A 115,343-nucleotide genomic window follows, 5' to 3' on the forward strand; every position below is an offset into this window, starting at 1 on the left:
GGTCTATTTTTAATTGCGCCTTCAAGGGTATGTAAAAGTGCTTTAAAGTTTAAATTAAGTGGATATACGTTTGTCAATTTTTGTATATTTGATTTTAAAAGATTGAGTTTATTTAAATCCCATTTGTCGATGTCATCTAAATTTTTTCCCAATTTAAAATTATCGAGCATGGAGTAAAGTAAGGCAATTTCCATTTTTACATTTTGATTCCATTGAGTCAAAGTTATAACGGAAGGTCTCCGATTGAATTCTTTGACAAGAACGGAACAATTTTTTTGTAAGACTTTATAATAAAGTTTTTCAGGATCGAGAGCTTGAATAACAAGGCGTGCTTGACCTGTTGCCGTTAAGACATTTTCAGCATTATCTCGCTTAAAATCATAATACCCAGTTTCTGTTTGTGCCCCCACCCTAAAATTATGCCCATCACAAACATATTCATATTTAACTAAATAATCCATTTGAAAAGGATCATTTTCACTTAAGGTAAGTGGTTCTATTCTACAAGCTGTTTTATATTGCTCATCGTAATCACATTTTAATAAATTTGTATAGGCAGCACTAGATAAGCTTATACAAAAAGACATTGGAATAAATAAATAATTTAGCTTCATAAAATTTATCCTCAGTAAATTGCATCAATTGTGAGTCCACTTATAGATATTTCAGTTCTTTCTGAAATATTTGCGATACAAAAGCTTAATTTCTCCCAAGCATCATTGCGGTTATTAAACATAAGTTTGGAATTTATAAATTGATTGTCTTCGGTTTTGGCTTCAATATATGAACTATTCCTCTCATAATATAGTGTTCTAATATCTTTTAACTCACTTAGATAAAAAGGTGCAGAGAGTATTTCTTGATTTAATCCTGCAAATTGGGAAAAGGCTTTTACTTGAAATAGTTGTGTTCTTGCTAAGTCACGTGGTGATTCTATCCAAGTGTATGCAGTCGATTTTATAGTGACATATCCAGAGAGGTGAGCTTTTTTCGTCAAAAAAATAGGTGTTGTTGTTGCTGCACACCCATTAAATGCACTGTAACCAGGGTAGTACCAATAGGTGTTATTTAGCGAACCTTGATTTGCTTGAAAATCTCTGGGTTCGAAAATAAAGCGTGTAAAATTGTTATATGCTTCAACTTTAAGGGCACTTGCTTGACTCTGAAATGATAAAAATAGAATTAAAAAAAATATTTTTTTGATCATAAATGTATCCTTATTGTAAGTAGCCTAATTCATATATAGGAAGCTGTTTATGGAGACTAGGGTCAAAAATAAAATTATTATTTTCATAAAGGCGATTTAAGAGCATTTCATTGCTTATTTCAGTAGTTGGATTTTCTTTTTGTAAAATGCTTTTTAAATATATTAAATAGGAAAGTGCGACTGGTGTTGCATTTGAGCTAGATACTTCATATCCAGTAGGTACTATTGTACCAATATTAAAACTAGAAAATTGAATGGCTCCTTTTCTGTAGCGATAAGGTCTTTCTTTTTCTACAGCGAAATTTATATAAATATCGGTACATAATTTAAAGTTTTTATCTTTCCCTTTTAGAATTCGTATATTATTGCTTCCTTTGATTGGAATAGAATATTGTAGATCATTTGCAAAACCAACGCGAATTCTATTTTTTAAACTCTGACAATCAGAATAATAATTTTCATCATTTTCTGAGTTTATCAAATAATCTGAAGTTGTATTTGACTGTACTAAAATTGCATTCGTATTTGTTGTGATTGGTTTAAGAAAGTTTTCGAAATATGATTTATTTATTTTTGATTTAAATTCACTTGTAATATTTTCGCATTTATTTACGTTCTCTATAAAAGTTAAAGTATTATTTGAATAACCTCTTGAGTAAGAAATAAAGCTTATTTTAAACTTATTTACTTGCTCTATAATATCGTTTGATTGCGCTTTAAACAGTTTATTAATATTTTTTTCTTTGTCTTTAAGGCTCATTATTCTATTGCAAAAAATATTAGTGAATTTATTTTCATTTATATGCATTAAAATAAATTCACTATTGGGGTTGTTATTTGCAAGGTAATTAAAAATCACAGTAGAGTGACCATTATGCTTCTTTCCATCATACTTAAAGTTAATATTTTCAGCCATTTCTTTGAATTTATTGTAGAAAATATTTTGATTTGAAGTTAAAAGCTCTGAAGGAATTTTTCCGTATGCTGGATTTTCGAAGGTTTGTTCTAATATTTCACGTGCAGCTTTAGGCATTTGTATATTTAAAGGATTAGCTTTGAATTGACCGGTGTTTTCATCTTCAAAAATATTTTTTATAACTCTATCTTTATAGCGAGTGTATGCAGCAACCAGCATACCTGGATCATCTATAACCATAATTCTGTAACCTAAACTTTTTTCTCGAGGTTCTACTTCACTGGGTGAAATATCTACAAGTGCGCATTCTGAGTTTTTATCTTGATTTTCTTCATTGCATGGTTGTCTTAAAGATATAAGCTTACTTTGTATAACTGCATTTATTTCATTTGTTAATGCAGGGTTTGGATCTTTCCAATTGTCTTCGCTTTCAAATATAATATTTGATTTTAAATTTGGCTTTGCTTCTTTACAGCTTATTAATGATAAACATGTAGATGCTAATATTACATAAAACTTATTCATATATAAATGAGTCCTTTAAGAGTCTAAAAATTTTGTGAGCAATTCTTTTGCTTTATCTCTTCCTATTTTATCAGCCAGAGAAAAGTAGAGACTCTGGTCATAAATATCTAAAATTTCTTGATTTTTAATTTTTTTAGTAAAGCCAATTTCTTTTAAATGTTCTTCTATATTTTCTGTAAAATGATCTATATTTATTACGGACATGTATCCTCTTAGTAAATCTTCTAAATCTGCTTGCTCTCCTTTTTCTAAAGTTTCTTTATTTTGTAAATTAAGACTTAATTCTTGGATTGTACTTATTAGAGGTTCTTTTTCATGATTGAGTGCAATTTCCTTTAAACCTTGAATTGCAAAAACTCTTGCATAGGCTTGATCTTCTGCACTTAAACGCACGGCAAAATCATTTTCTAAAATTATTTTTTTAAAAATTTTTGTAATATTTTTATTTTGACCGTAGGCATTTAATACTTTGTCACGAAAATTGGAGTCAAATTGTAGTTTTGTGTAATCATCTTTCATATTTTTAATGAAAGTATTTACTTCTTCTAGCTCTTGATCTGAAAATTCACTCATGTTCTTCTGGTCGATTTTATCAGTTTTAGGATTGCTTATTTCTATTTCTTGATTTTTATTTTGATTTATTTCTTCTTTATAAGAAGTATTTATCGTATTTTTTTGCTTAGAATTTTGTAAATTATTTAAAATTAAAGCAACAAAAACCACAATAATTGAAATTAAAAATATTCTATTTTTCATATATTTCCCTAAAATTTATTGCAATAAATTATTGTCTTATTGCAATAGAATTCAACATATTTTTCAAATTATTCTGCCAAGCAAGATCTCCAACAATGAGACCTTCAGCAAAGAGCGTGTGTTCAATATTTGTGTTACCTGATGTAAGAATATTTAGAACTTGTTCTTTTGTTTTAAGATATTCTATTGATTTAATTGAGATAGGTTTGCCATTCGCTTGCACAAGTGAATCAGTTAATTTTACATTTTTTGCTGCGACCATTCGACCATCGGAAAGTAAAATTGCATGTTCCTTTGTTACGGTGAGTTTTAAATTATTTATGGTTTTAAATACTATGAGTGCTTCTTTTTCTGGTCCACTTGAAGTTGAAGTGATATTATATAAGCCAGTTTTTAATTGAGATAATGATGATTCAGGTTTTATACTAGCAACATTATATTTTTTACTTTCAGACGTTATTTTTGAGATTGGAATATAACCAATTTCGTTCGCGAAGTTTTCAAAGCTAAATATGCGAGTGCTGGCTTCGAAGCAGCCACAAGAGCACCAAGCTCGTAAAACATTGAATCTATCACAGACAGGGTAGGAGTTATAAGCAACGAGTGAGTCATATTCTTCTTTAGTTATACAACCAATTTTTAATCCATATTCTCTTTCTGATTGGCATGCCGTACCTTGCATATTTCCAGTACATCTCTCTGATGAAGGCTTATCAATTCTATTTGCATAAGCATTTATAGCGACAGAGAGTGTTGCAAGCATTGTTGTTTTTCTTAAAGAAAAGCGTAGAAAACTTCTTATATTCATAACTGTTTCCTCTCTTTTTATATTGTTTATCCAGACAAATTCACGATTTATATTGTTCCAGAAACAATTTAAACAGATTTTTTTAGTTTGTTAAGAAGAACTAGAATTTGAATATTCAAAAAAATAAATATGTATGTTAGTCTTGAATATTTTTATTTTTTTTATATTTTGGTAAGCAAGTTTATTTGAGTTTTTCGGTAGGAGGATCGTCAATTTAATGACATTTTACTTTTTGTAAAATTGAAATAAAAGTAATTAACCTTATAATGAATTCTGCTTTTTTATTTTTTATAAATACTCTGCTATATTATCTATTTCTTTAAGGGTTCTTTCAAAATCATCAAAAAATATCATCATTGCAACTAAAAATATTTAAAGTAAGTTTTCTTACTTTAAATATTTAAGTTCATAAATTGGCAATTGTTTATGTAAGCTTGGATCAAATATAAAGTTTTTTTGATTGTTTAATCGTTTTAATAGCATCTCATTACTTATTTCCAAACCAGGATTTTCTTTTTGCAAAAGCATTTTTAAATGGATTAGATATGATACAGCGACTGGGGTGGCAAAAGAACTTGCAATTTCAAATTTTGCCGGAGGAGATGTTCCAATATTAAAGTCTGAAAAGTGGATAACACCTTTTCTATAGCGATTAGGTCTTTCCTTTTCTACGGCAAAATTAATATAAATATCTGTACATTTTTTGGCATTTCTTTCAGGCGATTCAAGAATTCGTAAATTATGACTTCCCTCAGATGAGATCGAAAGACTAACATCATTGGCTGTACCAATCCTCACTCTACTTTTTAATTCTTGGCAATCTGAATAAAAATTTTCATCAACCATTGAGGTTATATTATAATTAGAATGTGCATTTGCTTGGACTAAGAGAGCGTTAGACCCTACCGTCAACGGTTTTAAATAATACTCAAAAAATAATCTATTTATATTCGAAATAAATTTATTTGATATACTTTCACATTTATTATCTCGTATTATATTTCTTATTTTTTCATTGGTATATCCTCTTGAAAAAGATATAAAATTTATTTTAAATTGTTTTATTTCATTTATGATTTCTTTGATCTGATTTTTATATAAATTTTTTATATCAATTAACTTTTCATCTTCTGAGAGCTGATTATTGCATAGAGTTTTATTAAATTTATTGTCGTTCGCATAGACCAAAACAAACTGACTCAAAGGAGAATTATTTGCTAAATAATTAAAAATATTAGAACTATGGCCTATAAAAATACCTTTATTGTACATCTCATTAAACTTATCATAAAAAAGATCCATATTTGGTTTTAAAAGCTCAGAAGGCATTTTTTCATAACTTGCGTTTGCAAATGTATCTAATAATATTTCCTTTGCCGCTTTCGGCATTTCTAGAGTTAAATGCGACCCATTAAACTCACCTGTGTGTTCATTTTCAAAAATATTTTTTAACACTCTATTTCTATATCTGGTATATGCTGCTGCTTTCATGCCATAGTCATCAATGATCATAATTCGATATCCAAGGCTACTTTTCTTTGGCTCTGCTGCACCGGCAGTAATTTTTATTGGTGCACAGTTGGAGTCTATTTTTGCATTTTCCTGTGTGCACGCCTGAAAAGGATTCATTTTACTTTGCAGAAATACATTGACTTCATTTGTAAGAGAAGGGTTTGGGTCACTCCAGTTGTCTTCTGTTTCAAATGTATTTGTGCTTGTTAAATATTTTTTTACTGGAGCGCAGCTAAATATTACAATTGATAATATTATTATGTGCATATTAATTAAAAATATACTTTTAAAGTAAAAATGACGCAATAATTTTTTTTTCATAATATCCACACACAAGGTTTAAACTATTTTTCTGACAATATTTAAATTATTTAAAAGTAAATACAAGCTTAAATTGTTTTGTCCAAAAATTATTTATTTTCATAACTAAAAGCATAAATATTTATGAATCACTTGAATATAAATATATGTATACATTTTTGGTAAGCATGTTTTCTGGTTTTTAATTTTTAAATTAAGTCAAAAATTTGACATTTTACTTTTTATAGATTTTATTTAAAAGTAATTAACCTTATAATGAATTCTATTTTTTTTATTTTTTATAAATACTCTGCTATATAATCTATTTCTTTAAGGGTTCTTTCAAAATCATCAAAAAATATCATCATTGCAACTTCATTTTCACTTAATAACTTTTCTTCATTTAATAGTAATATATTTTCTTCTCCTTCAAGATCCTTTTCAATAGCTCTCACTGTTTCTCTAGATCTTTTTGATGTGCTTCTTGCAAGAGATATTATTGTCTCTTTTCTATTTAAGTTTTTATTAATATTGAGCTGATCAGCTACATCTTCGACACTTAGGTCTCCTTTTGCACTAAATCCAGTTGGCGTCAACGTTGCTGAATAATCAAAAAGACTTCCTGAGAATTTAAATCCTGGATATTCTCCTAATCTTTTAAACCATTCTTTTTTCTCTAAAAAACCATTCCAAAATTTCAATGTGGGTAAATATGTATAGACAACTACTTTTAAATCACCATAGAGTGCATTTACATCTGTTTTTCCGATTATATTTAATTTGAAATAAAGTGTGTCATTGTATTCAACGAGTGCATTGGCAGCAACTCGAGTGTCAATTGCTATTAGTAAAATACGTCCTTGCACTCCAACTCCTGCAATGAGGATGTCAACCGCTGCCGCACCATACGCATCAATAGATGCATAATGCTGAAGGTAACTTTGCATTTGAAGTGGTCTGCTATCTAATCCCCACTTCATAGTGTTATTTCCACGAATTCCTAACGTTAATTTAATAGGAATGGGACCTAGCAAAAAATGAGTAGACTTTTCAAAATTCAAAGGTGAATTAAAAAGATCTGTTTCCTTAGCATATGCACTTGATTTTAATTCTTCACTAAAAGCAAATAAAGTACTTCCAAAAACGTTCGCAGAAATATTAAGATGCCCTATTCCTGTTCCAGGAGAATTCGCTTTTGCTACTGCACTGACAACGCTGCCATGCCATAATCCTAAAAGAGCGGCATCTATCCCAGCATATGCCGTGCTTGCCACTTCTAATTGACTCGCTTTAACCCCGTATCCAGCACTCCCACCAATAAAAAATTTTGAGATCTCTCCCTTTTCAAACACCCAATTTTTTTCTTTTTCAAATAATGACATATTTACTTTTTTTAGTAATGGTCTAGGTACGTCAAAAGCTTTTACATTAGAAATATATTCATCATATTTATTAGCATCTCTATGCTTAATTAAATCTTTAAATTGGGGATAATTTTTATTTTGCTCATCAGATAATGATTTTACTTTTTTCTTCCAGTCCTCATAGTTTAGTACCTCATTAACAGGTTCTTGAATTAAATTTTTATTAATAATAGATTTTTGATTTTCTAATAGTTTTAAACAAGAATCAAGTGAACTTAAATTATAACTTCCTGTAGAATCACGCAGTGAGTATCCCCATTGATTTAATGAAAATTCAATAGAATTAATTTGTTCATAAAAATCTTTTGCTTTAACACTATATTTTTTTCCATTTCGATCCAATGCGGTCATAATATCATCAGGGGATAATAATTTTCCTGATTCGGTATCACTTATTCTAAATGGAACAAATGGTATGGCAGGCCGTCTATAATCAATGTATCCATCTGTACAAAGATTTAATGAGAATGCTTGGTTATAGAAGAAAAGCATCGAAAAAAAGTAAAAATATAATTTCTTCATTTTTTAAACTCTTCATATATTCTATTCATTTTATATTCAATAAATGAAGTTTCTTTTTCATTGAATTTTGTAAATTCTTCATATTTTATTGAATTTATGATTGAAAGTTCATTGCAATGAATAATATTTATGTATTCATTGCAATTAATAAGGATGTTTTTATTAATATATTGTATTAAATTTAATGTATAGTCATAAATTTTTTTATGCTTTCTTTTAAATCTTATGAAAGTGTCATATGATTTGCTGCAGATTTCTTTAATTCTATTTAGATTGTATGTATAATTATTAATGTTTATCTTTATGAATTTATTTCTTAATTCGGTATGAGTTTTTGAGCATGAAACTAGATTTCTTTCAGATAAATGAAGTGCACTAAAATATTGATATTTTGAGATGTGTTCCTCCATTTTTCTTTCATTAATTTCAAGTTTTGAAATTAATGGATTTAATTCTTTTGATGCATTTATTAAAATATAGAATTCATGTAGAGTTTTATTTGGGTTTTCACTTCTGATTTTAGATAACTCTATTATTATTTTTGAAAGAATTGATTTATGTCCCATTGTGTTAATTTTATCTATTTGTCTTAGATAATGTATGGAATTATTTTTATACATACTGATTGAGTTTTTTAAAGAATTTTGGCTTATATCTATTTGATTTAGATAGTAAGTGAATTCCGAAAGTGATTTTTTATTGTAATCATTTGAATTTTTTATTGTCATTAAAGAATTTTCAGAATTATTAATAATTTGATTTAGTGCTATTTTAAGTTTTTCAGACTCAATGCTTTGCATTGATAAAAAATCTTGCAGTTGTGTTGAGAATGAGTAAATATCATTTATATTTTTAATTTCAATGTTCTTAATATAGTTTTCCCAATTATTTATCCATTTTTTTAATTTCCTTTGATGTGTTATAAATTTTTGAGAAATTCCATTTCTTCCATATAGATTATGCTTTCTAACAAGAATAAGTCTTCCGTAGTTTTCTGACATATTATTTATTTCAGAAAATTCATTAATATAAATTTTTTCTTTCTCGTCTAGATTTTCATTGTTAATTGACTCTTCATTTGCATGTAAGTATGAAAATTGAAAAATATTAAAAATAAATATTAATATTATTTTCAAAATATATCTCCTTATTTTATTTTTTCTTTAATTTAAGATTATGTCCAGTTTAGTTTTATTTTAAATTAAATTGTATTGCAATATTTTTTTTAAATATTTTGATTTTTTTTGTGGATTTAATAGATGGTAAAAAATTGGGTAGGAATATTTTGAATTTTTAAATAAAAAAAAGCCTCTCGTTAAAAGAGAGGAGAAACAAAAGTTACTTCTTTAAAATTTAAGCAATTTGCTTTGCAGTTGCGTATTGTTTATTAATGATAGTCGTTCTTCAATTAAAGAACGCTCATGTTCTACATGTTCTTTAATACATTCGTTCTTTGTGAGTGCTAAGGTTTCTTCATATAATTTTTTGGCTTTTTCGATTTCTTTACGTGCTTCGTAAACGTTAGCTAAGTGGTACTGAGATATAATAATACCCTCTTCATCTTCCATATTTTTTCGGATTTCTATAGAACGCAGAAACTTGATTTCTGCAGCATTATAATCACTTTTATCCATTGAATGAATTCCAAGTTCATGTTCAAATGCAGCTTCCCAGTCTTCAAAATTGCTTGCTTTTGCAATCTCTAGGCCTTTTGTAATAAATGCAACATATTCTTTTTCATTCTGAGCTTGTTCAGCGGAAAGTGCAGCATTGTAATAAGCTTCAAGAGTTTCAGAAGTGTCTTCTTCTTGCTCTAATGATTTTATAACCTCTTTCCATAAGGGGATTGATTTAGCGTGTTCACTAATAATTCCATAGGCAAGTGCTAAATGGTGTTTTGTAGAAAAAATATTTTCAGAATCAACATTATGTTTATCTGAGCTGAGTCTTAAAAATATGATTTCCAATATTGGAACAGCTTTTCCGTAAATTTCTTCTGAAAGAAAGCTATTTACGAGTTCAATAAGTTCATCAACTGATTTTTTTGAGAATTCTATTATTTCGGCATCAGAATACGAATATCTGTTGTAGCGTTCATGCGGCTCGTTAGAGTGATGGTGGTGATCATGTCCATGGCTGCATTTGCCATGTTCATGGGCGCATGTATTTTGATCGTGATCATGGTTATTGTGTTCATGTTCATGATTACACTTACCATGTTCGTGATGATGATGCTTATTTGCTGCGTCTTTGTGTTCACTTTTGTGATTTGTCATTCTCAAAAATCCTCTGTAGTCTGCTTAAGAAAAGGCGATTTAAACCCTCAAAAACAGCTTACTGCAACTTGTGGGAGCTTGCTAGAACTCTTTCTATACTGAAAGGAGTGATTGCAGTTATATGTGGTTTAAAATATTATAATAGTTATTATTACAATGTTTTATCTCTATTTTGATAGACTTTTCTCATATTTAGGGGCTAACTTACCGAAAAGTGAATTCGTAGAAAAGTTCATATACTGTATTGGGATATTAATTATTTTATAAAGGAAAACAAATGCTTAGGCGTGTTTTTAAAATATTTATATACTATACAAGAGAAAAGTATGAACAATTCTTGCTTTCTAAAATAAAAAAATTATTTGTTTTTTTATTTATTTTCATTACTATTTTAGCATTTTATAAACTTTATAAGATTGAAAAATCATTACCAAGTGTTGAAAAGTTGGCAAATTATGAGCCTGCTCTCCCAACAGTTTTATACAGTCAAGATGGAATTAAAATTGCTGAACTTTTTCAAGAAAGACGCTATCCCGTTCTGTTAACTGAAGTTACTCCATTTCTTAAAAATGCATTTATTGCAGCTGAAGACGCTGATTTTTATTCTCATAAAGGTCTTGATTTTAAAGGATTTTTTAGGGCTTTCTATCATTTCATTACTTTTTCAAATCAAAAACAGGGTGGAAGCACTATCACTCAGCAGTTAGCAAAAAATGTTTTGCTCACTAAAGAAAGAACGATCACACGAAAAATTAAAGATATTTTAATGGCTCGTAAAATTGAAGAATCATTTAGTAAAGATAAAATATTAGAGTTATATTTAAATAATATTTATCTTGGAAATGGTGCATATGGTATTGAAGCTGCGTCGGAAAATTATTTTAGAAAATCAAATATAAAACTTTCACTAGCACAAGCAGCTCTGATCGCTGGGCTCACTCCAGCTCCGTCTGCTTACGATCCCACTGATAATTTAGAAGTAGCCAAAATTAGACAGACTTATGTTTTAGATAGAATGTTAAAAAGAGAGATGATAACTCAAAGTCAATACGATAGAGCTATTAAAGAGAAAATTACTGTTTATAAAGCTGAGTCTCCGAATAATAAAGTAGCCCCTTATTTCGTTGCAGAAGTAAAAAAGCAATTGGTAAATCAGCTTGAAATTGAAAATATCGAAACAAGTGGTTTGACTATTTACACAACTCTTCATTCAAAAATTCAAATTGCGGCTCAAACAGGGGTTCAGAATTTCTCAAAGCAGTATGAGGGGAGAAAAAGTTTTAAAGGTGCTATTAAACGGCATGGTGAAGATATTCATGACACTATTTTAAAACTTATCAATGTACCACTTAAAGAAATCGATAATGAAATAGCAATAGTAACAAGTATTGATGATGAACTTCGCTCTGTGGGCGTTGTCACACAAAAAGGTATTGGCGTGCTTTTAGCTGAAGATATTTCATGGGCGTTACATGCTGGACGTAGCAAAGAAACCGACTTAGAAAGTTTGAATTACATTTTAAAAGTGGGTGATGAAATTCATGTACAAAAAGTCAAGGGCGATATTCCTGCACGGGTGACGGACAACCGTAAATTTGTAACTAAATTACAATCGCATTTAAAGAAATTTAATATAACTGTTAGCAATAGAATGACTCGATACACGTTAACAGATTCTGTCGGAATTGAAGCGGCTTCAATGGTGATGGATGCAAAAACTGGTGAAGTTCTTGCTATGGTTGGCGGCGAAAATTTTATTCAAAGTCAATTTAACCGTGCAACCCAAGCTGAAAGACAAGTGGGTAGCAGCGTAAAACCACTTTATTATTCTTATGCAATAGACAATGGATTTAGTCCTGCATCTTTAATTGACAGCCCACAAATTGATATAGATGGGTGGCAACCTGAAAATTATGAAGGTGAAGAAACAGGACGTGTTACGTTAAGGCATTCTCTTACAATGAGCTTAAATATTCCGAGTATATTTTTATTTCATACAGTAGGTGCTACAAAAATATCAAAGCAATTAAATCGATTTGGCTTTAGTTGGCCTTCTTCTGATCTTAGCCTTGCACTGGGGTCTGGTTCAACTTCGCTTTTAAAAATGGTGCAAGCTTATTCTGTTTTTGCGAATCAAGGTAAATTAGCTCAAGCTTATTATATACAAGAAGTTGTTGATAGAAAAGGAAATATAATATACACAGCACGTGATAAAAAGATTTATGCAAGCCCAGTAACGCCTCAATTTGTGGAAGATGCTCCTTATTTACCAGGAAAAGTTTCAAATAGACAAGAGGATCCTTCTTCCTTGCAAATGATTTCACCTCAGGCGGCTTTTGTTACTTTAGACCTGTTAAGAGCTGTCGTTCACTCAGGAACGGGACAAGCTGTTTTAGGGGTATCTCCTTATGTTGGGGGCAAAACAGGAACAACCAATGGCAATACAGATGCGTGGTTCATGGGTGTTGCTTCTCAGCTTGTCGCAGGAGTTTGGATTGGGTATGATGATAGTTCCAAAACTTTAGGTGGCGGAGGGACAGGGGCAGGAATGGCTGCTCCTATTTGGAAAAGCATGATGCAAACTGCTGTTAAAGTTTATCCACAGCTTGATTCTAATAGACCAAATGGTGTGCATGAAATTAGGGTTGATAGGGATACAGGAGAGTATTCAGCAGCACCAAATTCAATATATGTTTATGTAATTGATGGAACAGAACCAGGCGGGATTTATTCAAAAAATGCTTTTGAAGATGCACAAAGCGAACTTCTTAACAATTCGCATTTACAAACAAAACCTGATAAAGAAGGTGAACTTCCAGAGGGCGTCCCAAATCCAAGTACATCTGGAAGCATAAAATATAAATCAGATAAGTATTAATGACATTTAAAATAAAATAATTCAATAAATTGAGATTTAAAAAATTTTGTTTTAATAAATATCATAAAGTTAAAAAATACTCTTAATGTTTTATGGAGGAAACATGTTTAGAGAAGCATTATTTGATAGCAAAGCTGCAGCTTTTGGATATATACCACTCGCCATGGCTTTTGGAATGCTCTTTCAGAGTTTACAAATACATTGGATTTTTTCAATTTTAATGAGCTTTTTTGTTTATGCGGGTTCTGCACAATTTATTGCAATTCCTTTGCTTGCAAATCATGCTTCCCTATTGAGTCTTTCCATTGCTACATTTTTAGTAAATATGCGGCATTTATTTTATGGCTTAGCATTTTTAGATAAATTTAAATTTAATAAGTTTTTAAAAGGGTATCTTATTTTTGGATTAACAGATGAATCTTATGCAATTATTTGTGCAAAGAAAAAGTATGATAATAAGTGGTATGAGTTTTATATTGTCTTCTTTTGTCATTTGTATTGGGTTTTAGGGACAGTGCTAGGTGTTATTTTATATAAAAATCTAGTTGGGATAAATTTTAATTTTCTTTTTTTCTCGTTAGTCACTTTATTTGCAATTCTTACGGTAGATGCGTTTAAATTTACTCGAAATTATTTCGCACTTATTGTTGGGGTTTTATCCTATTTTATTTTTAGATATCTTGAAGTTAAAGAATATCTATTTTTTAGCATGCTTTTGAGTTTTATTATAATTTTTATTCGAACTTACAAAACTGAAAATATGGGGAAGAAAAATGTTTTTGGATAATAATTTATATATTATTTATGCAATAATAATTATGTCAGTTGTAACATATTTAACTCGCATAATTCCTTTTGCTTTTTTTCAGTATTTAAATAACCCAATATTAAGACAAACTGGAAAACAGCTTCCAGTTTGTCTTATGGCAATCTTAACTTTATATTCAATTGACTCATTAAAAGATTTTGATAACCATTATTTTATAAATGGTTGGATTGCTTGTTTGGTTACCATAGGGTTATATTTGGGGTTAAAATCAATTTTAACCAGTATGGTTATTGGAACAATCGTTTATTATTTACTACTAAATAAAATTATTGCGTTCTAAATGGAATAATTCTTTTGTATGAGAGAAAAAAGTTCAGGAAATACATCTTTGCTTGCCGCAATAATTCCTTTATCGTTGAGTGGACAAAATTCTTCTCCTTTATAATTTGTCACGACTCCTCCTGCTTCTAAAATGATTAAGGCGCCTGCGGCCATGTCCCAAGGAGCCAAAGGAGTTTCGTAAAATCCTTGAAAAATATTATTTGCAGTGAGCGCTAAATCAAGAGCTGCCGCGCCATTTATTCGAAGTCCTAGTGATTTATTTTGAATTGCAGCTATTGTATTTACTAATGGAATGAGATCTTTTTCTTTATTAGAACTGAAGCCAGTTGCAATACTTGCTAATTTAAAATTATTAAAATCGTTCATTGTTATTTTTTTGCCATTTAAAAATGTGCCTTTTCTTTTTTCTGAAATAAATAATAATTGAGTAGTGGGTTGGTAAATAGCTCCAATAATTGCATGAAATCTATTTTCGACAACGTGTCCAAAAGCAATTGAGATACAATAATATGGATTTCCCTTAGAAAAGTTTGTGGTTCCATCAAGAGGATCGATTATCCAAATTGGCTGGATCTTTTCTTCATTTTTTTGTGAAAATTTTTCTAGGCCCGACTCTTCTGCCAGAATAAAATGAGTTTGAAATTTTTCATGAATTTTCTTTTTAAGAAAACTTTCTGAAGCATAATCAGCATCTGTCACAATGCCCTGATTTTCTGTTTTCTCATGGACAACAAAATTTTTTTGGAAATATTTTAAGGTTATTGTTCCTGCTTCTTGAATTAGGGATTCAAGGAATTTTCTGGTTGGTTCATGTTCCGACATAAAAAACTTACCTCCGAATTCTTTGTAGTTTCTCTCCGTCCATATCCATGATAGCTTCAACGGATGAGCTCCATGTGGTGAGCTTTGATGAATCGATGTACAATATCCGATTCCATCTAAACAACAAATTGAATTTGGTTATAAAGGCTTATAAAATGCACTGGTCTATTTTCACCATCATTGGTGCTCTTATAGGTTTACTAGGAGGTGCTCTTCTCGCTAAACTCTTTGCAATACGCTCTCTTACAAGCCTCGGAGAAATTCCTGTTAAAGAGAATATGGATGCAATCTTAAAAAGCGCTGAAGCTCAGAGAAATATGATTCTTGAAGAAGCTCTTTTAGCTACAAGAGAGCAGTATCAAGCTGACGCAAACCGCCTTGAAAGTGAACGAGAACTTGTTTTTGGAATGCAGGAAAGTTTTGAACAAGAACTGAATGAAAAGCAGTCCGAAGTTGATAAGTTGGCAAATGAGATCGATAAAAAAGAAGAAAATAGTAATATAAAAAAGCTTGAACTTGAAAAAACGAGAGAAGAACTTATTGCAAAAGAACAGCAGAATATTGAGATGCAAAAGAGCCTCTTAAATCACCTTGAAAATAAGATAGGTAGAAATAAATCAGAACTTTATCATGATATGCGTGAAGAACTTATTAATAGCGAAAAACTTGGCATAACCCGTTGGCTTATGGAAAATCAAGAGGCTCTTAAAGTTGATGCGCAAAAATTTGCGCGCAATTCATTAAATTCTGTATATTTAAGGTATCAGCCAAGTTTTATTTGGCCAAAATCATCTTTTATTGTTCAAGTAAACTCTAAAGAACTTTTACAAAAACATTTTCATGAAGAGTCTCAGATTATTACTTCTCTTATAACAAACACAGATTCTTCAATTAGTGTTTTGACAATTAATGATGAACTTCCTTCAATGCTTAAGATTTCGGGTGGAGCAGGAGTTGATAAAGAAGTTATTCGTCTTACTCTTGAAGAGATGATTGCAAAAGAAATCTTTAATGAAGATAAAATAAGGCCCATTTTTGATAAGTATAAGAGAAATATTGATCGACATATATTAAAAATTGGCGAAGAAGCAATTAAACATCTTGACATAACTCCAAATATTCATCCTGAAATATTGAAGCTAATTGGTTCTCTGAATTACAGAACAAGTCATAGGCAAAATCAGTATCATCATTCTATTGAGGTAGCTCGACTTGCTGGTATGATTGCTGAAGAAGTAGGTGTGAGTTCTATAATTGCAAAAAGAGCAGGTATTCTTCATGATATAGGTAAAGCTCTTGATTATAAAATCGAAGGCAGTCATGCTGTTATTAGCGGCGATTATGCGACGCGATTTGGGGAAACTGAAGAAGTTGTTGATACTGTTCTTGCTCATCATGATGATAAAATTGTTGAAACTCCTTATGCTTATATTTTAAAGGCAGCTGATGCTATGTCTGGCGCAAGACCAGGGGCCCGCGTAGATATGGAAGAGGGTTACCACCGGCGCATTGATGGAATTTCAGGAGTCGTTAATAGTTTTCAAGAATTTGGGGTTACAGGCTCAGCAATTATGCATGCGGGGCGTGAGGTCCATGTCTTTGTTGATAACAATAAAGTAAAGCAAAAAGATATATCCGGATTAGCTGAAGGGATTGCAAAAAAATTAGAATCTGAAGTTGAATTTCCAGGACAAATTAGAGTGACTGTTATTCGTAGGACAGAAATCACTGAGGTTGCCTAAACTTTGCATTTAAATAAGGTTCAGCTAATAATAAGGCAAAAGCAGATATTACATTTGTAATTTGTCCCGTGCGAACCATTTGTAAGGACTCTTTAAAATCAATTAAATGTAATTTAATTTTTTCAAAAGGATCATTGTGCTCTGTTGGTTTTGATAAAGGCATGACGTCAAAAGCAATAAAGTATGTTACTTTATTGCTTTGAATTGCTGCATTGGGAGAATAACCTGGTAGAGATAATATTCTTTGCGAAGTGAGTCCTGTTTCTTCTTCGAGTTCTCGGACAGCTGCTAAAGTAACATCTTTTTCATGTTTTTCTACAGCACCACCAGGAACTTCTAAGGTAAATGAATTGGTGCCAAAGCGATGTTGCTCAACCAGAACAACTTGTCCTGTAGCTGTTACAGGCACAACATTTACCCAATTTGCACAATCTAAAGTATAAACTTTAAGCGAATGTGTTTTATCATTCGTCTGTGCTAACCTTTCTTTGACGCGTAGAATACTGCACTGAAATGCAGTTTTTTCTTCGCTTAAAAGAAAGGGCTCTAGGGTTGTATTGTCGTTAGACATAACGTTTTGCCATAGAATCAAGCGGAATGGCTTTAATTTTTGAAGCTTGTCCAGCTTGACCAAATTCAACCATACGTTGTGCAACGACTTTTTTCATAGCTTCACGTGCAGGTACCATAAGTTTTCTTAAATCAAACTCAGTTGGGTTGGTGGAGAGAACTTTGCGAATTGCAGCAGTCATTGCAAGACGGTTGTCGGTATCAACATTGATTTTGCGAACGCCGTTGCGAATTCCTTCTTGAATTTCTTCAACAGGAACTCCCCAAGTTTCTTTCATTTCTCCGCCATATTTACGAAATTCAGCTTGAAGATCTTGTGGAACAGAGCTTGAGCCGTGCATAACAAGGTGAGTGTTTGGAAGACGTTTATGGATTTCGCGAATGCGGTCAATGGCAAGTGTTTTACCGTCTGGTTTTTTTGTGAATTTATAAGCTCCATGGCTTGTACCAATGGCAATTGCTAAAGCATCTACTTTTGTCAATTCAACAAATTGAGCAGCTTCATTTGGATCCGTTAGTAGTTGATCTTTAGAAAGTGTGCCTTCAAAGCCGTGACCATCTTCTTTTTCACCTTTACCCGTTTCAAGAGAGCCGAGGCAACCAAGTTCACCTTCAACTGAAATCCCCATAGCATGTGCAATTCTAACTACATCTGCGGTGATTTTAACATTGTATTCAAAGTCAGCTGGGGTTTTGGCATCTTCTTTAAGGCTTCCGTCCATCATAACGCTTGTGAAGCCATTGCGAATTGCAGAAAGGCATGTTTGCATGCTATTACCATGGTCTTGATGCATGACAACTGGTATTTCTGGGTAAAGTTCAACAGCGCCTAATATAAGATGACGTAGAAAGACATCATTTGTATAATTACGTGCACCACGACTTGCTTGTAAAATAACAGGACTGTTAGTTTCTTTTGCGGCTTCCATAATTGCTTGAACCTGCTCGAGGTTATTAACATTAAATGCAGCAACTCCATAACTATTTTCAGCTGCGTGATCGAGAAGTTGACGTAAAGAAATAAGAGCCATGAAAAATCTCCTTGAGAGTTATAATAAACACAAAATTCTTATACAACAACTTATCTCAGCTTGTAAAGCTTACCAAAATCTCTTACTAAAAGAGCAAAATAAAATGTAAAGGATTTATAAATTATGTTAAAAAATAATATTCCAAGCGGAAAACTAGAAGACAAGTGGAAAAATCAAGTTTTTGAAAGCAGTTTAATCAATCCAGCTAATAGAAAAAAGTTCTCAATTATTATTGTTGGAAGTGGATTAGCAGGAGCATCTGCTGCTTCAGCACTTGCTGAAGCAGGTTATCAAGTTAAATTATTTTGTTTACAAGATTCTCCGAGAAGAGCGCATTCAATTGCTGCACAAGGTGGAATAAATTCAGCTAAAAATTATAAAAATGATGGAGATTCTATTTATCGCTTTTTTTATGACACGGTTAAAGGTGGAGATTATCGTGCAAGAGAAGCAGGAGTATATCGTTTAGCAGAGCTGTCTTTAAATGTAATTGATCATTGCGTTGGTATAGGTGTGCCATTTGCACGTGAATATGGAGGATATTTAGATAATAGATCTTTTGGTGGAACACAGGTTGAAAGAACATTTTATGCAAAAGGTCAAACTGGTCAGCAACTTTTATTGGGAGCGTACCAAGGAGTGATGAGGCAAATTAATGAAAAAAATATTATTATGCACACTCGAAAAGAAATGCTTGATTTAGTTATAATTGATGGGAAGGCGCGTGGAATTATTGTCAGAGATCTTCTTTCTGGAGAAATAGAATCACATTGCTCAGATGCAGTGATTTTAGGTACAGGAGGTTATGCAAATTTGTTTTACTTATCGACAAATGCAAAGCCATCAAATGGAACTGCAATTTGGAGGGCGTATAAAAAAGGAGCTGCATTTGCAAATCCATGTTTTACTCAAATACATCCAACCTGTATACCAATTTCGGGAGATCATCAATCAAAATTAACTTTAATGTCAGAGTCATTGCGAAATGATGGTCGAATTTGGGTTCCAAAAAATTTAAATGATAAAAGAGTTCCAGCAGAAATTAATGAAATAGATCGTGATTATTTTTTAGAAAGAAATTATCCCAATTTTGGTAACTTAGTTCCACGTGATGTGGCAGCACGTTCTATTAAAAGAATTTGTGATGATGGTTTTGGTGTCGGATCATCAGGATTGTCTGTTTATTTAGATTTCAAAGATAAAGTTTCTTCATTAGGAAAAGCTTATTTAGAAGAAAAATATGGAAATCTATTTCAAATGTATGAGAAAATTGTGGGTGATGATCCTTTTAAATCACCTATGCGAATTTATCCTGCAGTGCACTATACCATGGGAGGACTTTGGGTTGATTATAATTTAATGTCTTCCATTCCTGGTTTATTTGTTTTAGGAGAAGCAAATTTTAGTGAACATGGTGCAAATAGATTAGGTGCAAATGCTCTTTTGCAAGGTTTAGTGGATGGTTATTTTATTATTCCAATTACTCTAGGAAATTATCTTGCCCACTCTAATTTAAAGCCCGTAGAAAATAATAATTCTGATTTTCAAGAAGCAAAAAATATTGTAAATAAGAGTACTCAAAATCTAATAAATATTAACGGGAGTAAACTTGCTGATGATTTTCATGAAAAACTAGGTAAGTTAATGTGGGATTCTTGTGCAATGGCACGAAGCAAAGAAAAGCTTGAATTTTCTCTGAAAGAAATTAAAAAAATTAAAGATGAATTTTGGAATGATTTAAAATTACCTCAAGCTGCAAATACTATGAATCAAGAACTTGAAAAGGCGGCGCGTGTAGGTGACTATATAGAACTTGCTGAATTGATGTGTTTTGATGCGCTTGCACGTGAAGAGTCTTGCGGAAGTCATTTTCGTGAAGAATATCAGACTGAAAATGGAGATCCAAAGCGCAATGATAAGAATTTTTCTCATATTGCCGCGTGGAAGTATAATGGGAATAAAAAAAGTCCAGAACGAATTATTGAAGAATTAGTTTTTGAATATTGTAGACCCACTCAAAGAGACTATCGGTAAATAAGGTAAAAATATTTGTATAAATTTATGATTTTAAATTATTTAAATATTCAATAAAAGTACTGTGCTCAGTTACGAGCGCTAAAAAACAAATAATTGTTAATATCCAAAGAACTGAGCTGATTTTTTTTGCTTTTCCAACACATACTTTTAGAATAACGTAACTGACAATTCCCCAGAGTACACCTTGGGTTATTGAAAAAGTCAGTGGCATTAAAATAATTGTTAGAAATATTGGAATAATATCATCTAGAGATGTTGCTTGAATATTTTTTAATGTTTTGCACATTAGAATTCCAACAAAAATAAGAATTGGAGCCGTTGCAAATGCGGGGATTGCAGAAACAATTGGTGCAATAAATAAACAAGGTAAAAAACAAAGTGCAGCCACAATAGCCGTTAAACCTGTCCTTCCACCTGCCTGAATACCAGTAGAACTTTCAATAAAAACCGTTGCAGGAGATGTTCCAAATAAACTTGAAAAGAGTGAAGCAATAGAGTCAACCATTAATGTCTCTTTAAGTCGAAGAGGATTTCCATTTTTGTCGATGAAACCTGCACTATTAGATAGGCCAATGAGTGAAGATAAAGAGTCAAATAAATTTGTTAAAAGGACAGATAAAATAACGGGAATAAAACTCCATTTTAATGAACCTATTAAGTCAAGTTTAAAAAAATGAGAATTGAAATCTGGATATGAGAAATATGTTTCTGGGAGTTTTATTAATCCAAAGAAGACTCCAAGTGCAGATATAAAAAAAATAGAAAATAAAAATGAGTACGACTTATGTTTGTTAAATAAAATAAAAATTATTAAAAAACCCAGTAACCCAAGGGCAATAGGTAAATTCACATCTCCTAAAGAAATATAGGTTGCTGGGTTTGCAACAATTAAGCCTAAATTTTTGAGTCCAATAAATGCAAGAAAAAGTCCTATTCCACATGACATGGCATGTTTCATATTATTTGGTAAAGCCTCAACAATTTTTTGCCTTATTGGAAAAATTGAGATTAATATAAATATAAAACTTGACCAAAAAATAACTCCAAGAGCAGTGGGCCAAGGGATTTTTTCACCGATAATAAGTGAATATGCTATAAAAACATTTAAACCCATTCCAGGGGCTAAAGCATAGGGTAATTTAATGTAAATACCTGCAAGAAAACTCATGATAAAAGAAATAAGAACTGTGGCAGTTAAGGTACCAGAAACTGTTAAGCCTGTTCCCGGTGAGGCCATAACTTGAGGATTAACTATAACGATATAAGACATTGTAAAAAATGTTGTTAAACCTGCGATAATTTCTTGGGAATACTTTTTTTTATTAGAATTCATTCACGACTCCCATATTTGGAAAAATCAAAAGGACAGTTCTTTGCACTAACATCTCATTTTTAAATTGTATAGAATTTTTAAAAGAGAAAATAAAAAATGCAGCGCAATTCATATTATTAATATAAATTGCGCTGCATTTGAGCTAAATATTTTAGGGAAATGGAAGGAGTTGTATTACATATCGTAATCCATACCACCCATTCCGCCCATACCACCCATACCACCCATTCCAGCAGCTGCAGCAGATTCTTTTTTAGGTTTTTCGGAAATCATTGCGTTAGTGGAAAGCAATAAACTTGCTACGGAACATGCGTTTTGAAGTGCGCAGCGTGTTACTTTTACTGGATCAATAACTCCAGATTTAATGAGATCTTCGTAAGTATCAGTAAGAGCATTGAAACCAAACGCAGGGTTGTCATTTGCTAAGATCTTATCAACAACAACGCTTGCTTCGTGACCACCATTCGATGCGATGATACGAACTGGCTCTTCAAGTGCACGGCGAACAAGTTCAATTCCTGCTTGTTGCTCAGCATTTTCGCCCTTAACATTATTAAGTTCACGAGAAGCACGTAAAAGTGCTACGCCACCGCCTGCAATAATTCCTTCTGCCACTGCAGCACGAGTTGCATTGAGCGCATCTTCAATGCGATCTTTCTTTTCTTTAAGTTCAATTTCAGTGGCTGCTCCAAGGTGAATAACAGCAACGCCGCCAGCAAGTTTTGCTAGGCGTTCTTGAAGTTTTTCACGATCATAGTCAGATGTGGTTTTTTCAATTTGTGAACGAATTTCAGAAATACGTGCTTTAATGCTTGTTTCTAAGCCTTTTCCGCCAGTGATAACTGTATTGTCTTTATCAATAACAACTTTTTCAGCTTCACCCAAATCTTCAAGAATGGTTGTATCAAGTTGCATTCCAACTTCCTCAGATACAACTGTTCCTTTAGTAAGCACTGCGAGGTCATCGAGCATCGCTTTACGGCGATCACCAAAGCCTGGTGCTTTAACGGCACAAACTTTAATGGTGCCAGAAAGTTTATTAAGAACAAGCGTTGCTAGAGCTTCACCTTCAACATCTTCAGCTATAATAAGGAGTGGACGACCACTTCGTGCGATGTTTTCTAGCAATGGAACCATATCTTTCATGATAGAAATTTTCTTGTCATAAAGAAGGATATATGGGTTTTCAAATACAACTTCAAGGCGTTCTTGATCAGTGACCATGTATGGAGAAAGATAACCGCGATCGAATTGCATACCTTCAACAACATTTACGTAAGTATCGAGTCCTTTAGCTTCTTCAACAGTGATGACACCATCTTTGCCAACTTTTTCAATCGCTTCAGCAATCATATTACCGATTGCAGAGTCATTGTTTGCTGAAATTGTACCAACTTGAGCAATTTCTTTATTTCCACTTACAGGACGGGCAACCTTATGCAGATTCGCAACAATGACTTCAACTGCTTTGTCGATTCCACGTTTGAGTTCGGTTGGTGAGTGACCTGCAGCAAGCATTTTAAAGCCTTCGCGGTAAATGGCCTGAGCTAACACAGTCGCTGTTGTTGTGCCATCACCTGAGTCGTCATTGGTTTTTGAAGCAACTTCTTTAACCATTTGAGCGCCCATGTTTTCAAATTTATCTTCCAGCTCAATTTCTTTTGCAACTGTTACGCCATCTTTTGTAATAAGTGGAGCACCATAGCTTTTTTCAATTAAAACGTTGCGTCCTTTTGGACCAAGAGTGACTTTCACTGCATTTGCTAATGTATTAACGCCAGCGAGCATCTTTTTTTGTGCATTTTCATTGAAAGAAATCATTTTAACAGCCATTTTTCAGTCCTTTTTGCTAAGTTTGTAAAAAGTTAAAATTTTATTTTAATAGATATATTTATTATGCTTCAATAACAGCAAGAATTTCTTCTTCTTTAATTAAAAGATATTCTTGACCATCAATCTTAACTTCGTTGCCACTCCACTTGCCAAATAGCACTTTATCACCAGATTTAACGGCAGGAATTTGGCGGGAACCATCTTCAAGAATTTTTCCATTGCCAACAGCAATAACTTTTCCTTCTACTGGCTTTTCTTTTGCATTATCAGGAATAAGAATTCCTCCAGAGGTCTTTTGCTCTGCTTCGATTCGTTTAAGAAGAATGCGATCGTTAAGTGGACGGATTGATTTGCTCATAAATGACTCCTTTTAAAAAGGTTTGAAATTTGCTCGTTGGGAGCATTAGCAATAGGCTAAGCATCAATGATGCTATGTCAAGAGCTCATCTTGAGTTGATTCAATTGCATAAAAGATTTAAGCGTACATAGTCTTGTTGTATGTGGGTTTTATAAATAATTATGATGGAGAGTTCTTATGAAAGGTATAATTTTAGCAGGTGGTTCAGGCACTAGACTGTATCCAGCAACAAAAAGTATCAGTAAGCAGCTTATGCCTATTTATGATAAACCCATGATTTATTATCCAATTTCAACTCTCATGTTAGCGGATATTAAGGAAATATTAATTATTTCAACACCAAGGGATTTACCCTCATTTAAAAATTTATTGGGGAATGGTTCTCAATGGGGAATATCTCTTTCATACGCCGAACAACCCAGCCCAGATGGCCTTGCACAGGCTTTCATCATTGGGGAAGAGTTTATTGGTGATGATAGTGTGTGCCTTATTTTAGGTGATAATATTTTCCATGGAAATGGTATAGGCGCTATATTAAATGAAGCTAGAAAAAATTTAAATGGTGCAACAATTTTTGGGTATTTTGTAAATGACCCTGAGCGTTATGGTGTAGTTGAATACGATAAAGATTATAAAGTTAATTCAATTGAAGAAAAACCAAAAAATCCAAAATCAAACTGTGCTGTAACTGGACTTTATTTTTATGATAATAGAGCAGTGTCTTTTGCAAAAAAATTAAAGCCTTCTTTAAGAGGAGAGCTTGAAATCACCGATTTGAACAAAATTTATTTAGAGAATAACGAATTGTCTTTAGAAATTTTGCACAGAGGATTTGCTTGGCTTGATACTGGAACACACCGCTCCTTATTAGAGGCTTCTTTATATGTTTCGGTTTTAGAGGAAAGACAAGGACTAAAAATTTCTTGTCCAGAAGAAATTGCATGGCGTAAAGAATTTATATCACTGGAACAGTTTGAAAAACTTGCTATGTCTATGGTTAAAAATGGGTATGGAAAATATTTATTAAAGTTAATAGGTAACATTATATGAAAATATTTTGTTTAAAAATACTCGGATAATTAATATAAGAATTTTTTGATTTTTGAAATAGGAGTAAAAATGTATAAACCTAGATCAATGCTTGTTACGGGAGCTGCAGGCTTTATAGGCTGTAATTTTGTTAAATATATACTTAATAATTATAATGATATTAGGATTGTCAGCTTAGATAAGTTAACATACGCTGGAACAATAAATAATTTAGAGATTCTCCAAAATGAAAGTAATCATAAATTTATTCAAGGTGATATCTGTGATAAAACTCTTTTGGAGAAAATATTAAGAGAATTTAATATTGATACAGTAGTGCATTTCGCTGCAGAAAGTCATGTTGATCGCTCTATTGAAAATCCAGCTGAATTCATTCAGACAAATATATTTGGAACTTTTAATTTACTGGAAACCGCTCGTCAGTATTGGTTAAATGAAAAGAAGTGGGATAAGGAAAATTGTCGTTTTCATCATATTTCAACAGACGAAGTCTATGGTACTTTAAAAGAAGATGAACCCTCTTTTTTAGAGACGACTCCATATGCACCAAACTCTCCTTATTCTGCCAGCAAGGCAGGATCGGATCATCTTGTGAGAGCTTATTTTCATACTTATAACCTACCTGTGACAACATCTAACTGTTCGAATAATTATGGTCCATTTCAGCATAAAGAAAAACTCATACCGACAGTTATTCGTTCTTGTTTAGAAAATAAACCTATTCCTGTTTATGGTAATGGAACAAACATACGTGATTGGCTGTATGTAGAGGATCATTGCTCTGCAATTGAAACTATTTTATTTAAAGGAAATACTGGAGAAGTTTATAATATTGGTGGAAAAAGTGAAGAAAATAATCTCGAATTAGTTAAAAAGATTTGTCAAATAATGGATAAATTAAAACCATCAGAAAAAAATTATGCTGAGCTTATTTCTTTTGTAAAAGATCGCCCTGGACATGATTGGCGCTATTCAATAGATAATTCAAAAATTCAAAAAAATTTAAACTGGAATCCTAAGTTTAATTTAAATGAGGGTTTAGAAAAAACAGTTCAGTTCTATTTAACTGCAGGTTTTTGAGCAGAATATAAATAAACAATACTTGCGCCAAGTGTTTCATATTTCGCATTAAAGAAGCCTGCGTCATAAAGTTCTGCAACAAATTGTTTTCCACTTGGAAAAGCATCAACGGATGCTTTATAAAATTGATATGCTGGTTTGTATTTTGAAATTTTTTCACCAATAAATGGCAGTAGTTTTGAGTAACTATTGTACAAACTGCGAACAATTTTAAATTCAGGGCGGCCACTTTCAAGTATAATAACCGATCCTCCTGGCTTTAAAACTCTTTTTATTTCCCTTAGAGCCGCTGAATAAGGGCGAATGTTTCTAATTCCCCAGCAGACTGTTACTGTGTGAAAAGAGTTATCTAAAAAAGGTAAAGAGAGTCCATTTGCCAAAAGGAGTTCTATATTTTTTTGAAAGAGATTTGCCTTTGATTTAAATTTCTCGCGAGCAATATTAAGCATTCCCTCAGAAGCATCAATTCCTGTCACATGAATGTCTGAACGATCGGAAAATAAGCCGATAATAACGTCGCCTGTACCTGTGGCAACATCAAGTATTTGAGAGTTTTTAGGAGAGAATTTAAGTGCTTTTTTGCAAAGTGCTCTGCGCCAGAGCCTGTGTAAACCAAGGGTCATAGCATCATTGGCCATATCGTAAGCTGGTGCGATAGTATTGAACCCATCAACAATATTGTAGTTTTTTGAATTCATAAAGTCACCAATAATGGTGCAATCGAGAAGACTCGAACTTCTGACCCCCACGATGTCAACGTGGTGCTCTAACCAACTGAGCTACGACTGCATTGAGTTTTCGTTTACCGAAGCAGACTAGCATTGTCAATAGAAAGAGTCTAGTTTTCACTAAAATCCTTAAAGCAGGATAGACAAGAAGCATTCCCATGTTAATATTTTATTTTGCTATTTATTTTTCCTTAAAATGCTTATGAGGAGTGCAAATGTCTGCGGAAACTATTTATGATTTTGAAGTAAAGATGATTGAGGGGGGAATGAAAAAACTATCTGATTTTAAAGGGAGCGTAATGCTTATTGTGAATACAGCAAGTCAATGTGGATTTACTTCGCAATATAAGGGCCTTGAAACATTATATAAAACATATTCTAACAAAGGTTTAAAAATATTAGGTTTCCCTTGTAATCAGTTTGGTAATCAAGAACCTGGTGATGAGAATGAGATTAAAAACTTTTGCAGTTTAAATTATGAAGTGACTTTTCCATTATTTGCAAAAGTAGATGTAAATGGAGAGAATGCTGATCCTCTGTATAAATTCTTAAAAAAGCAGAGTAAAGGAATATTTGGCACAGAGTTTATTAAGTGGAACTTTACAAAGTTTTTAGTTGGTAAAAATGGGGATATTATTAAAAGATTTGCTCCTTCTGATAAGCCTGAAGATATGACTAAGGATATTGAAGAAGTCTTAAAATAAAAGGGAGTGGTGGGCCGGGAGGGACTCGAACCCCCAAATCGTCTCGTTATGAGCGAGCTGCCGTAACCATTTAGCTACCGGCCCAAATGGTAAACACTGGTTAACAAATCCAGACGACAAGGTCAACAGCCCTGTGAAAATCTTGCTAAGTTTCTTTAAGAAGAATATCCTACAAGTGGTCAGCTAAAACTTCGAGTAAGGAGAAACCCTTGAGCCACTTACCATTTTCAGGAGTCATAACAGCTCTCATCACGCCTTTTAACAATGAAGGTAATTTAGATTTACCGGCATTTAATGATTTCTTAAAATATCAGAAAAAATCAGGAGTTCATGGTGTTGTTATATTAGGAACAACAGGTGAAAATGTAGCTTTAAGTGAAGAAGAATCAGAGCAACTTGTTTTGAGTGCACTTGATCATCAAACAGATCATTTTCATATTTACGTAGGTACAGGTACAAACTCAACTCAGACAACCATAATTAAAAGTATGAAATATGCCCAAATGAAATCCTCTACGGGGCAATTGGCTAAAGGTGTAATGGTTGTTACGCCTTATTACAACAGACCAAGTCAAAATGGCCTTATTAAACATTATGAAGAGGTTGCAAAATCTATTTCGGATACTCCAATTTGTATTTATAACGTACCAAGTCGAACAGGCGTTAATTTACTTCCGCAAACTCTTGTACAAATTTCTTTAGAAAATAAAAATATTGTTGCCATCAAAGAAGCTGCCGGAAATGTGAATGCTGTGGCAGAAATGCGTATCGCTTTAAATCATGTAGGTAAACAAAATTTTAAAATATTGTCTGGTGATGATGCAACCTATGTTCCTGCACTCATGTGTGGTGCAGAAGGTGTTATTTCAGTAACATCAAATGTCATTCCCAAGGCTATGTTAGATATCTTGGATAATTTTAAAAAAGGTGATTTAAGTTCTGTTCAGAAACTGCATTTAGCTGCTTTCTGTATAAATAATGGGCTTTTTTCAGTGCCGAATCCAATTGGTGTTAAATGGATATTGTCCCATCTCAGAATTTGTGGCACGAATTTGCGAGCTCCGCTTTATCCTGCGAGTGACAAAGAAGCGGAAATGCTCAAGGGAATTCTTTTTCAGCTTGAAAAAAATAATATAAAAATACTCACTTAATACAGGACGCATTATGACGCTCAACCGAGTTGCTTACGAGCTGGAATCTAAGATAAAAGTGGAAAGAGTATCTCTTAGAGGTCCAGGAGTTCTTATCTTAACGGGGCCTTCGAGTTGTGGAAAGGGTGAAGTTGCTGCGGCATTATCTAAAGTTATGTCTATTCCTCCAGAAGCTCATTTATCAATGGGTGAAATCCTCCGTACAACTTTTCAACGGGCAAAAAATGAAAAGAGTTATGCAAAGCTACTAGCCGATAATTATAAAATATCTTCTGACTCAAATATTTTTGATTGTGTAGATACGACCGATGATCTTTCAAAAAAAGTTTTAAATTATATCCCAGAAATGGAGACATATTTTAAAAGAGGTCAAATGGACAAATTTACAAGCCAGCTCGACTGGCTTGAATTTTGTACTATGAATGGATTATTAGTCCCTAACCGCTGGACGCAAGACTTTATTTCTGCACATATCGAACATGCGCCCGAATTTCGAACTCATCCTTTTATTCTTGATGGATACCCAAGAACTGTTAAAGCTGCACAACATTTAATTGGTTTTCTTAAGAAATTTAATATACCAGTTATAAAAGTTCTTCATCTTAGCATAAGTAAACAGGAAATGCTTTCACGCGCAACAAAACGCGGCAGAGCCGATGATGATGAACAATCATTATTAAGCCGTTATCAGTTTTATGTTGAAAACGTGCATCCTAGTGTAGATTATTTAAAAACTCAATTGGGCTCCGATGCTATTGCGCTTGTGGACGCTCATCAGCCTGTATACTTAAAGAATGGGGATCAAAAGCATTTTGATCTTGAAAAGTCTATCCTAAATGTGGTGGCTTCATCTCTGCGTTGTTTAGGTGTTTCCAGAATGACGGTAAAAGATCTTCTCGATCAGCTTATTGAAATGCAAAAAAAATAATTTATCCGCTGTAACAGTATTGAATTACGATTTGGGGGTTTTATGCTTGATAATAAATTCCTATATTTTTTATTTATTTCTGTTTTTTTTAAAATTTCATTCATTGCAAGTGGCGAAGAATCTTCAAAAACTAAAGTAACGATTTTAAATTATAACAATACAGCTCCTTGGAATACAAATAAAGAAAACACTCAAGGTTTGAATGTTGAGCTAGCAAATTTTTTAAATCAAGATAAAAAAAGTCCTTATTTTTTTGTAACTGAATTTGCGCCACGAAAAAGAGTAGATTATTTAATTACCCAATTGAAAGAAATGTATGTTGTCGCATGGGTTAATCAAAAATTTTTTCCAAGTGATTTAAGTAAGAGTTTTTTATGGACAGAAAGTATTATAAATGATTATCAATTAGTTATTTCAAATAAAAATAATATTATAGATTATAAAAATATAGAATCTTTATTTGGTAAAAAATTTTCTGCAGTATTTGGTACTAAATATATATCATTAGAGCCTTATATCAATTCAGGAAAAATAATTAGAGTCGACTCCTATCGATTTAATGAAGCTTTACAAAGAGTCATCGGCAATCAACCTTCATTAGATTTTTTTATAGCTGAAAACTCATTCATTAAATACGATAAAGCTAAGAATCTCAATATATTTGCACCTAAAAAAGTGCATATTTCATTGCTTCCTTTTTCTCCAATTTATGGAAGAAGTCTTATGGTTTCAAAATTAAATATGAAACTATTTAGCTATTTAAATGAAAAAATATTATCTATAAATAATAATTCTGAGTGGAAAAATATTTTAAAAAAGTATGGGCAAGCTACAAAATGATGATTATCTATTTTAATAAATATTAATATGTAGTGACGCCAACACCACTTGTGTTCGTAATCCAATTGATATAATTTCCGACAGTCGTATAAACTCCATATCCATCACTGCAAGCTGCTGCTGTATTTGTATCAAAGCTAAAACTTGGGTAGGAACCTGAAGGTTTCGGTGAGAGAATATTATCAGTTCCTTGGGTCAATGCGGCTAGGATATAAATTGGAGCTCCACTTAAATTAGTTCTTTGGATATAAATAGGACCTCCTGAGTCTCCTTGGCATGTTCCATGGCCAGAGTAGGGGCCAATGACTTTTAAATAATTTTCATAAGCATTTGAAAATGTGCCGAAATTAAAAAGAGAAATTTGAGAACTTACTTCTACATCAGGATGACCTTGAGCGGAGGTATTTACAATATATTTATTTTCACTTGAATTTAGTGTATTATCATTGAGTCTACCAAAGCCAACCATCCATTTTGTTTCACTTTTAGAGATATTTTGCGGGTTTGAAAGTATTGAAATAGGTGAATATCGATGAGTTGAGACATTTCCATTGATTTTTACCCAAGCTATATCATTTAATATACAGTTATAAATTGAACTTTCTTCACAGGAAATATAACTAGAGTTTCTTTGCCAGCAGGAAATGGGTACATTTGGGCCCGATGATAAATTATTTGCAAAAACTACATAACCGGGTGATGTTGAATTGAAATCTACATTGTCAAAGCAATGCGCTGCTGTGAGAATAAGGTTACTTGCAACAACGGTGCCTGTGCAAAGTATTCCATTTAATACAATACCTACTGTATTATCATTCGCAGGAGCAATATCGCTGCCAGTGACTGTATTTCCTCCTACAATATCAAAACTGACATGTTGTTGGGGGATATATTGTCCAACATGAGATAAAAAATCTAAATAAAATGATTTTACATATTGAACTTGTCTTTGTGGTGATAAGCTCGAACTATTTGTATTTGCTAAACATGAGGCTGGTCCAGGGTTGCTTTTAGATAAAGTTTTACTATTAGAGGAATTATTACAAGAAAAAATAAATAAGCTTGACATCCATGTCAAATGAAAGAGAGTCTTCATGGCTTTCCCCAAATTTGTAACCTATTCGGTGTATATTTGAGGAAATTAAGCAAACTAGAATATAAGGAGAATGACTTTTGACATGGTAAACTGATTAGGTTGTTTTTAAACCTCCATTTTTATCACATCTGTTTCAGATAAATTATTATTTAATAGCTTGAATTCTTCATTATTAATATATTCTTCACTATTAATTTTTATTTTGAAATTTTTATTCATATATTTTTCACTTTGAAAATAATTTTTAAGAACTGTAAATGAAGAATTATCTAATTCTGATTTGGCTTCAAATTGAATAATTAGGTCGTTCTCAAAGCGAGCAAATTTAATTCTGTGTTTATTTTGGCCTGAATGAGAATTGTTTATAATTTCATATTTAAAGTCAATTTCATTCTCTTTGTGAGGAAGAATATTACTTTCAATGACATTATAAGAATTTTGTTTAACTTCTATAAGTCTTTGATTTAAAGCGATATATCTATCATTTATTGTGAACTCATAAGTGTCAGATTCTTTTAGATTTTTATTAATTTTATTTAAGGTGTATTTTTTTAGAGAATCAGTAACAATTTGTAGGATTGACTGAGGAATTGATAGTTTATCTCCAAATTGTATTTGAAGATGTTGATTTTTTTTATTATTAAACCAATTTTTTAAGATAAAAATATAATTTTTTTCTTCAACCGAATCAAATAGATTTATTTTTAGATGTTGGTTTTTTTCATTTAAATCAGAAATTTTTGTGAAGTAAATATTAGAAAATGTGTTTCTCGAATCATTAACAATGAGTGAGTCAATTTTTTCAAATTTATCTCTATTATTTATTTCAATAAAGATTGGTTTTGCATTATTTACGTAAGAGAAATTAGGTAGATTTATAATATAACTGTCGTGATCACGACCACCTTCTAAGCGAATAAACTCATCATAATTTCCAGTAATATAATTATTTAAAGTTTTATTGACTTCAACGACATTTTCAGTCTGTTCTTGGGGATCGAGAAAAACAGTAAGAGTGTCATCTCCGTCATTTCCCTTAATAAAGTCAAGACCTTTTTGACCATTGATAAAGTTATTTTGTTCATCACCAAAAATGACATCGTTTCCATTTGTGCCGATTACATTTTTAAAATTTAAATTAAATTTGTCTTTAAATTCTTTCTGAGCCATTTTAGTTATAGGGGATTTTCCTTTTAAATTAATTGTATTTATATAATTTGGAGTATAGATTTCTGCAGATGATTTTTGATTATTATACAAAGTACCATTGAGAGTGGTATAAACATTTCCTTTCGTATCAGAAAGAACAATGTGTTGAAATTTTTTATTTAAAAAGTAGTGTTGAATTCTTATATATTCTACAAACGAATTATTTTCATGAACTCCCAATAAAAGATCTAGATTGTCTTTTTGAGATGTTAAGTCTTCAATATCTGTCATAATAGCATCATAATTATTTTGAAAATCTCCAGCTGCAGATTCATCAAAGTTATTAATTGTTTTTATTGTACTATTTGAAACATCTTTTTTCAAAATGACATAAACATCATTGCCTGAGCCACCTTTTAAATAATCATTTCCTTTACCAGGGTAAAGAATATCATTGCCTTCACGTCCTTCTAGCGAGTCATTACCTTCATTTCCAAACAGTTCATTGTTTAATTCGTTACCAATAATTTCATCGTCATTTTGTGATCCGATAACTCTTTCTACATTTTTAATTTCAAGGAATTGATTAGATTTAATACTATTGCTATTTAGAGAAATATATATTTTTTCATTTTTAAGAGGAATTCCTTGTAAATTTATTGTATCTATTCCTGCTCCACCATCAATAAATCCATTTGTTTGAGCGCCTTCAAATATTCCTTGAACATAATCATAAAACTCAAAGACATCTTCTTTATCTCCACCGACAAGTTGTAAAATAAAGCTAGAAGGATGAATATTAAATAAGTTCTTATAATTTTTATCGGCTACAATTGAACTTATCATGTTTCCATGTTTTCCTTGATCTCCTATACCAACAAAATATAAATTTGCTTTTTGAGAAGCGGGAATATTTTTTAATTTTAGCTTCTCTTCTTCATTTTGAATGGCGTATTGTTCAACCATTGGATAATTTATAGATACACTTGGACAAGGCGTTGTGGAGTTATAATAATTAGTTCCTCCATGGGCACCAAATGAAGTTCCTTTTGCTACAGCGGGTATGGGAGTTGCTTTTTTAGCTAAGCGTCTGTGATGGTTTTTTATAAAAGACATATGATCATTAAATATGCTATTTCTATCAGCATCGTTCGAAAAGTATGTGTTATTTGTTAGACACATATGCTTATTTTCTTCAATAGGTTTTGGAATTTGAGTTGTTACGGAGTTGCATATTCCATAAGCACAATAAAGTGAAGTTTGCCCTGCAGTGTATGGAACGTATAAATGTATTCTCGGATACACTATTTTATTAAAATAAAATGAATTATTTAGTTTGTTTTTCCCAATATTTTGTAAAAACTCTTTATTGTTGAGTGTCATTATTTCAGGAATGGTCGTTTCTTCCATCTCTTTGGCAGTTTTTTTAACGAGAAATTTTGGATCTTCGCCTGTGCTATACTTTCCAAAGAAATTTGCAATGGAATTTAAGACAACTTCTTCTTCTGAAAAGCCAAGCTCTCTCAATTGTTCAGAAGTTCGTACGGCATTATAGGTTCCTTGTGTAAACATAATTGTAAAACCAATTGCTGCACCAATTGGTCCCGCCTTAGCAGATAAAGGTAAAAGCAATGCAGTTCCTAAAGAGGTTGCAGCAGTTGCTGTTGTCAGTGAAGCGTTAACATATAAGTCAGTTTTTAATGATTGATTGTTAGTTATCTCAGCAGCTTTAAATAGCTCAACAGCTTGCCATATATCAAGACCAGCAGATGCAACGTTTAAAACAATTTGTACAGATCCTATACCTTGAAATGATTTTGGGTGTTTAATCCAAAAAGTATTTCCTCCGACATTACGTGCTAAATCAAAGGCTAAGTCTGCATTATTAAATGAAAAGCTAAGAGCACCTCGAGTTGCATCTAAAACTGCCCCTTCTTGTACTGACTGGTGAATATTTGAAAGTGATTGAGGCATTAAAATAAAGTTCATTCCAACGTTATATTTATTGGCTGCACTTGAGAATTTCTCAATACCTGCATATGAGTATTTAGCAATATTTGCTCTGGTAAATTTTTTATTGTTTGCAAATATATTATTTAAATTATTATATTGGCTAATTTGGTCTGCAACACCATTAAAGAGAGGTCTTAATGCATTTGTTCTAAAAGTATTTTTGGCAATGCTTTCATATGTAAGTTTAAAGGCGCTGCGGATTTCTTTTCCAAAAGCTCCTTTTAATTTTTTTAATTTATTGAAGAAGCCATTATCGATTGAATTGTTAAAATCATCTGCTTCAAATGCAAGTTTACTAAACTCATCAACTGAATTTTTTACGCTTTGTTCTAAACTGTCATATTTTTCTATGTCTTCTAAGTATAATTTTCGATCAAAAACATAAATGGATTTGTCCTTTTTGGAGAAAATGAGAGGTTTGCTTGGCTTTTCGGAGTTGCCTGAGAGCTGTGGGAAATAGTAAACAAAAAATCCTGGTAGTGGATTAGGTATATTCCATGGTTGTTTATTTGTTTTAACTTTTACTTCTTTTAAGTAACGACTTGCGATTTTTATTTTATTAGATACAGAATCTTCTTTTGCAAAAGGGAAACCATTTTGAAGGACAATTTTTTTAACGATTCGTCTTTCAAATTCTCCCGTTAAGCCAAATTCATCAAAGAAAGTGAAAATACTTTTAATCATTTCAGGTGATTTTTGATTATTTAATGAAGATAATTTTACTTGCTCTAAGAGAACAGGTGAATAGACATTTTGCGAAGTTTCTATATTAGAATTTAAATGTCTCAAATGTGTTGATATAAACTGTATGAATTGTAGGGATTTTAAATTTTGGGTTCCATCTGTATTATTATTAAGTAATAACTTTGCTTCATTTATAAATTCAATATTTTTATTAAAAATAGATTCATTATTTTCTGGAAATATATTATTTAAATTTTCTAGATATATTTCTGAATAATATTCTTTCTTGGCAGCATTGATTTTTGAGTCTTTACTTTTCCAACTCTCTTTTAAATTTTTAATAAGTTCTTTGCTTTGGATATTTGGATTTAAAATTAAAGCATCGTATATTTTTTGCCAGACTCTTACTTGAGTTTTTCGAATCGATAAGTCCACGAGTTTAGCACTGCGATCAAGTAATTTAGTTGTAAATGAATCATCTGTATTGTCTTGTTCCCCTTTAGAAATTTTGGCTTCTAAAGAATCTTCCTCTGGTTGATCAAATTCAAAGTTTTTCTCAATATACTGATCGCTCATTTGCGATGCTACAATTCCAAGTATAGTTGATCCTGCTCCAAAACCAGAAAGAGCCGGCACTCCTAATACAAGTGGACCAGACACAAACATAGCAGCTTGCCCAGCTGTAAGCATTGCATCACCAGTCGCTCTTGCTCTTATCCAATTGCGTTTACTTTTGTAAAAACTTTCAAGAATTTTTTTTGTTTTTAATATATTTTTTTTGCTATCATTATCTAAATTTGAAGATTTATTTACTGCATCCCAGAAAGGACTTTTAATCATATCCTCTATCCATGAGTTCAATGATTTTAGTTCACTTGCATTATCTGATATTTTAGACAATCCAGCAATGACCATTTGTGCTTGCCCAGCAGCAAGAAATCCATTTCCAATTGCTTCAACGGAGGTTAAATAGTTTTGAAACGCAAGTGAATTTGCAATACCCGCTGTTTCAGTTGTTGATTTAAGAGTCAGGAGTTCAGAGAGTGTTTTAGCTTCAAATGCGATCATTCCATAATACATGGATGAAAGTCCACGGCTGATATTTGGTAATATTGATGTAGACTCTATGCTTTTACTTAATGAATTATTTAAATTATTTTGATATTCAAAAAGAGAGTTAATTGATGAAACGACATAATCCTGAATTTGATCTTGAGTTGATAATGAATTTATAGAATTTATTGATTTTATAGAGTCTGTTGATTTTAATTTTTCAAATAACTCTGTATACCTTGGGTTATTGAGTCGAATATTTCCATTCGTTTGATTTTTTAAATTATTTATATTTTTATTATGATTTTGGACAAGCTCAAGTAGTTTTGGAAAGATTTTAGAGTTCAATGAAGTTTGTACTTTTTTCTTATTTAATGACTTGAGAATTTCTTTTGCAAACTCAATTTTAAAACGAGCATTTTCCATGGCAATGTTGCGGGCAATTTTGTCATTATCACTCAATGCCGCATCAGTCACTCCAATAGATTTCAAAAGAATTTCTTTGGCCGCAATCTCATTTTCCATGTTTGAAATAATTTCTTTGCGAAGCAGTTTAGTTTCTTCTATGCTTTCTGAATATTCATTTTTAGTTTCTTGAAACTCTTCATTGGCTCCTTCATAACCAATAAAAACAGCCCCTCCAAATATCATATAAATAGAGGATTTTAGTGAGAGTTCTAAATGCTTTGGCAATCCTGAGTTTTCAAGTGCAGATGCGAGATCATCAAAACCATCGATGACCAAAGCCTTTCCTGCATCTTGAGTTTTTAAATTAAGAACTTTATTGTGTACATCTTTACCACGTAATGCTCTAATTGCATATTTAATCGTTTTAGCTTTTTTAGCTATATATGCTGAGCTACTTTCAATTCCTGTATAAACGATTTTTATATCATTTAAATTTTTGAATAAATCACTTTCTCCAGTATTGTTATCGGTGACTTTAAATTCGTTTTTTCCATTTTTTTCTATGGTTTTTATAGAAATTTCAAAGGTTTTTTCAAGCTCAATGATGTCATCTGTTTTTCGATTGATAATTTCTTGACTTAAGTTTTCTTCTAATTTGTCTAGTGAATTTTCTACCAAAGATATTTTATGAGGTTTTTGATCAATAAAAATTGTGGCATATAATTTCCATGGATTTACTGTGCGATCTTCTTTTTCGATTTTGACTTCATAATCTTCATATTTTAATTCAAATTCAAAAAGTTTGAGATCTTCTTCTTCTTGTTGTTCTTCGAGTCTGAAATTTTCAAGAAATGAAAAATCTCTTTCTAGTGATGAACTCGCTTTAGTGAATGAGGTAATTTTTTTTTCTTTGTCTGTATGAGAAGAAAATCCGCATCCTGAGTTTATCAAACCAAGAGAAATAAAAGAAATCGCTGCAAGGTGATTTTGAATAAGTGGTTTCATGAAATTCCTTTCAAAAGTTTAAAAATTGCGTTGTTTAGCGTTAGAAATAAAGTAAGATTTATTCATTTTTTGCATGAAAATTCGGATTCTTTTATTTAAAGAATAAGAGTTTACAAAAATATAAAATTTTATTATCTAATCTATAAAATCAATAAAATATAAGAACAAATTTTCAAGATTGATAATGATATCCAATATCAATAGGTAACCTCTTATAAGCAATTTTATAAAAAAACAATAAGTTTTATAAAATATAAAAATTATTTATTGATTGAATTTTAAGCTTTTGTAAGTTAAGAGGATTTTTGCATCTATTATGTGTTTATTAATTAAAGAAAATTATATTATTTTTGTGAAATAAATCATAAAAAAATATTTTTATGCTGATGCAGGAGGATCTGATGAAATATTATTTTGCTCTTCTCTTGCAGAATCGTATTCTAAAATATTCTTGCTAACTTCTGAAAGTAATTCTTCTAAATGTCTCTCTTTTGAGCGTAAATGGAAAAGACATCTACGATTCATTTTTGCATCGACCTCTATTGCTCTACTTGAAATGGCCATAAAATTTTGTTTGCCACCTTTCGATCCTAGATTTAATAATGTCCGTTTGTGCGAAATGACTCTATCAAATGACAACTTTTCAACACTGTAAAGAACAGCATTTCTGCACTTAATAAGTTCGTGCAAAGATTGCAGAGTCGTTTCTAACTCTTGTTTTCTTTTATTGAGGTCTTCTAGAGCTGGCATATGAATCTCCAAAATAAATATCTATGTCAGAGTATATTTATATTTCGGCTAATAAGCTTTGTATCTTTATTAATTCAACTATCGATTTGGCAGCAGAAAAGCTCTGCTCTTGATGAAAATAAAACATGGTTAGCGACATTTTCTGCAGGTTTTGGTCGGGTGCGATTTATGGATGGAAATGAAATAAATATATTGCATTCAAAAATAGATTTTCTCTTTAAACCAATAGATTCAGAAAAACCTTTAGAACTTAAGTTTGTTTTATTAACTCAGTCACCTTTGAGAGAAGATGATGGTTTTATAAAGTTTCCCATTGATGAAAGAGATTTTGCCCAAATTTCTGAAGCTTGGTTAAGGTACCAGATTTTTAAAAACCTTGAGTTTAAATTTGGTAGTTTTCCAGATGATTTTCATGAATTAACCCCAAAAACTTGGCCATATTATTCTCTTCGAGTGAAAATAGATCCAATTAAGGATGAAAATTTTTTCTGGCAAGTTCTGGCAAGACAAGACTTATTTGGAGTATATGCTCGTGAAATGAATTCTTCTATTGCAACTGATCTTGAAAGAACAAGGCTAGAAAGTCGCTTTAATTTCTCAAAAAAATTTGAAAAAAATCAATTTATATATAACTTAAACTCTCACTATGAACAATTTTCAGATCCAGATTCAACCTTGAGTAGTTTGAGTATTGGGAGAGGAGAATATATTGTAAATACGATTACAAATAGAGAACAAAAATATAGAATTATTGATATAAATACAGATCTAACATTCTCCTACCATGATTTTTTAAAAGCTAAATTATCATTTAACAGTTGGAGAAATATTTCTGCAAATACATTTGGAACAGGTTATTTATATGGAGTAGAAAGCTCTATTTCTGATCAGTTCTGGAATTTTTCAGTTGGATATTGGTATTTTTTAGGGGAGCAAAGTTCAATTCCTGCATCGAGTATTTCATCATATTATTATCCTGGATTTAAAATTTCTTCACTTCATTTAAGCGGCGGGCATACTTTTTCAGAAAATTGGAATACAAAGTTAGAGTACCGATATCAGCAATCTTCTCCATATGGACAAGATATTTCACCAAATGTAAATCCTGGTAATATACCTGTGATACCTTTGTATAAGATGTACTTTATACTTGAGTATGCAATTGGTGCATCATAAAAATTAAAATCTTTTGACGTGTCAATAATCAAAGCAAATCTTATTGCACTTCTTTATACCGTCAACTAACCTAGTTAATGAGCTTAAGATGGGAACGTAAAGGGGGCTGCCTTGAAAATAAACACTTCGCGTTTTGGAGAAATTGAAGTTAATGAAAGTGATTTGCTCAATCTACCTGATGGGCTCATAGGTTTTCCAGAGCTCAATCAGTTTATTTTGTTAGATCATGATGTGGATTCACCATTTAAGTGGTTACAATCCATTAATGATCCTGCAATGGCATTTATTATTATTAGCCCACTCTCCTTTAGACCCGATTACATGGTAGAAGTCACTGAAGAAGAAGTTGCAGCACTTAAATTAACGAATCCAGATGAAGCGGTTATTTCAGTTATAGTTACAATTCCAATGGATCCTAAAAAAATGAGTGCTAATTTAAAAGCACCTCTTGTTTTTAATTTGAGCAATAAACTTGGTAAACAAGTTATTTTAAAAGATCCTCAATACCAAACAAAGCATTTTATAATGGAAGAAATGAAAAGATTTTCACAACGTGATTCACAAAATGATCTTAAAAAAGCTATTCAGCAACAACTTGCAAATAAAGTTGAGAGTGAAGTAAGCTCTAAAAGATAGACTTATTTGGTTATTTAATTAATCGATTTTATTAAAGAAATGATATGAATAAATTATATTTAATTCTATTTTTGATTTTATCTTGTATTTTCAATTCATTTTGTGCATATGCAGAAAGTGAATTGAAAATACAGGTACAAATACGTCCCCCATTTTTTACAGAAAATGAGAAAACTGGTGAAATAAATGGAGGCATTCTCTATACTTTAATCAGGAAAATTTTAAAAGATGCAAATATTTCTTATGTCATTGAGAACTTACCATTGCCACGTTCATTCTTTGAAATAAAACAAAATAAAACTCAGGTTTGTTATCCCGCAGGAGTTATAAATGATGAGAGAAAAAAGTTTGCAAATTTTTCTATCCCATATTTTCGGGACAAAAAATTTGTTGCAATTGTTAGAAAGTCTGATAAAAGATTTTTAAATAATGAAACAGTTACAAATTTATTGCAGAATAAAAAATTAATATTAATAATTAAACTTGGCTATAGTTATAGCGAATATATTGACTCAAAATTTTTAAAAATTAAGGATTATGATGTACACAGTAATACCCAGAAAAATATTCCAGATATTAAGATCACTTCTTTAAGCAACATAGAAATGCTTAGTGCTATAGAGCAAAAAGGGGCAGATTATCTTTTTATGGGGGGCAATGAGTCAGATTATTTATTAAAAAGTAATAAAAATTTTCAAAAAGAACTTAAAATTATAAATTTGAATGATATAGAATCTGGAGCTATTCGTCATTTTATGTGCTCTAAAATGGTTCAAAAAGAAACTATTGAAAAAATTAATAATTCAATTAAAAAAATAATTAAAAACTAATTTTTTACAGGCATTAAATTTAGCTTTATAGTAACAGTTTCACCTATAAATGAACCATGACTTAAATTAAAATCATTTCTATTTACTTTAGTGTCAATATTAAATAACTCTTTATCTGCATTTTTAGGTGACATAGATTTTCCTTCAAAAACTATTGATTTCGTTATTCCTTTGATGGTGAGATCTCCTATTATTTTAAAGCTATTGAGATCACCTGTAAACGATTTTCCTATAAATATCATTTTCGGATATTTTTCTACTTCAAAAAAATCTCCACTTCTTAAATGTTTATCGCGAGAGCTATTGTCAGTGTTGATAGATTTAGTTTCTACAGTTGCTTCAACTTTAGAATCAGTAAATTTTTTAGTGATTTGCAATTTTCCCTGAAATTTATCAAACTGTCCATTAACAGTCATAAAAACAAAGTTTTGAACACTAAATTCAACTTTAGATTCTTTTTGATCAAGTTGATATTTTCCAGGTTGAAGAGAAAATACATTGAAACTTACTAAAATAATAATTGAGAACAAAATATATAAATTCATTTTTAAAATTAAATTGCGCATCCTAATCCTCGCTTTAAAAGTTTTATTGGTTTAGTATAATTTACAAACTATTACGATTCAATAATACTGCCATAAAATTGGATTGAATTGCTCTCCTAAATTTGTCATTATTGTGGTTGATAAAATGAAATAAAGCAGAAGGAGTAAATCTATGGATCCACGTCCTCCCCGCACACCTTGGTTATTACCTTATTTGGCTGTTCGTGATGCAAAAAGATCGATTGAATTTTATAAAAAAGCATTTGGATTTAAATCTAAAACGAAACCAGATAAAGATGGACAAATTCATCATGCTGAGATGATATATAAAAATAACGTTTTGTTTATGTTTGCGCCCGAGGGAGCAATGGGGGACAAAGCAAAATCACCCGCATCTAGTAACAATCCACCACCACAAATGTTATATGTATATGTTGATAACGTGGATAAAATTTATCAAACAGCAATTGCAAATGGAGCGCGTGGAACTATGGAGCCTCAAGATACTTATTGGGGTGATAGGATGTGCGCAGTTGTTGATATAGATGGATATGCTTGGGGATTTGGTAAATTGATGAAAAAGAAATCAACAAAGAAAAAATCTGTTAAGAAAAAGGTAAAAAAAGCCTCAAAGTCTAAAGTGACAAAAAAGAAGTCAACAGAGAAACCAGCAAAGAAAAAAACTGCTAAAAAGAAAGCTATAAAGAAAAAGAAAAAATAATTCTGAAAGTAAAATTTAATAAATTTTCTTTTTTATTATTATCAACTTGACATTTTCTTAAAATAAAATATTCATCAATTTAAGTGAAATATTTTTCCGTCAAAAACCTAAGATAACATCTTTTTACAAGACAATAAGTTCATTTTAACTGGTAATGTATAGAGATTTTTTTGAAAATTAATATGCCGCTGATATTTTAACTCTTTTAATTACAAGGAGGACATAGAGGGGAAGATTGAAAATGCCCCTTTTAGAGAACTTTAAGTTCTGGATCCAGGTGAAATAACATATGTAGCAGTGCTTGTTAAAAGGTATTATTTAGAGGAGAATTATATTTTTTTTAAATTATTGAAAGAATTTTAGTCTTGTAAATAGTTTTATCTTTAGTTTTTAATAACAAGGAAAGATCATTGAATTTTACATTTTTATTATATACTTTAATGTTTCTCATAATGCCTCTAGGATTTATATTAGGTGGAGGAAAATTATTTGAGCTCAGAAATTATCATTATATAGTCATATCTTTTAGCATATTAGGTTTTATTTTTTATAAAATAAATATCATTAAAAATTCATTTTTTTCTTTTTCAGAACCTTCAAAATATTGCAAATATTTTTTAATTATAACTTCATTTTTTGCTTTTATATTTGATATTCTATCTCAATACTATGGTTTAAGTATTTCAGGAATTGATTTTAGTATATTTGAAGGTATGTTGCAAAACTCAATTGCCGGTAATTGGGGGTTTGAAGATATAACTAATATATATCACTTTGGTGTCCACCAAAATTGGATTTTACTTTTAATTTTTCCATTCTATTATTTATTGCCTTCTCCTATATTACTTTTAATTATAGGTGCTTTACTAATTTGGCTCCCAGGTATCCTAATTATTTATTTGGTAAAAAAATTAGGGTATAATGATTTTATAGCATATTTATCTTCGATATTTTGGTGGATATCTCCTTTTACAGTTCAAGCTTTGCACGGAAATTTTTATCCAGAATTTTTTTATCCTATATTTATATTCTCAATTATTATATTTTATCTAGAAAAAAAATATTTATTATTATTATTGTTTACTTTTTTATTTTTATGTGTAAAAGAGGAGTCTTTTTTATATATTTTAGGATTTTTAATGGCCATTTTTTTAAAAAATATTTTGTCAAAAACACCGATTAAATTTCCTTATTATATATTGTTTATTATATTACTAATGATATTATTTTTTGTATATCTTAATTTTTTTATTACCAAACCATATTTTTTAAATAAGCAAAATATACATGAAGTTGGATATTTAAATGCATGGTGGGGTAAATGGGGAAATACACCTTTAGAAATAGTGAAAAGTGTATTATTTAACCCTTTAGATGTTTTTATAAATATTTTTAATTCAAGTGGATGGAAAAGACTTTATATACCTTTACTATTTATTCCTTTTTTAAATTTAGAAGTTTTATTTGCCTCAATACCAATTATTTTTTTATATGGTATAGCAAATGGAAATCCTTCAAACTATTCAGGATATTATCCGCTAGTACTGTGGTGTTTAGCTGTTTATGGTTTATTCAATAAAAAGCTTATTCCAAATTGGATAATAATAATTATTCTTTTTATAACACCATTATTGCAACCTTCTTGGCTAGGAGTTGAAAGAATAAAATGGAGGGAATGGAATGATATAATGATCTTTAAAAAACAAATGAATTTTAATAATTTATATTGTGTACATCCTGGATTATGGCCATATTTATCCTCATTAAATTTAAATGTTAAAAATTTTTATGATGCTAAAAATTTAAATTGTAGCCCTGTTTTTTCAACTGCTTCAAATCCATATCCTCAAAATATAATAGAAATGAAAAATTTATATGAAAAAACAAAAAAAATGAATTGCATTAAATACCAATTAGGCTCGATTGTGGAAGTAAAAAATACTAAATTTTGTAAAGATATTATTAATAATATTTAGTTATTTTACTTCTTATTTTTTTTAAAATATTATTCTCATGAGTCTTTTTTCTGATTTAGTAGCTCTAAACTCATTTTTGGTAATTTAGTAAATTAATGTTTTATCGTTATCGGTTATTTTAAGAGCTTTTGCTAATCATCAAAATGATTAATATGAATTTTGAGCTTGCGACTGAGTTTATAAAATCGTATATGATAGCATATGAATAATTATTTTAATCTAAATAAAATGAATTTTAGTTTACTTTATATTTAAAGTTATTGAAGGGAGAAGTTCAAAATGAGAAGATTTTTTTTAATTTTAATGCCTATCTGCTTGTTTATTGGATGCGGGGCTGATGGAAGTACAACTAATAAAAACTCACAAAAAGAAGTAAGTGAATATTCGCAACGAGCACAAGATCAAAATAAATCAGTATTCGAAAGAATGAGATTTGAAAATGGAGATGTAATAACATCCAATAATGGAAGTAGTGAGCAAGAAATATCTCTGGATAGGTAAAAATGATAATTGCTCATTGTCAAAAAAATGTCTAAATTTTGCAAAAGACAAATTGAAGTTATTTTGATATTCTTATATAATCAAAATTATTTTTAATATTGGAATTATATGAGAATAAAATATAAAATAAATATCATTTTATTTCTAATTATCTCCTATTTTTTACAATCAAAATATGTTTATGCAGGAGAAAAAGATATTGTTGTTATGGAAAGTTATAGTAAAAAGCATCAATGGGATTTAGATTACACAAATGCGCTAATAAAAAGACTTGGAAAAAAGTATAAAATTCATTTATTTGAAATGAATACAAAGGCTCTTCCAAAAGCTGAGCATGAGTCTATGGCTAGAAAGGGTTGGGATTTTATTGTAAAGATTAAGCCAACTCTTGTTATTTTAGGTGATGATGCTGCATTGAAATTTATTGGTCCTAAGTTAGAAGAAAGTAAAATAAGAACTGTTTATTTAGGAATTAATAACAATCCAAGAGTTTATTTTGATATAGAACCAAAATATGTTACAGGTGTTCTTGAAAGACCCTTAATTCGAAGATCTGCAGTTTTTATAAAACATATAATTCCAAAGACAAAAAATGTTCTCATTTTGTTTGATAGTGATCGAACGTCCGAAATTGTACATGAAGATTTTTTTGCGAAAAAACCAAATGTAAAACTTTTAGATGTTAACTTTGATATTTTTCTAGTTTCGAGTTTTTCTGATTGGAAGAAAAAAGTACTTAATTCAGCAAGTAAATATGATGCTATTATAGTCGGACTCTTTCATACCTTATATGATGAAAATGATAAAAATGTTGACTCGAATTATGTCATCAAGTGGACATCTGAAAATGCAAAAATACCTTTATTTACATTCTGGGATTTTGCGGTAGGAACGAATAAAGCTATGGGAGGGCTTGTGTTAACAGGAGATGGGCAAGGCAAGGCAGCAGCTGATATAGCAGAGAAATTATTAAATAATAAAAAAATTCTGCCAGGTGCGCTGTTTCCTGTTTATTTACAGGAGGGAGTCTTTATATTCAGCAAAAGTGAGCTTAAAAAAGCTAAAATAAATTTACCTAAAGATATTGAAAAAGAATCCTTATTAATTGAATGATTAATTAGATTAGTAAAATTGTAATTTATGGAGTTAAATAAATGTTCTTTAAAGTACTCTTTTTCGTAATAAGCATTATTGGTTTATTTTTAGGCTATGTTGCGTTACAACCTTCAGAGTTTCATATTTCTAGAGATATAAAAATAAGTGCTCCTGCACACATTCCATTCTCCTATACAAACGATCTCCGTAAATTTACTGAGTGGGATCCTTGGGCGAAAATCGATCCCGCAGCAAAAATGTCATATGAAGGACCTGCATCTGGTAAAGGCGCTATTATGAGTTGGGATGGGAATAAAGAAGTTGGAACAGGAAAAGCAACAATAACTGAATCCCAACCAAATAGTCTCATACATATGAAACTTGAATTGTTTAAGCCATATCCATTTGTAAATGAAGTTGACTTTTCTTTTAAACAAGAAGGAGAGCAAACCCTTGTGACTTGGGCAATGACAGGTCAAGCAAAATTTATGTATAAAGTGCTTTGTGTGTTCATGAATAGAGATAAAATAATTGGTGGTGAGTTTGAAAAGGGTTTGGCACAATTAAAAACTTTAGTTGAGGCAGAGGTTCAAAAAAAGAGGTAATTTTATTTTTTAAATTTTTTGCCCTCTATAATGACGCAATTATTAAAAAATATTAAAATAAACTGTCATAATTTTCTTTTTTGAAGTCATTAAAGGATGTCTTAATAGATTGTTGAACAGCATCTTCAAACTTTACAATAAATAGATTATTTTTATAGCTTCTTTCTGTGACCCATTTCCATGTAAATGTTTTTATATCAAATAAACCAATGTAAGTTGTGAAATTACCATTAGAGTCATAAAAGTCTTTATCAGCCGAAATAGAAGTTAATGATATTGGGTAATGTCCATATTTTGTAGAAATATCATTTAAAAACACTTCAGCCACTGTACCCTTAATTTTAGAAGGTTTTTTTGTCTTCATTGAATTTGATAATATCTCTAATGCTTCTGTTGCATTTTTATTTTCTTTTAAAACAAGATATGGTATTGGGATAATATTTTCTTTTCCAATATTATTTTCCCAAAGAGTGATAAAATGAGCATCAAGTAGAGTGCTATTAAATGTGCTGTTGGTTTGACTCATAATTGGTAAGACCAAAACTTTTGTTTTGCCAATCGATACATTTTTATCTATGCTCAAGGTTGTCTTTTCAGCAATGTCAGAAATTGAAGTGCATGAAGTTATACTAAGTACAAAAGATAATGTAATTAATACTTTATATTTCAAGATATGATTTTTTTTCATTTTGCTTTCCTTATTAAAAAACAAATTCGCATCAAATTACTTTACTGTGATAATATATTATTCAAATTTTTGTCAACACAAGAGCTGATAGATTTGTCTTAAGAGCGAAACTACTATTTTAAATAGACTAAAGAACATATGTAACGAGGACATTACTAAGCCATTTTTATTAATATCAATTTAGTTGTTTCAAATAATTCTTTGTATTATTTTTTTTGATAAGTAAAGAAAAATGCCTAAGTCTTTATTAATAAAGAATATTTTAGTATAATATAAAACTTTAGACTTGAAATCTGAATTGAAGGATAAAAGTGTATTTATAATATATGTTATAAATATTTAATATTATTAAATTAAATATTTATATTTTGTTACGTAAAAATGATGAAAGATATTGACTTTATAAATTATGCACCATAATTAGAGAATTGATTTTAAATACGAATTATTAAAATCAAATTTTAAACCAAAAAGGGTCTTTTATGAAAAAATTATTATATAAAATTATAATATTATTATCTATTTCCTTTCAGTCGGCGTTTTCAAATGTCGGCAAATTCTCCTATGATGATGAATTCAAAGAGAAAATTAGCGATCATAAAATGTATGAAGTTGAGACTCATTTTAAAGGTAAGCCTCTATTTATTGCTGAATTCAATATATGGGCCCCCGCGTCTTTAAGCGGGTTTATGAATTTAGAAGGGTATAAGGGGGGAAGAATTGAGCCAGATTTGAATGCTCGTATATCAAAAATTGTTGATAGAGTTTATAAATTTATGAGTGATCATCCTAACGCTTTTTTTGCCCTACAAGAATGGCGTCCACAAGAAATGGAACAGCTTAAAAATAAATTTGTAAATACACAATTTAAAATATTGAGTGCAAAAAATGAAGGTGAAAGTTTTAATAATGTCATAATTTATAATTCTGATAAATATGTTAATTTATTGAATGATATTGAGTGTCCTAAAGAGCTTGACTATCTCGTTGAATCAGAAAGTTTTATCCCAAAAAAACTTGTTCCTTATTTCGATTCTAAATCATATGAATCCTATGCTCGTTATCAAAAACAAAGTCCTTTGAATAACTTAACTTGGTGGACTCAAGATCGTTCTGAAGATAATAATGGTAAAGTAAAATTAGGCACTCAAAAAGGTCGCTTTATGCAAGTTAAATTTAAGCATAAAAAGACGCAGGAAGAAATAGAAATTGTGAATATTCATTTCAAATATTCATATAAAACGAATACGAATGAAAATCAATTCGAGAAAGTATTACAAGAACTTGTAGTATATAATGATAATAATCCTAATAATAAAATAACTGTTTTTAATGATGAAAGATCTCAAAAAGAGGCAAAAAATAAAGCGGTTCAAGAATTGCTTAATTCTCATAGAAATATAATTCTGCTCGGTGGGTATTATGAAAATCTGGAAAATGATACACATGAACTTTTTTATAATGCAACTACGCACATATTAAGAGATGGAACATTGTCAAGTATAGTAGAAGTTGAGAAAGTAGAAGTTGAGAAAGTAGAAGTTGAGAAAGTAGAAGTTGAGAAAGTAGAAGTTGAGAAAGAAAAAAAAGCTGTGCATAAATTACAAACTAATTATTTGGTAATTACTAAAATTTCTGATTATTAAGATTTTATATCAGCATAATTTATATCAATAAAAAAAGTATACTTTAACTTAAAAAGTATGCTTTTTTTATTGATATAAGTAAAATTCAAAAGACTCTAAGAGCTCTAATTTAAATAAAAAGTAAATGTAAGAAAAAGAATTAAATATAAAAGGTTGACGGTGTATTAAAAAATCATCTATGTAATTAAAAAAATAATTATTTTACGATAGCTCTTTTATTTTCATTAAATATTAAAAGTTCATTATCTGCTGAAAATAAATTGAACTCTTATTCCCTATTTAAGAGCAAAGTTTAAATAACTTTATGTCTATTGAGTAGCAAGGCAATTTTGATGTAAGTTTTGGTAATAAAGGTATTGTTAAAATAAAATTTTCTGAAAAAACGAATAGATTTGATAAAGTATTTATATATAAAGACGGTACTTTAATGGCAGAGATGGGTTTGTGCTGGAGAATTTTACTGCAGCTGGATATTTTACCGAAATTTAAATAGAAATATAATTTGTATTAAATTTTTTAACTTTAAATTATAACACCCCATAATCATAATTTGTAAAAAAATAATAAATATTATAAATAGAGTGAGTCTATTTGAGCATATTTTGATATTAATTTATTTTGCAAATTAGAAAGGGAGATTTCATATGATTAAGATTGAGTTGGTTTTTATAGCTGTTTTAATTTCTTGCATTGCTAATTCATCGACTGCCAAAGCACTTTTCGATACAACATATGTTTATTGCTCAAACCAGGATAACAGAAGAGATTGGAGATGGGCCGTGGATGAAAATAATATCTATGTGGTTGCGTCGGGAAATTGGAAAGTAATTAAGAAAAATTCAGTATATATAGATGGTTTTGGGTTTAATTCGAAAACTTATTTTTTTATGACAACTAAAGATGAATTTATGAGAGTGAGTAAATATTGTAAATCAAATGAAATTGCTCGACCAGCTGATAATTCAAACTCTTCATGGTATGTATTTTATCATATGTAACTAGAGTGTAATGAAGAAGCTATTTTATAAAGTCGTATATAGAATCAAATTAATTCGCGTCCTAAAATGCCCATTTTTGATAATGACTATCGCTAAATGGTAACGTATATACGTCTCCATTATAATTGCTGTCAAGATAATGTCCTGTGGCTTTATTTTGAAGATAATATCTATTAGGAATTCCAGAGTATTGACGATTCCATTTTTGAAAGTCAACTCCATTTTGAGGCAGTGTGTATATATTTCCATTGTAATTACTATCAAGAAATCTACCCGTTTCATAGTTCTGAAATAAAGATAATGCATTTATCATAAATAAAAATTAATATTGTAATTTATTAAACTGAAAATATCTTAATAAGTAATTTTAAATTTCTAAGAAAGATAATAACTTTTAAAAAATAAAATTTTTAAATGGACCGAAATCACACATTAAAAATTACTTTAGAGAAGATAAAATTTATTTTGTCAAAAACAGGGTGCTTAATTATTCAAGATAAAAGTAATTAATTAATTGAGTATTTCATGATATTAAGAAAATGAATGCAGAGAATTTATTTTCTTAATAGTTTAAATTTTAGGATAAATGATGATGCCTAATACAACAAAAAATGCGCCTAATGCTCCAACTATATTTGCAAAAATGAGGGGTTTATTTTTTATATAAACTCCATAGAATAACCAGCTATTTAGTGCAATGATACTGATTGAAAATCCGATTAATGAAACCGAGCCTGAATTTTTTGAACTAAATATTTCATACGCTTGAAAATAAAACATTGAATTGCCAATTGGACCAATACAGCTCATATAATTTTCAAATAATTTATTTCTTACCATGCGATCTCCTTTTTAAGACATTATCTTATTTATTAAAGAAGTGAAGCTGGTAACTGATTTTAAACAGCACTTCATTAAATAAGTTTATAATTCGACATTTTCAAGAGTCATTTTATAATTATAGTATTTTGTAATTATTTAAATAAATCTCTAAAAATTGTTTGATCTGGAGTTTAAAATTTACAGTCAGTTCTTTTCTTCGTAAGAGGTTAAAGAAAGTTAAATAAAGAAGTTGTTTAGCACAGTTAAAAAGATGGGTTGGAAATGGTTATTATTTTTATATAAAAAACAATAACTATTTTAATTTTTGATTTTAAAAATATAAGACTTACGCACTAATGTTAAGTATCACTTAAAGAGTCTTATTCACATGTATTGTCTGGAACGGACCATTCCCCCCACATGTTTACTCCATTGTGATTTCTACAAGCTTTTGGGTGGGCAAAATAGTAACCATTTATGTATGCAGGTTGTGCTGCGCACGCTGTTTCCCAATCATGTCCCCATGGAATGTTCCATAAAATGGCTGCCATTTTTGCTTGCCCTCTTGAGTAACAACCATACTTTGAGAATGATCCCCAGTTAGCTGCATTCGCTACGGTGAACTGCATGAACATTGAAGTAAAAACAATAAACGCCGTTTTTTTTAGCATTTTAAATAAATCCTTTCAATATTAGAGAAGCGCTGCATCGTATCTAGCAAAAAAAAAGTTGAGTGCATATAAGGTAAAAGTCAAAAATTTGGACAGAAATGGGGCATGTTGAATGAGTGAGGAGGCTTAGAATTAAACTATTTCTTGTCATCTTCCTAATTGAATTATTTATAGATACACGTACTTTAAATATAACTCCATATTTGTTTAAAGAAAAGTTATTATTAAGGTTAAATTTTAAAAATAATTAAAGTTGATAAAAAAATAAATATGTATTAATTTATATTAATATGTTCTATTAATAGCAGTTCATTAAGTATCCTCATTTTTAGTTGGATATTCTCAATCACTTTGGCTATTAAAAATTTGACTTTATATATCCTTTTCAATTATTAATTAGCAAATGACATATATTTAAAAAATATGAATTATATGTTTATTTTTCTGCTAAGGATCACTTCTCTATTTTAATTAAAGGAATGCAAATGAGATCAAATGTTTTTTCATCTATAATATTAAGTTTAGGAATTATTTCATCAAGTTTTTTATTGGGAAAGTCATTTGAAAATTATCAAAATTTTGGGAGATATATAAACGTTAAAGGTCTTGATGAAAAAATTGTAAAGTCTAATTTTTCAACATGGAACTTAAGCTTTACATCAGCAAACAATGATTTAAAAAAAATATACTTTGAAATTTCAGCTTCTCAAAAAAAGATCATTCAATTTTTAAAAGCACAAGGATTTGATGAAAAAGAAATTGAAATTCAAACTATATCTGTCACTGATAATAGAGCACAAGCTTATTCAAATATCAATGTAAATACTCCTCGCTATTCAGCTAACTCAGGAATTACATTATCAACTAATAAAGTAGATCTTGTCAGCCTCGTTGCTCAAAAAACAGGGGAGCTGGTTGAATCGGGTGTTGTCATAAATAATAGCTATATTCGCTATGCCTATACAGACTTAAATTCAATCAAACCTGAAATGTTAACACGTGCAACAGCGAATGCCAAAGAAGCTGCAGCTACATTTGCAGAAAATTCAAATAGTTCTGTTGGAAAAATCAGAAAAGCGACTCAAGGTGTATTTACAATAACATCTGTAGATGGATACGACTCCCATGGAGATGAAGGAAGTATTTTAAAAAAAGTACGAGTTGTTACTTCTGTTGAGTTTTTTATAAATTAATTATTAAAGTTAATTAACTAAATAGACATTTATAGTGACTTAACTTTTTATTATACCAATCATGCAAAAAACTATTATTTTAAATTTGAGAACACCGATTATTTAAAATAATTTTTTAAAGAAATTTTTAGCTTGCTGTTCAATACGTTTGGCTTCATCTTTAATGCGGCGGTCATACTCTTGTTTAGCGAGATCATCACTGAGTTTTTTTGCAGTTTCTTTCACTTGTTGTTCAATAAGTTTGGCTTCATCTTTAATGCGGCGGTCATACTCTTGTCTAGCGAGATCATCACTGAGTTTTTTTGCAGTTTCTTTCACTTGTTGTTCAATACGTTCGGCTTCATCTTTTATGCGGCGGTCATACTCATGTCTAGCGAGATCATCACTGAATTCTTTAGCAGCATTCTCAGTCAATTGATATAATTTAGACCAAAGATCAGAGGGGGATTGGGGAGCTGTAGGTGTTACAGTTGCTATTTTGAGCGGTTCAAATGTGAGATTTGCATTTATATTTCTTTTACCTATTCTTTTTGTGGTAGATGTACAAAGCTGTTCATGACATGCTAAAACACGATCATCAGCTTGATTTACAAGATTATAAGTATATTTTTTATCTTTAGTATTTGTTTCAGTGAGTGAAAAAGTACTAAGAGCGGTGGCTCCAGTATAATAGTATGCATTAGATGGGGTGTTTGGTATTTTTGGGCTATATATTAAATACTTATATTCATCAGAGGCGTCAGTAAAACTAATAACAATGTTTTCGTCTACGAATACAGGTGAGTGACACTCTTTGCCAATCTGAATTATCTGTATTTTAGAATATTCTGTATTTGATTTAATTAGATAATTTGCTTTATCTCCCTCATTAAATAAGTGTGTTAAATTATAATCATTCAACTTTATTTTATAGTCTTGGCAATAAAGAACATCATTTCCATTTGTATCTTTAATTGTTACAGATGTTTCTTGTCCATAAGCTGAACTTATTGTATTAATTATAAAAAAATAAAGATAAGATGATGAAATAATTATCCTTTTCATTTTAAAAACCTTTTATAGGAGTGGGAATTCTTAAAAGAATTCGACATTAAAATTATAGAATAATAATTTATAATATTTATGTCAATATATGAATGATTTTTTCTAACTCATCCATTATTTCAGAATATTTATATAATTTTATTTACTTCCTTTATTTAATCCTGTAAAAAGAATGATAATTCAATCTTAAAATAAGGATCGTTATATGGGCTATGAATGCGAATTTAAGAACCTTGATATAGACTTAGAGCTTCAATTACAAAATAAATGGTTAGCTAACTCTATTCCGATTCATTCAGATATCTTGGATATAAAAGAAAAAATGCCTCTTTATCATGATGATAAGTATAGTAATTATTGGAATATTAGAGAAATTTTGCTTACAGAACCTTTAAATTATTTTCGTTTAAAAGAATTTCTTTACATGAGATATGGAGGAGATGAATTAGCAAAAAAAACATTAGAAGACATGAATACACTCGATCCAAGTCAAAGTTATCGGATATTAAATGCAGGTTCTGGATTTGGTTCCGATATGATTGAGCAAGCAAAAATTCTTCCAAATGCAAAATTTTGTGGTATTGAATTTAACAAACGCTACGCTGATTTGTCTGCAAAAATAATTCAGGCATTAGGATTGGAAGACAGAATTAAAATATATAATGCGAATTTAGCCGAACCTAATCATATGAAAGAAATACAAAATAGAGAAGGTATTTTTGATGCAGCTTATTCAAATCTTGTCATATTACATATAGACAATAAGTCTATAGTGTATCATTTAATCTTTGAAATGTTAAAAAAGGGCGGTATATTTCGAAATGAAGACTATATAAAACAAAATAAGACAGATCTTAAATTTGCTGCAGAAAAAATTGGTTGTCAAAACTTAAAAACCCTTGGAGAAATGATTAAAATTGCAGAAAAAGCAGGATTTAATAAATCGCACTATATTGATCTCACTGAAAATTGGAAAGAATTTACTTTGCAGAGGCTTTCTGAGTACTCTAAAATAAACCAAAAAATTAGTAAAAAAAAGGAAGTATTTTTTAAGGATGCAGCAGATTACTTTAGTGAATATTTTGGTTGTGGTGGTGTGTTCAAGCATGTGAAGGAATAGAAATCATATGGAGAATAAAATTTTTGTATTAAGCTTTTTACATTGTAAAGTTTGCAGCAGATTTATCAAAAACTTTCTTGTATGATGTAATAAATGATTGTAACATGAGTCGATTGGTTTTAAGATCTGAAAATTAAGAATGTTAAAGAGAATAATTGAAATAGTACATATTTATTTGATTAGAATTTATAGAATTGAAATATGAGAGTAGAGTAGAATAAAGTAACAATTGAGCTTTATGTTTCGTGGTAGTTCCAATGTTTTTGAAAACAGATTTACAGATATTAACACTTTATTATAAGAAAGTGATACTAAAATGATGAAATTTTATTTTTCAACTGCAACTTGTTCAACTGCTTGCCATATTGCCTTAGAAGAATTGTCTCTGGACTATATTCCGGTGGAAGTAAGCTGGAAAAGAGATCAAAATGTGCTTGAACTTAACAAGCTAAATCCATTGGGAGCTGTTCCTGTTCTAATCTCAGAACAAGGGAAAACTCTGACACAGAATTCAGCTATTCTTGAATACCTTGCAGATCAAAAGCCCTCTGCACAGTTGCTTGCAGAACAGGGAAGTTGGGATCGAAGTGAAACCATGAGTTGGGTTACTTTTGTGGCATCCGACCTACAGAAGGCTTTTTCGCCTTTTTTTCAAATAAAAAATATGACTAAATCTGAATTAGCTCAAAAAGAGATATTAGATTTTTCAACAAAAAAAATTCAAACTTTATTGGATTATATAGAGCAAAATCTTGCTGGTAAAGACTATATTACGGGGCAGCAATTTACGATTGCAGATGCCTACTTATTTACGGTAATAGGTTGGACCAAATGGGTAAATATCAGTACACTCGAGTACAAAAATATCACAAGCTATATGAAGCGTGTTTATGATCGTCCATCCGTGCAGAGCGTTTTAAAAAAAGAAAACATGCTTGATTATCTTCAATAGGAAGCAGGACTATTTATAGTATCTTTTGTGTTAATTTTAAAGACTTTAAACTACTTGTGTTCAATATTAAAAATGAAAATATAAATTTTTTGAGCATAGATTTATTTCTTATCTTAAATAATTATATTCATAAACAGGAAATTGTTTATGATATGATGGATCTAGTATTATAAATTTATCACCTTTTAAAATATTTATAATTTTAATTAATGAATGGTTATCTAATTCTGGATTTAAACTTTTTAAATAAAGTAAATAAGATAGAGCTACAGGAGTTGCATTGGAACTGGAAATTTCTCTATTGTTTAAGGTCAGTGCTCCTATATTAAAAAATGAAAAGGCTATAGTGCCTTTATTGTAATTATATGGACTTTCTTTTTCAACAGAAAAATTTATATAAATATCCGTGCATTTCATGGAGTTTTTATGGATACCTGAAATGAGTTTATCATCTCTAGATCCAAATCTACTTATTGAGTAATTCATATCTCTAACATAGCCAATTCTAAATCTTCTTTCATGCTTCTTACAATCAGCATAATATCCCAAATCATCTTCAATATTTTGACTCTGCGTAAATACATTTGACTGAATAAGAATTGAATCATTATTCTTTAGCAAATTATCAATAAAGTTAATATAGTATGATTTAACAATATATTTTTTTATTTCAGTTGGTAAAGTATTGAAAGTTTTATTGATACTGTCAATTGAAATTCCAGAAGATAGGGATATAAAATTAATTTTATATTTCTTTATATAAAACTTAAAATCATTTGATTGATTCAAAAACAAATTATCAATTCTTCTCTTTATATTATCTTCATTTTTTTCGCTTTTTAAAATATTTTCATATTCATATTCATTAGTGTATGCTAAAATAAACTTTGATTTTGGATTATTATTTGCAATAAAATTAAAAATTGAATTACCATGACCAACACTTTCTGAATTAAATATTAATTCTTGCAGTGATCTATTAAGAATATGAGCAAATAATTTTGAAGATGGGGTTGATAATTCATAAGGAATTTTTTCATAATTACTGTTACTAAAAGTATCTAATAATATATTTTTTGTAATCCGAGGGATATTTATTAATGTATTATCAGGAATAAATTTACCATTATTATTTTCTTTTAAATTTAAAATAACTCTTTGTCGGTATCTAGTATATGCTGCGAGCCTCATTGATGAGTCATCAATGAGTAAAATTCTAAGACCTTCACTTTCTTTATCCAATTTAATATTCTTTACTTCTCCAGCTTCAATTGCAACTAACTCACACATTTTTTGATCCGTATTGTAATCATTTCGACAAGGTGTGTTTAATTGCAAAAGTTGATTTTGTATCAATGAATTCAATTCATTCGACAACTCAGGATTTGGATCCTGCCAATGAGACTCAGGCGGCTGCCAATGAACTAGAAATTGATTGTCAGATTTGTTTCCACATGATGTAATCATTAGAACAAAGAAGAGTATGAGGTAATTTTTCATTATTATTTCTTTTGCTTTTTAATTGAAAATAAATTGAATCGTATAATTCTGTATTTAAGTTATTTTTATCAAAAAATATAAGGTTTTCTTAAACTTATTGATATACAAATTGTTATTGTGTGTCAAGAAAAAATATAAGATTTATTTAAATTGATTTTTGAATGACTTGTGTTACGTTTGTGTCATCTGATCTACTGCTCTTCTGTCAATTAAAAAATATGAAAAGGTATTTTTCTTCGGATTTTACAAAGCAAATAAAAATTACGGACTCAAACGCCATGTAAATGACAAAATCTAAACTTCAGAAATAATTTATATTATAATGAGCACGTATAAAAATATGTAATATGCAAAAATAATTATTTTTTGTTTGTAAAATTGAATTTAAGGAGAGCTATTATGAATTTTAAAAAATTATTTGTCCTAGTAGCAAGTATTCTTTTTGTCTATTTTGCTAAAAGTGAAGATTTGTCAAATTCAACTGTGTATTTAAGTGCTCGTTTAAAAAATACTATTTTTGCGTGCGGATTGGATGATACTGGTGCAATCGTAAACTGCAAAGCTACTGGTTCAGAATTAAAAGGTCCAGATGGTCCACTGTCCTTTTATAAAGGCTATGCTTATCTTCCAGGTTCAGGAGCTGACACTAAAAACGATAATACAACGACTAAATGCCAGCTAAACATAGCAGATTCAACCTTAAGCAATTGCACAGGCCAAGTGAATAAAAACTTTGCCAGCCCACATACAATTCATTTCTTTAAAAAATATGCTTATATAACGAGTTATGCATCAAATAGTATTTATTTATGTCAAACTGATAAGAATTATTCTTTAGATTCATGTGTTCAAACAGGAAACTCTTTTAACAAACCTCTTGAAATAGCTATAGCTAAAAATAATGCTTACATAACAAATTTTGGAGATCAATCAGTTTCCTTATGCAGAATTAATAATGATGGAACATTTGCCTCTCCATGTACAAAAATGAAAACCAATGCTGGAACAAATATTAGCCTTGCAAATAACTATGCATACATAACAAATCAATTGAAAAATAGTGTAGACGTTTGTCCTATTCAGGCTGACGGAAATTTTGGGGTATGTTCAAATATGCCAATTAAAACATTATCACAGGTAAGAGATATTATGATTTATAACAAGTATTCCTATATAACAAATTGGAATAATTCTATTATAACAAAGTGTGAAGTTAACTCAAATTCAGGAAATTTAGAAAATTGTGGAACAATGGATCTTTCAAAGAGTGTATCAGCTCCCATTTCTGGAATATCTATTTTAGATATTTCTTCCAAGTTTTAATTGGAAATTTAGAGAATAAAGACATTTTTGAGCCACTTTATTATTTTTTCTCATTTGATTAGCAATTTTTGCGTCCTATTATGACTAAAAGATTATATCTAATTCTGTCATTTTTAATTTCTTGCGCTTCTTTTGGGAAAAAATTCAATGGAAATAATGAAAGTATCAAAATAAATGTACCAACTAGAAAAGAAGTTGAAAGTAATTTTGGAATACCTTTTAGATCTGGATTTGACAGTGGCTTAAAGATATATCATTATTTTTATGGAATGGTCTTAGTTTTTAATAATACTAAAGTTAAAGAATTGACAATACGTTTTAATGAAAACGACATCGTTCAGAATTATTCTTATTTAAGTTCTTTTAATGATGATAATATAGTGATTTTTAATTAGGGTGAGATCTCAAATTTTCCCTCTAAATCATAGAATATTCAACATAAATTATGTCAGTTAAGAGTTGAGAATGTTAAGTTAAAATATAAATATGTAATGCCAGTTAAGAGTTGAGAATGTTAAGTTAAAATATAAACATGTACTTAAATAGACATGCAGAAAATCGTCCGAAAACGTGAACTATGAGTCCTTTAGTGGATCGAACTTTTGATGCAATTTGAATTCCACTCGTTTCTATTAACCAGATGAAAAGGATTTCAATTGACTGTCGAAAAGAACTAACTATTTTTGAATACACTTCTTCATCATGGGAAAGATCTTTTTTTGATTTTGAAAGTTTAATTGGAGTATGCAGTTCTGACCCAATAAATCCTAAATTGCGTTTTTTTTTATCTATATAAGCGTTGTCAGCTAGGATTTTAGTATTTTTTTGAGTTAAAAGATCTTGTTTAATAGCAGTTAAATCATGAGTACTTGCTTGTGTAACTTTAACGAGTTTGGGGGCAGATAGTTTTTGATTTCTGTATGTTGCAATGAGATGAAGCTTTAATCCATAGTAATAAGTTTCCTTTGAGGACAGTAACGTACTGAAGAGATATCATTGGCAGTCTTACATTTATATGCTCTTGAATTTTTTGTGAGCATAATAGGTAGTGAGTCAACTAATGCAATATTTTCCAAGGAGTTGAATGTATTTTTAAATTTATCATCCTTAAGTAAAAATTTTACGATTTCAGGAAAAACTAAATTTAAAGAATTTAGTTTAAATAAAAATTCTTCATAAGAAGGCAAATGAGGAACCATTCGAAAAGGAAGTTTTTTATAAACTTAAAAATAGATTTAACATTTTTAAGTCCATTCAAAATTCCAAAAATATAAATAGTGATGACTTCTTCATCAGTAAACAAGGGGTTTGAATTGGGACTTATTTTTAAAAAAGTGTGAGGAGAAAATTGAGAAAAGAAATTGCAGGTTGTAAGATAGATTTTGATGAGTTGGCTCTGCTAACTTGTCCATTGACTCCCCTTTTCTTGGTGAAAAAGTGTCAACTTGAAATGGGGGATACGATCATTTTTATAAAGGATATACTAACTTTACTCAGTATACCCCATTTTATCTGCTTCATAATACCCTTCTTTTGGCAGAGGTTCAGCTAAATCAAATAAATATTTATGCTCGTTATAAAAGTATTTTGGATTAGGTTGATTTAATTTTTCACCCATTTTAAATTTTTGCACCAAATCTGGATTTGGTATAGATAATTTTCCAAAAGCTATGGCATCGGCATGTCCATTTTGAATTGCGTTTTCTCCAGATTCTTTAGTAAACCTTTCATTTAAAATAAATTTGCCAGAGAAAAGACTTTTTAATTTTGGTGATAAACTGTCTTTTGCTTCATATTCACGCGCACATATAAAAGCAATATTACGTTTTGATAATTCTGACACAAGGTAACTAAAGGTTGCAGCTGGATTTTCGTCACCAGCACCCAATGCATCACATCTCGGAGCTATGTGGTAACCAACACGACCTGCACCCCAGACATCTATTACAGCGTCAACAACTTCTAACGGAAATTTTGCTCGATTTTCTATTGACCCACCATATTGATCTGTTCGAATATTTGATTTCGATTGCAAAAATTGATCTAATAAATATCCATTTGCACCATGTAATTCCACTCCGTCAAACCCTGCTCTTTTCGCATTTTTTGCGCCATTTCTATAGATCTCGACAAGTTGTCTTATCTCTTCTAAAGTAACTGCTCGGGGAGTGTCATAATTTTTTTCAGGGCGAATTAAAGAAACTTTGATATTTGCAGCAATGGCGCTCGGTCCAATCGGAGCTTGTCCTGTATAAATTGGATCGGAAATTCTCCCGACATGCCATAATTGCATGACAATTGTTCCGCCCTTTTCATGCACAGCATCTGTAATATTTTTCCAAGCTTTCACTTGATCTTCATTCCAAATACCTGGAGTTCTAGGATAACCTACGCCGAGTGGATCAACTGAAGTTGCTTCTGTGATAAGCATGCCAAATGCCGCTCTTTGACAATAGTATTTTTTTATTAAGTCATTTGGCACTCTTTGGTAGTTCGCACGGCAACGTGTGAGTGGCGCTAAAATAATTCGGTTGTTTAATGACAAATCACCTATTTTGATAGGTTCAATTAAAGTAAACATAGAGTTCTCCCCATTTTATTTTACATTTTTACATTGAAAAAATCAGATCGTGTTACGAATTTTTTATATCATATTAAAATGTTATTTGAATATCTTTAAAATAATTTTATGAGTACGCTAAATGGTTGAGCAAAGTTTTTTTAAATTAATAAATATTTAATGCTTGGTATTTGAATTTTATTAAGGACGGATTTTTTTGCATTATCGATGATTAGTATTGATTATTATTATAAAGAAATATTTGTAAAAGAATCATTTTCACTATACGCTGATAATATATATCCTGAATAAAAATAGGAGAAAAAATGAGAATAGAGACAAATATTCAGATTAAGGCACCCGTTGAAAAAGTCTGGAATAAATTAGCTGATTTTAAGAGTTATTTATCATGGAATTTTTTTATAACTAAGATTGAGGGGGAGCAAAGAGAAGGTGAAAAACTCATTGTTAATATAGCTCCTCCTGGTGGGAGTCCAGCAACTTTTAAACCCGTTATAACCAAATACGTACCTAATAAAGAATTGCGATGGGTTGGTACTCTTGGACCTCAATGGTTATTTCGTGGTGAACATTATTTTCAATTAAAAGATAACGGAGATGGAACGACTGATTTTATGCATGGAGAAAATTTTTCAGGGTGGTTAGTTCCTTTATTTAGTTTACTTGCAGGTAAAAAAACCGCTACAGGATTTGGTTTAATGAATAGCAATTTGAAACATACTCTTGAAAAAAATGAGTAATAATTAAATACTAATAAATGTCTGTGCTTTTGTAACGACTACCTAGGGCTCTCTGTCAAAAAATGGATTTTGATTCTTCATTGAAACTTTGCAATCAAAATCATGCGAATTTGATTGCAAGGATTTTCTTTATAATCATTTTTCACCAAATATGATTATAAGTGTGACTTTAAGCATCAGAAAGCTGATGTAGCACCCGAACTTGATTCTCTAATCATGGTTTTTATGATGGGTTATAATTTGATGAACTTTTAACTTTTCTTTATTGAAAAGTGTCTACTTTAAATGGGGGTTACGATCAGAATTTAAAAGCACATCTTTATTTTATAGAACGCAATTCCGAAATTTTATCTGCCACTTTTTTTGCATCTAGAGCAGGGTCAACATTTTCATCTATACTTCTTATGACCAATTTATCATCGATAATAAATGTTATTCTTTTAGACATTGTTAATACGGCCATCTTTGTTCCATAGGCTTTAGCAATTTTTGCATCTTCATCACTTAGTAAATCAAAAGTGAGTTTATGTTTTTCATAAAACTCTTTCAAAGAAGCAACACTGTCTGTGCTCACACCATAAACGATAGCACCTTTGCTTTTTATAATTTTAATTGAGTCGCGAAAAGCGCATGCTTGTGTCGTGCAACCTGGAGTTCCTGCTTTTGGATAAAAATAAACAACAGTCCAAAGTTTATCTTTATTTTCTTGCAATGAAATTATTTTCCCTTCTTGATTCTTTAATGAAAATAACGGAGCAGGGTTGCCTACTTCTAATGCAAAGCAAGTATTTACAATAAAAAATCCGAAAAACATTCCTATAAAATTCTTTAAAAATCTATTCATAATAACTCCTGTTTTTTTTAACAACTAAAGTCGAATTATTCTATATTTGACTTTTTATTATGCTACTTGATTTAATTTAAAAAGCCATAGGTTTTGAAAATAAGGAAAAATTCATTGGTTGTCATAATCCTATATTTAAGTTTACAACTAATCTCTAATAATGTTTTGGGGAGTATAAATAAGTTTAACAATAAAGTAGCAAGAAGTTCTTATTTCCAAGTACATACTTGATTAGGAATGCTTGGTATTTTGTGGCAATTTCATTAATTGTCGTTTGTTCCTTTATTGCCTCTAAGGCAACCTTACTTTTAAACTCTGCTGAAAAACTTTTGCGCTGCATAGGACTCCCCCAAAATTACCAATTCGATTATTCTTATTGCAGCAATGATTAAATGTCACCATGTGCAGTTTTCTGGGGGCATTATAAATAAATTTTCTCTTAAAAAATTTTGCAATAGTTTAGTCTGTAGAACTAAGCGACCATTTATCTAGAATTTTTCTATATGTCCCATTTTTTTCTATTTTTTCAAGCCCTTGTTTGAAAATGTCTAATATTGTATCAGGGGTTTTTTTACCAAAAGCCATATAGAGGTCAGTATTACCTAATTCATAAGCTGGAATTTTAAATACAATTCCAAGATCTTCTATTTTTCCATCATTTTTCTTAACCAAATACTTGGCTGCAGCTTCATCGATAGGCCAAAGTTGGATGCGGTCACTGATAAGCATTTTATAAAGATTTTCATTTTTTTGAGCAACATACATGTTTTTTCCTTCTTTAAATCCATGTTTCAAAAATAAAACCTCAAATATGTCACCACTATAAACTCCGACTTTATAATTTTTGGCATCTTCAATGGATGACAGTTTAATGTTTTTATTCATTGAATAAATATTAAATCTTTGTTTATTTATTTTTCCGACCCATTTATAAAATTTTTCCCTAGTTGGATTTCGAACCATTGAGTAGATTAATACGTTTGGATTTTGCTGTGCAATTGTTTGAGCTCTTTTCCATGGATAAATAGTTATTTTTCCTGAAATCTTAATTTCTTTTAGAACGGCTTGAATGATTTCAGTATTTATACCAATAACTTTCCCATTATTGTCGGAATAATTATATGGTGGATATTCCTCTGTTACTATTTCAATATATTTTAATTCTTTAGAAGTAGAAACTGGACTGAAAATCAAACAAATAAAATATATGCATAAGTTAATATATTTTAATTGATTCATAATACATGCTCCTGAAGGTCCTGTCGTAAGACGTGAAAGGTGATGAAGAATATGTTACTTTAGAATAATGGATTATAACTCTCAATGCAATTTCCTATTTAGGAAGGGTGGTCAATAGTTTTTGAATTGATTCACTTATGATACATTTTAACGATACAATTTTGTTTTAAGAGATTTAGTGACAGAAAGAGGAAAGTTTTTGTGCCGATTAAGATTTTTAATACATCTGATTTTTCAGCATCACTGGCAAAGTTTCGGGCGCTGTGGATTATGATTGAATCTTAATATGTGTTGATTTTAGAATTTCAAAGAAATTAAAAAGTTTTTATGGATATCTTGTGATCTGCTAAATACCAACTGATAGAGGCTATTATAAGACTTTCTTCTAATGCCTACCCTTAAACTCTTTTCATGAAATCTTTTAAGAAAAATTCATTTTATTCTTTTCTATATTGCGAAAGATCACTTTATAAACCAACTTCTCGCTCACGATGCTTAATTTAAAAATGAACCAAGAAACATTTCTAAGTATAAAATAGTTACTTTGCATACCTAAATTAAGTGCGATCAAAAGCTTCCTTCAGTTTATTTCTGTCTAGTTTGACCATCTTCCACATCGCTTGCATGACTGCTTCCTTCTTCTTCTTATTCTTGCTTGTGTTCCACTTGTCGAATTCTGCTGGTGTGATTTGCCACCGAATGCCATACTTGTCGATCAGCCAACCACATTGCACAGGTTTGCCTCCTCCACTTGTCAGCTTCTTCCAGTACGTGTCGATCTCTCGCTGAGTCTTGCAGGGCACGACGAACGAAATGGACTCGTTGAAAGTCATCTCAGCGTATCCGTTCAGGAGCATAATTTTTTGGCCTAGAAGGGTGAGATGAATGGTCAGTACGGAACCCTCTTTGACTCCCATGGGGTTGCTGCCCCAGTAAGAAGTTTTGCCGATCTTTGTACCTTTGAAGATCGACTTGTAGAATTTGGCCATTTTCGCGGCTTTGTCGTTAGACCAGATACAAGCGTATATTTTGGACATGGTGACGAGCCTCCTGTTTTCTGAAAAGTGTACGTGCGGGAAGTGGCTTTGTCTAGATGCTATAAAATTCAACCAAAATTCTTAATTCTCTATTCGAAATTCTGTTACAGAAACGTGGCCATAAAATATAATGCAATTATGAAATAGTAGATTCAGTAAGAATCGAACTGGCCTTAGCTCAAGCGTTCCTTAAGGTGGTAAAAAACCTTAAAAATAAATATCTTTTATTATCAACAACAACACCTCTTACTTGTAACAGATCTGCACAAACGTAAAGCAATGGAGTTGGGACTGGAAAAAAAATTTCTGCGCATAAAGTTTTTCATCGGCTTTGTCGGCAAATAAGATTTATATATGAAAAATATAGAAAACTATGTGCCGATGAAGATTTTTATTTCATCGGCTTTGTCGGCATCATCGGCAAAGTTTGTGGGATTGGGATGGGTTGGGATGAGTTGGGGGATTGAAGTCTGAGGCCAAAATAGCAATACTTGAATTGGAGTTTGAGGAAATTTCTAGTCCTGATAATAAATTATTTTGCAAAAAAATATATGATATTGTATGCAAAGTATTTGCATATATTTAATGAATAATAAAATATTATCTATAATTGCACAAACATCACACTATCAGTTAAATATACTGGGATGAGTATCTGAATAAAAAAAGTATTTTATATACTTTAATATCATAAATTATTTTGAGGTAAATACTATGAAGATTCGGGTTTATGATAATAGTTTATATAGTTTTTTTGAATCTATTAAAGATTTAATTATTCCGAATATACCAGGCGGTCAAGCGATAACAAGTACTCTTAGATTTATCGACTTATTAAGTTCTATTAAACTTAATTCTTTTCTAAAAAATTTTGATGAAAATGATAATAAAAATTTGGCTAAATTAATTGATTTGAAAGATGAAAGCTTATTTGAAATATTTAATATGTTTGATAAATCAATGAAATGCGAATCATTATGGGTTATTCGTTGTTTAGCAACAATAACAAAGAAGTTAATTAATAAAGAAAAATTAAATGATAATGAACATTTTTTTTGTGATACATTACCAAATATGAATGATAATGATTTAGAATTTTTTTGTAATCTTAGAGAATTATGGAAAATAAGAGAATCAAAAATAATTAATAAAATAATGGAACTTCAGCATACTAACCTAGAATTAGAAGCTCGAAAATATGAAATTAAAACGCTAGAGGCTGAACTAAATAAAAAATGGATTACTCCTCATTTAGAAGAAATTTTTTTATTAAAAATCAGTTCACTTGAGCATGCTTTTGCAAAAATTAATAGATTAGTTAAATTTGGAGCATTGCATGGAGATAGGGGAGGTGTTGGAGGCTTGGGACAAGCGCATGGCTTTGCTGTTTGGGGAAATTTATCTGAAAATTTATATAATTTTATTATAAATTATAAGTAAAAAATATAAAGCTTTAAGACTAGATTTTTTTGATATAATAACTTTAACTAATATTAATGTATCAAAATATTTTGTAAAGATGCATAGTTTAAAGTTTACAATTATTCTAAAGTTACTTCAATATTGTTCCGATAAATGACAATATTGGAGATAGTCAGTTATGTTTAAAGAAAATAACTCTATAAGTGAGCTTATTAAGCTATTTAAAAATAGAAATGTAAGTCTATATCACGCATGTCAACTAAAAGATTTTAAAACGTATCTTAATTTAAATGGAGTTCCTTCAAGATCTCTCATGGAAACAAAAAATTATGATTTTACAAGATTTGAAACGGATAAATTTGATCAACAAAATGGTAACTGGGATAAAATATTTGGTAATTTAAGTGATTTCAGTAATTTTTTTCATAGTGGCTCAAACTCAGTGCCTAATCCATATGGTCCAATTTTAATTAAAATGAATTTTGATGGTATAATGAATTCAAAAGATATTGCTATTTGTCTTAGATCCGCAGGAGCTTCTGGATTTGATCGAAAAAATGAGTCACTATGTTCTATAGAAGAAGTGAATAGAATTTTTAAATTTCCTAAATCCACAGTAGGGAAAAATTTTTTTATAAGAAGTAAAGAAGAATTAAAAGAGAATTTTTCTGACAAAAAAAATATAATAGTTGAAGGATCGCCTGAGATTAGTATAACAAAATACAATCAAATTATTGAATTAAATTATTTTATAGAAATCATTGTTGATCCTATCAATATTGAGGGTTTAAATTTATTAGAAATAGTACAAGAAATTGCGAGTTCATACGAAATAAATAATGAAATTATTAAAATTAGAAATAAAGTCAACAATAATTATACAGAACTTATAAAGTCAATAAATTATGGGGTGAAATCCTTAGATGATATTGAAAAAGGTAATTATTTAGAAGAATTAAAAAAATGGGCAAAAGTAGTTAGAAACAATAGATTAGGCTATATGTTTGAAAGGTTTAGTGAATATCTATACGCTGGAACAATTGAAGAAATGACTAGTCTAAAGAAAATAAATTTAAGTAAATCTGTATAAAATATTCACAATATACCTTTGGTTATTGTATTATTTTTTAAAAATAAAAAAATAATATTTATTATCCTTTATATTTAAAAACCATAGTTTTTTAATTTATTCAAAATAGCTCTTTTTGCATCCAAAAATGCTTCTTCTTTAGTGGTAAAAAAGCTAGCTTCGATAAGCAAAGTTATAATACCCCTTTTAGAATTATTTGTAATAAAGTCTTGCATTGTAGAAGATTTTGTATTATTTGCGAGCCATCCCCAATCGTTATCAACTGAACATTGCACTACAAAAATTGTCCAGCCTTTATAATATGCTTTCCATTGTTCTTTATAATTATCATGAATCGCATCAACGCATACTAATTGATCCTCATGATACTTTATTTTTTGATACGTCAATAGAGGTCTAGATTTTTCTTTACTTCTAGTATCTTCAAGTATTTTATGCTTCTCACTTCCAATAATGCAACTTGAAATTTTAGATCTATGCAATAAAAAATTGTCTGGATAATTACTAAAAAGAAGCTTTCCTTCAGAAGAATATAATGAAACACCTATACCAGCATTTTGAAATTTTGAGACATCAAATTTTATATCTGCAAATGGGTTTAAAAAAAGTGATACTCCGTCCACTAGAGTTTCATTATAGTTAGTATCCGAAAATATAAATTCATTAGAAAATTTTGAATTTTTATTGAATCTTGTAACACTGAAATTGCTTCCATCTCGTTTGGAAGAAAGAGTATGAACTTTTGATATTGTTGCTGTAGAACTAAAAAGTACCGCGCTAACGAAGGAATTTTCTGGTTTACAAAATAATCCCGTATCTATTGATGTTCCAGAATGTTTTATAACACTTTTAACAAGATTAATACCGAGAAAAGTTCTGTCAGAAATTGAATTACTATTTCCATCATCCATAAATAGAGGAGTACCTGCAGCATATAAGCATTGAATAATAGCTTCAGTTCCTTGTAGCTGTGAATGTTCTTGATCAAAAGGAGTTATGCAAATTATAAAAGGTTTATTTTTTACATAATCTAGTTTAGAATAATATTCTTTATATTTTTTTATTTTAGCTGAAATAGAATTCATTAATCTTACGCAAGAAAATTCAATCATATCTCTTCTTAATTCCAACTTTTTCTCTCCTGATGCCGTCAAGAATAATTTTGCAAAATTAGCTCGAACATCATCTGGGGGATTTGATATTGTGCATTCAAATATTAAATCATTAAAAATAAAATCTGGGCTTGGATAATTATATGAATTTTTAAACCCTATTTCATTAAGAACTGCAAAAATATATAATTCCCAAAAAGAAGAATTAAAAGTTGTTTGAAATTCTGTAATGAATTTTCCATCACGATCAATAAAATTTGAGGCCCATTCTTGAATTACAGTTCTATAAGGTAAATTTTCTTCTAACATTAAATATCTAAAAATATTAGATTGCTTTTCTTGAATAACAACTGGATCAAATAATTTTTTTGCTATTTCATATTTTTTTCCCAAAGAGAGATCTCCTAAGTTACAAAACCAGAATTTCGATATTGTTCTTAATAAAAATTACTAAATATTATACAAACTATCAATTGTAAACTTATTCAAATTTTTAACTTAATATATCTTCAAAATATTCTTTATCAGGGTGATTACATAGTTTTACAAATAGTCGAACCTTTGCCATAAAAATATCTTGAGAAAAAATCACAGGATTCTTACCCTTCTCAAAAGCCTTTTTGCAGCCTTTGGTAATATCATTTGGATCATAAAGTGATATTCTTGTTCTATTTTTTTTTACATATTCACAAGGATATATTTCCCAATAATCTAAATATTTTCTAATTGTAACTGGCTTTGTTCCAGTAACTTTTGAAAGCATTTCTAGCGAATATTTTTTGTCTTTATTTAATGCAAATAAATTCTTAGCCCATTTTGTAGTAGATTTCTTCTTTTTACTTAAATCAACTTCGTTCATTAATAAGTCCTTTGGAATAGTTTTATCAATATTTTAATATATCAAAAGTGAATTTTAGTTAATGTAAAGATCATGATTTTTTATCACCTATTCTGTGCTTTTTTATAGCACTTTTAAATTAAGTAGAGGGAAAAGCAACTTTTTTACTTAGAAATTAGGACACGGACTGTCTAAAACTATTTCTCCTCGTGACAGTCTGTTAACTTATTAATATTTTGAGTATTATTATATAAAGAAAATTAATTTGCACTATATTAGATCAGTTTTCATGGAAATATACTCTCTAAATTTCGACGCATTATTTTTTCATTGTTTACTCAAATCTATATGGTAAAAAAATCAAACAAATATATTTCTTTTATAACAATTATTTAAATAGATTTTTAATACACATTTTTTTTAAGATTATTGCAAAATTCAATATGTAAAAGTGCTAAATACAATCGATTTTTCCGTGCTCATTTAATTTAGACAGTCCGTTCCGTTATCGGCACTATTTTTTTAGAGAGCATTTCGCTCTGTAATTAAAGCGCAAGTAAGCGCATAGATGAAAGGGATTTCAGTAATGGATACAGCAAGCACTCAAAAGATTTCGAGCAAAGAAAAATATCTTGAGCAAGCCGTACAGGCTCTTAAGAAGGGTTTAAGGATGTGTGGCAATATAACTCAACTTGGCATTCGTTCAGGTATCACAAGGCAAACCTTAACAAGTATTGCAAGAGGAAGAGCATGTTCACATGCCACACGTTTAAAGCTTGAGGCTTTTATTGAGGAGCAAGAACAAAGAAAAGGCAAGCCATTTAAGTTAAATTTATTGCAAAATACAAAGTGCTAACTGAGATTGACGCTTGGATCTTGCTCAAAAAAAGCATGGGAAAATGGAATAATACTTTTCTCCCACAAAGCGATTATCAAAAAAATTGTGTACTACCTGCATACAAAGAAGAAATTAATGACAAAGTTTTCTTAGAAAAGGACTCTCATCAGTTCCGAAATCTACAAAAATGTTGGTTAAATGAGACCTATAAAAAAAGGTGTGAATTGTTGACTTTGATAAGTGCTAATCTGGAAAATACTCGAAATGTTCACGCATCATCTTTGGCGAAAGATTGGTGGCAAGACAGAGGTTTTGATCCTCAATTCATTGCAGCGAATTTAAAATCATACGTGTTATTAGAATCGCCTCAGCAATTAGAAAATTTAGATTGCGTGAAACAAATGAGCATTGAGGAAAAATACCTCACAGGCATTTGGAAACCTCATGCAATAACAGGAAAGCTTGATTTACAATGGATTAGCAAAGACTATTTAGCTTTGTTTTTCTGTTGGAATTATTTGCCAAATCCAGTTGGAAATCAAAATCTTGTTGTTACGGGAATAAGAGCACGCTGCACAAGTAAAGGACCAACCCAAAATCCAAAGGAAGTTACGCTTGGTATTAAGCATATCAAAGCGCTTGATGGATACCCTGCAAGCCTTGGCTATTATGGCTTACTCGTTCCCAAAGTAAAAGAAACAACGCACACGTCATGGTCGCAATTACATGGTTGTCAAGGTTTTACAGTGATTTTAACTGAAGGTTGCTGCGATATGCTTGCTGGTAGGCATTTGATCCGAGGTTCAAATACTATTTGAGCAACCTCTGGCCAAATACAAACCGCAATGTGGCAAGATCATTTGAGGCTTATTAAAAATTGTAGGAGAATTATTGTTTCCTTTAATAATAATGATTCAAATGAAAATACAGCTCAAAAGTTAGCTCAAAAATTCCAAGAAGAAGTCTTGAAATATGGAATAAAAACTGTTGATATTTTGCCAATAGCACTTTTAGACAATTATAGGAGTTATGAATTGAAAGCTTCATATACAGATTTGAGAGAGCCAGGTGGCGCAGGAATTCACCACCTCATTATCTATAAATAGTTGCGCCACCATTTAAAGAACCAGTTATTTTACTCCTGCTATCTAAAACAACTTTTCCTTTTCCGCTTTCAAAAGTAATATTTCCATTTACAGTGCTATTTGTTAGATATATGAATTCATCATAATTTCTCCCATTATTTTTTCTTATATATATGTTATTCGTATTTGTCCCATCTTTTAGTTCAATTATTGAGGATGTAATAGAGATAGGCTTTTCGAATTTTGTATTGCTAGCTTTAAGTTCTCCTACAATATTAATATTTCCTATGACTGTGGTATTTCTAGAAAAATCAACTTTTCCTGTGACATCTAAGTCATTGATTGAAGATCCTTGTGCAGTCAGTTCTCCAACGATCATTGTATTGGATTTTACAGTTACATTATTTAATATGACTGTACCTGTGTTTGAAATGCAATTAACATTTTTATTATACAAATTTAAAGTTCCTAATGAATTATTGTTGCATGCATTTGCATTGGTAATAAAAATAATTAATAATGGTGATGTGAAATAAAAAATTGCTTTCATTTTCTTTCCTTTAAAAAAAAATATTTTAGTATTCTCTTATTCTATTATATGCATAATATAATAAAAGCCTTTGTGAGATATTAAACTTTGGAGTAGGGCATGCTTGAATATTCTCCTTCCATGATTTAGGGCAGCCACCTCCGCATACTGGTAACATTGTGCATGTATTACATGAGAAATTTTCAAATACTCCTGCATCATAAAAGTCTGAAAATACACTTCTCTTTGTTTTGTCAATTGCATATAAAGGGAAAGCTTTTGAGGACTCATTAGCTCTATTTGTAAAGTTTATACTTCCAGCTTTAAAAAATGAAAGTGCAGAAAACCCAGAGATTATCGCAAAAGTGTTAATGCACTTTATATGGCAAATCAAAAGAAAGATCGCAAATTTAAAAGTACAAAATCATTTGTGTCCTGTTCTGATAAACACAGAGCAAGGCGTAGGGAAAAGTGAATTTGTTAGAAACTTTTGTTATCCATTTAGCAAATATCCACAATTTTATGCCGAAAAAAAAGTATCGGAAGTTGCCGACACGAGAGAAATTGCTTCCAATTTAGAACGCAATATTATATTTATGGATGAGTTAGCGAGTTCAGAAAAAAGCGACATATCTTATTTAAAAAGTATTATCACTTCCGAAATGTTATCGCCTCGAATTTTAGGAACAAATCGAATTATTTCTGTTAAAAATAATGTTACTTTTATAGCAACCGCAAATATTGATAACTTATCTGAGAAAATAAAAGATGAAACAGGAAATAGAAGATTTTTTCCTATAGAGATTAAATCATTTAAAAATGTGCATGTTCCCATTCCCATGATTTCTGATATGGGTCACTTAACTGAAGAGCAAAAAAAGCAAGGAATGTTATATCCATTAGAATTTGATGGCTCATGCTTTTGGGCTTTAGTTGATGAAAATTGGGATTGCTTTTTATCATTAGAAGAGCTTGCACCTATTCAACGCAAACACACTTCAACTAGCGATATTGATGGTTTTATAGATATGTTTAGCATTATTATTGATAATAATAAAAAAGCCGTTTTAGTTTCAGATTTATTTTTTGTCTTTAAAAAGGTTTATCCAAAAAGTCGTTTTGATCATATCAAAAAATTTTCACAAGAAATGAGCAAAAGATTTTCAGAAGCAAAAACCAATACCGCAGGGTTTCGGAGAAAAGATATCGGATTCCATTTGTCTTTGACTGAAACATTCAACGAATATTTATCAAGGTATATATAAGGATTGCTTGAGTTAAAAAATAAATAGGTTTGTGATTTGAATTTTACCTCATTGCATGTAAAATAACGTGAAGATTTGTTAAAAAAAGAGGAAGTCACCCGTAGTGCTTCCCCTTTAAAATCAAATTACAATTCCCGTTATTTGACAACAGAATAGTCACACAAAGTGAGCACCTTGACAAGCTTACTTTGGGATTTGTTACAAGCTTTGAGGTGTCTTTTTAATCAAACGAAAGGACACTTTATAAATGAACAAAGAAATATCAAAACTCACAGGGATTCGTTTTATTCCTCGCCTCAATATGTGGGAAGCAAGGATTTCCATTGACGGAAGGCAAACTTCAAAAACATTTTCTTCTAAAGATGATGCCATAGAATGGCGTGAGAGATTAAAAAACCCTATAGTTATTAATACCACAAAATGTAGCAATTTATTTAAGGATTGGCTTAAAAACCCTTTTGGCAATTACTCTCCTCAAACAATTTATATTTATGAGCAAAATGTACGCCTTTATATAAATCCTGTTTTTGGAGAATTAAATCCAAAAGAAATTGATGACAATTCAATTTTATCTTTTGCTTTAAAACTAGCAGAAACGCCTACACAGCAAGGAAACAAACGCTCACTTAAAACTGTGCGCAATATTATAGGAACACTCAGTACTTTTTTTGAGTGGTGTTGCTTTAAAGACTTCATTCATAAAAATCCAGTAAAGGAACCTAAAGTTACCCAAAATATTTGCCGCTTGTTTAAACGTGAACGTATGGATTCTAAATTCACAACAAATATTAAAAAGAAAGCATTAAACATTGAGGAAGCCAAAAAGCTTATTGTGCAAGCATATGCTCGAGGATTTCAAACAGGCTTAATTGTGGAATTTTTAATTTATACAGGATTACGTATTGGTGAAATTGCCGCTTTAACTTGGGGTGATTTGCAGTATATGGAAATAAATCAATTAGGCGAAGGCTCTCAATTTATTTCTGTGAACAAAACCATGAACCACAGAACACGACAGATTCAAGAATCGGCAAAATGCGGTTCCAATGGATTTGTTGAGGTTTCCCCTGCAATCGCTGCAAAGCTCTTGCAATGGAATCAAAAGGCGCATGAGTTAGGCTATGAAATAGTTAAAACGGCAAGTATATTTCCAATGGTTGCTAAGAACCCAAATGAGTTTTCTAAAGTCATTACCTCACTCGCAAAAAAAGCAGGCATAAAGCACACAAGTGCCCATAGCTTAAGGCATACAACGATTACCTTTTTGGCAAGCGCAGGTCATTCCATGCAAGTTGTGCAAAAGATCGCTCGCCACAAAACTTCTGACATGACAACGGCATATTTTGATGCCACGCAATTGCCGATTGCTGGTGTTACTTCAAGTATTGATCGATTCTTAGCTTAATTAATATTGGAGTGAATATGGATAAATGCGAAAAGGATGCTAGGGGAATCATGTATGCATTGAGAATATTAATGCTCGCATTTACATCACGATCATGAATCGTGTTACATATTTCACAAGCCCTTGTTCTTATTCCAAGCCCGATCCGTGGTAGTATTTCTCTACACCTTGAGTACATTTAGGGAGAATTTCTTTCTGAATTTCTCTCTGAAATTCTGTTTCCCACTCTTGACAATATAGTTTATATTTATAAGATGAAATTGTATAATATAAATAATTATACAATTTCATTTCATTTTATTTATTACTAATAATCAATAGGAAATACTCCCATGAAAATAAAATCATTTTTATTTATTCCAATTTTATTGCTTTCTAATATTTCATCAGCTTCAATTCATGAAAGAAGTTGGGATTTTAAAGTTGATGAAGTGGTTTTTTATGACTTTAAAAATTATAATACAGGTATAAATGTCGGCTGTGAAAAATTTGATAATGGCAAAGTCTCTTTTGAAATAAAGTATAAAAACATAAATCCATTTATCAATAATAATAAAATTTCTACTGATGTTGTAGATGGAAATGGATTTTATACAATTACATTAAACGACATTTCAGAGCTTGATTTGGCTTTTCCAGCAGGAGGAGAATACTACATTAAAAATATTTCTGGATACGACGTAAAATCAAAACATTGTGATACAGGAATAATTTAATTTCCTAAAAATAAATTCCCAAAAAACTTATCACATCATGCTCAAAATTTAGACTTTGTCAGGGGAGGCGTTGGTTGACGTGCCGATGAACTTGTCGATTTGCCGATGATGCCGATGAAAAAAAAATCTTCGTCGGCAACTACTTATGTATGGGAGAGTAAGAATAAGTTGCATTTGCCGATGATGCCGATAAGATTTCGTCATCGCCAGAATTATTTTTTAATTTTGGCTTCAATTTTTCAGTCCCAAGCAAAAATTGGGACTAGACCCTTGGGACTATCTTGCTGGGTGATAAAAACACTTGAAAAATAAGAATAACTCTATGGCGGACCCAGCAAGAATCGAACTTGCGCTTCAGGCTTCGGAGGCCTACGTGATATCCACTTCACCATGGGTCCATACAGAAATTAAGGAATGTATTCAGCAAAGAGCTGAATGAAGAAACACTAACTTGCGCTCTAGCGTATGTCAAAGTCAACTTATCGTATTTTTCAGTTGGAATTTAAGGCAGTCTTTTTTTCGGAATAAGCGTTTTTATAAGGCTCAACGCTAAAGACGCCTTGTGAGTTTAAATAATGTACGGTTTTACGACCAATTTCGGTAAAGACAGGGCCAGCAAGTTTTGAACCATAAGCAGGGCGGACTTTCACTTCATCGAGAATGACAACGAGGGCAAGTTTAGGATTATTTGCTGGAATCACACCTTCAAAAACGGCTGTTCTTTCTGAATAAGATTTGGTTTTATTCGACCAAATTTGTGCAGTCCCTGTTTTGCCACCGACAAGCACGCCAGGAATTCTACCTGAGTTGCTCACTTCTGTTACGTTACCCATCATTTTACTAATTAATTTGCTTGTGTCTTTAGAGATATATTGAAGTGGCGGACCAACTGCATTGTCTTCTGCATTTGGATCGACTGCTAATAAATTAACACCACGATCGATTCCTCCTCCTGCTATAATTGACAGACCACGTATAAGTTGAAGAGGTGAAATAGCAAAGCCTTGTCCAAAGGTCATATTGGCAAAGCGCATTTCGCTCCAAGACTCTGGTTTGTGAATGCGGCCTTTCCATTCACCGGCGAAGCCTGTGCCTGGGGAACGGCCAAAGCCAACTTGCATGAGAGCGGTGTAAAATCTTTCGCGACCAATTTTTTGTGCAATTCTATACATACCAATATTGCTACTGTATCTAAGCACTCCTTGGGTGTCGAGGAGAATGTCCATGGGGTGATCGTCGCGAAAAGAGCCTCCAGGGATTTTGAGTTTTCCTCCTCGCACATCGAATAGAGTCTTTGTAGTTATTTCTTTGAGATCGATGCCCTTTGCTATCCACATAGGTTTACAGACGGAACCGAGTTCAATGGCATCCATTACGGGGCGGAATCGTCTTGCCGCAGGGTTATTATTGGGAGGATTATTTAAGTTGTAAGTAGGATAACTGGCAATTGCTAAAACTTCGCCTGTTGTCACATCCATTACAATTGCGCTGCCCCCTTTTGCTTTTGAATGAATTGCCCCATCTTTTAAGGCCTGTTCTGTAAATTGTTGAATGGAAAGATCGATGGATAATTTTAAATTTGGAATTTTTTGAGAAGGCTTAGAGGCATCATTGGGAGTGACAATAACTAAACGACCACGTGCATCACGGAGAACATCGACCCGTGTTTTTTTAATTTTAAGGCGTGAATTGTAAACCTGTTCAAGTCCTTCGAGCCCATTTCCATCAGCCCCGACAAAACCGATTAATTGTGCGGCGGTTTCTCCTTCTGGATATATTCTTTTAGGTTCATCAACAACACCGATAAAGTTTTGCCATTTTTTAATTGATCCAATTGCATTTAATTCTTTGGGAGATATTTGTCTTTTAAGCCAGATAAAATTTCTTTTTTCAGTTCTATAGTTTAAAAGATCTTTTAGAGGAACATCGATTTGTTTAGCTACTTTTATAAGTGTCTCTTTGTCTTGAGGCATTCTTTTTGTCAAAATAAAAAGGCTTGGTCTTGGCACGCTTACGGCAAGGACTTTTCCATTTCTATCGGTAATTGTTGCACGTGGTTGTGAAAAGGTAACAGTGGTTTCAAATTGACGTGTTCCTGTGCTCACAAGTTTTTCGCGCAATGGAGTGGGAAGTATGGTTATCCATGCATAACGAATAAGAATTAAAGTTAGGATAATAAAAAAAATAATTCCCATAGCTTGAGCACGTTTGGTGAAATTGGGAACAGTATGAATTTTATGAGGATTAAAGTAATCTTTTACTCTTTGAAAGAGTGTTTTTTTAAAAGTACTTTGCTTCAACATAATTTTTCGTCCTAGAAATCTATCTCATTAATAAATAAGTTAAATTGATTCATTATTGTTTTTTTAGGATTATGTTTTGTAAACGAATAAGAAGATCGTGTACCAAAAATCCAATTGACCCATAACATATTTATTATGGATCGCATACAAGAATTATTCTCTTTTTTAATTTTATAATATTAAATTTTATTTATTAGATTTTATGGATTTATTATATTATTTATTTTAAAATTCCTCTATTGGTAGGCTGCATCACTATAATAAACAAGCCATAATAACGAACTGAAATCTCGAGCTGCAATGTGTTTACCATTGTCACAGGCATCAAATAATAATTTTCTTTGATCGTCCGTTGCTAAAGAAAGATCAATCCCAAGTTCTTCACCTAAAATATTCCATAACTTAAACATTTGATCTTCATTTAATGAAAGTACGACATCATCTCTGCCTTCACACGGTTTTCCAACAAAAGAACTTTCGAGAATTTTAAGCAATTCATTTTGAAGAACTTCAGGTCGCATAGAATACACCTCCCGAATTTCAAAATTTATCAACTCCAACTGTGATCTTAATAAATCAACAGCACTTTTCTTCAATGACTTTCACCAAACGGTCGAGTTTCATACCTCGACTGCCTTTAATAAGGATTACAAACTGAGACAAATCAATACCTTCATAACTAAGAAAAGCAACCGGATCTTCTTCTGCAGCAAGCCAGAAAATCCGAGTGTTGTTTTCTTTTAGCAAAGTATCTTCTGTTTCTTTTAGTAGCTTATAGCAATCATACATCGCAGACCCGTAAAGGCACAAGTAGGAGCTCTGCAAATTTTTCAGAGGATGAAAAAGCAGTTCATGCCAGTATTTTGACTCGCTCCCTAGGTCAAGCATATCTCCTAAAATAATTAATTTTGATTTACTGATCCATTCTTTATTTTCAATTGTATTTAATGCAGCTTCAATACTCATAGGACTTGCATTATAAGTGTCATCAAATAAAATTGCTCCATTTTTTAAAGTTGAAATTTTTGAACGCATAGGAGGAGGTGTAAAATTTTTCCAGCCTTCAGATATTTCTCGAGGAGTGCGTTTCATTTTTATGGCAGTAGCAAAAGCAAGTGCAAAATTTGCTGCATTGTGTTTACCTGGAAGTGGGATTTCATAAACAAGATTATTTTCTGTAAATAATTTTCCTTCTTTTGAAAATATTTCTAATTTTATTTCGGACTTTGTCGTTGATTCATTAATCACTTCCCAAACTAAAGTGCGTTCGGTATTTTCAAAAATAAATTCTCTTTGCGTATATTCTTGTTCAAATTCTGATTTCTCTATGACAAGAAAATCTTTCTCTATGGATAGAGGATACTCATGATGTGTTACTTTACCTCGGTATTGTATATTAATATCATGGGTGAATCCTGTTAATATTCTATCATCTGCAAGTTGCCAAATTCTTGTTGTGTAAGCATTTCTAAATAAAAATAATTCCTCATTTGCTGCAGTTTCCCAATTTTTTAATTTTTCAAGATGCTCTGGTCCAAGTGCAGTTAAAACGGAAATATCTGGCTCGCTTAAGTCGACATGCTGTTGCATGGCACCTATTTCATCAATGCCAATTTCTAAAACAAGTGCATGGGGCTGATCTTTTATATTATGTTCTTCTTGACAAAGAGTGATTGCAAGCCCTAGAAATCCATTTTCACTCTTTTGTGTTTTTGTTACTTTATAGTTAGGGCCACTTAATAAACTTGCTAGCATTTCTTTCGTGGTTGTTTTTCCATTGCTGCCGCCAATTCCAATAACAGGAAATGGAAAACGATGGCGCATAAATTGTGCAAATGCGCGGAAAGAATTTAAAACACTTTCAACTTCGATACATTTTTCACGAAATTCAGGCTTAAGATCATTTAAAAATTTAGAATCTTTATTGACTAAAGCAAGTGGAGTTTCTTTCTCAAAACACTCCTGTAAATAGGAATGCCCATCAAAATTATCTCCTTGTAATGCGACAAAGAATTGTTGTGGTTTTATTTTTCGACTATCTGTACACACACCAATTAATTCAATATTTTCTAAAGATTCAAGAGGACAACTTTTTTCTAAAATAGCCTCATAAATTTCTTTTCCAGTCAACGGCCACATTTTGTATTTTCTCCAATTTTATTATAGATATAATCTCAATCGACCACTTCAGATTCAAACCAAAGCAGCGATTCGATATCGCGTTATCATAGAGGAATAAAAGCGATGGAAACAAGTTTTAGCTATCGGCTTAAAAACAAAGTTAGATTTGTGACTGCGACGGCTCTATTTGATGGACACGATGCGAGCATCAATATCATTAGAAGACTGTTGCAACAAGGTGGAGCAGAGGTCATACATTTGGGTCACAACCGCAGTGTGAATGAGGTTGTCAATGCTGCAGTTGAAGAAGATGTACATGCCATTTCTGTGAGTTCTTACCAAGGTGGTCATGTTGAATATTTTAAATACATGAGAGAAATGCTGGATAAAATGGGGCGCCCTGACATGAAAATATTTGGTGGAGGAGGTGGTGTCATCATTGCCAAAGAAATTGATGAATTGCATCAATCAGGCATCACGCGCATTTACTCTCCGGATGATGGGCTTAAAATGGGTCTTGAAGGAATGATTTGCGATATGCTCGAGAAATCAGATTATGCTTTAGACATTTGGGCCGATGAAATGGAAAATCGTGATATTTTAGCGAATGATCATTTGCGTATGGCAAGAGCTTTGAGTGTTATAGAAAATAATTTTCAAGGATTGCCTTCAAAAATATTAATGCAAATTGAAAATGGAAAAAGGAAAAATGAAGAAGGTAACAATAAAAATCCTCCACTTGTTTTAGGAGTAACAGGTACGGGAGGGGCTGGTAAAAGCAGTTTAACGGATGAATTGATTCGACGTTTTAGCTTTGAATTTCCTGAAAGAAAAATATGTATATTTAGCGTGGATCCTTCAAAACGCAAGACGGGTGGAGCTCTGCTTGGCGATCGCATTCGAATGAATGCGATTAATCATGAAAATATTTTTATGCATAGTTTTGCCACGCGTGGAAGTAAAAGCGAGCTTTCTTTAGTAACAGGTGAAGCTATTTGTCTTGCACGCAGTGTGGGTTTTGATCTTATTATTGTGGAGACAAGTGGAATTGGACAAGGAGATACAGGAATTCTCGATGTGTCTGATTTGTCACTCTACGTAATGACGAGTGAATTTGGCGCTGCAACACAGCTCGAAAAAATAGATATGCTTGATTTTGCAGATTTAATTGCGATTAATAAATTTGACAGACGTGGTTCAGAAGACGCTTTTCGTGATGTAAAAACCACTATTCGTCGAAGTCGCTATGCAGGAAATAAAAATATAAAAGAAGAGAATTACCCTGTTTTTGGCACAATTGCATCTAAATTTAATGATGATGGAGTCAATGCTTTATACAGAGAATTATTAAAAGTTATTGAAGAAAAATGCAAAGAGATATCGTGGAAACAAAGGCATGATTTAAAAATTTCAAAAAAATCAACAAATGTTGCTCCTATTATAGCACAAAATAGAACAAATTATTTAAGCGAAATTGTTTCAGTAATTCATGATTATCATAAAGAAACAATAGCTCTTGTAAAAACAACAACAGATATTTTTGCTATGGAAAGAAGTAAAAAATTAATAAAAGAACATTCATTTCAGCAAATGCTTGACAAAGAAATTAAAAAACAATGGGATCATCTGCCAAAGAATATAAAAATAGAATTGCAGGGATGGGAAGCATTGCGCGCAAACTATTTAAGTGATGCCTTTAGGTATGAGGTGCGTGGAAAACAGTATGAAGTTAATACCAATATTATATCTTTATCAGGCTTAAAAATTAAGAAAATATATTTACCTCAAAATGAAGATTATGGTGAGATAGTTAAATATTTACGCAATGAAAATGTACCCGGTTCTTTTCCTTTTACAGCAGGAGTATTCCCATTTAAAAGAGTGGATGAAGATCCAAAAAGACAATTTGCAGGTGAAGGTGGGCCTGCACGAACTAACAATCGCTTTCATTTTTTAACTAAAAATGACAGTGCAAAAAGGCTTTCTACAGCTTTTGACAGTGTTACGTTATACGGAGATGAACCTGCAAAAAGACCAGATATTTATGGCAAGGTGGGTGAAAGTGGGGTGAGTATTGCAACGCTTGATGATATGAAATTGTTGTATAGGGGATTTGATTTATGTGATCAGAATACGAGCGTAAGTATGACAATCAATGGCCCTGCTCCCATAATTCTTGCCTATTTTTTTAATACAGCAATCGATCAGCAATTAGAGATTGCTAAAGAAAAAAAAGGATCTCAGTTAACAGAGGATGAGAAAAATGCGGTGATAAATTTTACACTTGAAACAGTGCGTGGCACTGTGCAAGCAGATATTTTGAAAGAGGATCAAGCACAAAATACTTGCATTTTTTCTATTGATTTTGCTTTGAAAATGATGGGAGATATTCAGGAATTTTTTGTTAAATCAAAGGTTAGAAATTATTATTCGGTGAGTATTTCTGGTTATCATATTGCCGAAGCGGGTGCGAATCCTATCACGCAGTTGGCTTTTACATTGGCAAATGGATTTACCTATGTGGAATATTATTTAAGTCGGGGAATGCATATTGATGACTTTGCACCAAACTTAGCATTCTTTTTTAGCAATGGAATGGATCCAGAATATTCTGTTATTGGGCGTGTGGCCCGTCGCATTTGGGCAATTACAATGCGTGATAAATATAAAGCAAATGAAAGATCACAAAAATTAAAGTATCACATTCAAACAAGTGGTCGTTCTTTGCATGCACAGGAAATGGATTTTAATGATATTCGAACAACGTTACAAGCTTTACTTGCTCTTTGCGATAATTGTAACTCTTTACACACCAATGCTTATGATGAAGCTGTAACAACTCCTACAGAAGAAAGCGTAAGAAGAAGCATGGCTATTCAACTTATTTTGGCGAGAGAGTTTGGTAATTTAAAAAATGAAAATCCATTGCAGGGTAGTTACTTTATTGAATCGCTTACCAATGCTGTTGAAGAAGCTGTTTTAGCAGAGTTTGACAGGATTTCATCGCGGGGTGGTGTTCTTGGCGCAATGGAAACTCAATATCAAAGAGGAAAAATTCAAGAAGAAAGTCTGTACTATGAAACTTTAAAACACACGGGTAAATTGCCAATTATTGGTGTGAATACTTATTTAAAACCCAATGCAGAGGCAAATTATATTCCTGTGGAAATGCAGCTTTCACGTGCTTCATATGAAGAAAAAGATGAGCAACTTGTTCGTTTACAAAACTTTAAGAAAACAAATGAAAAGTCTACTGAAGAAGCTCTGTTACGTTTGCAAAAAAAAGTGCTTGCTGGCGAAAATATTTTTGAAGAGCTCTTGCACACAACTCGACATGCTTCTCTTGGAGAAATTACTCATTCGCTCTATGCTGTAGGAGGACAATTTAGGAGAGCAATGTGATTTTTAAAAAGAGGTTATTATGTCAAGTGATGATCTTTCCTTAAAAGGCTGTCGTGAAAATTTTTCGAGACTTGTTTTGAATGATCCTCCATTGATGTTAAAAAAAAGTGATCAAAATTATTTCAAAGATTATAAAGATGTAAAAGATAAGCTCAACTTTTTTTTAGCAAATCGAGAAAAAATAATTTTTCTTTTAGGTCCAGAAGGAAGTGGTAAGACGCATTTCATAGAAAAATTTATGCATGAAGAAAGCAGTGAATTTTATTTTAAAAAAAGAAATTTTATAAGTGTCTCATCTTTAAATGAGTCTTATATGTATGTGGCAGGTTTACAAAAGATTTTAATTATTTTTTCTCTTATTGTTTTTCTAATATTTATCGTAGCAAATATTATTGCATATTATGATTTTGAATTCATAGCTGTGTGTCTTATTATACTTTATGTTTTTGCCACTAATAAGTATAAAATGACATATGCATGTAGCGAATTTTTAAGCTCTTCAAGTAAAATAATTGCACTGAAAGGATTGCCGATTTTTAATTTATGTTATCAGATATTGGAGAAAAGAAATCTAAGTTATTTAAATCGACATAGAGTTTATATTTTAGATGATCTGGATAATAGCTCACTTAAAGAGAAAGATAAATGGGCATTATTAAGTAATTTATGGCATTTAAAAACTACTTATATTGTATTACTAAATTACAACGAGTCTTTTAAAGATATTGAGAATAAAAATTCAAAATTTAATGTTTCAAAAAAATGCGAGAAAATTGAAGGAAAAATAGTTTATATACCTGCATCTTGGCAAGTTAATGAACGAATATTAATAGAATTTTTAACGGCTCTCTTTTTATTGAATGATAGTTTTAAAAATCCTTTTCAAAAGCCCGAATGGTTATTAGATTACACACCTCGTGAAATAATTAATATTCTTGAAAACTTTAAATATGATTTTGATGTGTATAAATTTAAAAAATTTGCAAAAGTAGGTGAGATTTTTTTTAAATGTCTTCTTGTAAGATGTTTTATACAAACTTATATAATCAAATACAGTATATATTTTAAAGATGATACTTTAAAATCGTATTTAGTTATGAAAGGAAATGAAAACATTCCAGTTCCTATTCAAATTTTCTATAAATCTATTGAAACATTTTTAAGTAATGATGTATTTAAAGCAGATCTAGAAGATATTCATTTTCTTAAAAGAAAACATATCTTTCTAGAGAGTAATGAGCAATTACTTAATTTTTTTGATGATAATACACATAATTGGATTAAATACGATGACTAAGATTCACGCACGTAAGCAAACCGATAAGTTCTTATCCCGCCTGCAACAGGTAGAGTGTCCTGATACAACTTTTTTTGCAGATCGCTTTCCAATAGTTATGAAGCGAGGAAATGGTATGTGGATTCGTGATGTCGATAACAATCGCTATCTCGATTTTACAGCATGCTTTGCTGTGCTTGCTTTAGGACATAGGCCTAAGACATCGCTCACAGCTATACGTAAACAAGCAGCGTCGTTATTACATGGTATGGGTGATGTGCATCCAACCTTAGCAAAAATTAAATTGCTTGAGCTTTTAGCTGAAATTTCGCCATTTGAAAATGCAAAATCTTTATTGGGGCAAAGTGGAGGCGATGCTATTGAGTCGGCCATGAAAACTGCAATGCTGGCGACGGGGCGCAAGCGGTTTTTAAGTTTTTCAGGTGGCTATCACGGTTTGCAATTTGCTCCCCTTGTTTTGAATGACAGAGAAGATTTTACAAGGGGTTTTGAAAGTTGGATTTCAGGTAAAACAGTTACTTTACCATTTCCTTATTTTAAATCAGATTTATCATCAAACCAAAATCATTTAACCAAAGATTATTTATGGACTGAACACAAATTGGAGCAACCCGAAATTGTTTTACAACAGATGGAAGATGAGCTTAAGAAAAAAGAATTTGCGGCATTGATTATGGAGCCTTTTCAAGGGCGTGGAGGAAAAAGAGGTTTTTCTGCTGATTTCGTTAAGAGCTGCAAGGAGCTTTGCAAAAAATATGGAACACTTCTTGTCTTTGATGAAATTTATACGGGCTTTGGTAGAACTGGTAAAATGTTTGCATATGAACATTATAATGTGATCCCCGATCTTCTTTGTGTTGGGAAAGCTATGGGAGGAGGTTTACCGATCAGTGCTTGCGTAGGTGAAATTCTTGATGTGTGGGGTAAATCTAAGGGTGAAGCAAGACAAACACAAACATTTTTAGGAAATCCGTTAGCATGCGCGGTGGCTTATGAAACTATCAAAGAAATTCAAAATAAATTGCCTCTTTTTCAAAAAGAATTAGTTCAGATTGATTTTATTTTCCAAAAATTTATTTCATTTATGCAAAAAAATGGATTATCTGATAGGTTTCCATTTGAAATTCGTGGCAAAGGATTTATGCGTGGGGTCTGGTTTTATACTCAAAAAGAAGGCTTTGCAGTTCCAATGATGGAAATTCTTTTAGAGTTAGGTTATATTGTTTTACCTGAAGGGCCACGTGCTGATGTACTTTCTTTAACGCCCCCACTTATAGCAAAATCAGAGCATTTTGAAAAAATATTAAATGCTTTACAGAGTGAATTGAAAAAGATGTAAATTCTTACAACAAAATTGTTAAATAATTTTTTTTTCATCTCTAAGAACTTAAAAACAATTTAAATTAACCCTTGATTGTCGTCTTTTATTTCTTTATAAATAATTAGAATTGAAATGATGCAATTAAGGAAATAATTATGATAAATCAGCAAACAGAATATTATGATGTTTCGCATGGGGTTCATATTGAAAGTTTGAAGATTGAGTTTGAAAATGAATTTCTAAAATATAATTTCAATGATGAATTTTACTTTGATTACAAAAGTTATGTTAAATCGGTTTTAAGCAAAATGTACGATTATGAGAGTGCAGATATTCTAAGAAAAAATCATTTTTTAGCTGGGACTTCAATAAATGACTATCTCTATAAATTAATTTCACCAATAGGTAACTTAAAAGCAGTTTGTGGTATTTTTTTTCGGAGAGGTGATTTAAATAATGCGTATGTTAAAATATTATTGATTAGTAAAATGGAGTTGGATGAAAATTTTTTGAATGCATTAAAAGATGTTGCAAGTTTAACATATGCTAAATTTAACCCTAAAAACGTTGAAATCTTCTTAGATCAATATGGAGAAGAAAAGGCTGTTGGGAACGTTAATATAATTCCTTTTGAGCGCTCTATAGTGGGAAGTATTCAGGGCATTGTTGAAAAAAATCAAGGAAAAATGATTTCATCATTGTGTTTAAATATTTCTCAGAATATGAATTGGTATAAAAATTATACAAATATTTACATGAAAAATACAGAATATTCGAATGATTGCAGTAAAAATTGGCCTCGTGCTGAAAGCGAAGAAAATATTAAAGAGTGTTTTTCACATGGTCTATTATTTGATGTTCAATTTATGGGAGATTGGATTGGAATTATTGCCGGAAAAAAAGATATTTTATATGGATCTAAAGCTATAACCGTCGTCGAAATAATTTTAGATCATGATTATCGTGGAACAAATCTTGGAAAATATATATATGTACTTTTCTCCAGAGAAATTGCAAAAAGAAAAGATCTCAAAGATTATCTCTTTTTATCAGGGAATATTTTTTATAAAAATAAGTTAGCACTGAATGCCGCAATGTCTTGTGGAAGAAAAGATATCGGAGGAAGTTTTTTAATATAAATTTCTAATTTCATCTGGAAAAATAAATTTTTCATTTTTGGGCTCGCTTTTACAAAATGCGGGCAATTGATTTTCGGTTTTATATTTCATAATTTTTTCTTTTAATATTTCATCTTTTTCAATTGATTTTAAAAGTTTCTGTAAAATTATTTCTTGTAAATTCATTTTTTTGGGGACACGTGACGTTGAATATGCAAAAATAATCCCGCTACAAGGGAATATGCCAGCAAAAGACAAATATCCTGGAAAATAACCAGCATTAAACCATAAAATTCCGTTTGAAGTAGGCATTGAGTATAGAGCAGAACTAAAGCCAATACTATCGAATCTTTTTAATGATTTTGTTGTAGTCAATGATATGAATGGGTTTTCAAACTGAGGATTTTGAGAATTTTTAAATAAAGTAATTTTAGAAAATAATAGAGTTTCAAACCATTTAATCATATCATGCGGGTTTGAATAAAGACCTCCTACAGAAAGTGCCCAAGAAGCATTTAGTTTTGCTATGTCTATTTGATCTCTTGTGTAGCCATGAATTAAATTTGAAATAATATCGTCCGGCATTGCTGCAGGAATATAATAAGAATTTTTCATATCACTGCCACTGATAATTGTATTGTAAAACTCAGAAAGACTTTTATTTGTTACTTTTTCTATGATTATTCCTAATAATAAATAGTTTGTGTTGCTATTTTCCCACTGAGTTCCCGGTTCAAATAAGATAGAGCCATCATAAGGGATGTCTAAGAGATCTTTTCTATTCCATATTTTTGTCGGATTTTTAATTAGATTTTCATTCCAGCGAAAAGATTTTGTGTAGTCTAATATTCCGCTTGTATTATTAAGAAGATCTTTAATTGAAGCTTTTCCCCAAAGAGGATATTCAGGAAACCATTTTCCTATTTTATCATTTAATTTAATTTTTTTTTCTAGAATTAACTTATTTATAATTTCTGCTGTTACAGTTTTTGTAAGACCAGAAACTTTATAAAGTGCTTTTTCATTGATTTTTTTATCATCACCTTTTATATATCCACCAGTCAAATAATTATAATGTTCATTCTGTCCTGCCAAAGACACACTGAGCCAAATGGATGGAAGTTGATAAACTTCACTTGCCCAATGGATAGATTCATTTGCCTCTTTCGAAAAATTTGTAGAAAATGCGTGACTTAATAGGTTGATACTGAAGCAGAGAAAATAGGTCACTGATAAAAGAAATTTTAGCATATAGCACCTTTTTTAGGCAGAGAGCTTTCGCTTTTAAGGATAGTTTAAAGCGTATGAAAAAGAAATGGAAATTTTTTGTGTGTTCAGTATAATTCACTCTGTTTATTCTGTGAACTTTCGTCTTTTAGCAACACTCCTGAGGATCCTAATTTTTCTGCTTCAGTGATAAGCCATTTGAGTTTAATGGAGGCGTCTAAATAAGACAGTCCTTGGGGGCGAATATTTGAAATGCAATTCCTGTCAGCATCAGTGCGTCCAATATATGGATTGTAGGTTAAATAAATTCCAAGACTGTCTGGAGATGAAAGTCCTGGACGTTCCCCAATAAGCATAATGCAAAAGCGACTTTTTAATATTTCTCCAATTTCATCACTCAAAGCAACTCGAGCCTGTTTAGCAAGTATGATTTCAGTAAAAGTGAATTTTGTATTGCGAAATTGTTTTCCGATTTCTTTTAATAAATGAACTGAGTGATTGTTTGCAGCCGCAGCCGATAATCCATCTGAAACAATGATACAAATATCATTGTTTAAACATGTTGACTCCATCAATATGATTTTGCTTTTTTCACACAATTCTCGACCAAAATTTGGATTGAGTAAATAAGTTGCTTTCTCATATGCTTTGCTATTAACAATAAGTGATTTAAAATTCATTTCTTTTAATTTATCTTCTATTAAATTTACTTGAAATGTTTCGTAAATGGCATCACGGGCAAGTGCATGGGATAAATTAAAATTTAATAATTCTTTAGTGGGAAGGCTTTTCCCAACTCGTCCAAGAGCAATGCGTGCGTCAGTATGCTTTTTTAAAAATTGCCATATATCTTCTTTAATAATTTTACTCATATTAACTCTCTTAATTATTTCGACCAAGAAGGAGCGGGTGATCTATAGTTGGAATGAGCAATTGATTGTCTATATTTTTTAGACCTATTTTTAGGAGCCAATCTTCAAATTCGGGAGCTCTTTTTAAATTGAGAAGATCTCTTAAATAAAGAGCATCATGAAAAGATGTGCTTTGATAATTAAGCATAATATCATCTGCTCCTGGAACGCCCATAATAAAAGTAACTCCCGCATTTCCAAGCAGAGTTAACAAAACATCCATGTCATCCTGGCAAGCTTCTGCATGATTTGTATAACAAATATCACAACCAATAGGGAGCCCCATGAGTTTCCCACAAAAATGATCTTCAAGTCCTGCTCGAATAATTTGTTTTCCATCAAATAAATATTCAGGACCAATAAACCCAACGACTGTATTTATTAATAAAGGAGAAAAGTGTCTCGCAACAGCATAAGCTCTGGCTTCACAAGTCTGCTGATCTATATTGAAATGTGCATTTGCAGAAAGAGCGCTTCCCTGCCCCGTTTCAAAATACATAACATTGTTACCTAGGGTTCCTCTCTTTAAGGACAATGCTGCTTCATGCGCCTCTTTAATCAATGATAAGTTAACAGCAAAATGATTATTTGCTTTTTCAGTCCCTGCAATTGATTGGAAGACGAGATCGACTGGAATATTATTTTCAATCATTTTAATTGTATTTGTTATATGAGTTAATATGCATGATTGAGTTGGGATAGCAAAATTTTCGATAATATCTGCAAGCATTTTATTTAAAGTTGAGAGTGTTGGAATATTATCACTTGCTGGATTTATGCCAATTACAGCATCACCACTGCCATAAAAAAGGCCATCTAATAAAGAAGCTGCAATGCCTTCAAGATTATCAGTGGGGTGGTTGGGTTGCAATCTCACCGATAGATGTCCCTTTAATCCAATTGTATTTCTAAATTGAGTAACAATTTTACACTTGCGTGCAACTTGGATGAGGTCTTGATTTCTCATTAGTTTTGAAACAGCCGCAGCCATTTCAGGGGTCACACCTTTTGCAATTTGTGCTAATGTATTTTCGTTGACTTCATCGGAAAGTAAATAGTCTCTAAATTCTCCGACAGTAAAGTGTGAAATAAATTGAAATGCATTTTTATCATGAGTATCAATAATAAGTCTTGTAACTTCATCCTGTTCATAAGGAATGAGATCTTCATTTAAGAAGTTTTTTAATGGGACATCTGCAAGTGCAAATTTTGCAGCCATTCTCTCTACAGATGTTTTTGCACATATGCCAGCAAGTTTATCTCCAGATCTTTCAGGAGATGCTTTTGCTAATAAATCTTTCAAGTTTTCGAATGAAAAAATTTTACTTTGAATGACACTTGAATACGACATCTTGAGTCCTCTATAATTAAATTATTTCTTTTTTAATCTATAGGACTTTAGTCTTTTTGGCGATATGAATTATCAGTCATCATTATCTGGTTTCGCATGGTGTCGCATAGGACCATGATTCATCATTTTTCCCATATTTTCTGCAAATTTTTTCCTCTGATCTAAATCTAATATTTCTCTATCAAAATTTTTATGAGGTGATGATTCCTATTGAGCGTGCGCATAAAAAGAACTGATACAGAATGATAAAACTATTGCGAATGAAAACAGTGCGAATAAGTTTTTTAATTTCATTTGATTTCCTCTATTAAAAAATCTCTATATGAATATTAAGATAATTTATTTAATGAGAATGAGTCTCAATTTGAGATGTGATATAAAATTGACAGGGGATTGATTTGCTAATTTAATGAGCATTAATTTAAGCCTAAAATGGTGAGATCCCAGCCTCCATCACGTATTATTTCAGGTTCATTTTTTGAATAATCAATGACTGTCGAAACATGAATCGGTACAACTTCGTCATTTTCTAATGCGAGATCTATTTTTCCATTTGTGATTTGCGCACATATTTCTGTTACGTTTATCCACCAAGAATCGTGTTGATTATCTTCTTCAAAATAATCTTGTGCAATAAGTTCATCTTCATCTGTTACACTTGTAATGAGGAGTGGATTTTTAAACTCATCAAGAATATTTGCTAAAACTAGATGACTCGATATACGAATTCCGACAGTTTTTCGTTTAGGACCAGCCGCTATTTTTGGGGTGTTTTTATTACACTGTAATATAAAGGTATATGGTCCTGGCCACACACGTGTGGCAATACGAAAAATCTGTGTGTTTAAATTAGCTATTTGACTGACTTGCGAAATATTTTTGCACAGTAAACTAAAAGGTTTATTTTTAGGATGTCCAGGGCGGAGTTGTAGAAATCGTGTATGAGTAGATTCGCGAGATGCATCTCCTATAAAACAATAGCCCGTTTCACTAGGAGCTAAAATAATTCCACCGCTGTCAAGAATTTCTATTGCAGTTTTTATGTGTCTTTTTTCAGGATTTTTTTGATGTATGCTTAAAATTTGGGTCATAAGGATCGCCTTCTTTCTCATTTAGAGATTTCATTTGTATAGTGTGGAAACCGATTTGTCATTTGATCTTTATATTTGAGTTAGGCTTATAACATTCTGGTAGCTGCAAGTTGACATATCGTTCGGGATGCATTCTTATGGCACCGAAAATGTAGCACGTCAGGGGAGGATATATCCGCGATGGATGCTTTTTACGCTACGATTATTGAAGATATGAAGAATATCGTTTCAGCAAATGAAATAAAGTTTGAAGAACGTACTCATATGCAGTACGAGCAAACTTTAATTATTGCTAAAGATAAAATTGTTGATGTCATGCTTTGTCTTCGTGACAAACATAAATTTGAATTTATGATGGATCTCTGTGGAGTTGATTGGCCAGAACGTGAAAAACGATTTGATGTCGTTTATCATTTATTATGTCCAACATCTAATAAACGCTTGCGTGTAAAATGCGAAGTGGGTGAAAAAGAGTCTATTCCAACTATAATGAGAGTTTGGAAAACCGCAGATTGGTTTGAGCGCGAAGCATGGGATATGTACGGTATTGAGTTTTCAGGACATCCTGATCTACGCCGTATTTTGACTCACAACGAATTTGTTGGTCATCCTTTGCGTAAAGATTATGCAGCTGATCACAATCAGGCAATGCGTGGCGAGGGGCTCGATAATATTTTTGAAAGAGATCGTGAACGTCTCATGAAAAAATATGATCACGAAGATCTCATGTGGATAAATATTGGCCCTGCCCATCCAGCAACCCATGGTACTTTACGTTTTATGTCTGTTATTGACGGCGGTGAGCGAATTAGGGAAATGGATGTTGAAATTGGATATCTGCATCGCTGCTTTGAAAAAATGTGTGAAAATCATAATTATAATCAAATTATTCCATATACAGATCGTTTAAATTATTGTTCAGCACCCATGAACAACAGTGCATTTTGTGAAACTGTTGAAAAATTAATTGGTATTAAAGTACCAGAACGCGCACAAATGATGCGAATGATTATAGATGAGCTTTCTCGTATTATGGATCATTATGTCTGTGTTGGTGCCAATCTTGTTGACTTAGGCGCAATCACGGGGTTCTTTTATTTATTTGAAGAACGTGAATTAATTTATTCATTATTTGAAAAATTATGCGGAGCACGCTTAACTGTTTCTTTAATGCGTATTGGCGGAATGGGATTCGAAGTTCCTGAAGGTTGGCTTGAGGAATGCAGTCGTGTCGTTGATAAAATTGAAAAACGTCACGCAGAAATTGAAAGTCTTGTAACGACAAATAGAATTTTTGTTCAAAGAACAAAAGGTTCTGGAATTTTACCTAAAGATCTTGCTGTGCAATATGGCTATACAGGTCCTTGTTTACGTGCAACTGGTTATGAATACGATATTCGTAAAGAAGAACCATATTGGTTCTATGATCAAGTAAAATTTGATGTTCCTGTAGGAGTGCATGGCGATACTTATGATCGTTACCTTGTGCGCATGGAAGAGGTTCGTCAAAGTATTAAAATTTTACGTTGGTGTTTTGTAAATATGCCTGGAGGACCTATTAATGTTCCCGATAAAAACATCGTACTTCCAAGTAAAAAAGATGTTTATGGGAATATAGAAGGTTTAATGAATCACTTTATGCTTATCATTAAAGGTGTTCAGCCTCCAAAAGGAGAGGTTTATCACCGCAGCGAAGCAGCCAATGGTGAACTTGGATTTTATGTCATTTCCGATGGCAGTGGAACTCCTTACCGAGTGAAATGCCGTCCACCTTGTTTTGCACTTTTAAGTGGTTTTCCAGAAATGGTGCGCGGAAATTTCCTCGCTGATGCTGTTGCTGCTTTAGGAAGTATCAACATCATTGCAGGCGAACTTGATAGATAAGGGGCAATTTTTTATGCCAGTTTTTTCACCAGAACTTATTAAAATCATTGAAGGTTTTCTCAATCGCTACGAAACAAAGCGCTCGAGTATTTTACCTATTCTTCATGCAATTCAAGATGAAAAAGATTGGATTTCAGATGAAGATGTGGACACCCTCGAAAAAAGCTTTGGTCTTTCAGCGGTCGATGTAAGAGAAGTTCTTACATTTTATACCATGTACAGACAGCAGCCTCCAAAACCTTACCGTTTTGAAGTTTGTAAAAGCATTTCCTGCTGGCTTATGGGCGCAAATGACACAATTAAAACATTGCGTCTCGAAATTGAAAAAGCAGAAAAGGAAGGTCGTCCACTTCCCTTTGAAATTCATGGTGTAGAATGTTTAGGGCAATGCGGATATGCTCCTTCTACTTTAATAAATAAAGATCGCCATAATAATGTAACATCTGAGAAAGCTTTGCAGCTTCTAAAAGAGTACAGTGCGAAGGAATTGCCAAACGCTGCAGTTCATTGCGCTGCTGCTCTAGCTGCCAAAGCAAATAAATAAGGGAGACTCCATGCCAGTTATTAAAAACGAATATCAAGGTCGTAAGCCTGATGAATTTCGTATATTGCTCGGTCTTGAAGGTCACTCCAATGCGCGAAATATTCAAACATATATTGAAAAAGGGAATGGCTATAAAGCCTTAGAGAAAGTCTTAAAGGGCGGTATGAGCCCTGAAGATGTTATTAACACTGTGAAAGCTTCAGGGTTACGTGGGCGTGGTGGAGCTGGTTTTCCTACCGGTTTAAAGTGGAGTTTTGTGCCAAAAGGACCTGGAGAAAAATATCTGATTACGAACTTTGATGAAGGTGAGCCAGGTACTTACAAAGATTGTTATATTTCTGAAGTGACACCTCATTCACTTGTTGAAGGAAAAATAATTGCATCTTATGCAATTGGAGCACAAAAAAGTTATATTTATATTCGTGGAGAGTTTCACAATGAGATCAGATGGTGTGCAGAAGCTATTAAAGAAGCTTATGCTGCTGGTTATCTAGGTGAAAATATCATGGGCTCCGGCTTTACGCATCATATGGATGTTTATTCAGGTGCAGGTGCATATATTTGTGGTGAAGAAACCGGTCTTATTTCCTCTTTAGAAGGAAAAAAAGGACAGCCCAAATTAAAACCACCCTTTCCAGCTGTAAAGGGTTACTTAGGTAAGCCAACTGTTGTAAATAATGTCGAATCTTTAGCAGTTGTTCCATGGATAATTCACAATGGTCCTGAAGCGTATAAAAAATTTGGAACAGAAAAATCTCCAGGTACAAAATTATTTAATGTCAGTGGTCCGATTGCACGCCCTGGATGCTATGAATTGCCGCTTGGTTATCCTTTGATGCGCTTTATAAATGAAGATTGCGGAGGATTAATCGGTGGAAAAAAATTAAAAGCAATCATTCCAGGTGGCTCATCAGCTCCCGCTTTAACGGCAAAAGAATGTGAAAATCTCACTCTCGACTACGAATCCATTGCAGGTGCTGGGTCTATGCTTGGCTCTGGTGCAATCATCGTCATTCCTGAAGATGTGAGTATGGTTTCTGTACTTGAAAATTTGATGGATTTTTATGCGCATGAATCCTGTGGACAATGCACTCCTTGTCGGGAAGGAACGGGATGGCTTTATAAAATTTCTAAACATATTTTAAAAGGCAAGGGAACAAAGACAGATATGGATCGAATGTATTCAATTGCAAATAACATGCGTGGGAAAACAATTTGTGTTCTTTCCGATGCTGCAGCCGATCCTGCTCGTGCCATTGTTACCAAATTTGCACATGAATTTGAACCATATCTAAAAGGGTAATAAAATGTCAGAAACTGTTACGTTAACAATTGATGGCAAAGAAGTCACTGTACCAAAAGGAACTTCTATCATTGAAGCAACAGAAATTCTTGGAGTAGAAATTCCTCGTTTCTGTTGGCATCCTGGCCTTTCTGTGGCGGGAGTGTGTCGATTTTGTATGGTGAAAATTGAAGGAATGCCAAAACTTCAAATTGCTTGTAATACAACGTGTACCGAAGGCATGAAAGTTATTACGGTAAGTGATGAAGTTAAAGATGCGCACAAATGGGCGCTTGAGTTTCACCTTATTAATCACCCACTTGATTGCCCAATTTGCGATCAAGCAGGTGAGTGTGAACTACAAAATTATTATATGAAGGTTGGGCGCTATTCTTCACAAATGGATGAAGATAAGGTGCTCAAGCCAAAAGCTCTTGATGTAGGGGATAATCTTGTTCTTGATACAGAGCGTTGTATATTGTGCTCACGTTGTGTGAGATTTGAAGATGAAGTTACAAAAACAAGTTCTTTGGGTATCTTCAACCGTGGTGATCATTCTATTGTCGGTACTTTTCCAAATAGAAAAATCCAACATAATTACAGTTATAATATTGTTGATATCTGCCCTGTGGGTGCATTTACAGCAAAAGATTTCCGTTTTAAGTGTCGTGTTTGGTTTCTTAATGAAACAAAAACAATTTGTCCAGGTTGTTCAACAGGCTGTAATATTACTCTGTATGAACATAAAAATCAAAGACAATATTATCGTTTAAAACCACGTAAAAATATGGAAGTAAATGGACATTGGATGTGCGATGAAGGTCGTACTATGTATGAACATTTAAATGCGACAAATCGGTTAGCTGTTCCAACAATAGCGGGAAAACATTTATCTTGGAATTTATTGGGTAAAGAATTCAAACAAAAGCTTGAAAATGTTAAAGGTAATGCAGATAAAGTTGCACTTGTCTTAACTCCACAATATACAAATGAAGAGTATGAAAATATTTTAACTTCATTAAAAACAATTTTAGGAAATTTACCTAAAATATATGTTTGGCGAGACAGTGCTGAAAAAATAGATGACTTTGATGGAATATTAATGCGTGGAGATCGCAATTCAAACTCAAAAGGGCTTTCGCAAATTCTTGAAAAACATGCTGCGCAAGCTGTTACATTAAGCGGAGATTTTTCACCGCTTGCATCTTCAAGTGCGAATCTAGTTCTTGTTTTTGGACCTGAAATTGAAAAATCATATTCTCAGTTTGCAAATGAAGTGACTCGCTTTGCTGAATTATCAAATGTTATTTATTTTGGAACGACATTAAATCCAATTACTAAAAAGTTTTCTCTAGCAATTCCGACCAAAGTTTTTGCAGAAAAAAATGGAACATTTATTAACTTTAAGGGCATTCCCCAAAAGTTAAAAGCGAATCCACTTGTTTTCCCTGCAATGAAGGGAATTGAAGATATTTTTGCAGAAATTAAAGCATGAGGCATTGATTATGGGATATATTAACGTTTCAAAAGACCCTGAGAAGAGCCTAAAAAATGGTTATTTGTCTACAACTTTGCTTGGCCTTGGACAGACAATTTCTGTTTTTGCAAAACAACTTTTTAAACTAGAAGAGTCTGTTACCATCCAATGGCCAGAAGTTGAATATAAATATTCAGAGCGCTTTAAGGGAGCTCACTTTTTAACAAAGCGTCCTGATGGACAAGTGCGTTGTACAGCTTGTTTTTTATGTGCAACAAATTGTCCAGCTCAATGTATTAATATCGTTGCAGGACAATCTTCTGATAACGGAATTGAAAAATATCCCGTGCGTTTTGAAATTGATATTTTACGCTGCGTTTTTTGTGGTTTTTGTGAAGAAGCTTGTCCTGTGGATGCTATTCGACTTGGGCCAGAATACTCTATGGCTGGTTTACCAGAACAAAAATGGGTTTATACAAAAGATTATCTTTTGAATAGAAGTGAAATAAAGAAACAAGTGGGCGCAAAGCAAGTTTCAAAGAAAGAAGAAAATACTAAAGATGCATCTGTCATGAGTTCTCTTCCTAATATTCATAAGTCTTCAGGAAGTGGACATTAAAAAATCTTTATTAATTAATTTTAAGATTTTTTAATAGTTCCTTCTGCAACTAAAGTAACTCCTGCAATTTTATTATAAATATTTAATTTTTTTTCTATTGAAAGAAATAGTATAAGCGCTTTATTTATAAGAACTGGAGTGGGCTTTAAATTTGATTTAACCTTTCTATGTAAGATTCTATTAAAAAATCTGATTACTAAGACAAGTGGATAAATTGTAGCGTAAAAGAAGTATTGAGTCTCTATTTTTATGAATTGCGAAATCCCACTTGCCAATGTTTTTTTGGTATAACGCCTATAATGATTAAGAAAGACATCATGAGGGCTCCATAAATGCATAAATGCGGGAACGGTTATAAATGCTTTAATAGGATTGTCTTTTGTATTTATTTTTGTAAGTAAGTTATTAAAAAATTCAAGTTCAGATGGAACATGCTCTATTACATCCATAAATAAAACGGCATCAACTTTTAAATTTTCTGGCAGTTCCTTAACAAAGTGAAGACGCAGATCTGGGCTCAAGGGCAGTTCATCAAAATAATAGTCATATCCTATGAATTTCCATTGTAGTGAATGATAATCTTTTGCAAGTTCTCTTAAAAAAATTCCTGCACCACAGCCCACATCAAGTATAGTGATTGGGTTTAAAGTAGATTTTGAAAAATTTTTATCAATAAATTTTTTTAAAAGTTGATATTTCAATTGATAATACCAATGACTTATATCAATAATTTCTAAGCCTAATTGATTTTTTTCTTTTAAATCCATAGATTCCTCTAGTTTATTTTGTAAATACTCTGTCAAATTATAAATTTATGTTATTGTAACTTTAAATAAAAATAAAGTGTTAAATCTAAAATTATTAAATATATAATTGGATTTTATATTATTACTATTGACCTGCTGCTTTTAAAGCATTCATAAAACCAGTTATGACTACAGAAGATGTATCTGGTCCATGTAAAGTAGAACATGTTTCCATACTTTTTTCTGTATAGTTACTCGAATTCATTATATAACCTATGTAATCATTTGAAGTAGAAAGAAAAAAGTAAGATTGAATTCCTGGAAATAATTTATTCAATTGAGTTTGAAAATCTATCTTTACATCATATAAAGGTTCACCAGGAAATAGAAAAAAATATGTTCCTTTAATGTTAAACCAAGCTATTTTTGTAATATTATTTGTTACAGAACTGCTTTTTACTGAAAATACAGCATCTATAAAACTTTGTGGTAAACCATGGATATCAAGACCGCATCCTGCGAAATTAAGTTTGAAATTTGGTAAGTGAATAAATAAATTTCCATATTGAAATTGGTTTGGTATTGTTGAACCAACTACTTTTTTATTTAATACCTCCTGTATAAATCCAGTAGCATATGTATTTTTGTCTCCAAGAGGTACGGCCGATGCATTGCCAACGGTTGAGTTAAAAAAAATACATGTTTTAGAGCCTGTTACACTTTGTAATTCATTTTCAAGATATCCAGCAAGATCACTACTAAATACCAAATCATCAATGCCATACCAAGTTGGATGAACGCTATAAGCAATAAAACATCCTAAAGAATTTGCACCGCTATCTTTAAAATTCATATAGTACACATTTGTATCGACCTGCATTCCATCAAATCGAGAGTAGTTATAACCAGAAATTTGATCATTTGTTATATCTACTGCATTTGGAGTAGATAAATTTGTATAGGCGTCACCAACTGTTTGTAGAGTTGTTGCTGTTACGGTATTATAAAGGCCTGGATTAAATCTGTCGCAAACTGCCGCAGCCCAAAATGGATTTTCAGTTAAACCTGCAGAGCCAGAATGAGTGTGAGTGGCCACGAATTGCACATTGGTTTGATCTAAATTTAAGTTTGGAAAAGTTGTTTTTAGTTGAGCCATCATTTTTATATTAAAATCAGTTGGTATTGCTATAACATCATAGCTTATTAATAAATAATATCCTATCTTGTTTGCATTATTGATTCCACTTATGAGCATTGCTTTAACGCGAGGTTGTTTGTCAATTGATGTATAAGGCTTACAATAAGTTGCTCCGTTACCAATATTTGTCATATCAGGAGGAAGAAGTCGCCGCATGGGTGCTCCGAAACCTGTGAGGCTAGTTGGGTTTATTGGGACGATAGTCCTTGCAGCGAATCCGATTTGTAAATTTCCGTTTAAATTATTAAATCCACTTGTTTCATTTTCAGAAAAAAACAATATATTTTCTGAATTAGACGTATTAAATAAAGAATGCGTCATATCAAATTGGCAAGAATTTAAAAGACTAGAAATGATAATAAAAACAATTAAATTAAAATTAATATTAAAAAACATTTTAAGCATTTTCTTTCAAAAGTCTGCTTTTACTTAGATGTCTAATGCAATATATATTTCTGGCAAAGGGCCAGAAGCACGAATTCCATCAAACGTCAGGGTCCAAAAGGCGACTCCAATACCGAAAATGAAAAAATTAAAGAACTCTTTGCGAAATGAAGCTCCAATAGCTTTATATTCAAGTGCAGCTGTGTTGCGAGCTCCTCCTATTTGCCTCCATGCAAGGGGGAGGCTTTGTTTATAGTAAAAATAACTCGAAAAGCTGCTATGCGACTCTTCTTGACCTTTTTCATCGTTGTGGAGAAAGCCTATACTGATGTTAGAATCAAAAACGTTTCCCCAGAGCTGCAGAAGTTGTCTTGTATCGATGTTGTATGGCGAATCCTGCAATTTATTGTCCCAAAATTTGTAGTAGATGGAGCTTTGGAACAGCCAATTTCTTTTTCCAGCAGTTAAGTCAAAATTATTGTTAAAACCAATAGTTAAAGCATAGGTCTCGTTTGCTCCTTTGTAATTTACCTCAGGAATGATATCGACGGACAAGGAGTCTCGATTTGAAATGTTTGTTCCACAGCTCACTCCGCTTTGTAGAACAGAATATAAAATTGGAATTTGATTAAGAATTATATAGCAAGGAACAAACTTTAGGTTTACTATGCTTTCTGTTAAACCGAGGCGAACTGTCTTTGTCGGCAGGTCTGAATTTTCAAAAACTCTAATGTCTTGAGATGGATACAGCGTAATTTCACGAATATCCGCAAATGTGTTTTGAGTGCTAAAAGAAAAAATAACTGAAATAATCCCAAAACCGAGCGACCTATTTAAAATAGACTTGAAAAAAGTAAGAAATAAAGTTAGGAGAGCTACTTCGACCAAACTCCTTGCTCCTCATGTCTGGGGCTCAAGTTTTAGTTGCGCGATCCATAAGGAGAATTCTATGCGTGAATACGAAGCAATGATCATTGCAAAGGCTGATCTGCCTGAAGCTGAACTATCCAAGATGGTTTCTAAATGGGAGACTATCATTGGAACTGAGGGTGGACAAGTCGTCAAAAAAGACACTTGGGGTGTCCGCCGCCTTGCTTATCCAATTAATAAGCAAACTCGTGGTAACTACTTCGTTTATGACGTAGCTACAAATCAAGCTAATATTCATGAGCTTGAACGTATTTTAAAACTCGAAGAAAATGTTCTTCGTTCTATGGTTATCAAACTTGCAGATAATGTAAATGTTGAAAATCGTCGCTTAGAGCTTCAACAACAAGCAGAAGCTGCTGCTCAAAGAGCTGCAGAAGCTGCTCGTGAAAAAGCAGAATCTGAGTCTTTAGGCGCTCGCAGAGGCCGTGACGACGAATAATTTACAAAATGTTCGTTTCTATGCTTTTAAAGCTGTAATTAGAGGTTTTTCATGACTCAAAAGTTCAGCAACCCACAGGGTTCAAGTTCAAGTGAAAATAATAATGCGCCTGTGAAAAAAATCACTCCTGCTTTATTGTTTTCGGCCGTTTTTGTCGCTGTAAGCTTTATTGTTATGCTAATTCCTCTTGCTCTTTTTAACGTGGCTCAAGTTGCTGCAATGCTTGGAAAAAGAATTGCTCTTTCGCTAATGCTTGTTGTTTCCTTGTCATTTTTTCTTTTTGGTATTTTATTTTCAAGTTTAAGTATTATATCCATGGGAGTTATTGTTTTATTTGCTATTCCTTTTTTCATGAGCGCGATTTATTTGCGTGAAAAAAGAAAACATTGGCTCTATGCAGCTTCTGTTTTGTTTCTCCCTGTCATTTTATTTTTTGGCTTTTTAAGTTTTACACCTACAAAGTTAACAGTAATTGATGGAGAAGTGAAAACACAAATACATCAAGAAATTGCTCTAAAAAAAGAAGAGCTTCAATCTCAGTTTGCTGGTAGAAAGCCAACTGTAAAAGAGGTTCAAACTCTTGCTCAATATGATCAATTCAAAGAACAAATCGATCAAATTGTTGCAGTTCCGGCTGTGCGCTCGTTTTTAGATTATAACTCTTGGCAAAGAATGGCTTTTCTTGTATTTGGAGCAGGTTCTTCCTTCTTCTTAATAGGATTGCTTATTTCATTTGCTAATGTTGTTTTTGTTGATTTTGGGTTTGAGCAAATTGAAAGATTACGTGCTGTGGTCAATTATGTCCGCAGACATCCTACATCTTTTTCAGCTCAGTTAACTTCTGTACTTTTTGCTATGCCTATGGTTCGAGCAAATAGATTAGAAACTCCAATATTGATAAACCAGCATGCGACGCAAAGCTTAGGGAATGGCAACCAAAAACTGTCAATTTTAGCAAGTCTATGGAAGCCTTTGAAACCAAATAATACAATTATGTGGCAAGGATTTTCTTTTAAATTTGAAGGAATGAGTGCTTGGAATTTAAGAAACTTCTCTTTACCTCTTCCGCTTGTTCTTCTTGCAGTTGCATTTGTTGGTACGATGGCATTTTGGTATGGAAACCTTGAGTCTATCATTTCATCCTTACAGCATACGGCTTTTGCGCCTATTTTTGCTTTGATGAGTGTTATGTCATTTGTAGTTATCACTATATTGGCATTGCAGGGGATGTTTACAATTTATAAAAGAGTATCAACCTTTTTGGTACTTTCTTTTGTATTTTTATTTTTTATTCTGGGTTCAAAGGCATCATTTGGACCTTACGCAATTCTCGCAGCATTTGGTGCTGTAGGGTTGCTTGATTATGTGTATGATTGGCGTGGAAGAAAGCTTAAATCCTAAGATTTTTCTATGTTTTTCAAAATGAACTCGTTTTTTATACAAGAGGGTTATAATTATGCTCGTACTTTTGCAAGCAAATGTACCAAACTTAGGTCATATTGGTGATCTTATCAAAGTTAAATCAGGATATGCAAGAAATTATCTTTTTCCACGTAAGCTTGCAGTTTTAGCTGACGAAAGAAACCAAAAATCACTTGAACATCAACGTCGTCAAGCTGATTTGAAAAAACAAAAAGAACTTGCTGTTGCAACTGAACTTGCTGCAACAATCAGCGCACTTTCTTTAACAATTCAAAAACCAGTTGGTGAAGAAGACAAAATCTTTGGGACTGTTACAACTCAAGAACTTGCAGATGCTTTCCATTCTGCAGGGCATGAAATTGATCGTCGTATGATTACTATCATCGACGAAATCAAGCTTGTAGGAGTTTACAAAGGCTCTGTTAAGCTCCATCCAGAAGTTTCAGCACAATTTAATATTTGGGTTGTTGCTCAAAACTAAAAATTTTTCTTAGTAACATCAAAGAATTAAATTTTTAATAACAGATGAGAAATTCTCATCTGTTTTTTTTTGTCACATTTTATTTCTTAAGTTCGATTGAACAACGTCCGATTTTTTTCATATGAAACACTTAAAAGACGCTCGAAATTTATTAGATCAAGGCGACTCAGGTGGTGCTATGGAGATCATTGAAAACCTCCTTGCCCTCTCACCTAGGAATACAGAAGCATTGAGAATGAAGTCATTCATTCTTGACTCTTGGGGGCGTTTTGATGAGTCTTTGGCTATATTACATATCTTGGGAAAAATGGCATCTGAAGATGAACCATTTGAAGATCTTGATAGAAGAATGGAAGAGGAAAGGGAATCACTTATATACAGTCGTTTAACGCCTGAAGGAAGATGGTATTTTCAGTTTTCTCCTCTGCAAATGCTTGTTTCTTTGTTTGGTTTAATGGGTTGTTTCCTTTTTCTTATTACGAGTCCAAGTTATTTTGATAATCCAGGTTCTTCAGTAGGATTGGGGCTCTCTTTTGTTACTTTAGTTTTGTTACCTTGGATAGTATTGCTCTCATTAAATTTTAAAGGTGTTAAAAAAATACTTGTTGGACTTGCGGGAATTCACGTTTTTTATGGTGTTAAAAAAATATCATATACTTGGGATCAAATGGGATCGGTTGTAATTGAATATGATACAAATTTAAATACTGATTATTTACACATGATTGTTTATTCTAAGTTAACACGTGAAGCTTTATTAGATTTTGATATATCTAGAAGCAATAGTGTGGTAAGGGCAAGAAGACATTTTGTAAGACTCGTATTAAGTTATATTGATTCAGTTAGCTACGTACCAAGAGGAAAAGCAACTGATTTTGAACGAAATAACTCTAGCGATAAAAAAACAAATTCAGCGGCTTAAACTTTTTTATTCATTTTTTTTGGATTTTTCCATAGATCTGCAAGTCTGCTTTTTAATTTAAACTCCACCCCATAATCTGAAGGTAAATAAGCAGCTATTTTTTCTTGCTGCTTTATTTTATTAACTTCTGAAGGTAGATATTCAAAATGGATAAAAGAATTTTCATAATTGTGTGGATATTTATATTTATCCTTCCCTTTAACGGTTAATTCAATAGGGGGCTGAATAGAATATCCATTTTCTTCTGCTTGGACTCTCCAATTACGAACTTTTTCAATTGCTAAATAAGCTTTGTTACTTTTAAGAGTGCTTGCCAAATAAGTAACACATTGCGCAAGTGGAATTCTGCCTTCAGGCATACCCACACATTCGATAGCGCGATAAGCACTGACTGCTAAAGTGAGTGCTTGAGGATCGGAATTTCCGATATCTTCACTAGAAAAAATTATGCACCTTCTTAAAATAAAAAGAGGATCTTCTCCTTTATCAAGTGCCGCTATAGCGTAAAAGAGCGCAGCATCAGGATCGCTTCCACGCATACTTTTGATCATAGCACTTATAAAATCGTAATGATTTTTATTTGTAAAAGCTTTTAATGAATTTTTATAAACATCATTCTCTTCGTCTTCTGTTTTACAATGAATAATATTTTCAAATAAATTTAATGCAAAGCGTAAATCACCACCACTCATTTTTGCAATTTTAGGAATTGTTTGTTCCGTTAATTTTTGATCATCAGAAATAGTTAATGCAAATTTTGAGTCATTTAATTTTAAAAAATTCAAACTGTGAATCAGTCCTTTTTCAATATCTTTCTCATTTAATGCGGAAACATAAATGTTTCTTACTCGACTTAAAATGGGAGCAGAGAGTTCAGTTGTCGGTGCTTCAGTGGTTGCTCCAATGATCCAAGCTTCTGAATATTCAAGAATGGGAAGGAGAGTGTCTTGTTGAGCACGGTTGAGTCTATGAATTTCATCAATGAAAATGAGAGAGCCAGGGTTTTTTTCAACGGCACTTTTAATTTCTTTAACACCGTCTCTGACAGCAGATAAGGTAACAAAGCTAAGATTTGAAGCTTCTCCTAGCATACGTGCTAAAGTTGTTTTACCTGATCCAGGTGGGCCCCATAAGATAAGATGAAATTTATGTGATGTTCTCCATTGTAAGAGATCTCTGTTCCAAATTTTATATGCAGAGCCTAATAATAAATTTTCAGTTTTTAAGGAAGGACGCAATCTCTCTGCAAGTAGTCCTTTTTCATTGCTAATATCTGCTGTCATAGGAACTCTTGTTTGCTGCAATTAAAATCCATATGAGGGAAAGAAAGCCTAAAATTATAAGAGGCCAGTTGGACAGTAGAGTATATATGGTTATTTCTGAAGATATTGGGATATCAATAAAACCAGTTGCTTGAGTTAAAAGAATGGTGGGAGGTAAAATAATTCTCCCTAACGGATCGAAAGCCATTGTTGGACCTGTATTTGATACCATAACAAGACTGCGTGCATTTTCTATTGAACGGAATTTATTAAGTATACTAAATTCAAGCCCTGCATTGCTGTTTACCATCCAAACAAAATTTGCTTGATTGACAAAAATACTTGCATTCCCTTTTAATGTTTCAAGTCTAGTAAGTTCTGGGTAAATAGAATCAAAACATATAAGCGGCGCAACGAATTCTTTTTCATTATATGCAAGGGCATCATAACTTGTACCAATTTCTACTTTGCTTGCATTTTCAAAAATATTTCTATAATAATTGCCAATTTTAGGAAAATAGTTTTCAAATGGAACAGACTCACCAAATGGCATTGGGATCCATTTGTCAAATTCTTTACTTTTAGAGCCATCAGGACGTATTAGAAATGAGGATGACCAGACTCTTGCTTTTTCATATCCTACTTTCTTGAGATCTTCTTTATCCCATTTTGTTGCTTGTACTAAAATTGGTACTTGGACAGAAGCAGAAAATTGTTTTGTTGCTAATAATTCATTATTATCAAGCATAAAAAAACTATGGACAGCGCTTTCAGGCCAAATAATGAGATCAGGCTTTTTTCCATCTTTTTCAAGTGCTTTATTAATAGCTTCTTTACTCATCTCTAATAGACGAGTTAGGTTTTGTTGCTGAGAACCCGTTGAGGGAAGCGGTAATGATGCTATAGAATTAAATGTAAAATTAGGTTGAACATAGGCAATTCTTGTTTTTTTTGCTGTTACTAATGTATCATTTACTTCGTTTATTCTAAAATATCCAAATGTAAAAATAATACTCCAGAGAGCAATATTTATGAATGAAGTTGAAATAAAAAGACTTTTATTCTTTGAAAGTTTTAGGATTGCCTCTGAAAGAGAAAGACTTGTATAAAAAATAAAAAATGAAATAATATTGAAACCAAAGAGACTTGAAATTTGGGTAATTTGGGTTTCCGAGTGCATAAGGCTGCCAAAAGTCCAATTAAAGAAGCGTGGAGCTATGATCTCAAATAATGTCATTGTCATAGCAATTCCAATAAGTGGAAGTTTTTTATTGCTATGTCTTGTCTCTAACCATGTTTGCAGGATTAATGGTGAAAAAAGAATTGGAAAATAAAGTGATGTCAATGCACAAATTGATATATAAAGAGGATAGGCAAAATAAGGTTTTAAAGAACTAAAATATATAATAGGTTGCGAAATCCAGAAAAAAGCAAGGAGTTGAAGAATAAAACCAAAAAACCAAATTGCAAAAAAAGCCTGCAAACTGCGATGAGCTGCGCTGAGTTGAGCAAAATGCTTTTTTAGACTTGAGTGCTCTGCATATTTTCGCGGTAGAGTTTTGAGAATGAGAATGAGAGGGATAAGGGAAAATGGGATAATGGCACCTATTCCAAGCAAAGGAAATTGATAGCCTGGAAACCCCATAGCCACGAGGAGAGCGCTTGTGATAAGAGCTATATACTTTAGAATGCTAAATTTGATAGATACCATGAACACATCTTAATTAAAGGGTTTGGACTTGAGCTTTGAAAAAGTTTATACCAAGTGCGGGTGGCATGATAACATGTGGATATGAGGATCACAACATGTGCTTTTCTCTAATAGGCAGACTTTTCTTTTTGCGATTTATTTGCTTGTTTTTAATTTATCATACTTCTTTTTATGCAAACGCTATCGAGCCAACAATTGAATTAAATTTGCAAGGCCAAATTCCACGTGTTGAGTTTGATTCCACACGCTTTGATTTTGGCGAAATATATCGAGGGCAAAGAGTAAGTCATCTTTATAAATTTCAAAATACAGGCAATGGAACTCTAGTTTTTAGTAGTATTCATGCGGCTTGTGGATGTATAAATACAAAAATGTTAGCGAATGATGGAATTACTGTAAAAAATGTTTTTAAATCTGGAGAAAGTGGACTTGTGAATGTTGAATTCAATTCACGAGATTTTTCTGGGAATATTGTAAGAACAATCACCCTAGAAACAAATATGGGATCCTCTTCTCCAACTGTTACTTTAACTGTGACAGCGAATGTTTTACAAGAATTAACTTCAAATCCAGCACTTTTATATGTGGGTAAAATTCAAGGGGACTCTCAAAAAATATTTAATATCAATATGAATTTAATAGGTCGCGGAAAATTTTATACTGCAAAAGAAAATATGAATTTAATTGATTTAATAAAATCTGAAGTTGAAAACTCAAAACTCTCAAGCCAGTTAAAAGAAAATATTCTTTCTAATACTGAACCTCTTAAGGTTATTGCGGTTGAGTCGAATGTTCCCTTTATTAAAGTCAAATTATTGCCACAAAATTCTTCTCAAAATACTCAATTATCTGTCCAAATTGATGATAAATCGATACCAATTGGAGCAATAAGTGCCAAAATTAAAGTTTGGAATAATTCTACGTATTATAAGGACTTTGAAATTCCAATTATAGGAGAAGCTGTAGGCCATGTACAAGCTTCAGCAAAATATGTTGAATTTGGTGTTGTCAATGAAATAAGACCTGCAGAACGTGTTATAACATTTAAATCATTAGATAAAAATTTCTCTGTAACTGGGGTAAAAGTAGAACTAAAAAAACTACCAGAACTTAAAAATTTAAAAGATTCTGATTTATTTGATATTAGAAAAGATAAACTTTCACTTTCAAATGCAGCATCTGAGGGCAATGCTCATTCCTCGTTTGTTGTCTCATTTAAGCTACGATACCCAAAAAATTTAGATAATTTGAGTGAATTTCAGGTGACTCCAGGGGTAAATGTTTCTGGTTTTTTTGTTGTCAAAACCAATGATCCCGATTACAAAGAGATTACAGTGCCGTTTTTTGGCGTATTAAGGAAAGAGCCATGACAGAGCAAATGATCAAGATCCATAATGCTGTACAAATTCCTTCAGTTTATATCGACATTGGAATTATTTTAGGAATATTTTTTTCCATTTTAGGTTTGGTATTTATTCTTTATAGCTCAAAGAAATTGAATTAAGAGGTTTAACGTGGGTATTTTTGATAAAATTTTTTCTTCGCAACCTAAATCATATGATAAATATGGAGATATTTTAAAAAAAGTGATGACAACAAAGGAGCAGCGTCTCGAGGCAATTGAGGCTCTTGAAAATATTGCTCCTGAGCAGTCTGTTCCACAACTCTTAAAACGTTTTGAAATTTCTGTTGATTCTGGTTTAATTGACAATCGTGAAAAAGAAAAGTGTTTAAATATTATTGTAGAATTTGGCGAAAAATCTAAGCCATTTGTAAAAAAAATAATTGAATCACAAAGACGTATTTCTTGGCCTATTAAAATTGCAGAAAAAATATTTTCGCATGATGAATATGCTGAAATTTTAATAAATAATTTAAAGACAAATATCGCTGTATTTGATGAGTCTGTTCTTGAAAGAAATGAAGAAATAATGCTCGCTCTTAAGGAAGTAAAAGGAAAAGAAGAAATTATCGTTAATAAGGTAACGGAATTTTTAAGCAGCCGTGATGAGAATCTAAAAATGGCTGCACTTGAATGTTTAGAAGAGCAAGCAAAACAAAATATAACTGCTAAAGAAATTATTATAAATCTTTCAAACCAACCTGTTACTGATGAAAACTCACGCTTCATGGGCGTAGTCAATTCAATAATTCAAGCTCATAAATGGGCCTGAAATTATGCAATCTACAACAACATGGGTTAAGAATATTGGGCATCTTGCTATTGTGATCGACGATATCGAAAAAGGAAAATGGTTTTTCGGTGAAGTCTTGCAAGCGCGTTATTTTATGTATAAAGGCGAACAAATCATGGTAGAAATGGGTTCTTCCGTGTTTGTTGCTAAATTATCCAAAGATGCAATAGACAAAACCCGACAAGTAGGTCATTTTGGTAAACAAGTTCTCGATCATTATGGTTTTCAAGCAGAATCTCCCGTCCAAGTGGATGCTTTTTTTCAGCGCATTCAAAGTTTTAAATTGGAAATTATACGAGAGCCTCACGATCGCTCAGATGGTCGAGCTTTTTATTTTCGAGATCCATTTGGCAATTTAGTCGAATATTTTTGGTATAATAGGAAAAAAGAACATGCATGATATGTCAAGCGATCAATTTATGATTGCTGCAAGTGTGGTTACTGCTGTACTTGTTGTTTTATTTATTACAAATTTAATTATCAATCGTAAAAAAAATCCGCCAAAATCTTTGCCAAAAGATTCTATTCGGGAAAATTTAATTGAATTAACAGAACGAAAGAAATTAGAAACACCTGTCGTTCAAAAATCTCAAGATGTAAAACAAGATGCTCTTCCACTGGAACAGCTTCAGGAAAAACTTTTAAAACCTATTGTTGATGAAAAAAAATGGTTTGATCGTTTAAAAGGTGGATTGAGAAGAACGCACAGTCAAATTGTGAATGGGCTAGATGAATTTTTTACTGCTAAAAGTGATAAGGTAACTAGGGATGAAACTCTTGAACATCTTTTTGAATTGCTTGTTCAAGCAGATGTTGGAGTAAAAACATCAGATCTTTTAGTTGAAAAAGTCAAAAATAGATTAACAAAAGAAGATTACTCTAATTCCGCAAAATTTAAAAATATTTTACGAGAAGAAATATTTAATATTTTATCTTCTACAAAAGTAAACTCTAAAGGTGAGATTGAAAAACCTTTGTTGAGTCTTTCTGAAAATAAATTACCACATATTGTTTTAATGGTCGGAGTCAATGGAGTTGGTAAGACAACTACAACAGGTAAGCTCGCATATAAGGCTCATTTAAGAGGACAGAAAGTTGTTATTGGTGCGGCTGATACTTTTCGTGCGGCTGCAATTGAGCAATTGTCTGTTTGGGCTGAACGTTCTAAAGCACAAATGATTCGTTTGAAAGAAGGCGCAGATCCTGCTTCTGTTGCGTTTGAAACTGTTAAGAAAGCGACTGAAGCCAATGCAGATATTTGTCTTATAGATACGGCTGGACGTTTACAAAATAGACAAGATCTCATGCAAGAATTAGCTAAAATTGGGCGTGTCGTTGCAAAAGAAAATCCTGATGCTCCACATGAAGTTCTTTTAGTGCTCGATGCAACAACGGGACAAAATGCTCTCCAACAGGCAAAGATATTTAGAGATGTTGTTAATATAACAGGTCTTATTTTGACAAAACTCGATGGAACTGCAAAAGGTGGAATAGCAATAGCAATTGCTTCTGAAATGGGTTTACCCATTCGCTATGTTGGTGTCGGAGAATCTGTTGAAGATCTCGAATTGTTTGAAGCTCATGAGTTTGTAAATGCACTTTTTAGCGAATAGTTTTTCTTAATTCTCTTTATAATATTTTAAATAAATAATAAATAATGTAAATTCAAGTCATTGATTTGATTTTTATTCATTCTAATATTACTCTATTTTTATCGCTTAGAAGTGAATAGAGGATTTATTATGAGTAAAATTTCAGTCGTAATTCCTTGCTATAATGAATATGAAGTCATTCAAGAAACAAATAAAAATGTTTCTAAAGTTCTTGAAGATGTGTGCAAAATATTTCAAATGGAATACGAAATAATTTATGTAAATGATGGAAGCAAAGACAATACTCTTCAAATATTGCATTTTCTTCAAGATAAGCATAACTATAATGAACAAAAATTAGGTAAAATTAATATTGTCTCATTGGCAAAAAATTTCGGTCATCAAGCTGCATTAAGTGCTGGACTTCATTATGCTAAAGGGGATGCTATTATTTCTATAGATGCCGATTTACAAGATCCGCCTGAGTTAATTGAACTAATGATTAAAAAATGGCTTGATGGCTCAGATGTTATTTATGGTGTGCGCACTTCTCGTGAAGGTGAAACTTTTTTTAAACTTTTAACAGCAAAATTATTTTATATTTTACTTAGAAAATTAACACATGTTGATATTCCTATTGATTCAGGTGATTTTAGATTAATGAGTCGAAATGCTTTAAATATATTTAATACATTGCCTGAAAGAAATCGATTTATTCGAGGAATGGTCCCTTGGATTGGTTTAAGACAAGAGCCTATTTATTATGAAAGATCAGCTCGTTTTGCTGGGGAAACTAAATACCCATTTAGGAAAATGCTTAAACTTGCGTTTGATGGAATAATTTCTTTTAGCAATGTGCCGCTGCAGTCAGCGTATTATTTTGGTTTTATAGTTGCTTTATTATCAATTATTTATGGTTTTTATATTGTGATCTACTCATTGGTAAAAGGCTATCCTGTTTTGGGCTGGAGCAGCCTAATGGTTGCGATTTTATTCATTGGTGCTGTGCAATTAATAACAATTGGAGTCCTCGGAGAATATATTGGTAGGATTTATGATGAAGTTAAAAAAAGGCCGCTTTTTATAGTCAATGAAAAAGAAAGTCGTTTAAATTAAACTATAAAAAAAATTATACGATAATGAGGTTTTAATGAATTCAAAGTTGTCTTCAATACAGAATAAAAAAAAATTGTTGCAAATTTTTGTCATTGTTGTTTCATTTATATTCCTTGCTTTTTTAGCAATGAAACCAATTTTAAGCATTGATGGATGGCCTTTAGAGCATGACGGTTCTTTACTTTTTGAAAGAGTTGGTGTTTTTTACCATGAAATAAAAAAAGGAAATTATTTTCCATTATGGACTTCTTATGGACAAAATGGTTACGGATCACCATTTCCATTTTTATATCATCGTGCTTTTAATACTATTGCTGTGCTTTTTTCATTCTTGACTGGTTCAGTTTATATAGGAGTTAAAGTTGCAATTTTTGTTTTATTAATTTTTGGCGCTTTGGGAATGTTTAAATTATTAAAAGAATTTGAAGTTAATTTTCTAAATAGCTTATGTGGTAGTGCGCTTTTTATGTTTGCAAATTATACTTATACAAATTGGCTCTTTCGAGGCGCAGCTGCAGAGTTTACATCAATGATGTTGATTCCATGGCTTTTTTATGGTCTAGTTTGTCTGGCACAAAATAGAAAATATTCAGGATTAAAATTAGGTTTTGTTTTAGTCGCTCTTTTTTATTCACATGTTGTCACTTTTTATTATGCATTATTTAGTTTTGCAATATTTTATTCTTATTTCTTAGCAACAGAAAAGAGATATTTAAAAATAAAATATTATTTTTCAGGCTTTATAAGTTCGATTATTCTCATAATTTTTTGTGGACCTTATGCAATTGGCCTTGTTTTATTTAAGAGAATGTATAATTTTTCTATCATGAATGGAGGAAATAATCATCCTAATTTTCATTACAATTATTTTGAATGGTATTTTATCAAAAAATCTTATGTTTGGGGCGAAACTTGGCGAGGTATGTCTGTTGAGATAGGGCGTGGATTTTTTATAATAGCAATGCTTCTTTTGCTAATTATTTTTATTCTAATTAAAATGAAAAAATTGAATTTGCCTCAGAAAATTAACTCTTATACGGCATTGAAGCCTTTATTTTTATGTTTTATATTTTATTTTATTCTTCAAACCCCATTCGCAAAAGCTTTTTATTTATATTTTCCAGGGGCTGATTTTATTCAGTTTCCATGGAGATTGCTTACTTTTATTACAGTTATTTCTATTTTGACTTATTGTATATCTGTTCAAATTCTGTATGCTAATAAACATAGATTTAAATTGTATATTACAGCGCAAACTCTCATAATTTTATCTACATTTTATCAAGTTTACTTTGGCAGTTCATTAAACTTAAAATATGAAATTATGGGAAAAAATTATCTAATTGAAGCTAATAAAGCAAATGCATTATTAAATGCTTATCAGCCTTTTGAATACTTACCAAAATCTAAAATACAACCGCCAATTGCTAAGGCACTCATAGAAAATAAATCTGAAAAAAGCTGTATTATCGAAAATATTACTCCGAGTGATAGTTTAAATTCTGTCGTAGATACGAATAATATTAAAATTAAAATAAAAGGATTGTGTGAAATTGAATACAATAATTTTATAAATCCATTTACAGAAATTACTTTTAGTCATTCTGGGCAAGTATCAAAAACACACAACAGCACATATATACTTGTTGCTAATACTTCTGAATATCAAACGGTTGAAATTAAAAGAATTGGTTTAATAAAATCAATTGTGCAATATTTTAAGTATAGAGATAATTTGTATAGTTAACAGCTTTTAAAAATTCTTGATCTTCTCGAAGAATAAAATTTATTTTATGAATGAGAGTTTCAGCGGACTGATCCAATTTAAAATGAATTTGCAGGAATTGTAATGATCGAAGTAAACTGATTGCACGACGCACAGATGTCTTTGTCTTTTTTAAGCCTTCTTTACCACTCATGTCCGAATATTCATTTAAATGTAAAGGGATTTTTTCCATGCAATTTCCATGGGAAAATAATGCAATTTCTGCACAACATGTCTCTTGAGCAACTCCATTGTCCCAAGTATAGATTGCATTTGAAATAGAAATGCGTATGTTTTCTGCAGAGAATTCTTTTTTATAAATGCAAATAACCGTCGGTAAAGTAATATTTTCTTCAAGCCCTGCATTTAAATTGTACACATCAATTGGTTTTCTTTTATTTTCTTTAACTAAAAAGTTTTCATTTTTTAAAAATTGACTTTCGTTACTTGGATAAAATAAAATTTTATTCCAAAGAATATCAACTGTAGTTATAAATGGGAGAGTGTGGAAAACACAATTTTTATTTTCTTTATGAGCTAGAGTGTGTGGATTAATGGCTTCGCCATCATCTCCAAGCACTTCACACATTGCGGCTGCATACTCTAAACCTGACATTTGGCAAAGTTCGTAAAGTGCTTCGGTGTGACCGGCCCTTGCTAATAGGCCACCCGTCATCGCTCTTACAGGAAAAACATGGCCAGGTGAAATAAAATCACTCGTTTTGCTATTTTTATTTGCAATTAGAGCAATTGTGTGTGCTCTATCTTTGGCAGAAATACCATTTGTAATTCCTTCTTTAGCATCGACAGAAACGGTAAAATTAGTATGTGAAACCCCACCCGGTAATTTAGGTGACGTGCTAAAACCAAGTTTGTCAGCAAGCTCATGTCCTAAAGAAACACAGAGTAATCCTCTTGCATATTTAATTGCAAAGTTAACATTTTGTTGAGTTGCGCCTGATGCATGAAAAACGAGATCGGCTTCATTTTCGCGGAAACCATCATCGCCTACTAAAATAAGTTGGCCTTCTTGAAATGCTTTTAATACTTTTTTTAATTTGTTTTTTATTGCAACTAGCTCTGATGAATATTGATTATCAACAAGCATCTTTCAGCCCTCCCTTTACAGATCAGTTGAAATGAGTGACAGTAATCGCATTTCAAAGGTTTTTGGTCAAGCCTTGCTTTATCAGAGATTTTTTGGGAAAAATACTACGACTTTAATTGCTATTTTTTTTATGAGAGAGGGGATGTCTTTTGTTTGAATTTAACTTGGCTCAGGTCGTTATAATTATTAATCTCGTTATTTTAGAGGGACTTTTAAGCTTTGACAATGCACTTGCTTTAGCTGCACTTGTCCGCAAAAAATTAAAAGATCCATACCAACAAAAGAGAGCACTTCTTTGGGGAGTTTGGGGCGCATACACAATGCGTGTGGGTGTAATTTTTATTGGTGTTTGGTTAATGCAGTATGAATGGGTCAAGGCAATTGCAGGTTTATATCTTGTATACTTAGCCGTGCATGAACTCTTTTTTCATAAAAAAGGAGTATCGACACATGAAACTCAATTATCAGATGGACAAGGAGCAGTATTTAAAGCAAGTTCACGGGTATTTATTATGACAATTGTACAAGTAGAACTAATGGATCTTATGTTTTCAATCGATTCCATAGCTGTCGCCTTAGCCATTTCTGATGTAAAATGGGTTTTAATTACAGGGGCAGTTTTAGGTATTTTACTAATGAGAGTAGCCGCTCAGTTTTTTATCACTCTCATTGATAAATTTCCAATTCTTGAAAAGACGGCATTTGTTTTAGTTGGTATTGCGGGCTTGAATGTAGTGCTTA

The 115,343-nt window shown here is 31.6% G+C and carries 106 protein-coding genes, 3 tRNA genes and 1 pseudogene (2 of these 110 running past the window's edge); 56 read left to right on the forward strand and 54 right to left on the reverse strand.

Annotated elements, in window-relative coordinates; translation table 11 throughout:
• From GCL57_RS09770 to GCL57_RS09810, 9 genes are all read right to left on the reverse strand, one after another.
• Positions 1-614, reverse strand: partial view of a hypothetical protein gene (locus GCL57_RS09770; protein ID WP_152213160.1) — the 5' portion only. 178 nt of this gene lie to the left of the window's left edge; only the first 614 of its 792 coding nucleotides appear in the window; it begins with the start codon at positions 612-614; its stop codon lies off the left edge, out of view.
• 11 nt (positions 615-625) lie between these two features.
• Entirely contained in the window at positions 626-1,207 is a 582-nt protein-coding gene (locus tag GCL57_RS09775) for a hypothetical protein (RefSeq protein WP_152213161.1), read from the reverse strand.
• A gap of 10 nt (positions 1,208-1,217) precedes the next feature.
• Complete coding sequence (locus GCL57_RS09780) at positions 1,218-2,648, reverse strand: hypothetical protein (RefSeq protein WP_152213162.1); 1,431 nt, start codon at positions 2,646-2,648, stop codon at positions 1,218-1,220.
• Positions 2,649-2,663: 15 nt separating this feature from the next.
• Positions 2,664-3,404, reverse strand: a complete 741-nt coding sequence (locus GCL57_RS09785) for a hypothetical protein (RefSeq protein ID WP_152213163.1) — start codon at positions 3,402-3,404, stop codon at positions 2,664-2,666.
• A gap of 28 nt (positions 3,405-3,432) precedes the next feature.
• Positions 3,433-4,212, reverse strand: coding sequence for a hypothetical protein (locus tag GCL57_RS09790; RefSeq protein WP_152213164.1), 780 nt, complete (start codon positions 4,210-4,212; stop codon positions 3,433-3,435).
• A gap of 387 nt (positions 4,213-4,599) precedes the next feature.
• Complete coding sequence (locus GCL57_RS09795) at positions 4,600-6,045, reverse strand: hypothetical protein (RefSeq protein WP_152213165.1); 1,446 nt, start codon at positions 6,043-6,045, stop codon at positions 4,600-4,602.
• A 278-nt stretch (positions 6,046-6,323) separates the two neighbouring features.
• Positions 6,324-7,970 carry a hypothetical protein gene (locus GCL57_RS09800; protein ID WP_152213166.1) on the reverse strand — a complete coding sequence of 549 codons (1,647 nt, stop codon included), beginning with the start codon at positions 7,968-7,970 and terminating at the stop codon, positions 6,324-6,326.
• The gene (locus GCL57_RS09805) at positions 7,967-9,106 is read right to left on the reverse strand and encodes a hypothetical protein (RefSeq protein WP_152213167.1); all 1,140 of its coding nucleotides are present in this window, start codon (positions 9,104-9,106) and stop codon (positions 7,967-7,969) included. The genes GCL57_RS09800 and GCL57_RS09805 overlap by 4 nt, the downstream gene beginning before the upstream one ends.
• Positions 9,107-9,316: 210 nt before the next feature.
• The gene (locus tag GCL57_RS09810) at positions 9,317-10,246 is read right to left on the reverse strand and encodes a tetratricopeptide repeat protein (RefSeq protein ID WP_152213168.1); all 930 of its coding nucleotides are present in this window, start codon (positions 10,244-10,246) and stop codon (positions 9,317-9,319) included.
• 277 nt (positions 10,247-10,523) lie between these two features.
• Between GCL57_RS09810 and GCL57_RS09815 the strand changes: the two genes are divergently transcribed.
• The 3 genes from GCL57_RS09815 (at position 10,524) to GCL57_RS09825 (ending at position 14,233) form a co-directional block, all read left to right on the forward strand.
• On the forward strand, positions 10,524-13,124 hold the full coding sequence (locus tag GCL57_RS09815) for a penicillin-binding protein 1A (protein WP_152213169.1): 2,601 nt from the start codon (positions 10,524-10,526) through the stop codon (positions 13,122-13,124).
• 103 nt (positions 13,125-13,227) lie between these two features.
• A complete protein-coding gene (locus tag GCL57_RS09820; protein ID WP_161597692.1) occupies positions 13,228-13,911 on the forward strand; it encodes an AzlC family ABC transporter permease in 684 nt (227 codons plus the stop codon).
• The gene (locus GCL57_RS09825) at positions 13,898-14,233 is read left to right on the forward strand and encodes a branched-chain amino acid transporter permease (protein ID WP_152213171.1); all 336 of its coding nucleotides are present in this window, start codon (positions 13,898-13,900) and stop codon (positions 14,231-14,233) included. The genes GCL57_RS09820 and GCL57_RS09825 overlap by 14 nt, the downstream gene beginning before the upstream one ends.
• On the opposite strand, the gene GCL57_RS09830 is transcribed toward GCL57_RS09825, so the two are convergent.
• On the reverse strand, positions 14,230-15,057 hold the full coding sequence (locus tag GCL57_RS09830; protein WP_152213172.1) for an inositol monophosphatase family protein: 828 nt from the start codon (positions 15,055-15,057) through the stop codon (positions 14,230-14,232). The genes GCL57_RS09825 and GCL57_RS09830 overlap by 4 nt on opposite strands.
• A 155-nt stretch (positions 15,058-15,212) precedes the next feature.
• On the opposite strand from GCL57_RS09830, the gene GCL57_RS09835 reads away from it, so the two are divergent.
• Positions 15,213-16,799: an HDIG domain-containing metalloprotein gene (locus GCL57_RS09835; protein WP_161597693.1), complete on the forward strand. Its 1,587-nt coding sequence runs from the start codon at positions 15,213-15,215 to the stop codon at positions 16,797-16,799.
• Here the strand turns inward: GCL57_RS09835 and GCL57_RS09840 are convergent.
• Together GCL57_RS09840 and fba are read right to left on the reverse strand one after the other, a co-directional pair.
• Positions 16,783-17,370, reverse strand: a complete 588-nt coding sequence (locus tag GCL57_RS09840) for an NUDIX hydrolase (protein ID WP_152213174.1) — start codon at positions 17,368-17,370, stop codon at positions 16,783-16,785. The two genes, GCL57_RS09835 and GCL57_RS09840, sit on opposite strands and share 17 nt — an antisense overlap.
• Positions 17,363-18,400, reverse strand: coding sequence for a class II fructose-bisphosphate aldolase (fba, locus tag GCL57_RS09845; RefSeq protein WP_152213175.1), 1,038 nt, complete (start codon positions 18,398-18,400; stop codon positions 17,363-17,365). The genes GCL57_RS09840 and fba overlap by 8 nt, the downstream gene beginning before the upstream one ends.
• Before the next feature lie 123 nt (positions 18,401-18,523).
• Here fba and GCL57_RS09850 point away from each other — a divergent pair, with 123 nt between their 5' ends.
• A complete protein-coding gene (locus GCL57_RS09850) occupies positions 18,524-20,434 on the forward strand; it encodes a fumarate reductase/succinate dehydrogenase flavoprotein subunit (protein ID WP_152213176.1) in 1,911 nt (636 codons plus the stop codon).
• Between the two features lie 25 nt (positions 20,435-20,459).
• Here the strand turns inward: GCL57_RS09850 and GCL57_RS09855 are convergent, their stop codons facing one another.
• From GCL57_RS09855 to groES, 3 genes are all read right to left on the reverse strand, one after another.
• Positions 20,460-21,770, reverse strand: coding sequence for an NCS2 family permease (locus tag GCL57_RS09855; protein WP_152213177.1), 1,311 nt, complete (start codon positions 21,768-21,770; stop codon positions 20,460-20,462).
• A gap of 174 nt (positions 21,771-21,944) precedes the next feature.
• Positions 21,945-23,603 (reverse strand): chaperonin GroEL, encoded by a 1,659-nt coding sequence (groL, locus tag GCL57_RS09860; RefSeq protein ID WP_152213178.1) that lies wholly within the window; start codon positions 23,601-23,603, stop codon positions 21,945-21,947.
• 61 nt (positions 23,604-23,664) lie between these two features.
• A complete protein-coding gene (gene groES, locus GCL57_RS09865) occupies positions 23,665-23,961 on the reverse strand; it encodes a co-chaperone GroES (protein ID WP_152213179.1) in 297 nt (98 codons plus the stop codon).
• Between the two features lie 177 nt (positions 23,962-24,138).
• Between groES and rfbA the strand changes: the two genes are divergently transcribed.
• Positions 24,139-25,011: a glucose-1-phosphate thymidylyltransferase RfbA gene (rfbA, locus tag GCL57_RS09870; protein ID WP_152213180.1), complete on the forward strand. Its 873-nt coding sequence runs from the start codon at positions 24,139-24,141 to the stop codon at positions 25,009-25,011.
• Positions 25,012-25,080: 69 nt separating this feature from the next.
• Positions 25,081-26,091: a dTDP-glucose 4,6-dehydratase gene (gene rfbB, locus GCL57_RS09875; protein ID WP_152213181.1), complete on the forward strand. Its 1,011-nt coding sequence runs from the start codon at positions 25,081-25,083 to the stop codon at positions 26,089-26,091.
• Here rfbB and GCL57_RS09880 read toward each other — a convergent pair.
• Together GCL57_RS09880 and GCL57_RS09885 are read right to left on the reverse strand one after the other, a co-directional pair.
• Positions 26,070-26,789, reverse strand: a complete 720-nt coding sequence (locus GCL57_RS09880; protein WP_152213182.1) for a ubiquinone/menaquinone biosynthesis methyltransferase — start codon at positions 26,787-26,789, stop codon at positions 26,070-26,072. The genes rfbB and GCL57_RS09880 overlap by 22 nt on opposite strands.
• A 14-nt stretch (positions 26,790-26,803) precedes the next feature.
• Positions 26,804-26,880 (reverse strand) — tRNA-Val (locus GCL57_RS09885).
• 154 nt (positions 26,881-27,034) lie between these two features.
• Between GCL57_RS09885 and GCL57_RS09890 the strand changes: the two genes are divergently transcribed.
• Positions 27,035-27,523, forward strand: a complete 489-nt coding sequence (locus tag GCL57_RS09890) for a glutathione peroxidase (RefSeq protein WP_152213183.1) — start codon at positions 27,035-27,037, stop codon at positions 27,521-27,523.
• Between the two features lie 7 nt (positions 27,524-27,530).
• Here GCL57_RS09890 and GCL57_RS09895 read toward each other — a convergent pair.
• Positions 27,531-27,607, reverse strand: a tRNA-Ile gene (locus GCL57_RS09895).
• 125 nt (positions 27,608-27,732) lie between these two features.
• Between GCL57_RS09895 and dapA the strand changes: the two genes are divergently transcribed.
• Genes dapA through GCL57_RS09910 form a run of 3 tightly spaced genes read left to right on the forward strand, consistent with a single transcriptional unit; the run spans position 27,733 to position 30,442 of the window.
• Complete coding sequence (gene dapA, locus GCL57_RS09900; protein WP_161597694.1) at positions 27,733-28,674, forward strand: 4-hydroxy-tetrahydrodipicolinate synthase; 942 nt, start codon at positions 27,733-27,735, stop codon at positions 28,672-28,674.
• Between the two features lie 13 nt (positions 28,675-28,687).
• Positions 28,688-29,602, forward strand: a complete 915-nt coding sequence (locus GCL57_RS09905) for a nucleoside monophosphate kinase (protein WP_152213185.1) — start codon at positions 28,688-28,690, stop codon at positions 29,600-29,602.
• A 42-nt stretch (positions 29,603-29,644) separates the two neighbouring features.
• On the forward strand, positions 29,645-30,442 hold the full coding sequence (locus GCL57_RS09910; protein ID WP_152213186.1) for a type 2 periplasmic-binding domain-containing protein: 798 nt from the start codon (positions 29,645-29,647) through the stop codon (positions 30,440-30,442).
• A 22-nt stretch (positions 30,443-30,464) separates the two neighbouring features.
• On the opposite strand, the gene GCL57_RS09915 is transcribed toward GCL57_RS09910, so the two are convergent.
• The 3 genes from GCL57_RS09915 to GCL57_RS09925 all read right to left on the reverse strand — a co-directional run bounded on the left by GCL57_RS09915 (position 30,465) and on the right by GCL57_RS09925 (position 38,600).
• A complete protein-coding gene (locus GCL57_RS09915) occupies positions 30,465-31,538 on the reverse strand; it encodes a trypsin-like serine protease (RefSeq protein ID WP_152213187.1) in 1,074 nt (357 codons plus the stop codon).
• 105 nt (positions 31,539-31,643) lie between these two features.
• Positions 31,644-37,850: a calcium-binding protein gene (locus GCL57_RS09920; RefSeq protein ID WP_152213188.1), complete on the reverse strand. Its 6,207-nt coding sequence runs from the start codon at positions 37,848-37,850 to the stop codon at positions 31,644-31,646.
• A gap of 378 nt (positions 37,851-38,228) precedes the next feature.
• Positions 38,229-38,600, reverse strand: coding sequence for a hypothetical protein (locus GCL57_RS09925; protein WP_152213189.1), 372 nt, complete (start codon positions 38,598-38,600; stop codon positions 38,229-38,231).
• On the opposite strand from GCL57_RS09925, the gene GCL57_RS09930 reads away from it, so the two are divergent.
• The 3 genes from GCL57_RS09930 (at position 38,601) to GCL57_RS09940 (ending at position 41,242) form a co-directional block, all read left to right on the forward strand.
• Positions 38,601-39,776, forward strand: coding sequence for a TonB-dependent receptor (locus GCL57_RS09930; RefSeq protein WP_152213190.1), 1,176 nt, complete (start codon positions 38,601-38,603; stop codon positions 39,774-39,776).
• A 111-nt stretch (positions 39,777-39,887) separates the two neighbouring features.
• Complete coding sequence (gene fliW / locus GCL57_RS09935) at positions 39,888-40,412, forward strand: flagellar assembly protein FliW (RefSeq protein WP_152213191.1); 525 nt, start codon at positions 39,888-39,890, stop codon at positions 40,410-40,412.
• Between the two features lie 44 nt (positions 40,413-40,456).
• Positions 40,457-41,242, forward strand: a complete 786-nt coding sequence (locus GCL57_RS09940) for a substrate-binding periplasmic protein (protein WP_152213192.1) — start codon at positions 40,457-40,459, stop codon at positions 41,240-41,242.
• Here the strand turns inward: GCL57_RS09940 and GCL57_RS09945 are convergent.
• Positions 41,239-41,808 (reverse strand): YceI family protein, encoded by a 570-nt coding sequence (locus GCL57_RS09945; protein ID WP_152213193.1) that lies wholly within the window; start codon positions 41,806-41,808, stop codon positions 41,239-41,241. The two genes, GCL57_RS09940 and GCL57_RS09945, sit on opposite strands and share 4 nt — an antisense overlap.
• 151 nt (positions 41,809-41,959) lie before the next feature.
• Between GCL57_RS09945 and GCL57_RS09950 the strand changes: the two genes are divergently transcribed.
• The 5 genes from GCL57_RS09950 to GCL57_RS09970 all read left to right on the forward strand — a co-directional run bounded on the left by GCL57_RS09950 (position 41,960) and on the right by GCL57_RS09970 (position 46,685).
• Positions 41,960-42,508, forward strand: coding sequence for a VOC family protein (locus GCL57_RS09950; RefSeq protein WP_152213194.1), 549 nt, complete (start codon positions 41,960-41,962; stop codon positions 42,506-42,508).
• 410 nt (positions 42,509-42,918) lie between these two features.
• Positions 42,919-44,484: a DUF2079 domain-containing protein gene (locus tag GCL57_RS09955; RefSeq protein ID WP_152213195.1), complete on the forward strand. Its 1,566-nt coding sequence runs from the start codon at positions 42,919-42,921 to the stop codon at positions 44,482-44,484.
• 279 nt (positions 44,485-44,763) lie between these two features.
• A complete protein-coding gene (locus tag GCL57_RS09960) occupies positions 44,764-44,985 on the forward strand; it encodes a hypothetical protein (RefSeq protein WP_152213196.1) in 222 nt (73 codons plus the stop codon).
• A 108-nt stretch (positions 44,986-45,093) separates the two neighbouring features.
• Entirely contained in the window at positions 45,094-46,098 is a 1,005-nt protein-coding gene (locus GCL57_RS09965) for an ABC transporter substrate-binding protein (protein ID WP_152213197.1), read from the forward strand.
• 41 nt (positions 46,099-46,139) lie between these two features.
• Positions 46,140-46,685 carry an SRPBCC family protein gene (locus GCL57_RS09970; RefSeq protein WP_152213198.1) on the forward strand — a complete coding sequence of 182 codons (546 nt, stop codon included), beginning with the start codon at positions 46,140-46,142 and terminating at the stop codon, positions 46,683-46,685.
• Positions 46,686-46,737: 52 nt separating this feature from the next.
• Here GCL57_RS09970 and GCL57_RS09975 read toward each other — a convergent pair whose 3' ends face one another.
• The gene (locus GCL57_RS09975; protein ID WP_152213199.1) at positions 46,738-47,373 is read right to left on the reverse strand and encodes a hypothetical protein; all 636 of its coding nucleotides are present in this window, start codon (positions 47,371-47,373) and stop codon (positions 46,738-46,740) included.
• 482 nt (positions 47,374-47,855) lie between these two features.
• On the opposite strand from GCL57_RS09975, the gene GCL57_RS09980 reads away from it, so the two are divergent.
• A complete protein-coding gene (locus tag GCL57_RS09980) occupies positions 47,856-49,019 on the forward strand; it encodes a hypothetical protein (protein ID WP_152213200.1) in 1,164 nt (387 codons plus the stop codon).
• 644 nt (positions 49,020-49,663) lie between these two features.
• Positions 49,664-50,017 carry a hypothetical protein gene (locus GCL57_RS09985; RefSeq protein ID WP_152213201.1) on the forward strand — a complete coding sequence of 118 codons (354 nt, stop codon included), beginning with the start codon at positions 49,664-49,666 and terminating at the stop codon, positions 50,015-50,017.
• 61 nt (positions 50,018-50,078) lie between these two features.
• Here GCL57_RS09985 and GCL57_RS09990 read toward each other — a convergent pair whose 3' ends face one another.
• The 3 genes from GCL57_RS09990 to GCL57_RS10000 form a co-directional block, all read right to left on the reverse strand.
• On the reverse strand, positions 50,079-50,330 hold the full coding sequence (locus GCL57_RS09990) for an RICIN domain-containing protein (protein ID WP_152213202.1): 252 nt from the start codon (positions 50,328-50,330) through the stop codon (positions 50,079-50,081).
• Between the two features lie 257 nt (positions 50,331-50,587).
• Positions 50,588-50,857, reverse strand: a complete 270-nt coding sequence (locus GCL57_RS09995) for a SemiSWEET family transporter (protein ID WP_152213203.1) — start codon at positions 50,855-50,857, stop codon at positions 50,588-50,590.
• 362 nt (positions 50,858-51,219) lie between these two features.
• On the reverse strand, positions 51,220-51,510 hold the full coding sequence (locus GCL57_RS10000) for a hypothetical protein (RefSeq protein ID WP_152213204.1): 291 nt from the start codon (positions 51,508-51,510) through the stop codon (positions 51,220-51,222).
• Positions 51,511-51,995: 485 nt separating this feature from the next.
• On the opposite strand from GCL57_RS10000, the gene GCL57_RS10005 reads away from it, so the two are divergent.
• Positions 51,996-52,703 carry an SIMPL domain-containing protein gene (locus GCL57_RS10005; protein ID WP_161597695.1) on the forward strand — a complete coding sequence of 236 codons (708 nt, stop codon included), beginning with the start codon at positions 51,996-51,998 and terminating at the stop codon, positions 52,701-52,703.
• 102 nt (positions 52,704-52,805) lie between these two features.
• Here GCL57_RS10005 and GCL57_RS10010 read toward each other — a convergent pair whose 3' ends face one another.
• On the reverse strand, positions 52,806-53,747 hold the full coding sequence (locus tag GCL57_RS10010) for a hypothetical protein (protein WP_152213206.1): 942 nt from the start codon (positions 53,745-53,747) through the stop codon (positions 52,806-52,808).
• Positions 53,748-53,952: 205 nt separating this feature from the next.
• Here GCL57_RS10010 and GCL57_RS10015 point away from each other — a divergent pair, with 205 nt between their 5' ends.
• Together GCL57_RS10015 and GCL57_RS10020 are read left to right on the forward strand one after the other, a co-directional pair.
• Positions 53,953-54,867, forward strand: coding sequence for a methyltransferase domain-containing protein (locus GCL57_RS10015; protein ID WP_152213207.1), 915 nt, complete (start codon positions 53,953-53,955; stop codon positions 54,865-54,867).
• Positions 54,868-55,183: 316 nt separating this feature from the next.
• Positions 55,184-55,819: a glutathione binding-like protein gene (locus GCL57_RS10020; protein WP_152213208.1), complete on the forward strand. Its 636-nt coding sequence runs from the start codon at positions 55,184-55,186 to the stop codon at positions 55,817-55,819.
• 108 nt (positions 55,820-55,927) lie between these two features.
• On the opposite strand, the gene GCL57_RS10025 is transcribed toward GCL57_RS10020, so the two are convergent.
• A complete protein-coding gene (locus GCL57_RS10025) occupies positions 55,928-57,319 on the reverse strand; it encodes a hypothetical protein (protein WP_152213209.1) in 1,392 nt (463 codons plus the stop codon).
• A gap of 399 nt (positions 57,320-57,718) precedes the next feature.
• Between GCL57_RS10025 and GCL57_RS10030 the strand changes: the two genes are divergently transcribed.
• Complete coding sequence (locus GCL57_RS10030; protein WP_152213210.1) at positions 57,719-58,642, forward strand: hypothetical protein; 924 nt, start codon at positions 57,719-57,721, stop codon at positions 58,640-58,642.
• Positions 58,643-58,722: 80 nt separating this feature from the next.
• The gene (locus GCL57_RS10035) at positions 58,723-59,037 is read left to right on the forward strand and encodes a hypothetical protein (protein ID WP_152213211.1); all 315 of its coding nucleotides are present in this window, start codon (positions 58,723-58,725) and stop codon (positions 59,035-59,037) included.
• A 124-nt stretch (positions 59,038-59,161) separates the two neighbouring features.
• On the opposite strand, the gene GCL57_RS15205 is transcribed toward GCL57_RS10035, so the two are convergent.
• Both GCL57_RS15205 and GCL57_RS10045 read right to left on the reverse strand, forming a co-directional pair.
• A complete protein-coding gene (locus GCL57_RS15205; RefSeq protein ID WP_152213366.1) occupies positions 59,162-59,617 on the reverse strand; it encodes a transposase in 456 nt (151 codons plus the stop codon).
• A gap of 514 nt (positions 59,618-60,131) precedes the next feature.
• On the reverse strand, positions 60,132-61,223 hold the full coding sequence (locus GCL57_RS10045) for an alkene reductase (RefSeq protein ID WP_152213212.1): 1,092 nt from the start codon (positions 61,221-61,223) through the stop codon (positions 60,132-60,134).
• A gap of 305 nt (positions 61,224-61,528) precedes the next feature.
• Between GCL57_RS10045 and GCL57_RS10050 the strand changes: the two genes are divergently transcribed.
• Positions 61,529-61,963 (forward strand): SRPBCC domain-containing protein, encoded by a 435-nt coding sequence (locus GCL57_RS10050; protein ID WP_152213213.1) that lies wholly within the window; start codon positions 61,529-61,531, stop codon positions 61,961-61,963.
• A gap of 319 nt (positions 61,964-62,282) precedes the next feature.
• Here the strand turns inward: GCL57_RS10050 and GCL57_RS10055 are convergent, their stop codons facing one another.
• The 5 genes and pseudogenes from GCL57_RS10055 to GCL57_RS15210 all read right to left on the reverse strand — a co-directional run.
• On the reverse strand, positions 62,283-62,807 hold the full coding sequence (locus tag GCL57_RS10055) for a peroxiredoxin (RefSeq protein ID WP_152213214.1): 525 nt from the start codon (positions 62,805-62,807) through the stop codon (positions 62,283-62,285).
• A 184-nt stretch (positions 62,808-62,991) separates the two neighbouring features.
• Positions 62,992-63,147, reverse strand: coding sequence for a hypothetical protein (locus tag GCL57_RS14805; protein ID WP_161597696.1), 156 nt, complete (start codon positions 63,145-63,147; stop codon positions 62,992-62,994).
• A 119-nt stretch (positions 63,148-63,266) separates the two neighbouring features.
• Positions 63,267-64,046: a substrate-binding periplasmic protein gene (locus tag GCL57_RS10060; RefSeq protein ID WP_152213215.1), complete on the reverse strand. Its 780-nt coding sequence runs from the start codon at positions 64,044-64,046 to the stop codon at positions 63,267-63,269.
• Between the two features lie 557 nt (positions 64,047-64,603).
• Complete coding sequence (locus GCL57_RS14995) at positions 64,604-64,780, reverse strand: VOC family protein (RefSeq protein WP_246164841.1); 177 nt, start codon at positions 64,778-64,780, stop codon at positions 64,604-64,606.
• A gap of 9 nt (positions 64,781-64,789) precedes the next feature.
• Positions 64,790-65,083: pseudogene (locus GCL57_RS15210) on the reverse strand (VOC family protein); the annotation flags it as partial.
• Positions 65,084-65,797: 714 nt separating this feature from the next.
• Between GCL57_RS15210 and GCL57_RS10070 the strand changes: the two are divergent.
• Entirely contained in the window at positions 65,798-66,523 is a 726-nt protein-coding gene (locus tag GCL57_RS10070) for a hypothetical protein (RefSeq protein ID WP_152213217.1), read from the forward strand.
• Positions 66,524-66,683: 160 nt separating this feature from the next.
• Positions 66,684-67,595: a hypothetical protein gene (locus GCL57_RS10075; RefSeq protein ID WP_152213218.1), complete on the forward strand. Its 912-nt coding sequence runs from the start codon at positions 66,684-66,686 to the stop codon at positions 67,593-67,595.
• A gap of 74 nt (positions 67,596-67,669) precedes the next feature.
• Here the strand turns inward: GCL57_RS10075 and GCL57_RS10080 are convergent, their stop codons facing one another.
• Positions 67,670-69,100 carry a hypothetical protein gene (locus GCL57_RS10080; protein ID WP_152213219.1) on the reverse strand — a complete coding sequence of 477 codons (1,431 nt, stop codon included), beginning with the start codon at positions 69,098-69,100 and terminating at the stop codon, positions 67,670-67,672.
• A gap of 100 nt (positions 69,101-69,200) precedes the next feature.
• Positions 69,201-69,566, reverse strand: coding sequence for a hypothetical protein (locus GCL57_RS10085; protein ID WP_152213220.1), 366 nt, complete (start codon positions 69,564-69,566; stop codon positions 69,201-69,203).
• Between the two features lie 565 nt (positions 69,567-70,131).
• On the opposite strand from GCL57_RS10085, the gene GCL57_RS10090 reads away from it, so the two are divergent.
• From GCL57_RS10090 to GCL57_RS10100, 3 genes are all read left to right on the forward strand, one after another.
• Positions 70,132-70,401 carry a hypothetical protein gene (locus tag GCL57_RS10090; RefSeq protein ID WP_152213221.1) on the forward strand — a complete coding sequence of 90 codons (270 nt, stop codon included), beginning with the start codon at positions 70,132-70,134 and terminating at the stop codon, positions 70,399-70,401.
• A gap of 209 nt (positions 70,402-70,610) precedes the next feature.
• Entirely contained in the window at positions 70,611-71,201 is a 591-nt protein-coding gene (locus GCL57_RS10095; protein WP_152213222.1) for a hypothetical protein, read from the forward strand.
• A gap of 42 nt (positions 71,202-71,243) precedes the next feature.
• On the forward strand, positions 71,244-71,489 hold the full coding sequence (locus tag GCL57_RS10100; RefSeq protein WP_152213223.1) for a hypothetical protein: 246 nt from the start codon (positions 71,244-71,246) through the stop codon (positions 71,487-71,489).
• On the opposite strand, the gene GCL57_RS10105 is transcribed toward GCL57_RS10100, so the two are convergent.
• Together GCL57_RS10105 and GCL57_RS15130 are read right to left on the reverse strand one after the other, a co-directional pair.
• On the reverse strand, positions 71,476-72,018 hold the full coding sequence (locus GCL57_RS10105; RefSeq protein WP_152213224.1) for a hypothetical protein: 543 nt from the start codon (positions 72,016-72,018) through the stop codon (positions 71,476-71,478). The genes GCL57_RS10100 and GCL57_RS10105 overlap by 14 nt on opposite strands.
• A 25-nt stretch (positions 72,019-72,043) precedes the next feature.
• Positions 72,044-72,391 (reverse strand): SPASM domain-containing protein, encoded by a 348-nt coding sequence (locus tag GCL57_RS15130; RefSeq protein WP_211363251.1) that lies wholly within the window; start codon positions 72,389-72,391, stop codon positions 72,044-72,046.
• Here GCL57_RS15130 and GCL57_RS10115 point away from each other — a divergent pair.
• Both GCL57_RS10115 and GCL57_RS10120 read left to right on the forward strand, forming a co-directional pair.
• Positions 72,351-73,262 (forward strand): VapE domain-containing protein, encoded by a 912-nt coding sequence (locus tag GCL57_RS10115; protein ID WP_425483350.1) that lies wholly within the window; start codon positions 72,351-72,353, stop codon positions 73,260-73,262. The genes GCL57_RS15130 and GCL57_RS10115 overlap by 41 nt on opposite strands.
• A gap of 247 nt (positions 73,263-73,509) precedes the next feature.
• Positions 73,510-74,667: a tyrosine-type recombinase/integrase gene (locus GCL57_RS10120; protein WP_152213226.1), complete on the forward strand. Its 1,158-nt coding sequence runs from the start codon at positions 73,510-73,512 to the stop codon at positions 74,665-74,667.
• Here GCL57_RS10120 and GCL57_RS15135 read toward each other — a convergent pair.
• Positions 74,636-74,845, reverse strand: coding sequence for a zinc ribbon domain-containing protein (locus GCL57_RS15135; protein ID WP_152213227.1), 210 nt, complete (start codon positions 74,843-74,845; stop codon positions 74,636-74,638). The two genes, GCL57_RS10120 and GCL57_RS15135, sit on opposite strands and share 32 nt — an antisense overlap.
• A gap of 154 nt (positions 74,846-74,999) precedes the next feature.
• Here GCL57_RS15135 and GCL57_RS10130 point away from each other — a divergent pair, with 154 nt between their 5' ends.
• Complete coding sequence (locus GCL57_RS10130) at positions 75,000-75,383, forward strand: hypothetical protein (RefSeq protein WP_152213228.1); 384 nt, start codon at positions 75,000-75,002, stop codon at positions 75,381-75,383.
• A gap of 323 nt (positions 75,384-75,706) precedes the next feature.
• Here the strand turns inward: GCL57_RS10130 and GCL57_RS10135 are convergent.
• The 4 genes from GCL57_RS10135 to GCL57_RS10150 all read right to left on the reverse strand — a co-directional run bounded on the left by GCL57_RS10135 (position 75,707) and on the right by GCL57_RS10150 (position 79,825).
• Positions 75,707-75,781, reverse strand: a tRNA-Arg gene (locus GCL57_RS10135).
• A 93-nt stretch (positions 75,782-75,874) separates the two neighbouring features.
• Positions 75,875-77,686, reverse strand: coding sequence for a peptidoglycan D,D-transpeptidase FtsI family protein (locus tag GCL57_RS10140; protein WP_152213229.1), 1,812 nt, complete (start codon positions 77,684-77,686; stop codon positions 75,875-75,877).
• A 236-nt stretch (positions 77,687-77,922) separates the two neighbouring features.
• Positions 77,923-78,207, reverse strand: coding sequence for a hypothetical protein (locus tag GCL57_RS10145; RefSeq protein ID WP_130610157.1), 285 nt, complete (start codon positions 78,205-78,207; stop codon positions 77,923-77,925).
• A 55-nt stretch (positions 78,208-78,262) separates the two neighbouring features.
• Positions 78,263-79,825, reverse strand: a complete 1,563-nt coding sequence (locus tag GCL57_RS10150; protein ID WP_152213230.1) for a Mur ligase family protein — start codon at positions 79,823-79,825, stop codon at positions 78,263-78,265.
• 105 nt (positions 79,826-79,930) lie between these two features.
• Here GCL57_RS10150 and icmF point away from each other — a divergent pair, with 105 nt between their 5' ends.
• The 4 genes from icmF (at position 79,931) to GCL57_RS10170 (ending at position 86,966) form a co-directional block, all read left to right on the forward strand.
• Positions 79,931-83,209, forward strand: a complete 3,279-nt coding sequence (icmF, locus tag GCL57_RS10155; protein ID WP_152213231.1) for a fused isobutyryl-CoA mutase/GTPase IcmF — start codon at positions 79,931-79,933, stop codon at positions 83,207-83,209.
• Positions 83,210-83,228: 19 nt separating this feature from the next.
• Complete coding sequence (locus GCL57_RS10160) at positions 83,229-84,506, forward strand: hypothetical protein (protein ID WP_152213232.1); 1,278 nt, start codon at positions 83,229-83,231, stop codon at positions 84,504-84,506.
• Complete coding sequence (locus GCL57_RS10165; protein ID WP_161597697.1) at positions 84,499-85,845, forward strand: class-III pyridoxal-phosphate-dependent aminotransferase; 1,347 nt, start codon at positions 84,499-84,501, stop codon at positions 85,843-85,845. Before GCL57_RS10160 ends, GCL57_RS10165 begins: the two co-directional genes overlap by 8 nt.
• Positions 85,846-85,982: 137 nt before the next feature.
• Positions 85,983-86,966: a hypothetical protein gene (locus GCL57_RS10170; protein WP_152213234.1), complete on the forward strand. Its 984-nt coding sequence runs from the start codon at positions 85,983-85,985 to the stop codon at positions 86,964-86,966.
• On the opposite strand, the gene GCL57_RS10175 is transcribed toward GCL57_RS10170, so the two are convergent.
• From GCL57_RS10175 to GCL57_RS10190, 4 genes are all read right to left on the reverse strand, one after another.
• Positions 86,958-88,196 (reverse strand): serine hydrolase domain-containing protein, encoded by a 1,239-nt coding sequence (locus GCL57_RS10175; RefSeq protein WP_152213235.1) that lies wholly within the window; start codon positions 88,194-88,196, stop codon positions 86,958-86,960. The genes GCL57_RS10170 and GCL57_RS10175 overlap by 9 nt on opposite strands.
• Before the next feature lie 83 nt (positions 88,197-88,279).
• Positions 88,280-89,044 (reverse strand): ethanolamine ammonia-lyase subunit EutC, encoded by a 765-nt coding sequence (gene eutC, locus GCL57_RS10180; protein WP_152213236.1) that lies wholly within the window; start codon positions 89,042-89,044, stop codon positions 88,280-88,282.
• Positions 89,045-89,054: 10 nt separating this feature from the next.
• Positions 89,055-90,434 (reverse strand): ethanolamine ammonia-lyase subunit EutB, encoded by a 1,380-nt coding sequence (locus GCL57_RS10185; protein ID WP_152213237.1) that lies wholly within the window; start codon positions 90,432-90,434, stop codon positions 89,055-89,057.
• A gap of 416 nt (positions 90,435-90,850) precedes the next feature.
• A complete protein-coding gene (locus GCL57_RS10190) occupies positions 90,851-91,525 on the reverse strand; it encodes an L-threonylcarbamoyladenylate synthase (RefSeq protein ID WP_161597698.1) in 675 nt (224 codons plus the stop codon).
• A 180-nt stretch (positions 91,526-91,705) separates the two neighbouring features.
• Between GCL57_RS10190 and nuoD the strand changes: the two genes are divergently transcribed.
• Genes nuoD through GCL57_RS10215 form a run of 5 tightly spaced genes read left to right on the forward strand, consistent with a single transcriptional unit; the run spans position 91,706 to position 97,331 of the window.
• Positions 91,706-93,409 carry an NADH dehydrogenase (quinone) subunit D gene (gene nuoD / locus GCL57_RS10195; protein WP_152213239.1) on the forward strand — a complete coding sequence of 568 codons (1,704 nt, stop codon included), beginning with the start codon at positions 91,706-91,708 and terminating at the stop codon, positions 93,407-93,409.
• Positions 93,410-93,422: 13 nt separating this feature from the next.
• The gene (locus GCL57_RS10200) at positions 93,423-93,953 is read left to right on the forward strand and encodes an NADH-quinone oxidoreductase subunit NuoE family protein (RefSeq protein WP_152213240.1); all 531 of its coding nucleotides are present in this window, start codon (positions 93,423-93,425) and stop codon (positions 93,951-93,953) included.
• Between the two features lie 10 nt (positions 93,954-93,963).
• Complete coding sequence (gene nuoF / locus GCL57_RS10205; protein WP_152213241.1) at positions 93,964-95,256, forward strand: NADH-quinone oxidoreductase subunit NuoF; 1,293 nt, start codon at positions 93,964-93,966, stop codon at positions 95,254-95,256.
• A 4-nt stretch (positions 95,257-95,260) separates the two neighbouring features.
• Complete coding sequence (locus GCL57_RS10210; protein ID WP_152213242.1) at positions 95,261-96,730, forward strand: NADH-quinone oxidoreductase subunit G; 1,470 nt, start codon at positions 95,261-95,263, stop codon at positions 96,728-96,730.
• A 10-nt stretch (positions 96,731-96,740) separates the two neighbouring features.
• Positions 96,741-97,331, forward strand: coding sequence for a NuoI/complex I 23 kDa subunit family protein (locus GCL57_RS10215; protein ID WP_152213243.1), 591 nt, complete (start codon positions 96,741-96,743; stop codon positions 97,329-97,331).
• 20 nt (positions 97,332-97,351) lie between these two features.
• Here GCL57_RS10215 and GCL57_RS10220 read toward each other — a convergent pair whose 3' ends face one another.
• From GCL57_RS10220 to GCL57_RS10230, 3 genes are all read right to left on the reverse strand, one after another.
• Complete coding sequence (locus GCL57_RS10220) at positions 97,352-98,098, reverse strand: class I SAM-dependent methyltransferase (RefSeq protein WP_152213244.1); 747 nt, start codon at positions 98,096-98,098, stop codon at positions 97,352-97,354.
• A gap of 124 nt (positions 98,099-98,222) precedes the next feature.
• Positions 98,223-99,671, reverse strand: a complete 1,449-nt coding sequence (locus GCL57_RS10225) for a neutral/alkaline non-lysosomal ceramidase N-terminal domain-containing protein (RefSeq protein WP_161597699.1) — start codon at positions 99,669-99,671, stop codon at positions 98,223-98,225.
• A 33-nt stretch (positions 99,672-99,704) separates the two neighbouring features.
• Positions 99,705-100,547: a hypothetical protein gene (locus GCL57_RS10230; RefSeq protein ID WP_152213246.1), complete on the reverse strand. Its 843-nt coding sequence runs from the start codon at positions 100,545-100,547 to the stop codon at positions 99,705-99,707.
• A 61-nt stretch (positions 100,548-100,608) separates the two neighbouring features.
• On the opposite strand from GCL57_RS10230, the gene rpsF reads away from it, so the two are divergent.
• The 4 genes from rpsF to GCL57_RS10250 all read left to right on the forward strand — a co-directional run bounded on the left by rpsF (position 100,609) and on the right by GCL57_RS10250 (position 103,853).
• On the forward strand, positions 100,609-101,028 hold the full coding sequence (gene rpsF, locus GCL57_RS10235) for a 30S ribosomal protein S6 (protein WP_152213247.1): 420 nt from the start codon (positions 100,609-100,611) through the stop codon (positions 101,026-101,028).
• 51 nt (positions 101,029-101,079) lie between these two features.
• Positions 101,080-102,429 (forward strand): hypothetical protein, encoded by a 1,350-nt coding sequence (locus GCL57_RS10240; RefSeq protein WP_152213248.1) that lies wholly within the window; start codon positions 101,080-101,082, stop codon positions 102,427-102,429.
• A gap of 55 nt (positions 102,430-102,484) precedes the next feature.
• The gene (gene rplI / locus GCL57_RS10245; protein ID WP_152213249.1) at positions 102,485-102,931 is read left to right on the forward strand and encodes a 50S ribosomal protein L9; all 447 of its coding nucleotides are present in this window, start codon (positions 102,485-102,487) and stop codon (positions 102,929-102,931) included.
• A 121-nt stretch (positions 102,932-103,052) separates the two neighbouring features.
• On the forward strand, positions 103,053-103,853 hold the full coding sequence (locus GCL57_RS10250; RefSeq protein WP_152213250.1) for a tetratricopeptide repeat protein: 801 nt from the start codon (positions 103,053-103,055) through the stop codon (positions 103,851-103,853).
• Here GCL57_RS10250 and GCL57_RS10255 read toward each other — a convergent pair.
• Together GCL57_RS10255 and lnt are read right to left on the reverse strand one after the other, a co-directional pair.
• Complete coding sequence (locus GCL57_RS10255) at positions 103,850-105,136, reverse strand: AAA family ATPase (protein ID WP_161597700.1); 1,287 nt, start codon at positions 105,134-105,136, stop codon at positions 103,850-103,852. The two genes, GCL57_RS10250 and GCL57_RS10255, sit on opposite strands and share 4 nt — an antisense overlap.
• Positions 105,120-106,826 carry an apolipoprotein N-acyltransferase gene (lnt, locus tag GCL57_RS10260; RefSeq protein WP_152213252.1) on the reverse strand — a complete coding sequence of 569 codons (1,707 nt, stop codon included), beginning with the start codon at positions 106,824-106,826 and terminating at the stop codon, positions 105,120-105,122. Before lnt ends, GCL57_RS10255 begins: the two co-directional genes overlap by 17 nt.
• A gap of 35 nt (positions 106,827-106,861) precedes the next feature.
• On the opposite strand from lnt, the gene GCL57_RS10265 reads away from it, so the two are divergent.
• From GCL57_RS10265 to GCL57_RS10290, 7 genes are all read left to right on the forward strand, one after another.
• On the forward strand, positions 106,862-108,196 hold the full coding sequence (locus GCL57_RS10265) for a DUF1573 domain-containing protein (protein WP_152213253.1): 1,335 nt from the start codon (positions 106,862-106,864) through the stop codon (positions 108,194-108,196).
• Positions 108,193-108,330, forward strand: a complete 138-nt coding sequence (locus GCL57_RS14810; protein WP_161597701.1) for a hypothetical protein — start codon at positions 108,193-108,195, stop codon at positions 108,328-108,330. Before GCL57_RS10265 ends, GCL57_RS14810 begins: the two co-directional genes overlap by 4 nt.
• A gap of 10 nt (positions 108,331-108,340) precedes the next feature.
• Positions 108,341-109,000: a hypothetical protein gene (locus tag GCL57_RS10270; protein WP_152213254.1), complete on the forward strand. Its 660-nt coding sequence runs from the start codon at positions 108,341-108,343 to the stop codon at positions 108,998-109,000.
• A gap of 4 nt (positions 109,001-109,004) precedes the next feature.
• Positions 109,005-109,421: a VOC family protein gene (locus tag GCL57_RS10275; RefSeq protein WP_152213255.1), complete on the forward strand. Its 417-nt coding sequence runs from the start codon at positions 109,005-109,007 to the stop codon at positions 109,419-109,421.
• Positions 109,414-110,634, forward strand: coding sequence for a signal recognition particle-docking protein FtsY (ftsY, locus tag GCL57_RS10280; protein ID WP_211363252.1), 1,221 nt, complete (start codon positions 109,414-109,416; stop codon positions 110,632-110,634). Before GCL57_RS10275 ends, ftsY begins: the two co-directional genes overlap by 8 nt.
• Positions 110,635-110,763: 129 nt before the next feature.
• A complete protein-coding gene (locus GCL57_RS10285) occupies positions 110,764-111,729 on the forward strand; it encodes a glycosyltransferase family 2 protein (protein WP_152213256.1) in 966 nt (321 codons plus the stop codon).
• Between the two features lie 34 nt (positions 111,730-111,763).
• Positions 111,764-113,476 carry a glycosyltransferase family protein gene (locus GCL57_RS10290; protein ID WP_152213257.1) on the forward strand — a complete coding sequence of 571 codons (1,713 nt, stop codon included), beginning with the start codon at positions 111,764-111,766 and terminating at the stop codon, positions 113,474-113,476.
• Here GCL57_RS10290 and GCL57_RS10295 read toward each other — a convergent pair.
• Positions 113,448-114,602, reverse strand: a complete 1,155-nt coding sequence (locus tag GCL57_RS10295) for a 3,4-dihydroxy-2-butanone-4-phosphate synthase (RefSeq protein WP_152213258.1) — start codon at positions 114,600-114,602, stop codon at positions 113,448-113,450. The two genes, GCL57_RS10290 and GCL57_RS10295, sit on opposite strands and share 29 nt — an antisense overlap.
• 149 nt (positions 114,603-114,751) lie before the next feature.
• Here GCL57_RS10295 and GCL57_RS10300 point away from each other — a divergent pair, with 149 nt between their 5' ends.
• A protein-coding gene (locus tag GCL57_RS10300; RefSeq protein ID WP_152213259.1) for a TerC family protein crosses the window boundary here: on the forward strand, positions 114,752-115,343 show its 5' portion. The gene runs 146 nt beyond the window's last position; the window shows 592 of its 738 coding nt (coding positions 1-592); the start codon lies at positions 114,752-114,754; its stop codon lies off the right edge, out of view.

Source organism: Fluviispira multicolorata (assembly GCF_009208585.1).
Taxonomy (GTDB): domain Bacteria; phylum Bdellovibrionota_B; class Oligoflexia; order Silvanigrellales; family Silvanigrellaceae; genus Silvanigrella; species Silvanigrella multicolorata.

Bases quoted from the DNA above. Each gene is read 5' to 3' on its own strand.
- GCL57_RS09775 (WP_152213161.1), bottom strand. From the start codon at position 1,207: ATGATCAAAAAAATATTTTTTTTAATTCTATTTTTATCATTTCAGAGT.
- GCL57_RS09780 (WP_152213162.1), bottom strand. From the start codon at position 2,648: ATGAATAAGTTTTATGTAATATTAGCATCTACATGTTTATCATTAATA.
- GCL57_RS09785 (WP_152213163.1), bottom strand. From the start codon at position 3,404: ATGAAAAATAGAATATTTTTAATTTCAATTATTGTGGTTTTTGTTGCT.
- GCL57_RS09790 (WP_152213164.1), bottom strand. From the start codon at position 4,212: ATGAATATAAGAAGTTTTCTACGCTTTTCTTTAAGAAAAACAACAATG.
- GCL57_RS09795 (WP_152213165.1), bottom strand. From the start codon at position 6,045: ATGAAAAAAAAATTATTGCGTCATTTTTACTTTAAAAGTATATTTTTA.
- GCL57_RS09800 (WP_152213166.1), bottom strand. From the start codon at position 7,970: ATGAAGAAATTATATTTTTACTTTTTTTCGATGCTTTTCTTCTATAAC.
- GCL57_RS09810 (WP_152213168.1), bottom strand. From the start codon at position 10,246: ATGACAAATCACAAAAGTGAACACAAAGACGCAGCAAATAAGCATCAT.
- GCL57_RS09815 (WP_152213169.1), top strand. From the start codon at position 10,524: ATGCTTAGGCGTGTTTTTAAAATATTTATATACTATACAAGAGAAAAG.
- GCL57_RS09820 (WP_161597692.1), top strand. From the start codon at position 13,228: ATGTTTAGAGAAGCATTATTTGATAGCAAAGCTGCAGCTTTTGGATAT.
- GCL57_RS09825 (WP_152213171.1), top strand. From the start codon at position 13,898: ATGTTTTTGGATAATAATTTATATATTATTTATGCAATAATAATTATG.
- GCL57_RS09830 (WP_152213172.1), bottom strand. From the start codon at position 15,057: ATGTCGGAACATGAACCAACCAGAAAATTCCTTGAATCCCTAATTCAA.
- GCL57_RS09835 (WP_161597693.1), top strand. From the start codon at position 15,213: ATGCACTGGTCTATTTTCACCATCATTGGTGCTCTTATAGGTTTACTA.
- GCL57_RS09840 (WP_152213174.1), bottom strand. From the start codon at position 17,370: ATGTCTAACGACAATACAACCCTAGAGCCCTTTCTTTTAAGCGAAGAA.
- fba (WP_152213175.1), bottom strand. From the start codon at position 18,400: ATGGCTCTTATTTCTTTACGTCAACTTCTCGATCACGCAGCTGAAAAT.
- GCL57_RS09850 (WP_152213176.1), top strand. From the start codon at position 18,524: ATGTTAAAAAATAATATTCCAAGCGGAAAACTAGAAGACAAGTGGAAA.
- GCL57_RS09855 (WP_152213177.1), bottom strand. From the start codon at position 21,770: ATGAATTCTAATAAAAAAAAGTATTCCCAAGAAATTATCGCAGGTTTA.
- groL (WP_152213178.1), bottom strand. From the start codon at position 23,603: ATGGCTGTTAAAATGATTTCTTTCAATGAAAATGCACAAAAAAAGATG.
- groES (WP_152213179.1), bottom strand. From the start codon at position 23,961: ATGAGCAAATCAATCCGTCCACTTAACGATCGCATTCTTCTTAAACGA.
- rfbA (WP_152213180.1), top strand. From the start codon at position 24,139: ATGAAAGGTATAATTTTAGCAGGTGGTTCAGGCACTAGACTGTATCCA.
- rfbB (WP_152213181.1), top strand. From the start codon at position 25,081: ATGTATAAACCTAGATCAATGCTTGTTACGGGAGCTGCAGGCTTTATA.
- GCL57_RS09880 (WP_152213182.1), bottom strand. From the start codon at position 26,789: ATGAATTCAAAAAACTACAATATTGTTGATGGGTTCAATACTATCGCA.
- GCL57_RS09890 (WP_152213183.1), top strand. From the start codon at position 27,035: ATGTCTGCGGAAACTATTTATGATTTTGAAGTAAAGATGATTGAGGGG.
- GCL57_RS09905 (WP_152213185.1), top strand. From the start codon at position 28,688: ATGACGCTCAACCGAGTTGCTTACGAGCTGGAATCTAAGATAAAAGTG.
- GCL57_RS09910 (WP_152213186.1), top strand. From the start codon at position 29,645: ATGCTTGATAATAAATTCCTATATTTTTTATTTATTTCTGTTTTTTTT.
- GCL57_RS09915 (WP_152213187.1), bottom strand. From the start codon at position 31,538: ATGAAGACTCTCTTTCATTTGACATGGATGTCAAGCTTATTTATTTTT.
- GCL57_RS09920 (WP_152213188.1), bottom strand. From the start codon at position 37,850: ATGAAACCACTTATTCAAAATCACCTTGCAGCGATTTCTTTTATTTCT.
- GCL57_RS09925 (WP_152213189.1), bottom strand. From the start codon at position 38,600: ATGCCAGCTCTAGAAGACCTCAATAAAAGAAAACAAGAGTTAGAAACG.
- GCL57_RS09930 (WP_152213190.1), top strand. From the start codon at position 38,601: ATGAATCTCCAAAATAAATATCTATGTCAGAGTATATTTATATTTCGG.
- GCL57_RS09940 (WP_152213192.1), top strand. From the start codon at position 40,457: ATGAATAAATTATATTTAATTCTATTTTTGATTTTATCTTGTATTTTC.
- GCL57_RS09945 (WP_152213193.1), bottom strand. From the start codon at position 41,808: ATGCGCAATTTAATTTTAAAAATGAATTTATATATTTTGTTCTCAATT.
- GCL57_RS09950 (WP_152213194.1), top strand. From the start codon at position 41,960: ATGGATCCACGTCCTCCCCGCACACCTTGGTTATTACCTTATTTGGCT.
- GCL57_RS09960 (WP_152213196.1), top strand. From the start codon at position 44,764: ATGAGAAGATTTTTTTTAATTTTAATGCCTATCTGCTTGTTTATTGGA.
- GCL57_RS09965 (WP_152213197.1), top strand. From the start codon at position 45,094: ATGAGAATAAAATATAAAATAAATATCATTTTATTTCTAATTATCTCC.
- GCL57_RS09970 (WP_152213198.1), top strand. From the start codon at position 46,140: ATGTTCTTTAAAGTACTCTTTTTCGTAATAAGCATTATTGGTTTATTT.
- GCL57_RS09975 (WP_152213199.1), bottom strand. From the start codon at position 47,373: ATGAAAAAAAATCATATCTTGAAATATAAAGTATTAATTACATTATCT.
- GCL57_RS09980 (WP_152213200.1), top strand. From the start codon at position 47,856: ATGAAAAAATTATTATATAAAATTATAATATTATTATCTATTTCCTTT.
- GCL57_RS09985 (WP_152213201.1), top strand. From the start codon at position 49,664: ATGATTAAGATTGAGTTGGTTTTTATAGCTGTTTTAATTTCTTGCATT.
- GCL57_RS09990 (WP_152213202.1), bottom strand. From the start codon at position 50,330: ATGATAAATGCATTATCTTTATTTCAGAACTATGAAACGGGTAGATTT.
- GCL57_RS09995 (WP_152213203.1), bottom strand. From the start codon at position 50,857: ATGGTAAGAAATAAATTATTTGAAAATTATATGAGCTGTATTGGTCCA.
- GCL57_RS10000 (WP_152213204.1), bottom strand. From the start codon at position 51,510: ATGCTAAAAAAAACGGCGTTTATTGTTTTTACTTCAATGTTCATGCAG.
- GCL57_RS10005 (WP_161597695.1), top strand. From the start codon at position 51,996: ATGAGATCAAATGTTTTTTCATCTATAATATTAAGTTTAGGAATTATT.
- GCL57_RS10010 (WP_152213206.1), bottom strand. From the start codon at position 53,747: ATGAAAAGGATAATTATTTCATCATCTTATCTTTATTTTTTTATAATT.
- GCL57_RS10015 (WP_152213207.1), top strand. From the start codon at position 53,953: ATGGGCTATGAATGCGAATTTAAGAACCTTGATATAGACTTAGAGCTT.
- GCL57_RS10020 (WP_152213208.1), top strand. From the start codon at position 55,184: ATGATGAAATTTTATTTTTCAACTGCAACTTGTTCAACTGCTTGCCAT.
- GCL57_RS10025 (WP_152213209.1), bottom strand. From the start codon at position 57,319: ATGAAAAATTACCTCATACTCTTCTTTGTTCTAATGATTACATCATGT.
- GCL57_RS10030 (WP_152213210.1), top strand. From the start codon at position 57,719: ATGAATTTTAAAAAATTATTTGTCCTAGTAGCAAGTATTCTTTTTGTC.
- GCL57_RS10035 (WP_152213211.1), top strand. From the start codon at position 58,723: ATGACTAAAAGATTATATCTAATTCTGTCATTTTTAATTTCTTGCGCT.
- GCL57_RS10045 (WP_152213212.1), bottom strand. From the start codon at position 61,223: ATGTTTACTTTAATTGAACCTATCAAAATAGGTGATTTGTCATTAAAC.
- GCL57_RS10050 (WP_152213213.1), top strand. From the start codon at position 61,529: ATGAGAATAGAGACAAATATTCAGATTAAGGCACCCGTTGAAAAAGTC.
- GCL57_RS10055 (WP_152213214.1), bottom strand. From the start codon at position 62,807: ATGAATAGATTTTTAAAGAATTTTATAGGAATGTTTTTCGGATTTTTT.
- GCL57_RS14805 (WP_161597696.1), bottom strand. From the start codon at position 63,147: ATGCAGCGCAAAAGTTTTTCAGCAGAGTTTAAAAGTAAGGTTGCCTTA.
- GCL57_RS10060 (WP_152213215.1), bottom strand. From the start codon at position 64,046: ATGAATCAATTAAAATATATTAACTTATGCATATATTTTATTTGTTTG.
- GCL57_RS10070 (WP_152213217.1), top strand. From the start codon at position 65,798: ATGAAGATTCGGGTTTATGATAATAGTTTATATAGTTTTTTTGAATCT.
- GCL57_RS10075 (WP_152213218.1), top strand. From the start codon at position 66,684: ATGTTTAAAGAAAATAACTCTATAAGTGAGCTTATTAAGCTATTTAAA.
- GCL57_RS10085 (WP_152213220.1), bottom strand. From the start codon at position 69,566: ATGAACGAAGTTGATTTAAGTAAAAAGAAGAAATCTACTACAAAATGG.
- GCL57_RS10090 (WP_152213221.1), top strand. From the start codon at position 70,132: ATGGATACAGCAAGCACTCAAAAGATTTCGAGCAAAGAAAAATATCTT.
- GCL57_RS10105 (WP_152213224.1), bottom strand. From the start codon at position 72,018: ATGAAAGCAATTTTTTATTTCACATCACCATTATTAATTATTTTTATT.
- GCL57_RS10120 (WP_152213226.1), top strand. From the start codon at position 73,510: ATGAACAAAGAAATATCAAAACTCACAGGGATTCGTTTTATTCCTCGC.
- GCL57_RS15135 (WP_152213227.1), bottom strand. From the start codon at position 74,845: ATGTACTCAAGGTGTAGAGAAATACTACCACGGATCGGGCTTGGAATA.
- GCL57_RS10130 (WP_152213228.1), top strand. From the start codon at position 75,000: ATGAAAATAAAATCATTTTTATTTATTCCAATTTTATTGCTTTCTAAT.
- GCL57_RS10140 (WP_152213229.1), bottom strand. From the start codon at position 77,686: ATGTTGAAGCAAAGTACTTTTAAAAAAACACTCTTTCAAAGAGTAAAA.
- GCL57_RS10145 (WP_130610157.1), bottom strand. From the start codon at position 78,207: ATGCGACCTGAAGTTCTTCAAAATGAATTGCTTAAAATTCTCGAAAGT.
- GCL57_RS10150 (WP_152213230.1), bottom strand. From the start codon at position 79,825: ATGTGGCCGTTGACTGGAAAAGAAATTTATGAGGCTATTTTAGAAAAA.
- icmF (WP_152213231.1), top strand. From the start codon at position 79,931: ATGGAAACAAGTTTTAGCTATCGGCTTAAAAACAAAGTTAGATTTGTG.
- GCL57_RS10160 (WP_152213232.1), top strand. From the start codon at position 83,229: ATGTCAAGTGATGATCTTTCCTTAAAAGGCTGTCGTGAAAATTTTTCG.
- GCL57_RS10165 (WP_161597697.1), top strand. From the start codon at position 84,499: ATGACTAAGATTCACGCACGTAAGCAAACCGATAAGTTCTTATCCCGC.
- GCL57_RS10170 (WP_152213234.1), top strand. From the start codon at position 85,983: ATGATAAATCAGCAAACAGAATATTATGATGTTTCGCATGGGGTTCAT.
- GCL57_RS10175 (WP_152213235.1), bottom strand. From the start codon at position 88,196: ATGCTAAAATTTCTTTTATCAGTGACCTATTTTCTCTGCTTCAGTATC.
- eutC (WP_152213236.1), bottom strand. From the start codon at position 89,044: ATGAGTAAAATTATTAAAGAAGATATATGGCAATTTTTAAAAAAGCAT.
- GCL57_RS10185 (WP_152213237.1), bottom strand. From the start codon at position 90,434: ATGTCGTATTCAAGTGTCATTCAAAGTAAAATTTTTTCATTCGAAAAC.
- GCL57_RS10190 (WP_161597698.1), bottom strand. From the start codon at position 91,525: ATGACCCAAATTTTAAGCATACATCAAAAAAATCCTGAAAAAAGACAC.
- nuoD (WP_152213239.1), top strand. From the start codon at position 91,706: ATGGATGCTTTTTACGCTACGATTATTGAAGATATGAAGAATATCGTT.
- GCL57_RS10200 (WP_152213240.1), top strand. From the start codon at position 93,423: ATGCCAGTTTTTTCACCAGAACTTATTAAAATCATTGAAGGTTTTCTC.
- nuoF (WP_152213241.1), top strand. From the start codon at position 93,964: ATGCCAGTTATTAAAAACGAATATCAAGGTCGTAAGCCTGATGAATTT.
- GCL57_RS10210 (WP_152213242.1), top strand. From the start codon at position 95,261: ATGTCAGAAACTGTTACGTTAACAATTGATGGCAAAGAAGTCACTGTA.
- GCL57_RS10215 (WP_152213243.1), top strand. From the start codon at position 96,741: ATGGGATATATTAACGTTTCAAAAGACCCTGAGAAGAGCCTAAAAAAT.
- GCL57_RS10220 (WP_152213244.1), bottom strand. From the start codon at position 98,098: ATGGATTTAAAAGAAAAAAATCAATTAGGCTTAGAAATTATTGATATA.
- GCL57_RS10225 (WP_161597699.1), bottom strand. From the start codon at position 99,671: ATGTTTTTTAATATTAATTTTAATTTAATTGTTTTTATTATCATTTCT.
- rpsF (WP_152213247.1), top strand. From the start codon at position 100,609: ATGCGTGAATACGAAGCAATGATCATTGCAAAGGCTGATCTGCCTGAA.
- GCL57_RS10240 (WP_152213248.1), top strand. From the start codon at position 101,080: ATGACTCAAAAGTTCAGCAACCCACAGGGTTCAAGTTCAAGTGAAAAT.
- rplI (WP_152213249.1), top strand. From the start codon at position 102,485: ATGCTCGTACTTTTGCAAGCAAATGTACCAAACTTAGGTCATATTGGT.
- GCL57_RS10250 (WP_152213250.1), top strand. From the start codon at position 103,053: ATGAAACACTTAAAAGACGCTCGAAATTTATTAGATCAAGGCGACTCA.
- GCL57_RS10255 (WP_161597700.1), bottom strand. From the start codon at position 105,136: ATGACAGCAGATATTAGCAATGAAAAAGGACTACTTGCAGAGAGATTG.
- lnt (WP_152213252.1), bottom strand. From the start codon at position 106,826: ATGGTATCTATCAAATTTAGCATTCTAAAGTATATAGCTCTTATCACA.
- GCL57_RS14810 (WP_161597701.1), top strand. From the start codon at position 108,193: ATGACAGAGCAAATGATCAAGATCCATAATGCTGTACAAATTCCTTCA.
- GCL57_RS10275 (WP_152213255.1), top strand. From the start codon at position 109,005: ATGCAATCTACAACAACATGGGTTAAGAATATTGGGCATCTTGCTATT.
- ftsY (WP_211363252.1), top strand. From the start codon at position 109,414: ATGCATGATATGTCAAGCGATCAATTTATGATTGCTGCAAGTGTGGTT.
- GCL57_RS10285 (WP_152213256.1), top strand. From the start codon at position 110,764: ATGAGTAAAATTTCAGTCGTAATTCCTTGCTATAATGAATATGAAGTC.
- GCL57_RS10290 (WP_152213257.1), top strand. From the start codon at position 111,764: ATGAATTCAAAGTTGTCTTCAATACAGAATAAAAAAAAATTGTTGCAA.
- GCL57_RS10295 (WP_152213258.1), bottom strand. From the start codon at position 114,602: ATGCTTGTTGATAATCAATATTCATCAGAGCTAGTTGCAATAAAAAAC.